This window comes from Acetobacterium wieringae, from assembly GCF_026646375.1.
Lineage (GTDB): Bacteria > Bacillota > Clostridia > Eubacteriales > Eubacteriaceae > Acetobacterium > Acetobacterium wieringae_A.
Map to the genome: position 1 here is coordinate 57,672 of NZ_JAIPPU010000004.1, position 115,343 is coordinate 173,014.

General features: G+C 44.0%; 109 protein-coding genes and 1 other RNA gene (2 of these 110 cut by a window edge). 27 read left to right on the forward strand and 83 right to left on the reverse strand.

The features are described 5' to 3' along the window. A protein-coding gene (locus Q7P33_RS05060; protein WP_303868000.1) for a molybdopterin biosynthesis protein crosses the window boundary here: on the reverse strand, positions 1-1,384 show its 5' portion. It extends 557 nt beyond the left edge of the window; 1,384 of the gene's 1,941 nt are visible here — the first part of the coding sequence; the start codon lies at positions 1,382-1,384; its stop codon lies beyond the left edge, outside the window. Positions 1,385-1,426: 42 nt separating this feature from the next. Next, on the reverse strand, positions 1,427-2,650 hold the full coding sequence (gene glp, locus Q7P33_RS05065; protein WP_303868001.1) for a gephyrin-like molybdotransferase Glp: 1,224 nt from the start codon (positions 2,648-2,650) through the stop codon (positions 1,427-1,429). A 157-nt stretch (positions 2,651-2,807) separates the two neighbouring features. Here glp and Q7P33_RS05070 point away from each other — a divergent pair, with 157 nt between their 5' ends. Both Q7P33_RS05070 and Q7P33_RS05075 read left to right on the forward strand, forming a co-directional pair. Then, on the forward strand, positions 2,808-3,482 hold the full coding sequence (locus tag Q7P33_RS05070; protein ID WP_303868003.1) for a HesA/MoeB/ThiF family protein: 675 nt from the start codon (positions 2,808-2,810) through the stop codon (positions 3,480-3,482). Positions 3,483-3,491: 9 nt separating this feature from the next. Further along, positions 3,492-3,995 (forward strand): molybdenum cofactor biosynthesis protein B, encoded by a 504-nt coding sequence (locus Q7P33_RS05075; RefSeq protein WP_303868006.1) that lies wholly within the window; start codon positions 3,492-3,494, stop codon positions 3,993-3,995. A 147-nt stretch (positions 3,996-4,142) separates the two neighbouring features. Here the strand turns inward: Q7P33_RS05075 and Q7P33_RS05080 are convergent, their stop codons facing one another. Together Q7P33_RS05080 and grxC are read right to left on the reverse strand one after the other, a co-directional pair. Then, entirely contained in the window at positions 4,143-4,364 is a 222-nt protein-coding gene (locus Q7P33_RS05080) for a YdbC family protein (protein WP_303868009.1), read from the reverse strand. 12 nt (positions 4,365-4,376) lie between these two features. Continuing rightward, the gene (gene grxC / locus Q7P33_RS05085; protein WP_148636254.1) at positions 4,377-4,625 is read right to left on the reverse strand and encodes a glutaredoxin 3; all 249 of its coding nucleotides are present in this window, start codon (positions 4,623-4,625) and stop codon (positions 4,377-4,379) included. 168 nt (positions 4,626-4,793) lie between these two features. Here grxC and upp point away from each other — a divergent pair, with 168 nt between their 5' ends. Together upp and Q7P33_RS05095 are read left to right on the forward strand one after the other, a co-directional pair. Then, positions 4,794-5,423: a uracil phosphoribosyltransferase gene (gene upp, locus Q7P33_RS05090; protein WP_296559520.1), complete on the forward strand. Its 630-nt coding sequence runs from the start codon at positions 4,794-4,796 to the stop codon at positions 5,421-5,423. 83 nt (positions 5,424-5,506) lie between these two features. Next, complete coding sequence (locus Q7P33_RS05095) at positions 5,507-6,835, forward strand: APC family permease (RefSeq protein ID WP_303868016.1); 1,329 nt, start codon at positions 5,507-5,509, stop codon at positions 6,833-6,835. Between the two features lie 177 nt (positions 6,836-7,012). On the opposite strand, the gene Q7P33_RS05100 is transcribed toward Q7P33_RS05095, so the two are convergent. From Q7P33_RS05100 to Q7P33_RS05110, 3 genes are read right to left on the reverse strand one after another with little or no spacing between them, the layout of a single operon-like run. Beyond that, on the reverse strand, positions 7,013-8,176 hold the full coding sequence (locus Q7P33_RS05100) for a SpoIIE family protein phosphatase (protein WP_303868018.1): 1,164 nt from the start codon (positions 8,174-8,176) through the stop codon (positions 7,013-7,015). Further along, positions 8,176-9,879 carry a [Fe-Fe] hydrogenase large subunit C-terminal domain-containing protein gene (locus Q7P33_RS05105; protein WP_303868021.1) on the reverse strand — a complete coding sequence of 568 codons (1,704 nt, stop codon included), beginning with the start codon at positions 9,877-9,879 and terminating at the stop codon, positions 8,176-8,178. Before Q7P33_RS05105 ends, Q7P33_RS05100 begins: the two co-directional genes overlap by 1 nt. Then, on the reverse strand, positions 9,880-10,119 hold the full coding sequence (locus Q7P33_RS05110) for a (2Fe-2S) ferredoxin domain-containing protein (protein WP_303868023.1): 240 nt from the start codon (positions 10,117-10,119) through the stop codon (positions 9,880-9,882). A 549-nt stretch (positions 10,120-10,668) separates the two neighbouring features. On the opposite strand from Q7P33_RS05110, the gene Q7P33_RS05115 reads away from it, so the two are divergent. The 8 genes from Q7P33_RS05115 to Q7P33_RS05150 all read left to right on the forward strand — a co-directional run bounded on the left by Q7P33_RS05115 (position 10,669) and on the right by Q7P33_RS05150 (position 18,204). Next, positions 10,669-11,526 carry a substrate-binding domain-containing protein gene (locus tag Q7P33_RS05115; RefSeq protein WP_303868024.1) on the forward strand — a complete coding sequence of 286 codons (858 nt, stop codon included), beginning with the start codon at positions 10,669-10,671 and terminating at the stop codon, positions 11,524-11,526. A 57-nt stretch (positions 11,527-11,583) separates the two neighbouring features. Then, positions 11,584-12,291, forward strand: coding sequence for an ABC transporter permease (locus Q7P33_RS05120; RefSeq protein WP_303868026.1), 708 nt, complete (start codon positions 11,584-11,586; stop codon positions 12,289-12,291). Continuing rightward, the gene (locus tag Q7P33_RS05125; RefSeq protein WP_303868029.1) at positions 12,275-12,991 is read left to right on the forward strand and encodes an ABC transporter ATP-binding protein; all 717 of its coding nucleotides are present in this window, start codon (positions 12,275-12,277) and stop codon (positions 12,989-12,991) included. The genes Q7P33_RS05120 and Q7P33_RS05125 overlap by 17 nt, the downstream gene beginning before the upstream one ends. Before the next feature lie 165 nt (positions 12,992-13,156). Then, positions 13,157-14,224 (forward strand): HD-GYP domain-containing protein, encoded by a 1,068-nt coding sequence (locus Q7P33_RS05130; RefSeq protein WP_303868032.1) that lies wholly within the window; start codon positions 13,157-13,159, stop codon positions 14,222-14,224. A gap of 247 nt (positions 14,225-14,471) precedes the next feature. Then, a complete protein-coding gene (locus Q7P33_RS05135) occupies positions 14,472-15,536 on the forward strand; it encodes an ABC transporter ATP-binding protein (RefSeq protein ID WP_369693284.1) in 1,065 nt (354 codons plus the stop codon). Then, on the forward strand, positions 15,523-16,368 hold the full coding sequence (locus tag Q7P33_RS05140) for an ABC transporter permease (protein WP_303868037.1): 846 nt from the start codon (positions 15,523-15,525) through the stop codon (positions 16,366-16,368). The genes Q7P33_RS05135 and Q7P33_RS05140 overlap by 14 nt, the downstream gene beginning before the upstream one ends. After that, positions 16,365-17,144 (forward strand): ABC transporter permease, encoded by a 780-nt coding sequence (locus tag Q7P33_RS05145; protein ID WP_303868040.1) that lies wholly within the window; start codon positions 16,365-16,367, stop codon positions 17,142-17,144. The genes Q7P33_RS05140 and Q7P33_RS05145 overlap by 4 nt, the downstream gene beginning before the upstream one ends. A gap of 19 nt (positions 17,145-17,163) precedes the next feature. Then, positions 17,164-18,204, forward strand: a complete 1,041-nt coding sequence (locus Q7P33_RS05150; protein ID WP_303868043.1) for a PotD/PotF family extracellular solute-binding protein — start codon at positions 17,164-17,166, stop codon at positions 18,202-18,204. An 83-nt stretch (positions 18,205-18,287) separates the two neighbouring features. On the opposite strand, the gene Q7P33_RS05155 is transcribed toward Q7P33_RS05150, so the two are convergent. The 3 genes from Q7P33_RS05155 to Q7P33_RS05165 are packed head-to-tail and all read right to left on the reverse strand — an operon-like array spanning position 18,288 to position 19,161. Further along, positions 18,288-18,449, reverse strand: a complete 162-nt coding sequence (locus Q7P33_RS05155) for a hypothetical protein (RefSeq protein WP_303868045.1) — start codon at positions 18,447-18,449, stop codon at positions 18,288-18,290. Beyond that, on the reverse strand, positions 18,442-18,741 hold the full coding sequence (locus Q7P33_RS05160; protein ID WP_303868047.1) for an SHOCT domain-containing protein: 300 nt from the start codon (positions 18,739-18,741) through the stop codon (positions 18,442-18,444). The genes Q7P33_RS05155 and Q7P33_RS05160 overlap by 8 nt, the downstream gene beginning before the upstream one ends. Then, the gene (locus Q7P33_RS05165) at positions 18,742-19,161 is read right to left on the reverse strand and encodes a DUF6325 family protein (protein WP_303868049.1); all 420 of its coding nucleotides are present in this window, start codon (positions 19,159-19,161) and stop codon (positions 18,742-18,744) included. It lies immediately after the preceding gene. 199 nt (positions 19,162-19,360) lie between these two features. On the opposite strand from Q7P33_RS05165, the gene Q7P33_RS05170 reads away from it, so the two are divergent. Continuing rightward, on the forward strand, positions 19,361-19,906 hold the full coding sequence (locus Q7P33_RS05170) for an HdeD family acid-resistance protein (RefSeq protein ID WP_303868051.1): 546 nt from the start codon (positions 19,361-19,363) through the stop codon (positions 19,904-19,906). A 74-nt stretch (positions 19,907-19,980) separates the two neighbouring features. On the opposite strand, the gene Q7P33_RS05175 is transcribed toward Q7P33_RS05170, so the two are convergent. The 14 genes from Q7P33_RS05175 to Q7P33_RS05240 form a co-directional block, all read right to left on the reverse strand. Continuing rightward, positions 19,981-21,213 carry a chloride channel protein gene (locus Q7P33_RS05175; protein WP_303868053.1) on the reverse strand — a complete coding sequence of 411 codons (1,233 nt, stop codon included), beginning with the start codon at positions 21,211-21,213 and terminating at the stop codon, positions 19,981-19,983. Between the two features lie 144 nt (positions 21,214-21,357). Next, entirely contained in the window at positions 21,358-22,428 is a 1,071-nt protein-coding gene (locus Q7P33_RS05180) for a GGDEF domain-containing protein (RefSeq protein WP_303868056.1), read from the reverse strand. Next, entirely contained in the window at positions 22,412-23,089 is a 678-nt protein-coding gene (locus Q7P33_RS05185; RefSeq protein ID WP_303868059.1) for an L-fuculose-phosphate aldolase, read from the reverse strand. Before Q7P33_RS05185 ends, Q7P33_RS05180 begins: the two co-directional genes overlap by 17 nt. 306 nt (positions 23,090-23,395) lie before the next feature. Continuing rightward, positions 23,396-26,128 (reverse strand): methyl-accepting chemotaxis protein, encoded by a 2,733-nt coding sequence (locus Q7P33_RS05190; RefSeq protein ID WP_303868060.1) that lies wholly within the window; start codon positions 26,126-26,128, stop codon positions 23,396-23,398. Positions 26,129-26,475: 347 nt separating this feature from the next. Then, positions 26,476-28,137: a biosynthetic-type acetolactate synthase large subunit gene (ilvB, locus tag Q7P33_RS05195; protein ID WP_303868064.1), complete on the reverse strand. Its 1,662-nt coding sequence runs from the start codon at positions 28,135-28,137 to the stop codon at positions 26,476-26,478. Between the two features lie 194 nt (positions 28,138-28,331). After that, positions 28,332-29,996 (reverse strand): dihydroxy-acid dehydratase, encoded by a 1,665-nt coding sequence (gene ilvD / locus Q7P33_RS05200; protein ID WP_303868066.1) that lies wholly within the window; start codon positions 29,994-29,996, stop codon positions 28,332-28,334. Between the two features lie 205 nt (positions 29,997-30,201). After that, the gene (leuB, locus tag Q7P33_RS05205) at positions 30,202-31,263 is read right to left on the reverse strand and encodes a 3-isopropylmalate dehydrogenase (RefSeq protein ID WP_303868068.1); all 1,062 of its coding nucleotides are present in this window, start codon (positions 31,261-31,263) and stop codon (positions 30,202-30,204) included. 120 nt (positions 31,264-31,383) lie between these two features. Beyond that, entirely contained in the window at positions 31,384-32,967 is a 1,584-nt protein-coding gene (cimA, locus tag Q7P33_RS05210) for a citramalate synthase (RefSeq protein ID WP_303868070.1), read from the reverse strand. Positions 32,968-32,982: 15 nt separating this feature from the next. Further along, positions 32,983-34,527 (reverse strand): 2-isopropylmalate synthase, encoded by a 1,545-nt coding sequence (locus Q7P33_RS05215; RefSeq protein WP_303868073.1) that lies wholly within the window; start codon positions 34,525-34,527, stop codon positions 32,983-32,985. 313 nt (positions 34,528-34,840) lie between these two features. Beyond that, a complete protein-coding gene (gene ilvC, locus Q7P33_RS05220; protein WP_303868076.1) occupies positions 34,841-35,833 on the reverse strand; it encodes a ketol-acid reductoisomerase in 993 nt (330 codons plus the stop codon). A 640-nt stretch (positions 35,834-36,473) separates the two neighbouring features. Beyond that, positions 36,474-37,610 carry a DUF362 domain-containing protein gene (locus Q7P33_RS05225; protein ID WP_303868079.1) on the reverse strand — a complete coding sequence of 379 codons (1,137 nt, stop codon included), beginning with the start codon at positions 37,608-37,610 and terminating at the stop codon, positions 36,474-36,476. Next, positions 37,603-38,091, reverse strand: coding sequence for a nucleoside deaminase (locus Q7P33_RS05230; RefSeq protein WP_303868082.1), 489 nt, complete (start codon positions 38,089-38,091; stop codon positions 37,603-37,605). The genes Q7P33_RS05225 and Q7P33_RS05230 overlap by 8 nt, the downstream gene beginning before the upstream one ends. A 143-nt stretch (positions 38,092-38,234) precedes the next feature. After that, a complete protein-coding gene (locus Q7P33_RS05235; protein WP_303868083.1) occupies positions 38,235-40,223 on the reverse strand; it encodes a bifunctional UDP-sugar hydrolase/5'-nucleotidase in 1,989 nt (662 codons plus the stop codon). A 154-nt stretch (positions 40,224-40,377) separates the two neighbouring features. After that, complete coding sequence (locus Q7P33_RS05240; protein WP_303868084.1) at positions 40,378-41,007, reverse strand: ECF transporter S component; 630 nt, start codon at positions 41,005-41,007, stop codon at positions 40,378-40,380. Between the two features lie 144 nt (positions 41,008-41,151). On the opposite strand from Q7P33_RS05240, the gene coaBC reads away from it, so the two are divergent. From coaBC to wecB, 5 genes are all read left to right on the forward strand, one after another. After that, complete coding sequence (gene coaBC / locus Q7P33_RS05245) at positions 41,152-42,378, forward strand: bifunctional phosphopantothenoylcysteine decarboxylase/phosphopantothenate--cysteine ligase CoaBC (protein WP_303868086.1); 1,227 nt, start codon at positions 41,152-41,154, stop codon at positions 42,376-42,378. Further along, on the forward strand, positions 42,378-43,142 hold the full coding sequence (locus Q7P33_RS05250; RefSeq protein ID WP_303868088.1) for a threonine/serine exporter family protein: 765 nt from the start codon (positions 42,378-42,380) through the stop codon (positions 43,140-43,142). Before coaBC ends, Q7P33_RS05250 begins: the two co-directional genes overlap by 1 nt. A 2-nt stretch (positions 43,143-43,144) precedes the next feature. Further along, positions 43,145-43,624: a threonine/serine exporter family protein gene (locus Q7P33_RS05255; protein WP_303868091.1), complete on the forward strand. Its 480-nt coding sequence runs from the start codon at positions 43,145-43,147 to the stop codon at positions 43,622-43,624. After that, complete coding sequence (locus Q7P33_RS05260; protein WP_303868093.1) at positions 43,608-44,765, forward strand: hypothetical protein; 1,158 nt, start codon at positions 43,608-43,610, stop codon at positions 44,763-44,765. Before Q7P33_RS05255 ends, Q7P33_RS05260 begins: the two co-directional genes overlap by 17 nt. A 305-nt stretch (positions 44,766-45,070) precedes the next feature. Continuing rightward, on the forward strand, positions 45,071-46,192 hold the full coding sequence (wecB, locus tag Q7P33_RS05265) for a non-hydrolyzing UDP-N-acetylglucosamine 2-epimerase (protein ID WP_303868096.1): 1,122 nt from the start codon (positions 45,071-45,073) through the stop codon (positions 46,190-46,192). Between the two features lie 57 nt (positions 46,193-46,249). Here the strand turns inward: wecB and Q7P33_RS05270 are convergent, their stop codons facing one another. The 7 genes from Q7P33_RS05270 to Q7P33_RS05300 all read right to left on the reverse strand — a co-directional run bounded on the left by Q7P33_RS05270 (position 46,250) and on the right by Q7P33_RS05300 (position 55,802). Then, entirely contained in the window at positions 46,250-47,113 is an 864-nt protein-coding gene (locus Q7P33_RS05270) for a GGDEF domain-containing protein (RefSeq protein WP_303868099.1), read from the reverse strand. After that, positions 47,110-49,221 (reverse strand): cellulose biosynthesis cyclic di-GMP-binding regulatory protein BcsB, encoded by a 2,112-nt coding sequence (locus Q7P33_RS05275; RefSeq protein WP_303868101.1) that lies wholly within the window; start codon positions 49,219-49,221, stop codon positions 47,110-47,112. Before Q7P33_RS05275 ends, Q7P33_RS05270 begins: the two co-directional genes overlap by 4 nt. Before the next feature lie 205 nt (positions 49,222-49,426). Further along, positions 49,427-50,683, reverse strand: a complete 1,257-nt coding sequence (locus Q7P33_RS05280) for a glycosyltransferase (protein ID WP_303868105.1) — start codon at positions 50,681-50,683, stop codon at positions 49,427-49,429. Next, the gene (locus Q7P33_RS05285) at positions 50,680-52,287 is read right to left on the reverse strand and encodes a DUF2334 domain-containing protein (protein ID WP_303868108.1); all 1,608 of its coding nucleotides are present in this window, start codon (positions 52,285-52,287) and stop codon (positions 50,680-50,682) included. Before Q7P33_RS05285 ends, Q7P33_RS05280 begins: the two co-directional genes overlap by 4 nt. Further along, a complete protein-coding gene (locus tag Q7P33_RS05290; RefSeq protein ID WP_303868111.1) occupies positions 52,284-53,879 on the reverse strand; it encodes a hypothetical protein in 1,596 nt (531 codons plus the stop codon). The genes Q7P33_RS05285 and Q7P33_RS05290 overlap by 4 nt, the downstream gene beginning before the upstream one ends. 270 nt (positions 53,880-54,149) lie before the next feature. Continuing rightward, positions 54,150-55,070 (reverse strand): SufD family Fe-S cluster assembly protein, encoded by a 921-nt coding sequence (locus tag Q7P33_RS05295; RefSeq protein ID WP_026394397.1) that lies wholly within the window; start codon positions 55,068-55,070, stop codon positions 54,150-54,152. A gap of 3 nt (positions 55,071-55,073) precedes the next feature. After that, positions 55,074-55,802 carry an ABC transporter ATP-binding protein gene (locus Q7P33_RS05300; protein ID WP_303868118.1) on the reverse strand — a complete coding sequence of 243 codons (729 nt, stop codon included), beginning with the start codon at positions 55,800-55,802 and terminating at the stop codon, positions 55,074-55,076. A gap of 345 nt (positions 55,803-56,147) precedes the next feature. On the opposite strand from Q7P33_RS05300, the gene Q7P33_RS05305 reads away from it, so the two are divergent. Next, the gene (locus Q7P33_RS05305; protein ID WP_369693285.1) at positions 56,148-57,524 is read left to right on the forward strand and encodes an FAD-dependent oxidoreductase; all 1,377 of its coding nucleotides are present in this window, start codon (positions 56,148-56,150) and stop codon (positions 57,522-57,524) included. A 35-nt stretch (positions 57,525-57,559) separates the two neighbouring features. After that, entirely contained in the window at positions 57,560-57,787 is a 228-nt protein-coding gene (locus tag Q7P33_RS18025) for a rhodanese-like domain-containing protein (protein WP_369693288.1), read from the forward strand. A gap of 35 nt (positions 57,788-57,822) precedes the next feature. On the opposite strand, the gene galE is transcribed toward Q7P33_RS18025, so the two are convergent. The 19 genes from galE to Q7P33_RS05400 form a co-directional block, all read right to left on the reverse strand. Beyond that, the gene (gene galE / locus Q7P33_RS05310) at positions 57,823-58,812 is read right to left on the reverse strand and encodes a UDP-glucose 4-epimerase GalE (RefSeq protein ID WP_303868121.1); all 990 of its coding nucleotides are present in this window, start codon (positions 58,810-58,812) and stop codon (positions 57,823-57,825) included. A 97-nt stretch (positions 58,813-58,909) separates the two neighbouring features. Beyond that, on the reverse strand, positions 58,910-61,555 hold the full coding sequence (ppdK, locus tag Q7P33_RS05315) for a pyruvate, phosphate dikinase (RefSeq protein ID WP_303868123.1): 2,646 nt from the start codon (positions 61,553-61,555) through the stop codon (positions 58,910-58,912). A 5-nt stretch (positions 61,556-61,560) separates the two neighbouring features. Further along, the gene (locus Q7P33_RS05320; protein ID WP_303868125.1) at positions 61,561-62,364 is read right to left on the reverse strand and encodes a pyruvate, water dikinase regulatory protein; all 804 of its coding nucleotides are present in this window, start codon (positions 62,362-62,364) and stop codon (positions 61,561-61,563) included. Between the two features lie 9 nt (positions 62,365-62,373). Beyond that, positions 62,374-63,015, reverse strand: coding sequence for a helix-turn-helix transcriptional regulator (locus tag Q7P33_RS05325; protein WP_084633531.1), 642 nt, complete (start codon positions 63,013-63,015; stop codon positions 62,374-62,376). A 119-nt stretch (positions 63,016-63,134) separates the two neighbouring features. Then, the gene (locus Q7P33_RS05330) at positions 63,135-63,713 is read right to left on the reverse strand and encodes a helix-hairpin-helix domain-containing protein (RefSeq protein ID WP_303868130.1); all 579 of its coding nucleotides are present in this window, start codon (positions 63,711-63,713) and stop codon (positions 63,135-63,137) included. Between the two features lies 1 nt (position 63,714). Beyond that, positions 63,715-64,566 carry a histidinol-phosphatase HisJ gene (hisJ, locus tag Q7P33_RS05335; RefSeq protein ID WP_303868132.1) on the reverse strand — a complete coding sequence of 284 codons (852 nt, stop codon included), beginning with the start codon at positions 64,564-64,566 and terminating at the stop codon, positions 63,715-63,717. Positions 64,567-64,664: 98 nt separating this feature from the next. Continuing rightward, on the reverse strand, positions 64,665-65,423 hold the full coding sequence (locus tag Q7P33_RS05340) for an amino acid ABC transporter ATP-binding protein (protein ID WP_303868135.1): 759 nt from the start codon (positions 65,421-65,423) through the stop codon (positions 64,665-64,667). 10 nt (positions 65,424-65,433) lie between these two features. Continuing rightward, positions 65,434-66,096 carry an amino acid ABC transporter permease gene (locus tag Q7P33_RS05345; protein WP_303868136.1) on the reverse strand — a complete coding sequence of 221 codons (663 nt, stop codon included), beginning with the start codon at positions 66,094-66,096 and terminating at the stop codon, positions 65,434-65,436. A gap of 295 nt (positions 66,097-66,391) precedes the next feature. After that, the gene (locus tag Q7P33_RS05350; RefSeq protein ID WP_303868139.1) at positions 66,392-67,222 is read right to left on the reverse strand and encodes a transporter substrate-binding domain-containing protein; all 831 of its coding nucleotides are present in this window, start codon (positions 67,220-67,222) and stop codon (positions 66,392-66,394) included. 117 nt (positions 67,223-67,339) lie between these two features. Further along, positions 67,340-68,506, reverse strand: a complete 1,167-nt coding sequence (locus Q7P33_RS05355) for a TraB/GumN family protein (RefSeq protein ID WP_303868142.1) — start codon at positions 68,504-68,506, stop codon at positions 67,340-67,342. Between the two features lie 98 nt (positions 68,507-68,604). Next, positions 68,605-69,591, reverse strand: coding sequence for a lipoate--protein ligase (locus Q7P33_RS05360; protein ID WP_303868144.1), 987 nt, complete (start codon positions 69,589-69,591; stop codon positions 68,605-68,607). A 14-nt stretch (positions 69,592-69,605) separates the two neighbouring features. Beyond that, entirely contained in the window at positions 69,606-70,616 is a 1,011-nt protein-coding gene (locus tag Q7P33_RS05365) for a LacI family DNA-binding transcriptional regulator (protein ID WP_303868147.1), read from the reverse strand. A gap of 187 nt (positions 70,617-70,803) precedes the next feature. Further along, on the reverse strand, positions 70,804-72,060 hold the full coding sequence (locus Q7P33_RS05370) for a pyridoxal phosphate-dependent aminotransferase (protein WP_303868149.1): 1,257 nt from the start codon (positions 72,058-72,060) through the stop codon (positions 70,804-70,806). An 11-nt stretch (positions 72,061-72,071) separates the two neighbouring features. Further along, a complete protein-coding gene (locus Q7P33_RS05375; protein WP_303868151.1) occupies positions 72,072-72,635 on the reverse strand; it encodes a Fe-S-containing hydro-lyase in 564 nt (187 codons plus the stop codon). Position 72,636: 1 nt separating this feature from the next. After that, the gene (locus Q7P33_RS05380) at positions 72,637-73,479 is read right to left on the reverse strand and encodes a fumarate hydratase (protein WP_303868153.1); all 843 of its coding nucleotides are present in this window, start codon (positions 73,477-73,479) and stop codon (positions 72,637-72,639) included. Positions 73,480-73,505: 26 nt separating this feature from the next. After that, positions 73,506-74,606: a lysylphosphatidylglycerol synthase transmembrane domain-containing protein gene (locus Q7P33_RS05385; protein WP_303868155.1), complete on the reverse strand. Its 1,101-nt coding sequence runs from the start codon at positions 74,604-74,606 to the stop codon at positions 73,506-73,508. A gap of 102 nt (positions 74,607-74,708) precedes the next feature. Next, positions 74,709-75,173, reverse strand: a complete 465-nt coding sequence (trmL, locus tag Q7P33_RS05390) for a tRNA (uridine(34)/cytosine(34)/5-carboxymethylaminomethyluridine(34)-2'-O)-methyltransferase TrmL (protein ID WP_303868157.1) — start codon at positions 75,171-75,173, stop codon at positions 74,709-74,711. Positions 75,174-75,328: 155 nt separating this feature from the next. Then, entirely contained in the window at positions 75,329-76,624 is a 1,296-nt protein-coding gene (locus Q7P33_RS05395; RefSeq protein ID WP_303868159.1) for a cell wall metabolism sensor histidine kinase WalK, read from the reverse strand. A gap of 18 nt (positions 76,625-76,642) precedes the next feature. Continuing rightward, positions 76,643-77,311 (reverse strand): response regulator transcription factor, encoded by a 669-nt coding sequence (locus Q7P33_RS05400; RefSeq protein WP_026394376.1) that lies wholly within the window; start codon positions 77,309-77,311, stop codon positions 76,643-76,645. Between the two features lie 225 nt (positions 77,312-77,536). Here Q7P33_RS05400 and Q7P33_RS05405 point away from each other — a divergent pair, with 225 nt between their 5' ends. Then, a complete protein-coding gene (locus Q7P33_RS05405) occupies positions 77,537-78,214 on the forward strand; it encodes a response regulator transcription factor (protein ID WP_303868165.1) in 678 nt (225 codons plus the stop codon). After that, the gene (locus Q7P33_RS05410; protein WP_303868168.1) at positions 78,201-79,679 is read left to right on the forward strand and encodes a cell wall metabolism sensor histidine kinase WalK; all 1,479 of its coding nucleotides are present in this window, start codon (positions 78,201-78,203) and stop codon (positions 79,677-79,679) included. The genes Q7P33_RS05405 and Q7P33_RS05410 overlap by 14 nt, the downstream gene beginning before the upstream one ends. Before the next feature lie 297 nt (positions 79,680-79,976). Here Q7P33_RS05410 and Q7P33_RS05415 read toward each other — a convergent pair whose 3' ends face one another. The 4 genes from Q7P33_RS05415 to argC form a co-directional block, all read right to left on the reverse strand. Next, the gene (locus Q7P33_RS05415) at positions 79,977-81,149 is read right to left on the reverse strand and encodes an acetylornithine transaminase (RefSeq protein ID WP_303868170.1); all 1,173 of its coding nucleotides are present in this window, start codon (positions 81,147-81,149) and stop codon (positions 79,977-79,979) included. 10 nt (positions 81,150-81,159) lie between these two features. Continuing rightward, positions 81,160-82,029: an acetylglutamate kinase gene (gene argB / locus Q7P33_RS05420; protein ID WP_303868171.1), complete on the reverse strand. Its 870-nt coding sequence runs from the start codon at positions 82,027-82,029 to the stop codon at positions 81,160-81,162. A 17-nt stretch (positions 82,030-82,046) separates the two neighbouring features. Continuing rightward, positions 82,047-83,270 carry a bifunctional glutamate N-acetyltransferase/amino-acid acetyltransferase ArgJ gene (gene argJ / locus Q7P33_RS05425; RefSeq protein WP_303868174.1) on the reverse strand — a complete coding sequence of 408 codons (1,224 nt, stop codon included), beginning with the start codon at positions 83,268-83,270 and terminating at the stop codon, positions 82,047-82,049. A 145-nt stretch (positions 83,271-83,415) separates the two neighbouring features. Further along, positions 83,416-84,456: an N-acetyl-gamma-glutamyl-phosphate reductase gene (gene argC / locus Q7P33_RS05430; protein ID WP_303868177.1), complete on the reverse strand. Its 1,041-nt coding sequence runs from the start codon at positions 84,454-84,456 to the stop codon at positions 83,416-83,418. Between the two features lie 382 nt (positions 84,457-84,838). Between argC and Q7P33_RS05435 the strand changes: the two genes are divergently transcribed. The 4 genes from Q7P33_RS05435 to Q7P33_RS05450 all read left to right on the forward strand — a co-directional run bounded on the left by Q7P33_RS05435 (position 84,839) and on the right by Q7P33_RS05450 (position 90,062). After that, positions 84,839-86,056 (forward strand): argininosuccinate synthase, encoded by a 1,218-nt coding sequence (locus Q7P33_RS05435; protein WP_303868179.1) that lies wholly within the window; start codon positions 84,839-84,841, stop codon positions 86,054-86,056. Positions 86,057-86,062: 6 nt separating this feature from the next. Then, positions 86,063-87,442: an argininosuccinate lyase gene (gene argH, locus Q7P33_RS05440; RefSeq protein ID WP_303868181.1), complete on the forward strand. Its 1,380-nt coding sequence runs from the start codon at positions 86,063-86,065 to the stop codon at positions 87,440-87,442. 151 nt (positions 87,443-87,593) lie between these two features. Continuing rightward, positions 87,594-88,256 carry a TetR/AcrR family transcriptional regulator gene (locus Q7P33_RS05445; protein ID WP_303868182.1) on the forward strand — a complete coding sequence of 221 codons (663 nt, stop codon included), beginning with the start codon at positions 87,594-87,596 and terminating at the stop codon, positions 88,254-88,256. A 627-nt stretch (positions 88,257-88,883) separates the two neighbouring features. Further along, on the forward strand, positions 88,884-90,062 hold the full coding sequence (locus Q7P33_RS05450; protein WP_303868185.1) for an MFS transporter: 1,179 nt from the start codon (positions 88,884-88,886) through the stop codon (positions 90,060-90,062). 73 nt (positions 90,063-90,135) lie between these two features. Here Q7P33_RS05450 and Q7P33_RS05455 read toward each other — a convergent pair whose 3' ends face one another. Beyond that, entirely contained in the window at positions 90,136-90,984 is an 849-nt protein-coding gene (locus tag Q7P33_RS05455; RefSeq protein ID WP_303868188.1) for a DMT family transporter, read from the reverse strand. 122 nt (positions 90,985-91,106) lie between these two features. Between Q7P33_RS05455 and Q7P33_RS05460 the strand changes: the two genes are divergently transcribed. Continuing rightward, positions 91,107-92,633 (forward strand): YifB family Mg chelatase-like AAA ATPase, encoded by a 1,527-nt coding sequence (locus Q7P33_RS05460; protein ID WP_303868191.1) that lies wholly within the window; start codon positions 91,107-91,109, stop codon positions 92,631-92,633. A gap of 87 nt (positions 92,634-92,720) precedes the next feature. Here the strand turns inward: Q7P33_RS05460 and lgt are convergent, their stop codons facing one another. From lgt to Q7P33_RS05600, 28 genes are all read right to left on the reverse strand, one after another. Then, the gene (gene lgt, locus Q7P33_RS05465) at positions 92,721-93,506 is read right to left on the reverse strand and encodes a prolipoprotein diacylglyceryl transferase (RefSeq protein ID WP_303868194.1); all 786 of its coding nucleotides are present in this window, start codon (positions 93,504-93,506) and stop codon (positions 92,721-92,723) included. 2 nt (positions 93,507-93,508) lie between these two features. After that, positions 93,509-94,078, reverse strand: a complete 570-nt coding sequence (gene pduL, locus Q7P33_RS05470) for a phosphate propanoyltransferase (protein ID WP_303868196.1) — start codon at positions 94,076-94,078, stop codon at positions 93,509-93,511. 64 nt (positions 94,079-94,142) lie between these two features. After that, complete coding sequence (recN, locus tag Q7P33_RS05475) at positions 94,143-95,882, reverse strand: DNA repair protein RecN (protein WP_303868199.1); 1,740 nt, start codon at positions 95,880-95,882, stop codon at positions 94,143-94,145. A 10-nt stretch (positions 95,883-95,892) separates the two neighbouring features. Then, positions 95,893-96,342: an arginine repressor gene (locus Q7P33_RS05480; protein WP_303868204.1), complete on the reverse strand. Its 450-nt coding sequence runs from the start codon at positions 96,340-96,342 to the stop codon at positions 95,893-95,895. 75 nt (positions 96,343-96,417) lie between these two features. Next, the gene (locus tag Q7P33_RS05485) at positions 96,418-97,290 is read right to left on the reverse strand and encodes an NAD(+)/NADH kinase (RefSeq protein WP_303868207.1); all 873 of its coding nucleotides are present in this window, start codon (positions 97,288-97,290) and stop codon (positions 96,418-96,420) included. A gap of 13 nt (positions 97,291-97,303) precedes the next feature. Further along, the gene (locus Q7P33_RS05490) at positions 97,304-98,131 is read right to left on the reverse strand and encodes a TlyA family RNA methyltransferase (protein ID WP_303868209.1); all 828 of its coding nucleotides are present in this window, start codon (positions 98,129-98,131) and stop codon (positions 97,304-97,306) included. An 89-nt stretch (positions 98,132-98,220) separates the two neighbouring features. Beyond that, a complete protein-coding gene (locus tag Q7P33_RS05495; protein ID WP_303868211.1) occupies positions 98,221-99,117 on the reverse strand; it encodes a polyprenyl synthetase family protein in 897 nt (298 codons plus the stop codon). Next, complete coding sequence (gene xseB, locus Q7P33_RS05500; RefSeq protein WP_303868212.1) at positions 99,114-99,332, reverse strand: exodeoxyribonuclease VII small subunit; 219 nt, start codon at positions 99,330-99,332, stop codon at positions 99,114-99,116. The genes Q7P33_RS05495 and xseB overlap by 4 nt, the downstream gene beginning before the upstream one ends. After that, positions 99,323-100,540, reverse strand: coding sequence for an exodeoxyribonuclease VII large subunit (gene xseA / locus Q7P33_RS05505; protein WP_303868214.1), 1,218 nt, complete (start codon positions 100,538-100,540; stop codon positions 99,323-99,325). The genes xseB and xseA overlap by 10 nt, the downstream gene beginning before the upstream one ends. Continuing rightward, the gene (locus Q7P33_RS05510) at positions 100,540-101,511 is read right to left on the reverse strand and encodes a peptidase M22 (protein WP_303868217.1); all 972 of its coding nucleotides are present in this window, start codon (positions 101,509-101,511) and stop codon (positions 100,540-100,542) included. The genes xseA and Q7P33_RS05510 overlap by 1 nt, the downstream gene beginning before the upstream one ends. Continuing rightward, the gene (gene nusB / locus Q7P33_RS05515; RefSeq protein WP_303868219.1) at positions 101,498-101,914 is read right to left on the reverse strand and encodes a transcription antitermination factor NusB; all 417 of its coding nucleotides are present in this window, start codon (positions 101,912-101,914) and stop codon (positions 101,498-101,500) included. The genes Q7P33_RS05510 and nusB overlap by 14 nt, the downstream gene beginning before the upstream one ends. Before the next feature lie 47 nt (positions 101,915-101,961). Continuing rightward, positions 101,962-102,306, reverse strand: coding sequence for an Asp23/Gls24 family envelope stress response protein (locus tag Q7P33_RS05520; RefSeq protein WP_303868220.1), 345 nt, complete (start codon positions 102,304-102,306; stop codon positions 101,962-101,964). An 18-nt stretch (positions 102,307-102,324) separates the two neighbouring features. Beyond that, positions 102,325-102,756 carry a CD1247 N-terminal domain-containing protein gene (locus Q7P33_RS05525; protein WP_303868222.1) on the reverse strand — a complete coding sequence of 144 codons (432 nt, stop codon included), beginning with the start codon at positions 102,754-102,756 and terminating at the stop codon, positions 102,325-102,327. 1 nt (position 102,757) lies between these two features. Beyond that, a complete protein-coding gene (gene efp, locus Q7P33_RS05530; RefSeq protein WP_303868224.1) occupies positions 102,758-103,315 on the reverse strand; it encodes an elongation factor P in 558 nt (185 codons plus the stop codon). Between the two features lie 108 nt (positions 103,316-103,423). Then, on the reverse strand, positions 103,424-104,278 hold the full coding sequence (prmC, locus tag Q7P33_RS05535) for a peptide chain release factor N(5)-glutamine methyltransferase (protein ID WP_303868228.1): 855 nt from the start codon (positions 104,276-104,278) through the stop codon (positions 103,424-103,426). Between the two features lie 79 nt (positions 104,279-104,357). Next, positions 104,358-104,573 (reverse strand): 50S ribosomal protein L31, encoded by a 216-nt coding sequence (gene rpmE / locus Q7P33_RS05540; RefSeq protein WP_070370503.1) that lies wholly within the window; start codon positions 104,571-104,573, stop codon positions 104,358-104,360. 83 nt (positions 104,574-104,656) lie between these two features. After that, a complete protein-coding gene (gene rho, locus Q7P33_RS05545) occupies positions 104,657-106,417 on the reverse strand; it encodes a transcription termination factor Rho (RefSeq protein WP_303868231.1) in 1,761 nt (586 codons plus the stop codon). 302 nt (positions 106,418-106,719) lie between these two features. Further along, positions 106,720-108,069, reverse strand: coding sequence for a thioether cross-link-forming SCIFF peptide maturase (scfB, locus tag Q7P33_RS05550; RefSeq protein ID WP_303868232.1), 1,350 nt, complete (start codon positions 108,067-108,069; stop codon positions 106,720-106,722). A gap of 63 nt (positions 108,070-108,132) precedes the next feature. Continuing rightward, positions 108,133-108,279 (reverse strand): six-cysteine ranthipeptide SCIFF, encoded by a 147-nt coding sequence (scfA, locus tag Q7P33_RS05555; RefSeq protein WP_083837856.1) that lies wholly within the window; start codon positions 108,277-108,279, stop codon positions 108,133-108,135. 88 nt (positions 108,280-108,367) lie between these two features. Then, positions 108,368-108,748: a preprotein translocase subunit YajC gene (gene yajC / locus Q7P33_RS05560; RefSeq protein ID WP_303868235.1), complete on the reverse strand. Its 381-nt coding sequence runs from the start codon at positions 108,746-108,748 to the stop codon at positions 108,368-108,370. An 18-nt stretch (positions 108,749-108,766) separates the two neighbouring features. Beyond that, positions 108,767-109,888, reverse strand: coding sequence for a tRNA guanosine(34) transglycosylase Tgt (gene tgt, locus Q7P33_RS05565; protein ID WP_303868237.1), 1,122 nt, complete (start codon positions 109,886-109,888; stop codon positions 108,767-108,769). Positions 109,889-109,904: 16 nt separating this feature from the next. Further along, positions 109,905-110,930 (reverse strand): tRNA preQ1(34) S-adenosylmethionine ribosyltransferase-isomerase QueA, encoded by a 1,026-nt coding sequence (queA, locus tag Q7P33_RS05570; RefSeq protein WP_303868238.1) that lies wholly within the window; start codon positions 110,928-110,930, stop codon positions 109,905-109,907. Beyond that, the gene (gene ruvB, locus Q7P33_RS05575; RefSeq protein ID WP_303868239.1) at positions 110,923-111,987 is read right to left on the reverse strand and encodes a Holliday junction branch migration DNA helicase RuvB; all 1,065 of its coding nucleotides are present in this window, start codon (positions 111,985-111,987) and stop codon (positions 110,923-110,925) included. Before ruvB ends, queA begins: the two co-directional genes overlap by 8 nt. Further along, positions 111,984-112,592 carry a Holliday junction branch migration protein RuvA gene (gene ruvA / locus Q7P33_RS05580; RefSeq protein WP_303868240.1) on the reverse strand — a complete coding sequence of 203 codons (609 nt, stop codon included), beginning with the start codon at positions 112,590-112,592 and terminating at the stop codon, positions 111,984-111,986. Before ruvA ends, ruvB begins: the two co-directional genes overlap by 4 nt. Positions 112,593-112,676: 84 nt before the next feature. Then, a non-coding RNA gene (ssrS, locus tag Q7P33_RS05585) (6S RNA) lies at positions 112,677-112,857 on the reverse strand. A 91-nt stretch (positions 112,858-112,948) separates the two neighbouring features. Then, positions 112,949-114,310, reverse strand: coding sequence for a DNA repair protein RadA (gene radA, locus Q7P33_RS05590; RefSeq protein WP_303868241.1), 1,362 nt, complete (start codon positions 114,308-114,310; stop codon positions 112,949-112,951). Between the two features lie 16 nt (positions 114,311-114,326). Next, positions 114,327-114,815 carry a VanZ family protein gene (locus Q7P33_RS05595; RefSeq protein ID WP_303868243.1) on the reverse strand — a complete coding sequence of 163 codons (489 nt, stop codon included), beginning with the start codon at positions 114,813-114,815 and terminating at the stop codon, positions 114,327-114,329. A 333-nt stretch (positions 114,816-115,148) separates the two neighbouring features. Next, positions 115,149-115,343, reverse strand: the final stretch of a protein-coding gene (locus Q7P33_RS05600) for a YigZ family protein (RefSeq protein WP_303868244.1). The gene runs 441 nt beyond the window's last position; only the last 195 of its 636 coding nucleotides appear in the window; its start codon lies beyond the right edge, outside the window; it ends in the stop codon at positions 115,149-115,151.

The window sequence follows — 115,343 nt, forward strand, 5'->3', positions numbered from 1 at the left end:
GGCACTCACCTTTTTTGATTGCCATAATCCCACCCAAACTGCCCACATGGGCTGAGGACAGGTTCACCAGTTCTTTGTTTTGATGAATAATATTGGCGACGATATCCATCAGTACATCGTGACTACCAATTGAAACCAAGGTATTTTCAATTTCCTCCCGGGGGCGCATCAGAATCAGCTCAATTTCTTCCCCAGCTTCATACCCTTCGACATTTTTAGGAATCTTCAAAATACCGTCAGCATTAACCAATGACATTGTCACCCCTGCGCCCCGATCCAGCGGCGTAGCCACAAAGCGCTGATTGACCCGACCACATTTCATCCGGACAAACTCCAGATACTTAAGCGACGACATCAGACGTTTTGAAAGCACTGCTTTGATGGTGACTCCCTCCGTCAGGATCTGATGGTTAAAGGCCAGAATTACCGGTTTTACAAAGCTTTCAAAGACAAAATAGGCAGAGACCGGATAGCCGGGAATCCCGATCACCGGTTTTCCCTGAATCATTCCCAAAACCACGGGTTTTCCCGGTTTAATGGCGACGCCGTGAACCACTACTTCACCCAGTTCTGCAATCAGCTTGCGGGTGTAGTCTTCGGTTCCGGCTGAGGAACCAGCGGAAATCAGTACCACATCATTTTCATCAACAGCTTTAATGATCGCCTTTTTGATCACCTCGTAGTCATCCTGTACTGTCGAGTAACGTCGGGCTTCGCCGCCATATTCTTTGACCAGCCCCGCAAACATATGGGTATTGGAATCAATTATTTTTCCTACCACCATCGCTTCCCCGGCTTCCACCAGTTCGGTACCGGTGGGAATAATCCCCACCCGGGGTTTGTCCAACACTTCAATCTCCGTGATGCCGCCAGCCAGCAGGGCCCCCAGATCGATTGGGCGAACCCGGTGAAAAGCCGGGATAATCAGCTCTCCGGCGACGATATCTTCACCAATGGGCCGGACATTCTGCCACAAAGACACCGGATTGTTGATGCTAACCTCGTCGTCACTTTTTATAATTACGTCCTCAATCATCACCACGGCATTGTAGGGATCACTAATCACGTCACCGGTATCAACAAAATTAAAATCGCTTCCTTTTATTAACGTCCGGGGATGACGTTCATCCACGCCGACTATCTTCGTTGCTTCCACACAGATGCCATCCATGGCCGAAGCATTATAATAAGGCGATGAAATTTTGGCAAAAACCGGCTCTTTCGTTACCCAGCCCTGAGCTTCAATCACGGGTAGAATACGGCCTTTTTGATGCGCTTCGGCAAAGGATAATAAGGTCAGATACTTCGACACTGCCAGATTGAGATCTTCATTTTTTAAATATAAATTCCGTTCGTCTTTTTTTCCGGTATTTTCAGTATTCATTATTCCCTCCAGTTCAGATGTAAATAGTAAGTCTGTGCGCTTTTAAAACAGGGTTACCGAAACCTGATCCCCAGTATTTTTTCCTTCTTCATTTTCGGTAATTTCAATATAACCGTCGGAATAGGATAACAGCGTAATCATACCCGATTTACCATGGGTTGGTCGGACTTCGATACCATTTTCTGTCTTTTTGATGGCCACGGTCTGGAATGTTCGTCGACCTGGGGCGGCATGAACATTTTCCATCAGCACCCCCTGGACGGTCTGATCGTTTACGATATCCTGTCCATAATACAAGCGCATAAATTCCTGTAATACGATCATCAGCACCATAATAGCGGCAGCTGGCTGGCCAGGTAAACCGATTACTGGTTTTTGCGAAACAGTTCCTAAAATCGTCGGTTTTCCCGGTTTAACCGCCAAACCATGAAGCAGCACCTGGCCCAGTCCATCGATAGCCAAAACGGTGTAATCTTTTTCGCCCATTGAACTGCCACCAGAAAGGATCACCATCTCGCCGTTTTCGATTCCGCCAGCTATCGCTGTGCGAATCTCCTCCAGGTCATCTCTGGCGTAGGAACTCGAAATAACCTCGGCACCCAGTCGCTTGGCCACCGCTGCCAACGCCGGAGTGTTAATGTCAATCACTTCCCCGGGCTTAGGCGTTTCACCAGGACGAATGATTTCATCACCGGTGGAAATAATGCTGATCCGGGGACGCTTAAAAACCTCAATCTGCAAATAACCCAAAGCTGACAAAACGCCGATGTCCTGTGGTCTTAACTGATGGCCTCGGGAAAAAACCAGTTCGCCCTTTCTGATGTCATCACCAATTTGCATCATGTTTTCGTTGGCACCGGCATTAGTGTAAACAGCTAGGTCTTTTTCTCCCAGTTTTTCAGTATATTCAATCATAATCATGGCTTCAGTACCGGCAGGTACCATTCCTCCAGTTGGAACATAGAAGGTTTCACCCTGATGAAGGATCGCGGTAGTTTCTTTGCCCATCTGGACTTCTCCGGCGATTCTTAAAAATCCCGGTATCGCCTGGGACGCTCCCTGGACGTCGGTTAATTTCACCGCATATCCATCAACAACGGATCGATCAAAGTGCGGAACATCAATGGTCGATACAAGATCAGCCGCCAATATCCGCTCTAACCCATTACTTAAATCAATGGTTTCATTCTCTAAAGCAATATCTATAAATGACTCATTGATAATTTTTTTCATCTCATCAATGGTTTTTACTTTTAATAACTCCATTTTTTTCTCCTTACCGACCATTTTTTTCATTCGGTGTCTACTTTCTATTCTAACGATTATTGTCAGAAAAAACAATATCAATTCAAGACTTTAATTTTTCGTTAAAAATTGTTATACTGAAATGAATAGTTTGAATAGGACTTAAGGAGGTGGCGCAATGTCACGTTATGAACGTAATTTTCCAGCTTTTTCCGAACAGGACTTTGAGTGCATTCAACATGCCACAATTTGTATCGTCGGCTGTGGCGGTTTGGGAGGCTATATCATTGAGATGCTGGCCCGAGTTGGAATCGGTTCGCTGATTTTAATTGATGGTGATGTCTTTGAAGATTCCAACCAGAACCGCCAGATTTTCTCAACCGAAAAGAATCTCGGCACCCCCAAAGCTAAAGCTGCAGCAGCCCGGGTCAAGTTGATCAACAAAGAAGTGACGACCACCTATTATCACGATTTTCTCGACGAGGAAAACGGTTTTACTTTGATTGGCGAGGCCGATCTGGTGGTGGATGCCCTGGATAACGTTCCGGCCCGGCTCACCCTCCAGACCTTGTGTAAAGCAAAGAACATCCCTCTGATCCACGGTGCCATCGGTGGCTGGTTTGCCCAGATCACCACCGTTTTTCCGGAAGATGATACCCTGTCACGACTCTATAACGTCGAAAAAGATTACGATTCCAAGGCTCTGGGCAACCCATCCTTTACACCGGCTCTGGCAGCATCGCTACAAGTATCGGAAGCCTTGAAAGTCCTAACCGGCAAAGAAGCAATCTTGCGAAACAAACTGTTATATATCGATTTATTGGCCAATGACTTTTTTACATTTAATATTTAGGAGGAAAACATGTATCGAACTGGAATAATGACGTTAAGTGATCTCGGCTCGAAGGGCCAACGGGAAGACAAAAGCGGTCCGATGATTAAGGCGATGCTGGATGAAACCAATCTTTATGAGGTAGTCAAAACCATCATTCTGCCGGATGATCTGGACACCATTAGAAAGTCCCTGATGACCTGGGCTGATGAAGACCAACTGGATCTGATTCTGACCACCGGCGGCACCGGCTTTTCAGGACGGGACTGGACCCCGGAAGCCACCATCGCCGTCTGCGATCGCCTGACTCCCGGCATCCCCGAAGCAATGCGTTATCACAGCCTGCAGATCACTCCCAAAGCGATGCTCAGTCGCAGTGCTGCCGGTATCCGCAAACAAACCCTGATCATCAACCTCCCCGGCAGCCCCAAAGCTGTCAAAGAAAACCTTGAAGCCATTCTGCCGGCCCTGGATCACGGCCTCGAGATGCTTCTGAGTAGCGGTTCCGCCAATTGCGCCGAACCGACTAAATAATAACCATTCCACGCTTCTCATCTTTTGATCGTAGGCAATCACCAACTGTATGCACGCTTGCGAATGGCTGGTTGTCTTCACATAAAAACAGCGTATCCCACCAAATGGCGGATACGCTGTTTTTGATACGATCTATTCTGCTTCTTTTTACAGTTCCATAGCGTTTAAGATATCACGCAATTGAACCAGCTCATCAGCGGTCAACGTGATGCCCTTACGCATTTTTTCGTGGTCTGCATTCCAATCCCGAATATCATACTTGGGATCCCGTTCATTCCAGCTAACCAGATTCAGCTCTTTCTGCCAACCACTGGGTAACTCGCTGAGAACACCGATTTCTTCTACAACTTTGAATGTTATTGCTGCCATCTTAACCTCACCTTATAATAATTCGTCGAGTTTGCCACTAAACTCAATTTCTTTAAGCTCCGAAAAACCACCAACAAATGTCTCCCCTATAAAGACAAAAGGCACCGTATAATGATTGGTCTGATCCTGTAATTGGCGACGGGTCTGAGCATCATTATAAATATCAATTTCAGTATACTTCAAACCCTTATCATCCAGAAGTTGTTTGGCAGCTCGACAATAGGGACAGTGGGCCCAAGTATATAATTTAATTTCTTTCATTTTTCAGGTCACCTTCCTTTTTAAAAATTTCTATTCCTCTTAAATTTTATCATATTATTTCATTTTAACCCTTATTTCCCAAGTGTCAACAAATAATTCTTAAATAATTGTAGAATTATTCAGTCAATTATCGTATTATTAATCTATTAACAATAAAAGGAGATTATCATGCAAAATGTTACGATCGTGGATCATCCACTTGTCATGCACAAATTGACCCACCTGAGAAAGATGGAAACACCGTCCCGGGAGTTTCGGGAACTGGTGAAAGAATTATCCAGCCTGATGGCCTGGGAGGTTACCAAGCATTTTCCACTTAAAGAAATCGAGATTGAAACCCCAATCTGCAAAACAACCCAAAAAGTACTGGCCGAAAAAGATGTGGTCATTGTCCCTATTCTACGGGCAGGTTTGGGCATGGTGGAAGGCTTTACCAACATCATTCCCAAGGCCAAAATCGGTCACATCGGTTTGTACCGTGATCCCGAAACGCTCCAGGCGGTGGAATACTACAAGAAGCTACCTTCTGACATTGCTGAACGAGAAGCCATTATTGTCGACCCGATGCTGGCCACTGGGGTATCGGTCATCCATACCATTCGACTTTTGAAAGAAGCCAACTGCCCCAATATCAAGGTGGTTCATATTTTGGCCTGCCCGGAAGGGATTAAAGCCGTCACCACCGCATATCCCGAAGTCCCGATTTTTTGTGCTGCCATCGATGATCACTTAAACGACCACGCTTACATTGTGCCTGGTTTAGGTGATGCCGGCGACCGCCTTTTCGGTACCAAGTAAATTTTAAAATCATTTTTCAGGCAATAAGAAATTACCCCAGGTTTTTTACTTAATTGTCGGGAATCCAAACCCTGGAGGTTACCATGCAACAGTCACGATACAATTTATTTACCGCCATCGCTCTGATTGTTGGCGTCGTTATCGGTTCTGGTATATTTTTTAAAAGCGATAATATTCTGGTCGCCACCGGTGGCAATGTGTTTCTAGGTATTCTGGTCTTTGTTATTGCAGCCATCAGCATTGTCTTTGGTTGTTTAACCATTGCCGAACTGGCGGCCCGAACCGATCACCCCGGCGGCGTTCTTTCCTACGCCAAAGAATTTATCAGCCCCAGCATGGGTTCCGCCTATGGCTGGTTCCAAACCTTTATTTATTTGCCTACCATCACTGCCATTCTAGCCTGGGTTTCCGGTATTTATTTCTGCATTCTTTTTAATGTTGAGCAAACACTGGAAATTCAGATTCTGGCGGGAATATGCTGTTTTTTGGTACTTTATGCCACCAATATTCTGTCAGCCAAAATCGGCGGTCATTTCCAGAGTACCGCCATGGTCATCAAACTGATTCCGTTGGTTATCATCGGTTTTGCCGGTCTGATCTTTGGCGGTACCGCAGACCATTTCACCAGTACGGCCGTTTCTGAAATCAGTTCTACCGGCTGGATTGCGGCCATTGCCCCGATTGCCTTCTCTTTTGACGGCTGGATTATTTCTACCTCAGTGGCCTATGAAATAAAAAATAGCAAACGAAATCTGCCCTTGGCGCTGGTGATCAGTCCACTGATTATTCTTGTGCTTTACATTATTTATTTTGTCGGCATTTCCAATCTGGTGGGGCCGACTGAAATAATGAACAGTGGCGATGCTCATCTGGACTTTGCTGCCAATATGATTTTTGGTCCCAGTGGTGCCAAAATCCTGATGCTGTTTGTTTTTATCTCGGTTCTGGGAACTCTCAATGGCCTGGTAATGGCAATGATCCGGATGCCCTATGCCCTGGGTCTGGATCAGATGATTCCTAATGCCAAAGCCATGACGAAACTTTCATCCCGCTTTGATTTTCCAGTCAATTCAGCTTTTTTTGCCCTAATCATTGTTGGATTCTGGATGGTCGTTCATTATTTTGCCCAGAAATATACGCTGTTTCCTAATTCCGATATTTCCGAAATCGCCATTGTCACCAGCTATCTTTTATATCTGGGCCTATACTATAAAGTTTTTTCACTATGGCAAAAAAAGGAAATCAAAAGTGTTTTCCGGGGTCTTATCTGTCCCCTTCTGGCTGCCATCGGCTCGTTGATCATTTTCTCCGGGGGCATTCAGAATCCATTGTTTGGCCTATATTTTGCCATTTGCACTATTGTTTTTGGGGCTGGATATGGCTATTATCATTTTGCCGTTTTAAAAAAATAACTAAAAAAATAATATTTTTTTATAATATGTGTTAATTAAAATAATTTGGGTAAATAAAGAGTATAGCTTTTCTCCTCAAAGCATATTATATTTGAAGCGGAACACCCTCACCGGGGTGTTCCGCTTCTCTTTTTGATAAAAAAGACAATGTTTTTATGCTGTCATAATCAGTCCTGATCAAACATAGATGATGTTCACTTCTTTATTGATGCTTCGGAGCATATCAATCAGTTTTTGAGTCACCCGCCATTTCGTCGTCAGTTCCTCCGGAAAGTCCGGGTTCTGATGAGCCGGATTAATCGAATTTCCCATAATTAAATCAATGGTTGTACATTCATTCATCAAAATATTTGCCAGCATCGATGCGCCGTTTTTTTCCTGGAAAATTTCCCGACCACAGTGATTATTCATATAATTTTCACAGATCCGCAAGGTTTCCTGCAGGGTGAGTACCCCCTCCGTTACCAGATCGATCCCTTTAATGGTAGCAATCGGCGGCACCCGATCCGACATGGTTGAAAAATCGACCTTGACCTCTTCTCCAAATTCCCGGGCCACAATATTGGCAGCTGTCCCGCCGCAGACAATCTTCTTGCCCCGGGCCCGTTCCAGCAGCCGTTTAATCTCAGCATCTTTTTCCTGATCCAGCGGTGGCCCGGAAAAAATGGTGATGTATTTTCGTTCTTCCGCTTTAATAACGGCCACCGTGGTATCATCTCCCGGCTCTTCACCATAAAGATTATAACAGGTGTCCACCAGCGCCATTGAAATATCCTTGGCCTTTTTGTTTTCATAGGAGCGGGCCAGAAGGTAGTCCGCCGCTTCTTCCCATTGCCAGCCAAAGTTTAACAAATGGCCAATCCCGGCATGAATGACACCATCGCTGAAAAAAGCCATAATATCACCTTTTTCGATTTCCATTGAGGTTTCATAAACCGATTTTCCCTGGAATTCAATTTCCTTACGTTCCAGTTCAATGATCTCCCCATCCCGGATAAACACCAGTGGCGGGTTATCAAATTCAAGAATATAAGCCATTCGGTTCCGAAATACCTGCACAATCGTAAAGGTCGAGTACGCCATATGGCGAACGCTGCATTTTGGCAGGGTAGCTTCCAGGGTTTCCAGCACATCCATAATCCCCATTTTTTCTTCCAGCATGGTGGCCGCAATGGTTGAGGTCAGGGTTGCCAGAATATTGGCTTTGACGCCGCTGCCCATACCATCAGCCAGCACCACAATGACACTTTCATCATTGATTCGCACTTCCACATTATCGCCGCAAAGCTCTTCATGAACCTTGTTGACACTATCACTGGCTATATCCATAAATAACGCCATTAAACTTCAACCTCCCGACTGGTTACCACTTTCTGGAGCTTGGTCAGGGTCACCTTGGTTTCAGCCGTGGTTTCACCCAGCAAACCAGCAATCTCGTGAGCCACCCGCATTTGTTTGTCAATAACCCGTTGGGCCATTTTCAGGGTTTCTTCCTGAATTTTCTGCATGTCCTGCTCCTGCTTTTCCTGACGGGTGATGTCAATAAATATCCCCATGTACAGCTCCTGCTCGGGAATATAGGTCAAGATTTCCATAAAGGTGCGGTTTTCTTTTTCATAATGGCCTTTACCGGTATACGTATTGCCCCGATCCTGATTGAGTTTTCTAAAGGGGTTGTAATCCAGAGCATCGACAAAATTGTAACGCATCACATCTTCCTTTTTCATATTAAAGAGGCGTTCAGCCGCAGCATTGAACTCGATGATCCGGAATTTTTTATCCAGCACCGCAATGGCGTTGGGCGTGGTGGTGATAATCAAATTCGAAATGGCTTCAGTCTTACTGGTGATCAGCGGCAGACACATATCCAATTCCGCCATATTCCAATAAACCGCCCGGGCCTTATCCCGACAGGTTTCATAACCACAGGTTCCACAATTCAGTTCGTCCCGCTCTGTAAATTTGGACATCTGGTTAAGGATTTTTTCCAACTCTTCGGTCGGCACCTCACCGAGATGATGAACGGGCCGTTTATGGAATGAACGCCTGGTATCAATCGCTGGAATATCGGTGGAGGGTTCTTTTTTACTGTTTAAATCAATATAGGTCTGCAGCATCTCTACCTTTTCATATTTGGACAGTGGACTGTGAATATTACCTGGGCCATTAACACAGCCCTCCTCACAGGCGTTCATTTCGATCCAGTATTTTTTATCCAGCTGGTGAATCTCATCGAGAAACTCCATACAGTCCTTGACTCCGTCAATACGCAGGATTTTCCGGCTGCCATCAAGGTTTTCGACACTGTTTTTAGCCAATCCGCCGGTAATCGGATAAAGCCGCCCGGTGTTGGTACCAATGGCATTAAACTCTTCCATCGGCATTTTATTCGGAATGATGTTTTCTTTTTTAATCCAGCTGTCAATTTCATCAAAGGTTAAAACCCCATCAATGATGCCCCGGACATCCTTGTCATGAACCTCCATTTTTTTAGCCAGACAGGAACCGGCATAGACAATTTTGGCATTGGGGTATTTTTCACGAAGAATCTTGCCGTGGGCAATCATCGGTGAGACCTGACGACTCAGCGATGAAAGGTACTGAGGATAGTAAATCTCAATGAGGTTTTTGATCGCCGCACAGGATGACGAAATAATAAATTTCTTATTACTGCGATACTCATCGGCATAGGCTTTGGCCACTACCTCGGCGCCAATCGAGGTCTCCTCAATAATTGTGAAGCCCAGCTCCCGAAGAATTCCCAAATACTGGCGGGGATGATCCAGATAATAAGCTGTCGGGAATACCGCCGACAAGCTTAAAACCACCTGCTCAGTTTTTAGCCATTGCTTGATGGTATCAACATCACTATGAATTTCTTTAGCGTTATGGGGACAGGTAGCAATACAGACTCCACAGCCAATACACATCGACTGAATAATCTGCGCATGTTTGTCCTTAAGCTTTATGGCCTTCACCGGACAATTTCGAATACATTTATAACAATTGCGGCATTTATTTTTTGAAAAATTGATAATACTCAATTATTTTTCCCCCATAATTTTCTCGAAGACTTCTTCCACATTGTCAACAGACACAGCATAGATGATCTCATCACATTCCACAGCCACACCCTCAGTGCATTTTCCCATACAAAACGATCCCACCAGTTCAATCTCATCTCCCAGCCCCCGCTGATCAATGATCTGGTTCATCGCTTTTACCACCTTATACGATCCATTTACATGACAGGCACTGCCAACACATACTCTTATTGTCTTCATCACATTTTCCTTTATCAAAATTTCTAGATCAATCTGATTGATTCATGGTATCATCAGATTTTTTGTCTGTCAACGGCTGGGCAAAAATGTCATGGTAAAAGGCATTTTACAAAATAAGATCAAAATAAGGATAAAAAAACGTACAGTTTTTGATCAATTTTACGCCAATGCAACACTTTTGAGAGCTTTTTTTAATGGTCATCCTTGTTACAATGAATAAACGATTGGCAACTGGGTATCAATTAATTTGAAGACACAATTCCTTGGCAGACTTGACTCAAACAATCTGATTTGATAGAATAAAATCAATTAAATACGGTTTCGTAGTGAAAACAAACAATCCGAATTGACAAACCTACGGTTTTCTATGGTTTTTCAATCGTTAGAGTCTCGTTAGAAATGACGATGCTTTCCAGTGTGTAGAGGATGGTTAACGCAAAATTTTCGATTGTTTTTTTAAGCAATCGATTATTTTTTTTGGATTCACTTCTCTTTATTGTCGTCTTTAGAGTATCCGCTCTTTTGATAAAATATTTTAGGAGGAAGAAAATGAAAAAGAAATTGTCACTATTGGTTATTGTTTTGTTTGTTTGCACCATTGCCCTCAGTACACTGGGCTGTACTCCGGCAAAGAAAGACTTAGAGCCCGGTTCCAACGGAGAGATCATTCTGGCCACCACCACCAGCACCCAGGACAGCGGTCTGCTGGACGAAATTCTACCTGACTTTGAAGCTCAAACCGGGATTGCAGTCAAGGTTGTCGCAGTGGGCACCGGTAAAGCCATGGAAATGGGAAAAGCCGGGGAAGCTGACGTACTGCTCGTACATGCCCGATCTCAAGAAGATCAGTTTATTGCTGATGGCTATGGGGTTGAACGTTTTGACGTTATGCATAATGACTTTGTCGTGTTGGGACCAAAAGAAGATCCGGCCAAAGTCAAAACGACAGCTGCTGATGATGCGGTTAAAGCTTTTACCGCTATTGCTGCAGTGCCCTCGACTTTCGTCTCCCGGGATGATAAATCCGGCACCAACACCAAAGAACTGGCGATCTGGAAAGCTGCCAACATTACTCCTGCTGGCGACTGGTACATAAAAACTGGTACCGGGATGGGCGAAACCCTGACTGTCACCAATGAAAAACTGGGCTACACATTGGCAGATCGAGCTACCTACGCCAACATGAAAGACACCATGGCCAATCTGGAAATCGTCTGTGAAGGTGATGCAATGCTTAATAATCCATATGGGGTTATTGCCGTCTCGCCAAGTATTAATGACCAGATCAATGCCGAAGGTGCCCAAGCGTTTGTCGATTGGATCATATCTCCTGAAACTCAGGAACTGATCGCATCATACAAAGTCAATGGCGATCAGCTATTTATTCCCGACGCAGTTAAAAAATAACAATCAATTGAGATCCTGGGAGATGACATCTTCCAGGATCTCATTATGGAGAAATCAATGGATTACATACTCAATGGTTTTGTTGAAGCCTTTCGGCTGATTTTTTCCTTTGATCCTGAAATCATTCAAATTGTGTTATTATCGCTTTTCGTATCTTTTTCATCAACCCTTTACGGAACTTTGATTGGGGTACCCCTTGGCATCCTTCTGGGAATTAATAATTTTCGAGGCAAGAAAGTGGTATCCCGTTTGCTGTACACCTTCATGTCCTTTCCACCGGTTATCATCGGTTTGTTTACCGCACTCTTTTTGGCCCGTTCGGGACCCTTCGGCCAGTTTCAACTGATGTACACCCCCACCGCCATGATCATTGCCCAAACCATTCTGGTGACTCCGGTTATTATGGGCATCGTTTTTAACCATGCCAGCACCAGCGGCTACGAGGTGGTACAAACTGGTAAAACGTTGGGTGCCCAGGGCTTAGATGTTTTAATTTTACTCGTGTTGGAATTAAAAGGCGTTATCATGATTGCCCTGGTCACTGGTTTTGGTCGGGCCATTTCTGAAGTTGGTGCCGTTATGATTGTTGGCGGCAATATCCGGGGCTTTACCCGGGTGATGACCACCTTTATTGCCATGAATAACAACATGGGCCAATACAGTGTTTCCATTGCCATGGGTCTGATTCTGATGACCATCTCTTTTATCACCAATTCCGTTTTATATCATTTTATTATTGGAGATCAGAATGAATATCAAGACTAGCCATATTGTTAAAACCTATAAACAAAAAGAAGTACTTCATCTGGAGGGTCAGCATGGTGAGCTATTTTTTGAGTCCGGCCAAATTCATGGTATTATTGGGCCCAACGGTTCCGGAAAAACTACCTTGATGAAAATAATGGCGGGCCTGATCGCCCCTTCCTCTGGAACGGTCCACTACAATGATCACCCCTTATGTCAGGATATTTTTTCCCAAATGACCTACTCCACCCATACTCCTACGCTTTTTTCCCGATCCGTCTATGATAATATTGCCTATCCGTTAAAAATCCGCAACTATGAAAAAGAACTGCTTCATCAAACTGTAAATCAACTGCTGGAGGAGTTCGAAATCAAAAATATCGCAAACCAGAATGCCCGCCATCTTTCTGGTGGTGAATCTCAAAAGACAGCTCTGGCACGGGCGCTGTCTTTTTCGCCAAAGGTACTTTTTTTAGACGAACCAACTGCCAATATTGATCCCAAAAGCATCCAACTTATTGAAACCGCCCTTAAAAAACGAAATCGCGACCAGGGCCTGACCATTATCATCATCACCCATAATCTCAGCCAAGCCTTTCGGATTTGTACCCACTTGACTTTTCTCGATCAGGGCATCTGTCTGTTTTCTGACACCCCGGAAAAAATCATGGCTTCTACCCACCCAACCATCGATGAATTTATCTCATTCAATCGATTTTAAGGTTTTTTTGTCATAACTAAAGGCATATTAAACTTAAATTTCTTTTTATTCCCGTTTTTTATCCGAGCTATCGTGAAATTTTGATTGCAAAAACAGGGATCTTATAGTTATAATTATTATCTAAGTCCTGACTTTATACCAGGTCATTATATTGGGAGGAAAACCATGAGATATGTACCAACATTTTGCCTGCGTGAAGGAATGATGTTAGGAAATAATCTTTGGGGTGAACGAGGTGAGTTGATACTTGCCAAAGATACAGTTTTGACTGAAGATTATATCGAACGAATAAAAAAACTGAATTATAATGGCATCTATGTTGAAGACGATCTGACCAAAGACATTCAAATCATCAATATCATCAATGACCGGGTTCGCGCCGAAACGGTTAAATGTGTGAAGGACGTCTTTATTACCACCGAAAATAAAGGTTCATTAAAAAAGAATACTTTTAATGATATGCAAAAACAGATTGAGTCCATTGTTGATGAAATTCTTCAAAATAGTCACATGGTTATTAATATGGTGGATTTGAAGGTTTTTGATGACTATACCTATTTTCATTCAGTGAATGTTGCCGTCCTTTCCATCGTTCTGGGAACCGCCCTGGGCTTGCGCCGGGAACAATTATGCGATCTGGGAATCGGTGCGATTCTGCACGATATCGGCAAAGTTTTTGTCAAGAAAGATATCCTCTGTAAAGCTGGGGTACTCTCCGAAGACGAATCCTGTGAAATGCAAAACCATTCCACTTTGGGTTTTGATTATATCAAAAAAGTATCAAACATCAATTTGTCGGCCCGAATTGGGATTCTCGATCATCATGAAAAGTTCGGCGGCGGCGGTTACCCCAACGATTTAAAAGAAGAAAAAATTTCGCTCTTTGGGCGAATCATTGCCATTGCCGATGTCTATGATGCCATGACCTCCGATCGCCCCTACCGCAAAGCCATTATCCCTTCGGAAGTTATCGAGTACATCATGGGGGCTTCTCATACCCTTTTCGATCCGGATTTGGTTGATGTCTTTATCCGCAAGATTGCCCCCTATCCGATTGGTACCTGCGTGGAACTGAGCAACCGGCTAACCGGAATTATCATTGAGAATTATGAGAACTTTTCGATGCGACCCAAGGTCCGGATTTTTAAAAAAGACGGCGAAGATGTGACCCCTTTTGAACTTGATCTCAGTAACCGGGCCTTCCTGAATGTTACCATTACCAGCATTCTATAACTATGCCCAAACTGGGCAACACCAGCAGAGTAATGTTTCTGGCAACAGAGTGTTACTCTGTTTTTTTTCATTTAAAAATTCCGGTTGCTAATCCTAATTTCATTGCCATCCGCTTGATAACATGTTAGAATAAAACCAGTGTAATAATGCTTATCCATAAGCAACGAATCGCTTAATCAACCCTGGGGAAAGCCTGGGGATTTTTTTGCTTAAATAGATGGTTTTGATACGACGGAGGATTTATGAATTGAAAAAAAATACCGAAAAGATTATACAAGTTAGCAACCTGGTTAAACACTATGGGGATAAAACCATTATTGATGAAATTAATTTTTCCATCCGCACGAATGAATTTCTGACCATCCTCGGCCCCAGCGGCTGTGGTAAAACCACCCTGCTGCGGATGATTGGTGGGTTTGAAACCCCGGATTCCGGGGACATTCTTTTTGAAGGCCGAACCCTCCTCACTATCCCGGCCAACAAACGGCCGATTAATACAGTTTTTCAGAAATATGCCCTGTTCCCCCATTTAAATGTCTATGACAATGTTGCCTTTGGACTAAAAATTCAAAAAAAATTCAAAGACGAAATCGATCGTCTGGTTCAGGAAATGCTGCGGATGGTGAATCTTCAGGGACATGAACAGCGGGATGTCAATTCCCTAAGTGGTGGTGAGCAACAGCGGGTTGCCATTGCCCGGGCGCTGGTCAATCATCCCCAGGTACTGCTGTTGGACGAGCCCTTGGGAGCCCTGGATCTCAAACTGCGCAAGAATATGCAGCTGGAGCTAAAAAACCTTCAGAAAAAAACCGGGATCACCTTCATTTATGTCACCCACGATCAGGAAGAGGCAATGACCATGTCCGATACCATCATCATTATGAACCACGGCCGAATTCAGCAGATCGGCTCCCCGGTGGACATATACAATGAACCCCGAAACGCCTTCGCTGCGGATTTTATCGGCGAAAGCAATATTCTCGAGGCAATTATGTTAAAAGACTGTCTGGTCAAGCTTCAAAATGTGGCCGTTCCCTGTGTCGATACGGGTTTTGCGGAAAACGAGGCGGTGCTTTCCGTAATTCGTCCGGAGGATATCGAAATTCTCCCCCCCGGCGTTGGTTTTCTCGATGGAAAAATTGAAACGGTGACTTTTTTGGGGATGCACTATGAAATTGTCATGACCTGTCAGGGCATCAACTGGCTGATTCACACCACCCGGGAATTCTTCGCCGGAGATCCCATCAGTATCCAGGTTGACCCCAATAATATTCATATCATGAAAAAGGACAATGACCATGAAATCATTTAAGGAATACATTGCCTATCCCTATGGTCTGTGGATGCTGATTTTTATTGCTGTTCCGCTGTTGGTGGTAATCTGGTTCAGCTTTTTATCCAACCCGGATTTTAAGGCCGGAATCTACACCTTTACTTTGGAAAACTATCAGCAGTTTATGGATCCGGTATATCTGGAGCTGTTATACCGTTCGTTTTTATATGCCGTCATCGCCACTCTGATCTGTTTTCTGATTGCCTATCCTCTGGGGAACCTGATCGTTTCCCTACCCGGCCATCGCCAAAATATGATGATTGTGTTGATGATTATTCCTATGTGGGTTAATTTTTTATTACGTACCTACGCCTGGATGGTTCTGCTCAGCGGTAGCGGCTTGATCTCCCAATTTCTCGGGCTTTTAGGCTTCCGGGATGTCAGTCTGCTGTATACCCAATCGGCGGTGATTCTGGGAATGGTATATAACTTCTTTCCCTACATGTTATTACCCATCTACACTTCCTTAAAAAAAATCGACCCGGATCTATTACGAGCCGCCACCGATCTGGGCGCCAACCATTTTCAGATGTTTCTAAAAATCAAGGTACCGCTCAGTCTTCCCGGGATTGTTTCCGGCTGTATGATGGTCTTTATGCCAGCGGTCAGCACCTTTGTCATTTCCAACCTGTTGGGTGGCGGTAAATACATGCTGATTGGTAATCTCATTGAACAGCAGTTTTTAACCCTGAATAACTGGAACTTCGGCTCAGCAATATCAATGGTTCTAATGACGATAATCTTTCTGGTTCTCGGTATTGCCCGTTTAATTACCGGGAAAGAATTTGACACCGGGGGGCAACTGCTATGAGAAAGTGTTTTAAAAATCTGGTCTTTGGTCTGATCCTGCTGTTTTTATACGCCCCGATTCTGGTGCTGATCATTTATTCTTTCAATGATTCAAAAATCATGGGGCCATGGGCTGGCTTTACTCTAAAATGGTATGTGATGCTTTTTCAGGATCGCTATATTCTTCAGGCCTTATATTATACCCTGATCATTGCCGTGATAGCCACTACTGTTTCAACCGTTGTGGGAACCGTCTCAGCTCTGGGCATTTATCGGATGCGTTCCAAGCTGAAACGCCCCTACCTGCTGCTCAATAATATTCCCGTGCTGGTACCGGATATTGTCATGGGGATCACACTGATGTCGCTGTTTATTTTTATTGGCATGAAGATGGGCCTCACCACCATCATTATTGCCCACATCACCTTTTGTATTCCCTATGTCATCTTGGCAGTGCTGCCCCGGTTTAACCGGCTGCCAGAAAATATTTTTGAAGCCGCCCTGGATCTCGGCGCAACGCCCCGACAAGCTTTCTGGAAGGTGCTGTTCCCGGAAATTCTACCCGGTGTGACCTCCGGCGCCCTGATCGCCTTTACCCTGTCCATCGATGATTTTGTAATCAGTTTTTTTACCGCCGGCAACGGGGTCAGTAACCTGTCCATCACCATCTACTCCATGGCCAAGGCTGGCATCAACCCCAAAATCAATGCCTTGTCAACTATTATGTTCGGATGTATCATGGTTTTGTTAGTCCTGATCAACATCCGCAGTGAAAAAGGGATTAAAAATATTCAATAAATCTTATGAGGAGAATGGAATGAAAAAAATCGTATTAATTTTGTCGTTACTGTGTCTGCCCTTTTTAGCTGGTGGCTGCGGATCTGATGATCGGGCCGAGCTGACGGTTTATAACTGGGGTGATTATATGGATCCGGAGGTGATCGCTCAGTTTGAAGAAGAATACAATTGCCGGGTCAATTATGAAACCTTTACCTCTAATGAAGACATGTATGTCAAGGTCAAAAACTCATCCGACACCTACGATGTGCTGGTGCCTTCTGATTATATGATTGAACGGCTGATCCGGGAAGAAATGCTCCGCCCGATCACTAAAGACAGTATCCCCAATCTGGCCAACATCGATGACTCGGCAAAGAATCTGGCCTTTGACCCCGGCAATCAATACTCGGTGCCTTATTTCTACGGAGTTTTGGGGATTGTTTATAACACGGCGCAAGTCACCGACCCGGTGGATAGCTGGAACCTGCTCTGGAACGACAAATATGCATCTAAAATTCTAATGTATGACAGCATCCGCGACAGTATGGGCGTCTCTCTGAAACGACTGGGCTTCTCAATGAATGAAACCAATGAAGCCAATATCAATGCCGCTCGGGATGCCCTGATCGCCCAGAAACCTCTGGTGATGGCTTATGTCACCGATAATGTCAAGAGCCTGATGGCCAGTGGTGATGCGGCCATGGCAGTGGTTTACTCCGGCGATGCCGCAATTATCATGAGTGAAACCGACAGTCTTAATTTTGCGGTTCCCAAGGAAGGTTCCAATGCCTTTTATGATAATTTTGTGATTCCCAAAAATGCCCAAAACCCGGAATTGGCCGAAAAATTCATCAATTTCATGCTGACTCCGGAAATTGCCGCCAAAAATATTGAATATGTCGGTTACTCTTCACCCAACACCCCAGCCTTAGCCCTTCTGGATGCCAGCTGGTCTGAAAATGCCGGTTTTAACATCAGCAATGAAGATCTGGCTCGCAGCGAAATCTTTAAAGATCTCCCCAATGATGTAATGGAGATTTACAACCGGGCCTGGACCGAGATAAACGTATCCAAATAATATAAAACAAAAGAACAACCTTTCCGGAGATTATTTTTCCGGATACGTTGTTCTTTTCTTGTGTTATTACATTTTTACCCTTATTATTTCAGGCGTTCATACGCCTTACCCACAGTGAGTCCCTGAACTACAGTGGTAAACAGCACAATGGCATAGGTAGCAATCAGAAAGACGCTGTCGGTATCTGTTGCCAGAGAAGTCCCCGTGCCCATGACCAGCACCAGGATAAGTCCTCCTTTAAACACCTAAAATTTGTCGTTTCTTGGCTTCAAACTCCTGTTGTGTTAAGATCCCCTGATCCCGAAGCTGACCCAGCTTGGCTAATTGGGCCAATTGCTCGTCAAAATCCACATCCTGCTGATAGCTTTGCTGTTGAGAAACCTGCTGCTGTTGATAAGCTTGTTGTTGCTGAGCATAGGCCTGCTGATCTTTTTCGGTAAATCGCTTTGCCTGGCGACGACTAACATTATTTGATACGGCTGTGGCAGTTCCAGCCACAACGGCGGTTCTGGCTACTCCTCTTAATAATCCGGCCATTTAGTTTTCCTCCTCTTCATCCAATTCAGCGGCGGCATCCGGATGAATTCGCCCCTCTGAAACCAGTCTTCCATTGGCATTAATCAGAGCCCGTTTAAGATCCTTTGCCCATAGTTGTTCAATGATCAATAATCCGGCGGCGTTGTTGGTTGCCAGTACCTCGCCAACTTCTTCGATATCTTCCATGGAAATCAACCCCGCTTTTTCCCGGTGTAGCAAAGTAATAGATTGCACCAGTTCATCATCCAGATTATTCAGTTCTAGTGTCACCACATTCCCATTCTCATCTTTTAGAATCACCGCCAGATCAAGCACGTTGATTATTTTCTTGCTGACCGCATCGGCTAAGGCACTCAGGACTTCTCCTTTAAACTGATTCCCTTCAAACTCCAGAACAATGTAATCAATTGGACCACGCATCCGTTTCTCCCTTCTGTATATTCTAATGATATACGATCCATATTTTGATTATAAATTCTTGTGTGTTATTTTTTATTTACCCAAAAAACGTTTTTTCACTAAAAAAATATTTTTGTTTTAATTTATTAAAAATGGGCATTATATTAATAGCATTTGTAGCTCAGCTTATCGAAATTATTTTTAACCTGGAGGTAGAAAAATGGAAAACGCTGTCGGAAATGTAACAAAAGGCCATAAAGGTCTGGGAATTGCAGCTTCAATTATTATGATTCTGCTTGGAATCGGGGTTTTTATTGCACCACAGTTCTTTGTTAACATGATGATCTGGATCTTTGTTATTGGTTTAATGATTTATGGTGTTTTTATGATTTATGACTATGCCAAAAGTGAAATTAAAAACGGCTGGAGCCTGACTTCAGGGATTATGGCCGTCATTCTTGGTTTTCTGCTTGTCTTTGCACCGGCTTTAGCCCGGGCTGAGACCTTTGGATTTATGCTGGCGTTTATGACCCTATTCACCGGTATTAATCAGATCGCCGCCTCTTCGATGATGAAAAAACAGGGCGGTTCCGGTACTGGATGGCTGCTTGCTGCCGGAATTATCAATACCATCCTGGGTTTCTTCTTCCTTTTTAATCCCTATGTTATGCTATTTGCCTTTTCAATCATTGCCGGGATTTATTTAATCGTTGGTGGAATTGCACTATTCGCCTCTACCATGTCAAGCCATCCTGCTGAGCAATAAGTATTTCATCCAAAAACGGTCTCTAAAAAGTATACGCTTTAAAAAAGATCTGAGCTCAATGCCCAGATCTTTTTTTATTCTGTTTGATCCAGTCCCAAAAATCCCGGAATTGGAATGGCGCTACCGATTACTGAGCCTATCACCAGAGGAATAATCGCACTGAGGGGAAACATAATCAGCAATAACAAAATTACCGCCAATGGTTTTCGAAGAATTGCTCCGGTGAGACCAGCAGCGACCACAGCCACACAAAAAATGGGATCGATGGGTAGTAAAATCGCAAATGCATAGCCAATCGCTGCCCCAGAAAAAATCACCGGGAATATATGACCTCCCCGCCACCCCAGTTCCAAGCAGATATTGGTGATTAACAGTTTAACAATGGCGGTTACAAAAAGTAGCCCAACACCAATGCTTTCCCAGCTTGTCATCAGTCCGGTCATCTGGTGTTCACCGGAAAACATGGTGTAGGGTAAAAATATGCCCACCCCGCCGAGAATCACACCAGCTACCACCGCTTTCACCACCACCTTGTTTTTAAGCGGATGAATCGCTTTTTTTACAATACTCTTAAAGATGAAATAAAGCATCCCCAGTAGGCTCCCTGCCAGAGCCAGGGGAATCACCAGTGTCCATTCAGTGGTTCCCAGGGTTTTAATCTCAGGAAAATTTCCCAGACCATATCCGCCACCGATTGTGTGAGACAGTAACCGATATGCGCCCAACCCACCAAGAATCCCAACAAAATACAATAAAATTTTCTTATTTCTCGGTATCTTTTTTACACTGCCATCATCCTCAATCTGATTGACAAATCCAAACAGTGGTGAATTAAAAATTACGCCAATGGTGGCTGCCATCCCAATTTCAGCGATTTCATCTGCTTCGGTCAGGGCAAATTTCAGTTTGTCGGAAAACCAGAAACATAACCCCACAATAATCCCGGAGAGCCCGGCCTCCGGTCCCAGGCTGCCACCGAAAATTAGCGGTAACAGCGCCGCAATTCCAACAATATGAAGATTATTATACGGGACCTTTTGTCCGCTTTTTACCTCGGCCATGATTTCTGATAATTCTCTGGGATAGGGACCAAAGCGTTTTTCCCATAACCCGACCAGCACACCTCCCAGCGCACAAACCACCAGCGGATAAACAGCTAAATTTAGATTTTTGGGGATAACATGCCAGATAATTTCAATGCCATGATTTAATAAAAAGAGAATCAGCCAGGTGATCCCCCCAATGATCCCGCCTAAAATACCTACAACCAGAATCATCACCAGGTTTTTTTTCAGCTCAAGCCACACGTTTCACCTCCAGATGCGTTCCCGTCATTAACCGCCCGCTTGCTACCAGTTGTCAATGACATTATTAAAGTCATTATACCCTAAATTCACACAAACTCGCAATCGTATCCATCGGTTAAAAGACTAAAAGCACCACGGCCACGGCTACAGCCGTTCAGTACTGAATTGTACTCGATTCTTGCCGAATTCTTTGGCCTTATACATGGCAATATCCGAATAGTTCAGGAGTTCTGTCGTGGTAACTCCATCCTGGGGAAAGCAGGCAACTCCAAAGCTGGCACTGATATTTAATTCCATGTTTTCAATTACAAAGGTCTCCAGCAGTGCAGTTCGAATTTTCTCAACATATTCTAAAATCTCTATTTCAGTGAGATCACGTTGTATAATCAGAGTAAATTCATCGCCCCCCAGACATCCCAGCATATCCTGCTGATAAATAATCTTCTTAATTTTATCGGCAATGGCTTTCAGTAGCAAGTCCCCAATATAATGGCCTTTATAATCGTTAATTCTTTTAAAATTGTCAAGATCAATAAACACCACCGCAAAATGTGCCACTTGTTCCTGACAGCGCTCAACCAGAGCATCAAGCTTACCAATAAGCATCTCTCGGTTAGGCAGTCCGGTTAAAACATCGGTAAAGGCCAGATAATTGAGCCGCACCTCCCGCTGTTTCATTTTGCGGTTCAGTTCCTTTAACTTAACATTTTGTTGTAAAAATTCTTTTTCTGAACTGGCCAATTCATCATAGAGGGCGCTAAGTTCCATCTTCTGTTCGGTTATCTCGGTTAATTTGGTACTGAAGCTATACTCATAAAACGAAATAATACTGATCGTGATGATGGTACACAGCGGTACCACCACCCCCGGGAGCGCCTCCAGATTCCCCTGTCCGATAACCACCCCGAACAGCACCAGTAACGACGCCAAAATATTTATACCCACCGCAATCTGATAGCCTTTATTCCGTACCGCAACCACCAGATAGACCGATACCATCACTTGTATTTGTGCAATGACTCCGGCAATATTGCTTAAGGCAGAGAGCCGCACCTGGAGAAAAATAACGGTTATGAACACGATTACGCAAATCGCAATTTTCAACGCCGAAACTATTTTATTTTCTGTACCCGTCTTTTTCTTTTCCAGGTAATTTTTTTTCAGACTTGTCAAATCCTTGCTTTTTTCCATCGATTCCTCACTCATCTTTTTCATCTGGTTCATGATAGGACACTTTTTGACCATAGAAACGATCAAACTTAACGACCATCCTTGCCATTTCATCCGCATCCAGAACGACCGGAGTGCCAATGGCTCTGGCTTTTACATAAACCTCCGCACAGTGCTCTATTTGTTCGGCGATGTTAAAGGCATTGAGAATATCTGTGCTGCCCGTCAGCAAACCATGGTTAGCCATTAACACCGCAAAGCGATCCCGCATCGCCTCAAAGGTTTTTTCTGCCAGTTCCATAGTGCCAAAAGAGGCATAATCGGCGCAGCGCACATCCAATCCTGAATAGGCCACCAGGTAACTGGATGCCGGTAGCGGCTGGCGCAGGGTTGCCAAAACGGTTGAATAAACCGAATGCGTGTGAACCACCGCTGCAATATCATCCCGCCTGACATAAAAAATCCGGTGCAGTTCATACTCACTGGATGGCTTTCGGCGACCATCGACAATTTTTCCATCAAGATCCATCACTACTACATCTTCCACTAAGGTTTCAAAATAATCGATGCCGCTGGGGCTGACAGCCATCAAACCCTTTTCACGATTTAAAATACTGATGTTGCCACCAGTGCCTTTCGTTAATCCGGCTGTAATCATCTTACGGCAGTAGTTAACCACATCTTGCCGTTCTTTTTGTAATAGCACATTATCACCTTCTTACTTGGATATCGTTTTTTTAGGCTGTAAAACAACAGAATCGTTTTTCTATGCATTATTTTTATATTTTAACATAGAGAATTTGACTAGACAACGTGTGGCGTATAGTGTGACAGAATTTTTACCACTGCGGACAAATATCATTATCTTTATCATCGAGACTTTTAAAAAAAGCCCTGCTGATCAATCCCGTTTGACTGCATCGGCAAGGCTTTGTTATCATCTGTCCTTGGTTTTTCTAATGATTTACTCTGTTAGTTCTCAATATCGGACGAGTCTTCAATTATTTGTTTCCTAATATTTGTCGTTGTCATCCAGCACAATTTGAGGTTCAAAAGAAAGATCTGCTTCGTTTTTGATCGCTTTCGCTTCTTCAAATCGAGTTTGTATTTTTCGTGTCTGGCCAATACTTTTTAATTCAAAAGCGCCAACCATTTGTTTGAGCATTTCGGCCTGACCTGATAATTCTTCACTGGCAGCAGCACTTTCTTCTGCCGTGGCCGAATTTGTTTGCACCACCTGGGAAACCTGTTCAATACCTTTGGTAATCTGGGCTATTTCCGAAGCCTGATCGTTGGATGCCTGGGCAATGTTACCAACAAGGCTGGTTACCTGCTCAATTTCATTCAGTATTTCCTTGAGACTTTCGGCAGTTTCATCAGCAATCCGGGTGCCTACTTCCACTTTGTCGATGGAGCCTTCAATCAGACCTGTGGTTTCTTTTGCCGCCTCAGCACTTCGTGCTGCCAGCGTTCTGACTTCTTCTGCTACTACCGCAAAGCCTTTGCCATGCTGACCCGCCCGGGCTGCTTCCACAGCAGCATTCAGGGCCAAAATATTTGTCTGGAAAGCAATGTCATCAATCACTTTGATGATTTTAGAAATATTGTTGGAGGATTCACTAATTTCATCCATGGCGGTAACCATTTTTTCCATCTGATCATTTCCCACTTCGGCATTTTTTCGGACTCTTACTGCCAATTCGTTCGCCTGATTTGCATTCATAGCATTTCGCTTGGTTTCTCCTGCGACTTCTTCAATCGATGCCGTTAACTCCTGGATCGAGCTGGCTTGTTCCGTGGTTCCCTGCGACAGATTCTGACCGCCATCCGAAATCTGTCTGGCCCCCATTTCAACCTGTCCGGCGGCATCGTTGATTTCCTGCATGGTCTGGCTGAGCTTGTCATTAATCGCATTGAGGGATGTTTTAATAGGTAGAAAATCCCCCAGATACTCACTTGTAATTTCCTGATTTAAACTACCCTGTCCCATGGCTTCCAATGTTTCTGAAATTTCGTCGACATAGCGTTTTAGGAAGATGATCGTATTATTTAAAGCATTCTTGATCTGAGCATGGTCGCCTTTGTATTCACCGGACATTGTAATTTTCAGATTTCCGGTGGATAACAAATCCAGAATCTCTGCTGCTTCAGTCAGTGGCTGTATGATGGCATCCAAGGTCTGATTAAAGCCATCGATAACCTTGGCAAATTCACCCTGAAATTTAGAGGTATCACCCCGATTTGCCAAATTCCCTTCAACGGCAATACTGGCCATGCTTTCCGTTTCCTGAACCAGGCTTAAAATGTTTTCGATCATGGCAATCAGGCTGGGGTTTAACGTGTCATTTTCGCTTCGCTTGCCGATCTGCTGCAATGTTTCCAGATCGCTCATATCTCCGGACGCAATATGAGTGGCAACATTAACCACCCGAATCAGACGCTCATGCACCGTATTGATGGCTTTTGCAATATCAGCGTAAATTCCCAGGTACTGGCCGGTCATTTCCTCAGAATAGTCATTAAGGCTCATCTTTTCAAGAATCCGTTTGCCTTCCGATAATGCGCTTAGCCCATCAATACAGGTGTTTAAATTGTTCTTTATAATATTAAAATCACCCTCGTAGTTATCCGTAATCTTTTGCGGAATAATTCCCTGACTGATCTGCTCCACATAGTCAGCTGCAACATTCAGTGGTCCGACCACCGCATCCAGTGTCGCATTAACCCCTTCAACGATTTCTCTATATCCACCTGCAAAAGCCGATGCATCACCTCTGGTGTTCAGTCTTCCTTCCACAGCAGCAGCCGACAACCTATTTGCTTCTTCAATCAGTGCCCGAATGGTTTCGATGATCTGTTTAAGCGCTGGTGCCAATTCATCCTGATCATCCCGAGGTACAATGTTGGCACTGACATCCCCAGCTGATACATCATTTAATGTACCAACAATCACTGTTTGAATGCTATCTGAAAATGTATCCAATGCATCAGCCATCTCGCCGACTTCGTCTTTTCGATCCATCTTAAGTCGGATCATAAAATGACCGTGATTCATCTCTTTTAGACCTTCTGAAACCTTTTGGATGGGTTTTCCAATAATCTTGCTCAAAAATATTCCCAATGCAATGGCAACGATCATCCCTAAAATTGTGATGACCGATATTAGGGTAACTGCCGCAGTTGTGTCACGGGTGTTCTCACTGATCTGGGCTTCTCCGGAATCAACCTTCATTTTAATCAGCTCACCCATTTCTGTAATCGCTGTTTCAAACGATGTTGTTAGTGACCCCGTTTCATCAAGCATCGCCAATGCTTCTGCATCTTTGTTTTCTGCTGCTAGACCGGCCGCCGTATCAATTTGTTTTTCAGCTTCGGAAATAGTTTCTTTAAGCTTGGCAAACTCGACCCGTACCTCTTCTTTGACAATTGTCGCTTCAAATTTGTCCATTGAAGAGCTGATCATTTCTTTTTCGGCTGCAATCTCCTCGGCATCTTTTTTAATTTCGTCTGGATTAGATTCTAAAACCATATCCACTAATTGATATCTCATTTTTTCCAGACTTGAAAGTAAGTTTCCGGTACTCATATGCGCAGTGGTCACATTATTGTAAGAATCAATGTAGGATGCATTGATTTTATTTAGATTAAGCACACCGATTAATCCGACAATACCTGCCACCAGAGACACAAGAATAAAACTGATTACCAGTTTACGGGTGATCTTCATGTCATAAATCCATTTCATTTTGCTTTGCTCCTTTGTTGAAGTATTGATAAAGAACTTTGTAAATTAATTTGTAAGTTTAAATTTTAGTCAGTGCTAATTTTTTCTTAGTCGAAACAGACTTCCGCTCCTTTCAAAACCAAATCATTTTTTTGTTTCACTAAGCCACGTATCAGATAAAAAATAAACACTCTACTTATTATTCTAATCGTTATTATACAATTTTTATTATTGAAATACTATTGTTATTTAATAATAACTAATATTTATTATCTAGTGCCATTTCCTTTTCACAATGCCAAAATGAAAAAACTTTGCCTAAGAGTCGCTACTCCATCGGCAAAGTTTTTTTATAATTTCCAAGTTGTCTATTCGTAATAAATCTCGTCTATGGCGCAACCAGCTGGAACAATGGGATAAACCCCTTCTTCATTCGAGATCTTGACGTGAACCAGCAACGGACCCGGTTGGTCTTTGATTGCTTCCAGAGTCTGATTCAGTTCGTCCATGGTGGAGACCTTGTAACCAGGGATACCGCTGGCAGCAGCCAGCATAATGTAGTCGGTGCATTGAACAATGTCGGTCTGGGCATAGCGCTTGTCGCTGAACAGCTTCTGCCATTGTCGTACCATTCCCAACGATTCGTTGTCAAACAGGAAGATCTTTAACGGAATCTGGTACTTGCTGACAGTGATCAATTCCTGACAGTTCATCCGGAAACTGCCGTCACCAGCAACGAGCAGCACATCGGCATCAGGATTGGCCAGCTTAACGCCAATCGAAGCCCCCAGTCCGTAGCCCATGGTGCCTAAACCACCGGAGGTGATAAACTGAGCCGGACGCTTAACGTTCCAGTATTGGCCGACCCACATCTGATGCTGCCCAACTTCGGTGACCACAAAAGCTTCCGGATAGGCGGCATTAATGGTGTTGAGGATATTCTTGGGATGATAATCCCCTTTTTCGGCACAGGGAATAACCCAACCCTTGATTTTTTCATACCATTCCGGGTAAGATTTTTCTTCAATGTCTTTGGTGAGCAACGGCAGCACATCTTTGATATTGCCCTGAATCTGAATTTCGGCCGGAATATTTTTGGCAAATTCAGTGGGATCGACATCGATATGGATGACTGTTTTATTGCGGACAAAGGCATCGCAGTTACCGGTAACCCGGTCGCTGAAACGGGCACCGATGGCAATCAACAAATCGGAATTGATAACCGCCAGATTAGTTTCCTGGAAGCCGTGCATACCAACCATTCCCATCGACAGCTCATGATCCCGGGGAATGCCCCCTAATCCCATCAGCGAGTTGGCCACTGGAATGCCGGATTTTTCAGCAAAGGCCAGCAGTTCTTCATGGGCTTTGGATTTAAGCACCCCGCCACCTGCATAGATCATTGGTCGCTGAGCGTTATTGATGGCTGTCACCGCTTCTAAGATCTTTGATTCCTTGATGTCCGGATAGATCTGGCGCAGCTTGGGGATAAACATTTTCTTGTATTCAGTCTTTGCCAGAAAGATGTCCTTGGGAATATCGATTACAACCGGGCCGGGCCGTCCCGATTGAGCAATCACAAAGGCTTCCCGGATCGTGTCGGCCAGGTCTTCTACATTGGTGACCAGATAATTATGCTTGGTAATTTGCATAGTCACGCTGGTGATGTCAATTTCCTGGAAGGAATCCTTGCCCAGCAAAGGCGAAGCTACCTGACCGGTGATCACAACCAGAGGCACCGAGTCCAGATAGGCATTGGCGATTCCGGTAATGGCATTGGTTGCACCAGGGCCGGAGGTGGTAATGGCGACCCCCACCGTATCACTTGTTCTGGCATAGCCATCGGCGGCATGAACCCCATTTTGTTCGTGACAGGGGCCAATTTCGGTAATATCATGGTCGAGTCGATAGAAGGCATCAAATAATGGAATGACCACCCCGCCTGGGAATGAAAAGACATGTTTGATGCCCTGTTCTTCCAGACAGCGGACGGTGATTTCCGACCCCAATAATAATTCTTTGTTATTCAAATCTTCACTTCCTTTCTATTTTTGGTTGAGATTAATTCATTTAGACTATCCGTTCGTTGGCGGACGATCGGGGATGACCAAGGGGTCAGACTCTCGCCCCTACGAACCGGGATTATTGTTAGTTATTTTTATTATTTTGATAAATGTAATATTTGTTTATGGGGCGGGTAGTACCCACCCGATGCTTTTATTTTTTATTTTTCAAAGACGGCGCCGGTGGAGGCGGAAGTTACCAGTCGGGCGTAGCGAGACAGATAACCGGTTTTAATCTTTGGTTCCAAAGGTACCCAGGCAGCTTTTCGCTGTGCCAGAACGGCATCATCGACCTTTACAGATAAAGAACGGTTGACAATATCGATGGCAATGATGTCACCCTCTTCAATTAAACCGATGGTTCCGCCAGCCGCAGCTTCCGGAGAGACATGACCGATACAGGCACCCCGGGTGGCACCCGAGAAGCGGCCGTCGGTAATCAAAGCGACATCCTTGTCCAGTCCCATTCCAGCAATGGCCGAGGTTGGGAACAGCATTTCCCGCATTCCCGGGCCGCCTTTGGGGCCTTCATAACGGATCACCACCACGTCACCCGCCACAATTTTTCCAGCTTTAATGGCAGCAGTGGCTTCTTCTTCGGAGTTGAACACCCGGGCTGGGCCTTCATGTTTTAGCATTTCCGGCGCCACTGCCCCCTGCTTAACGACGCCGCCATCCGGGGCTAGGTTGCCAAAGAGTACCGCCAGTCCTCCGGTGGGGCTGTAGGGATTGGTTAGTGGGCGAATGACTTCCGGGTTTTTATTGTAAACACAAGTCAGGTTTTCAGCAATGGTTTTACCAGTAACGGTCATTAAAGACGTATCAATCAGATCGGCATCGGCCAGAGTTTTCATAACGGCCTGAATCCCACCAGCAAAGTACAGATCTTCCAGATGGTGATTTCCGGCCGGGGCCAGCTTACACAGGTGTGGCGTTTTAGCAGAAATCTCATTGACTTCTTGAAGATCGATGCAAACACCGGCTTCATTGGCAATGGCAGGCAGATGGAGGATGCTATTAGTCGAACAGCCCAGAGCCATATCACAAGCCAGGGCATTTCTGAAGTTAGCATCCGTCATAATATCCCGGGGTTTGATGTCCCGTTTCCACATTTCCATGACCTGAATCCCAGCTTTTTTAGCCAGACGAACCCGCTCCGCAAAAACAGCGGGAATGGTGCCATTGCCAGGTAGACCCATGCCCAACACCTCGGTTAGACAGTTCATGCTGTTGGCGGTGAACATTCCCGAGCAAGAGCCACAGCCGGGGCAAACGGAATCCTCAAAGGATTTCAGTTCTTTTTCGTCAATTTTGCCGGCGTTATAAGCCCCCACCGCTTCAAAGGCGGTATTTAAGTCGGTGTCTTTCTGACCCACGGCTTTCCCGGTCAGCATCGGCCCTCCACTGACCACCACTGCGGGAATATTGAGCCGAGCAGCGGCCATCAACATGCCGGGGACAACCTTGTCGCAGTTGGGAATCAAAACCAGCGCATCAAGGGAATGAGCGGTGGCCATGATTTCAATGGAATCGGCAATTAGCTCCCGTGATGCCAGAGAATATTTCATTCCGACATGACCCATGGCGATGCCGTCGCAAACCCCGATGGCCGGAAATTCGATGGGAGTTCCCCCAGCCATGCGAACGCCTTCCTTGACGGCTTTGGTGATGGTATTTAAATGGATATGGCCGGGAATAATTTCATTAAACGAATTGACCACCCCGATTAAAGGTTGCTCCAGTTCTTCATCGATATAACCCATGGCTTTGAATAAAGAACGTTGCGGCGTTGTTTCGACGCCTTTTTTTACACGATCACTTTTCATTTGATATCCTTTCTGTTATGGTTTTTATTTGAGGGACGCACAGGGACGGACGCACACGGGGACGGTTCTTTTGTGTCCTCCGATTAAAATATTAGTAGTTGACACAAGAAAAACCATCCCCTTGTGCTTGTCTGTCTTCCGGTTAAATTATTAATAGTTGACACAAGAAAAACCGTCCCCTTGTGCTCACTTTATGTTCTAAATTTTACAGGTTTTCGATGATTTTCTGGCCCATTTCAACGGTGCCGACCAGGGTCATGCCGTCACTGAAGATATCACCAGTGCGGTATCCCTGAGCCAGGGTTTTTTGAACAGCGGCTTCGATGGCATCGGCCTCAGCAGTCAAATCCAGTGAATAGCGCAGCATCATTGCCACCGAAACGATGGTGGCAATCGGGTTGGCTTTATTCTGGTTGGCAATATCTGGAGCCGAACCGTGAATCGGTTCAAACATCCCAAATTTGCCATCGGCCATGCTGGCAGATGGCAGCATTCCGATGGAACCGGTGATCATGCTGGCTTCATCGGATAAGATATCACCAAACAGGTTACCGGTCACGATGACGTCAAACTGCTTAGGGTTGATGACCAGTTGCATCGCCGCATTATCCACATAAAGATGGTTCAGTTCAACCTCCGGGTAATCTTTGGCCACTTCTTCGACACAGCTACGCCAGAAGCGGGAAACCTCCAAAACATTGGCTTTATCGACATTGGTCACTTTTTTATCACGCTTCATGGCAATTTCAAAGGCTTTTTTGGCAATTCGCAGCACTTCCGGTCGGGTGTATTTCATAATATCCCAGGCCGCTTCGTCACCGTCCCGGCCTTTTTCACCAAAATACACATCGCCGGTCAGTTCCCGAACGACCATGATGTCCAGACCGTCACCAATGATTTCCGGTTTTAATGGGCAGGCTGCTTTAAGCTCCTGATAAAGAATCGCTGGTCGCAGGTTGGCATACAGTCCGAGGCTTTTTCGAAGCCCCAGCAAACCGGCTTCCGGTCGTTTATCTCCCGGCAGGTTGTCCCATTTAGGTCCGCCCAGGGCACCCAACAACACGGCATCACTGGCCAGACAAACATCAACTGTTTCCTGGGGCAATGGGTTATCACAGGCATCAATGGCAGCACCACCGGCTAATACTTCGGTGTAGTTAAACGTATGATTGAATTTTTCGGCAATTTTATCTAAAACTTTAATGCTGGCCCCAACAATTTCAGGGCCGATTCCATCACCAGGAATCACGGCTATTTTATAATTCATTTATTCTCCTCATTCTGTTAAAAGTTTTCATTTTATATATGGACGTTTGTGGGCGATTGATCCTGGCCAAAGAGTCAGGCTTCGCTCCAACGAGCCATGGTGCTAGTATGTTATCCGGTTTTATTTATTTTCCCGTTCCTCATCGCTCAACAGCTTGTATTCAATGGAGTCGATCAGGGCAATCAAACTGGCTTCGATGATATCTGTAGATACCCCGACATTGGTCCAGATGTCGATGCCATCGGAGCTTTCAATCAGCACCCGTACCTTAGAAGCAGTGGCTGATTTGGAATCAATAACCCGAACCTTAAAGTCGGTCAGGCGCACCTCGCTGATTTTGGGATAAAAGACTTCCAGGGCTTTTCTAAGCGCCTTATCAAGGGCATTAACCGGACCATCACCTTCAGCGGCATTGATTTCTGATTGGCCATCGACGTTGATTTTAACCACCGCCGAGGAACTGAGGGCTTCTTTGGTATGGGTTTGTTCCCCAATAGTTTTGAAATCTTCCAGGGTAAAAAATGGTTTATGCAGCCCCAGCTCTTTGCGGATTAACAGTTTAACACTGCTTTCGGCCCCTTCAAACTGATAGCCCTGGTATTCCAGCTCTTTGATGCGATCCATCACTCGGGTGGTTTCATCGGACTTTTTGGTCAGGCTCGGGTCAACTTCGTTGATCAGCTGAATAATGGTGCTACGACCCGAAACCTCGGACATTAAAATCCGCCGTTCGTTGCCGACTGCTTCTGGCGAAACATGTTCAAACGAGGCTGGATTTTTCATAACGGCGTCGATGTGCATGCCACCCTTGTGGGCAAACGCTGATTTACCAACAAATGGTTCGCGCCCGGTGAGGGCGTAATTGGAAATCTCAGCAATTCGAATTGCCGAAGACGTCAGTTTTTGCAGTTCTTCCTCCGCCAGACAATGGAAGCCCATTTTTAGCTGTAAATTTGGGATAATGGTGGCCAGATTGGCATTGCCGCACCGCTCGCCATAGCCCAGGAAGGTTCCCTGAACCTGACGTACACCAGCGTGAACAGCCATCAGTGAGTTGGCCACTGCCAGACCACTGTCGTTATGGCAATGAATCCCCAGGGGAATCCTTAATTTCTGGCTGACATCGGTAACAATTCGCTCAATTTCATAGGGTAGGGTACCGCCATTGGTGTCACAAAGCGCCAGACAATCGGCGCCCCCTTCCTGGGCTGCCAGCAAGGCTTCGATGGCATAGGCCGGATCATTTTTATAACCATCAAAGAAATGTTCGGCGTCGAAGGTAACATCTTTTCCCTGAGCTTTTAAATAGGCCATGGTTTCTTCGATCATTTTCAGATTTTCGGCCAGGGTGGTTTTGATGATATCGGTGATGTGAAAGGTCCAGCTTTTTCCAAAGATGGCCACCGCCGGGGTTTCTGTTTCCAGAATCGCCTTGAGATTGGCATCATCTTCCACGGCAATACCACCACGGCGAGTGCTGCCAAAGGCCACCAGCTTGGCATGGTTAAGGCGCATCCCTTTGATGCGATTAAAAAACTCAATGTCTTTCGGGTTGGATCCGGGGTTTCCAGCCTCAATATAATCAATCCCCATTTTATCCAAGGTTTCGACCACCCGGATTTTGTCTTCTACCGAAAAAGAAATTCCCTCGGCCTGGGCACCATCTCTTAGCGTTGAATCAAAGACTAATATTTTTTCTGACATGCCAATTCCCCCTTATCACGGTTTTGAACCGAATTCTTCCTGACCTTGGCTCTCTTTAATATAGAGCATCTGGTTCACAGCATCAACATAAGCTTTCAGGCTGGCATCGATGATATCGGTACTGAGCCCCCGGCCATGGTAAACATGGGTGCCGTCCGATATTTTGACCTGGGCTTCCCCCTGAGCATCGGTTCCGTCGGTAACGGCGGTCACCCCATAGTCAATCAGGGTCAGCTCACAGTCAACCAATTCACTGATGGCTTTAAATCCGGCGCTGATGGGGCCATCGGCCAGCGACACCTCTTCAATCAGATCGCCATTCTTCCGTAAGCGGATGGTGGCAGCGGTGGAGATGGTGTTCCCGGTACTGATGACAAAGCGATCCAATGAGTAAACCTCGGGAATGGCTAATTGTTTTTGTTCGACCAGGGCCAGTATGTCCTTATCTGAAATGACTTTTTTCTTATCAGCCAGAACCTTGAATTGATTGAATAAATCCAGTATTTCCTCTTCGCCTAAGCTATAGCCCAAAGAGATCAGTTTGTCGACAAAGGCATGCTTGCCGGAGTGTTTACCCAGCACCATTTTGTTTTCTTTTAGCCCAATTGATTCTGGTGTCATAATTTCATAGGTTTCTTTATTGGCCATCATCCCATGTTGATGAATCCCTGATTCATGGGCAAAGGCATTTTCACCGACAATGGCTTTATTCGGCTGAACCCGCACACCTGTTAACTTGGATAACAAGCGACTGGAACGATAAATCTGCGTGGTATCAATATTCGTATCAACCTGGTAAATATCATGGCGGGTCTTTAGAGCCATGACAATTTCTTCCAGGGCAGCGTTACCAGCCCGTTCGCCGATGCCATTAACCGTACATTCCACCTGACCGGCCCCAGCCTGAATGGCCGCCAGCGAGTTGGCCACCCCCAGCCCCAGATCGTTATGAACATGAACAGAAATGGTGGCCTTGTCAATGTTGGGGACGTTGTTGCGGATGCCTTCAATAAATTTAAAGTATTCACCGGGGGTCGTATAACCGACGGTATCGGGAACATTGACAATGGTAACCCCCTGATCGATAACCCCTTCCAGCACCTGGTATAAAAATTCCGGTCGGGTTCGGGAGGCATCTTCAGCCGAGAATTCCACCTCACCGCACAGGTTTCGGGCAAATTTGGCCATCGCTATGGCTTTTTCAAGAACCGCTTCCGGGGACATCCGCAGCTTGTATTCCATGTGAATATCCGAGGTTGCCAGAAAATAATGGATCCGCGGGTTGACCGCCCCTTTTAAGGCTTCATAGGCAGTTGTAATGTCTTTTTCGGTACTACGGGCCAGACTGGCAACGGTAGCGTTTTTAATCTCATTGGCAACCAGTTGAACCGATTCAAAATCACCAGGAGATGCAATGGCAAATCCGGCTTCAATGACGTCAATTCTCAGACGTTCGAGCTGTTTCGCCATCTCTAATTTTTCTTTCAGGTTCATGCTACAACCCGGTGACTGTTCCCCATCTCGAAGGGTGGTATCAAATATTTTTACTATTCTGCTCATTGCATCTCCTCCTAATTATTTTGTTTTTTTGTTTTAAAAAAAGGCAGAAGGTCTTCTGCCTTTGAGGTTGTCGATCAACTACCGTACCGACCAATTGTTAATCTGTTGTTCGCCGCGCCATGCGAAATCCGCTTTGCTCCTTTCGCATTGGTCGCGGGCAGTCGCCAACTATAAGCAAGCTTATGATTGGCTCGTTGCCTGCGCGCAGAATCGGACAGGCTCTGCCGTGTCCGCTCCGATGCGTAGGGTCTGACCCCTAGGTCACAACATAATATAACAATTGTCGGTACTTGGTTATCTTTTTTTGTGTCAGCTATTTTTTAATCCAGGACATCATGGTTCGTAATTCAGCGCCTACTTTTTCTACCTGAGTTTCCGTTTCAATTCGGCGTACGGCATTGAAGTATGGTCGATTTGCCTGGTTTTCTAGGATCCAGTTACGGGCAAAGGTACCATCCTGGATATCGTTAAGAACACCCTTCATGGCTTTTTTAGTGTCTTCGGTGATGATTTTGCTGCCCGTGATGTAATCACCATATTCAGCGGTATCACTGATGGAATAACGCATGTAGCCCAGTCCCCCCTGAACAACCAAGTCGATGATCAGTTTCATTTCATGGACACATTCAAAATAAGCACTTTCTGGTTGGTATCCCGCTTCGACCAGGGTTTCAAAACCAGCTTTCATCAGGGCGGTTACCCCACCGCAAAGAACTGCTTGTTCACCGAAAAGATCTGTTTCGGTTTCTTCTTTAAAGGTTGTTTCCAGGATTCCAGCCCGGCCACCACCGATTCCGGATGCATAAGCCAGTCCCAGATCATGGGTATTGCCTGATGGATCCTGGTAAACAGCAATCAGACAGGGAACCCCACGGCCTTCCTGATACTGACTTCGGACTGTGTGCCCCGGTCCTTTGGGAGCGATCATGAACACATTAACATCAGCTGGGGGAATGATCTGGCCGTAATGAATATTGAAACCATGGGCAAAAACAAGGCTGTTACCAGCTTCAAGGTTTGGTAAAATACTTTCTTTGTAGATCGCTGCCTGTTTTTCATCCGGAAGCAGAATCATGATAATGTCTGCAGCTTTGGTGGCATCAGCAGCAGTCATAACTTTTAAACCAGCTTCTTCAGCAATCGCCCAGGATTTGCTGCCTTCATACAGACCAACAATGACATTGACCCCTGATTCTTTCAGATTCAGGGCATGCGCATGACCCTGACTTCCGTATCCAATAATTGCAACTGTTTTTCCATCGAGTAACCCCAGATTACAATCTGCATCGTAAAATAATTTTGCCATTTTCTAATTTCCTCCTTGAAATGCTTTAATAATTTAATTTTATAATTATATAAATTCACTTGATGTGACCATTATATACTCACGTTAGTTGTGTAAACCGTACCGACCAATGACCAAGGGGTCAGACTCTTGTTAATCTGTTGTTTGCTGTAACAATTGTCGGTACTTACTTTTTTTGTTTAATATGCTTACCCGCATAGTTTTATAAACTAAAAAAACCGCCTCTGTATAACAACAGAGGCGGATATCAGTATCCACGGTACCACTCTAAATTCAAAATAGCTTTACAACTATTTCCTCTTCTGGTCTGAACGCAAGGCGAACTTAACCATAGTCATTTAACGTTGACATCCCGGACGGGATTACGGCCTTCCCTACTAATTGGGTAAATGTTCAGGTTGGCAGCTCGCAAGTGAGTATTACATACCATCGTACTATTGGAATTACACCATCCTCCAACTCTCTTAAATACAATTCTTGGTATCTTTCTCTTGGTCATAGCAGTTGTTTTATTCGATTATTATTTTACTTACTTTAAGTATTTGAGTCATTATATCGATTTATTCAGCCTTTGTCAATCATAAAATATTGGAGAAATCATGATATCGGTTTCTAGTTTAAACCATTGTAAAGCCAACGCTTAAACCTCGGTAATCTCATATTCCTTATTGCCCAAACCCAGCTTAACGGCATGATCAACACAGACACGCCAATTCGTCTCCGGATGCACTAAAGTAAAGACATCCAGATTGGACAAATCCCGCTCATCCTTTTTACTAATCCGTTCCTCGGCACAGCTGCCCCGAAGAATCCGGGCGTTATTACAGGCATCGGCGCAGGCCATATCAAGCGCCACCGGATCGAGGGAGGCAAAAATGCCGACATCCTGAATAATTGGCAGATCGTTTTCAACATGGCAGTCGCAGTTAGGCGACACATCGATAACAAAGCTGATGTGGAAATGCGGTCGGCCGTCCAACACCGCCTTGGTATATTCGGCAATTTTTTTATTGAGAACATCATTGCTTTCATCATATTTGGGCGAAATGGCATCAAAGGGACAGACCCCAATACAGCGGCCACAACCGACACAGAGATCATCCTTAATTCTGGCCTTGCCATCCTCGACACGATAGGAAATCGCCCCAAAGGCACAGATCTTGCCACACATCTTACAGCTGCGACACTTCTTTTCCTTGACAAAGGGCTTGCTGTTGGAATGCATTTCCATCTTGCCCCGTCTTGAACCGCAGCCCATCCCGATGTTTTTTAGCACCCCACCAAATCCAGTATTTTCGTGGCCCTTGAAATGGGTCATCGAGATAAAGACATCGGCGTCCATAATCGCTCGGCCGATTTTGGCACGTGTGACACATTCGCCGCCAGCAAGGGGCACCTCAATATCATCGGTACCTTTGAGACCATCGCCGATAATCACATGGCACCCGGTAGTGAAGGGATTATAGCCATTTTCGTAAGCGGCATCGAGATGCTCCAGGGCATCCTTGCGCCGTCCCACGTAAAGGGTATTGCAATCAGTCAAAAAAGGTTTGCCGCCTTTTTCCTTAATCATATCGACAATCACCTTGGAATAGTTGGGCCTTAAATAGGCCAAGTTTCCCGGTTCACCGAGGTGGATCTTAATGGCTGCAAATTTATTTTCAAAATCAATCTCGGCCATCCCAGCAGCAGTAGCCAGTTTTTCCAACTTTTTTAGAATATTATTGGAACCCGTTGTTCGTAAGGTTGTAAAATACACCTTTGATTTACTACTCATCTTCATTTCTCCTTTGCTTGAAAAAATCTTTCAGTATTTCTTCGCATTCTTGTTCACAGATACCTGCATAAATTGCCATCTGTTTGGGGAGCATCGGATGCTGGCCCAGCCGGGCCGTCGATTCGACCCCGCCAAATTTTTTTTCGGTGGCACCATAAATAAGCACCGGAATCCGGGCCTGAATAATAGCGCCCATGCACATCACACAAGGTTCGGCCGTAACGTAGAGCTGACAGTCATCCAACCGCCAGCGCCCCAGTTTCTCAGCCCCGGCCCGGATCACCAGCATTTCGGCATGGGCAGTCGGGTCGGCCAGACCTTCTTTGTGGTTATGAGCCCGGGCCAGGATCTTGCCATCGCAGACCAGCACCGCCCCAATGGGAACCTCGCCTTTTTCAGCCCCGACTTTGGCCGTTGCGATGGCCAGAGCCATCAGCTCCTGTAGGTTGTTTTTTTTGTCGATAGATGGCACCTCCTTCATTGAACATCAAAGCAATTCGGTAATTTACGCAGAAAAACTCGATTGCTTTGATGTCTGTTTTCATAAATAATTTTGTAACGTGTAGGCGTACAGTGTAAAAATTGTTTGATGTAAACAAGCAGTAAAGCTCCCCATTTTAGCAATTACCGGCATAAAACAAGTCCCCAGCCCCATTGACCATAGCCGGTGCGGGGATTATTGGCCGACTGCTTTTGGCTCGGCTGAGGATTGGGCACCGGTTGAGGTGCTGTTCCAGCCGTTACATTGGGGGTGTTGATGGCGGCCATAAAACGGTCGTTACCAGCGTTTTGCAGATAACTGATAAAAGCTTCGTCGCAGGCCGCATACTCATTAACAATGGCTGCCGCCTGTAAGCCCGGATAATCTTTACTGGTAGCCAGATAATTATTACAGGCAATGGTGTAGGTGCGATTGGGGTCCAAATCCACTCCACCGACCTTGGCCGAATATACCCGTTGTCCGGCAGGGCTGGCTAAATCATAAGCAGCGGTGATGCCGCTCCACTGGAGATAACTGCCGCTGTTACTGGGCCAGGAATTGTCATTTTTGTCTTTGGCAATCTGGTTATTGACGCCGATTTCGATGCTGGTTTCCAGCATCTTTTTAATGTCGGCGCCAGTCACATGCTTAGTCACCAGATAATTACCAAAAGGCAACACATCGATCACCTGACCTTTGGTGATCTCCCCGGCTGGAATCTGGGCCCGGATTCCCCCGGCATTTTCCACAGCAATTTCAGCACCGGTAACAAAGCGATAGCTATCAGATAAGGCTCGACCGAGATTCAACTCGCCCAGCCGGACATCCTGCCAGATATTCTCGGTGGCACCGCCCAGTTTAATCGGGGTATTGCCAACCACCTGTTTTTTGATGGGATCTTCCCGAGCTTCGATGGCTGCTGTCAGAGCGGCCACCGTGGGATCAGCCGGAACCAACTCATCGGTTGCCTGAGCAACGGTTGTCAGGGTTTCGGTTTTACTCACAACTGTATAGGTAACTTCCGTCGCATCAAGTTGAATCTCTGGCGGCGACGCCTCAATACCTTCTTCATCCGAAGTTTGGATTCCTTCGACGTCGGTTTCACCACTCCCATTTGCTTCCCATCCAGCTTCCGCCGGAATTTCTTCTGACACTTCCAGATCAGGTAGTTCTGCCGTGATTTCTTCATCCGCTGCGGTTTCGTTGGCTGCTACTGTTTCGGTTGGGGCTACTTCCCCATTTTCCGCTTCTGGAACATCGAGCCGGGCCGCCAGTGCCACCACCTTTTTTAATGTAATTTCAACTTCACCCACAGCACTGGAATAACAGCCGGTTTGGACAATCAGAGTGCCGTTGACTTCCCGATTTTCGACATCATGGGTATGGCCATCGATAATCACATCGATGCCGGGCGCACCTTCTGCGATGGCATCACTTCGCATTAAGGTGCCATTATCGGAATCGCCAATATGGGTCAGTGCGACAATCACATCACAACCCTGAGCTTCCAGTGCCGTCACGGATTGCCGGGCGGAAACCAACACCGATTCCCGGGTACCAAAGGTCAGTCCGACCACATTGGCTGGAGCCGTGTCGGAGTAAATATCCGGGCTGATCAATCCAAAAACGCCAACTCGGATAACTTCGCCATCCACGACAATGTCTTTGATTAGATAATCGTCACTAAAAAAGGGATTCCCGGATTCGCTATAGGTCACATTATTGCCGAGAATTTTAGTATTGGCCATGATGCCCAGTTCCAGCAGACGGGCGCTGCCGTAATTAAAATCGTGATTACCAGGCGCAATGGCATCAAAACCTACCGCTGCCATCAATTCAGCAATCGAACCGCCGGTTTCGATGGTGGCAAAGGACTGTCCATGAAAAATATCCCCAGCATCCACCACCAGATCCGGGCTTTCCTGATTAATAATGGTTTTTAGCTTAGCATAACCAATGGTATTGTTTTTAGCACTGTAGCTATACCGGGAATGAGTATCATTGGTGTGAATGATTTTGATGGTAATGGTCTGATCGTCGTTGACGGTGGCGGCGAAGGCGGTGGTGCCAAAACAGCCAGTAACCATCATAAACGCCAGTACCCAACCAAGAACTTTATTAATCCTCTTCATCACAACTCCTTTTTACTTTCTGGTATTTTATACCCATTATATATTTTTTCTAAGAGATCGCAAAGTAATAAAACCGATTTACTAAATAAAAAAAACTGCAACGGGTAATAAACCCGAAACAGTTTTTGTAAATTTAAAATTTATGTACGCAGACTTATTGCAGTGCCGGTTTTCCGATATACCGCAGCAACGCCTTACAGATAGCGACCGTGAGTATTCCCGCTACAATTGCTTCCGGCAAACCGTTGATGGCAATAACCGACAGGATAACGCCATACAAAGTGGACACGGCCACATTTTTGGCTTCTGCATAACTCTGTCCGAAAAATAGATAAATAAAATTCATAACCAGCAGGGTATTGGTCAGTGATCCTGCCACCCCGGCAAAGCCCAATGCCAAAACGTCATTATTTTTTATCTTTTTCATGCCTTTGTAGACATAATGGGGAACCACACCAACCAAAATTCTGGGAACAAAACAGATCACCAGACTCCAGAAGTTTCCGGAATAGGTTCCCAGCGAATAAAACGGCGTGAACACAAAGGATGTCACTGTTGGGTTAAAGGTGTTGTTGATCAGGCTGGTTAGTCCAAAAACAAATCCCAGAAAAGCACCATAAAACGGTCCCAGCATAATACTGCCAATAATGACAGGGATATGAATGATGGTAGCCCGGGTGAATCCCAGCGGAATATAGCCAAGAAACGGTGTAACTGCCAACAAGACGATAATTGCCACAAAAAAGGATAGTTTGACCAAATCGTTGGTCTTGATATTTTTCATTTTTACCTCCTGCTATCGTTCCAGTCAAGCCGGATACAATGCACCTCTATTCTAACGTCTTTTTTATTTATTTTCAATAAAAATTTACTTTGATCCTGGATTTACTTCTGGCCCCCGGGTTTGGTATAATGATTATGAAAATTAATGAAAACAGTTGGAAAAGGAAAATCGATGAAAAATCTATTAAAAAATAAAACCGTTGTTCTGGGTATTACCGGAAGCATCGCCGCTTATAAAATGGCCAATGTGGCCAGCAGTCTAGCCAAAATGGGCTGTGATGTTCAAGTCATCATGACCAAAAACGCCCAGGAATTTATCGCCCCCCTGGTCTTTGAAAGCTTAACTGGCAATAAGTGTATTGTGGACACCTTTGACCGCAATATTCGTTATGATGTCGCCCATATCAGTCTGGCCAAACGAGCCGATCTTTTCATGGTGGCACCGGCTTCAGCCAACGTTATTGGAAAAATCAATGCCGGGATTGCTGATGATATGCTCACCACGACCATCATGGCCTGCCATTGTCCCAAGCTGATTGCCCCAGCCATGAATACCGCCATGTACGAAAACCCGATTGTTCAAAATAATCTGAACAGTCTCAAAAAACTGGGGTATCAGATCATCGATCCGGCGGTTGGGATGCTGGCCTGTAAAGATGTTGGCGCTGGCAAACTTCCCGATGAAGAACTGCTGATCAACCACATTCTCCGGGAAATTGCCTTTTTCCACGATCTCAAAGGCAAAAACATCTTAATTACTGCCGGTCCCACCTGTGAAGCCATCGATCCGGTTCGTTATATCACCAATCATTCCAGCGGCAAAATGGGTTATGCTTTGGCCCAGGCGGCGATGCTGCGAGGTGCCAATATAACCCTGATCACCGGTAAAACCGCCATCACGCCTCCGGCCTTTGTCAATGTTGTTCCGGTCGTTTCCGCCAGCGACATGTGCTCACAGGTGATGGATCATTTTGAAGCCACCGATATTGTCATTAAAGCGGCTGCCGTTGCGGACTTTAAACCCAGCGAAGTAGCCACGGAAAAGATAAAAAAACGGGATGGAAAAGCAGTTATTAATCTGACACCGACGATTGATATTTTAAAAACCATCGGTGAAAAGAAACGTCCCGACCAGTTTATCTGCGGTTTTTCGATGGAAACTGAAAATATGATCGAAAATACCAAAGAAAAGCTCTATTTCAAAAATGTGAATATGATGGTGGCCAATAATTTAAAAGAAAAAGGTGCCGGATTTAATACCTCTACCAACCGGGTGACGATTATCACCCTGGAAAAAACCGAAGCCTTGCCGCTTTTGTCCAAGGATGCAGTTGCCCACCGGATTCTTGATGCCATCCAGGACGAACTGTAATGACCATTACCCAGCTTAGTCATGTGGCCATGGAAATGGGAGTGATCCTCCTTTCCAATGGCGCCGAAACCTATCGGGTGGAGGAATCAATGCATCGGATCTGTATTGCCCTGGGCGCCAAAGAAGTAGAAATATTTGTTGTACCCGCTACCATCATACTCTCGGTTACTCTAGAGGGTGAGGTTCCCCTGACCCGAACCCGACGCATTCATTCCCGTATAATTGATTTGACCAAGGTCTCAGAAATTAATCATTTATCCCGTCAAATCTGCTATGAACCCACTAACTACAAAGACCTGATTGCAGAAATCCGGCGCATTGATACCATCCCTTCATATCCCTATTATCTTCATGTCCTGGCTTTTGCCTTTATTTCCCAGATGTTCACGCTTTTTTTTGGTGGCAGCCTGGTTGATAGCGGAATCGGATTTTTAATTGGAATTGGTATTAAATTGCAAATGGACATTATGGGGCGCTTTGAAGCCAATGTTTTTTTCACCAATATTGTTGGCGGGCTAATCGCCTCCACGGTTGCGGTTACCGCAACCGGGCTTGGTCTGACCACCAATATGAACACGATTATTATCGGTTCGATTATGACCCTGGTACCCGGACTGGCGATCACCAATTCGATCCGGGACATTATTGCCGGAGATTATCTCTCCGGACTGACCAAGGGCATTGAGGCATTGCTCATCGGCGCCGCCATTGCCGCCGGGGTCGCCGTTCCATTAAGTTTGTTACGACCATTCTGGGGAGGTTGAAAATGAATTATATCGCACCCTGTTTATATGCCTTTGGCGCCTCCCTGGCCTTTGCCATTGTCTTTAATATTCCCCGTAACAAATTGCTGCTTTCGGCTCTGGGAGGACTACTGGGCCAACTGGTTTACGTGGTTTTTCAACTGATCATTGGCAATGATGTCATTCTCTATCTTCTGGCCACCATTGCCATCTCCCTTTATGCGGAGGTGATGGCCCGGTTAACCAAATCGCCGACCACCATTTATCTGGCAGTGGCCCTGATTCCACTGGTTCCGGGTGGTGGCATTTACTATACGATGCTCTATTTTATAAACGGCGAAATGGATCTTGGCATCACCACCGGGGTACACACCCTGCTGATTTCGGGTGCCCTGGCTGTGGGGATCATTATGATTTCTTCAACAGTCAACCTGGTTCGTAAGGTAATGCTGGGAAGTTCTTTAAAAATAGGAAAGAAGCTAAAACATGGCAAAAACGCTTAAACGCTCGTTTATCTTTGTTGTCCTGACCGGCTTGATTGTTTTACTGTGGGTAAATTTACTACCCCACACCGAGGATACGACTAAAATGGCTGATTACACCACCCAAGCTTCGGAAGCGCTGATTCCAGTCGATCCACTTTCTCGGGAAGCACTGGATTGTCAGGCCTTTATCAGCAATCACCTGACCTCACCATATGGCGGCATTTACACCAATTATCAAAGCACCGCCCAAACCGGCGACTTATCATCTGGGCATGAAGTGCTTTCAGAGTCAATGGGACTGTTATTGGAATATGCCCGCTTAACTGGTGATCAAAAACTATTTAACGACACTGCCAACTATATTAAAAATTATCTGATGGTTGATGATATTTTATTGTGGCGGATTGTCGAAAACAGCGATCCGATCACTGACGTTTCGGCCACCATTGATGATCTGCGGATTTATCAGACCCTGGCCCTGGCAAAAAACCAATGGCCTCATAATGATGCCGCCGCAGAAGTTTTTAAAACCCTGGAAACTCAATTGACTTCTAAGGGATTTCAATCCGGCTACCTGGTTAATTATTACAGCAGTACCAGCCCCACTCAGGATAAAACCGTGGAGGTGGCCTATATCAATCTTTCGGCCATCCAGACGCTGGCGGCGACCAAGCCTGAAATGGCCGCGGCAGTCACCACCAATCAACAGATTCTGCTGGGTAGCTTTATTAGCAAAACCTTGCCACTTTACCATAAAAGCTATGAGCCGTCAAAAAAAACATATAGCGATGCCAATGGAAGAATAAACATTCTGGATAGCCTGATGGTGATGCTGAATCTGGCTCAAGTTGGGATTTATTCCCCGGAATCCATCAACTGGCTGGAAGAGCGTACCGCCAGTGGAACCCTTTATTCCTTTTATGATTCCCAAACCGGGGCCGCACTGGATACCCAGGAGTCATCAGCCGCCTACGGCCTTGCTGCTCAGATCGGTGCCACCCTGGGAAATGAGTTCCTAACCGGCAATGCTCTGACCCAGCTTAAAAAGCATCAGAACAGCGATCCCCTCAGTCCCTTATTCGGCGGTTTCGGCTACAACAATAACGCTTATTCCTACGACAACCTCCAAGCCCTGCTGGGTCTGGTTTATCACAAGTGATTGCTTCGGCGATATGACAAATAAAGGTGGTTGCGAAACTGCCGTGAGCTTTAGTCCCAGTTTCGCACGAAATACCAGAAGAAATCGTGATGCGGTTTTCTTCTTTGTTGCGGGCAGTCGCCAACTACAAGCAAGCTTGTGATTGGCTCATTGCCTTCGGAATTTCTACACTAGAGCGAACAACATTTTCTTGTACTGTTCGCCACCACGTTACGAAATTGTTTGTAGAAACTAGAGCAATTCGTGTTCGATGTTTTTTTATTTCGCAATTATTTAATATAACAAACAGGATGAAAGGGCGTAAAATGAAAAAAATAAAAGTTATGCTTCTTTTTGGAACCCGACCGGAAGCCATCAAAATGGCACCACTGGTGCTTGCCTTAAAAAAAGATCCCCGTTTCCAGACCCTGGTTACCCTGACAGCCCAGCACCGGGAAATGCTCGATCAGGTGCTGTCACTTTTTTCAATCACCGCCGATTATGATCTGAATCTGATGAAACCCGGTCAAACCCTTTGTTATCTCACCGCCAGTATTCTCAATGAAATGAAACCAATTCTTGAGGCTGAATCCCCGGATATGATTCTGGTTCATGGCGACACCACCACGGCCTTTGCTTCAGCCCTGTCAGCTTTTTATGAGCAAATTCCGATTGGCCATGTCGAAGCCGGTCTGCGAACCAAGAACAAGTACTCCCCCTATCCGGAGGAAATGAACCGCACCCTGATTAGCCAGCTGGGCGATCTGCATTTTTCTCCGACCCCGGGTAATCGGGACAATCTGATCCGGGAAGGCATTCCCGATAGTCAGATCGTTATAACCGGAAATACGGTCATTGACGCCTTATTGATGACCGTAACGGACAACTACCCGTTTTCCAATCCGATCCTTAACGCCATTGACTATGACACGCGCCGAGTCGTCTTATTAACTGCCCACCGCCGGGAAAATATTGGCACCCCGATGGTAGAGATTTTTTCTGCCATCCGGGAACTGGTGCTGGCTAATCCTGATGTGGAAGTCGTCTTCCCAATGCATCCCAATCCACAAATTGCTAAAACAGCCCTGCCACAATTAGCTGATCTTGATCGGGTTCATATTCTTACACCACTTGATTATCAGGAAATGTCCAATCTGATGGGCCGGGCTTATCTGGTGCTCACCGATTCCGGCGGCATTCAGGAGGAAGCCCCGGCACTGGGAAAACCGGTTGTGGTACTGCGTAAGGAAACCGAACGCCCAGAAGCCGTCGCCGCCGGAACCGTTGTCATGGGCGGCGTCGAAAAAGCCAATATCATCCGGATCACCCAGCATCTGTTGGACAACCCCCAGACTTACCAGACCATGGCCCATGCCGTCAACCCCTATGGCGACGGCATGGCCGCTCAGCGGATCTGTCAGGCCATTGCAACATATTTTAAAAAATAATAAAAAGACCAGCTATTGTGACGCAATAACTGGTCTTTTGAGTTCCCGGGTTACCCCTTAGCCGACATCGTATTCCATTTCTTTTCGGGCCTTTTCAATAAATTCCAGCGGCGAAACCATCTCACCATTCTTACAATTATCACAATGAAAAACCCCAATTTTTAAATCAATTTCCACCTCATAGGGGGCCGTAATGGTATAAAACTCTTCGGTTTTCATATGATCTCTAATCCGCTTTTCGACAATTTTAGTTCCGACGGTATCGGTGATTAAAAACAGACCAAAGGTGATATCCTCTTTTTCAATGAGGTACAGGGTATCTTCCGCCCGGAGACTGCGGTTCATTACCTCGGTCATCTGACGGATAAACAGCGGCAGTCGTTCTTCACCCAAAATTCGTTTGATTTCTTTATAATGCCTAAATTTAATCATCATCAACGATAATTCGATCTGACCACGCTTTGACATGCCAATAAAAATTTTAGCATCGCTGACCAGAGTCCGAAAATTTCGCAGACCCGTATCCGGATCCACCGTCGATAAACTGACATTTTCATCTTCCAGTTCTGTAACCCGATTCTGTAATGCCTGATTTCTGCTGGTCATCAAGCTGACCACATAGGTATACAGGGGCAACAGCACAACCCAGAAATAGGAGGAGGCGGTCAGCGGCTCGCCGTTTACCAGTACCAGAAAAATCGTATAGGAAATATAGAAAAATATCACCACGCCGTTAGTCACCAGACCCAAGGTGATATTACTAAAATAAGTGATTAAGATCACCAGAAAGGTCACATTCAGCATTACCAGATTCTGGACATAGTGATCAGTATCCTGGGCGGTAAAGGTAATGGTGACGAAGGTCAGTACCAGAAAAAACACAATCCCCAGATCAGATAGCACATGATCCCGATTTTTCATTTTCGCCAACCTCCCTTCTTCAGTTCAATGCCGTTCTTCCGTACCACCATGATCAGTCCCACTGCCAATAAAATTATCACCATAATGCTGACCAGCAGGAAAATCTGGGCTTCCTGATTGACTGAAATTTGCTGTACCACTGCAATTGTGGGATTTTTGGGTGCTTTAAAGCGATAACTCTGGACATTGCCATTGGTATCGGCTAATGCTGCATCCCCGGAGAGACGCCCCAGGTTTTTTATTTCTCCCAGGTTATTTCCAATCGCCACCAGTCCAGTCTGATTCGGAGCCGTCACCATTAGACTGGCCCGTCCGGGCTTATTATACACGGAAGTCAGCAACTGAGCCGACCCCAATGTTTTGCCGTAAGTCGGATCGATGACCAGTTTTTCATTGGACAGGAAGGTGGTGCCATCCTCGTTGAATTGAAAAAACAGTTTGTCGTTATTATTTTTTATAAAACTGTTGTTCTCATACGTTCCCACTGCGATAATATTGGAATAAAGTGCCGCTTCATTCATTTCCTCCGGAAATAAAACCGTAAGCTCCCCGGTATTGCCTCTGGTATAGCGTCCCATCACACGAAACATTTTACCCAGTAGATTGGCCGTTTCACCATCTAGCTGATCCGGCACGACCAAACTGACCGCATTATAACTGTAATCGGTCACAAAAGGGGATGGATAGTTTTCAAATATCAGATCCTGGCTGGTCACTGAGTTGATTTTTAACATTGTGTTTGGGGTGAGGTAAGCCCAAGGCATGTCCCCCTGCCGTAAGCTGCACCACAGATCTTTTATCTCCAGATCAAAGGTTACCTTCACCTGAAAAGAACCACCAATATCAATGTCGATGGGGATCGGGATGGTAGCCTCATCACCGCCTGCTTTACTCTGAGAGAGCTTGCGGCTACCGACGGGTACATCATTGATGTATACCGTCATCAGTGACCGATCAAAGTCCAGGTTTTCTGAATAGCGGTAATTCAGATAAAATTCACTGGCATTGGTCAGGCTTCGGTTCGCCGGGTAATTGATGGTAAATTCCTTGACCTGATGAAATGGGCCAGTGTAATAACTACCTTCCAAACCGGCAAAACAGATATAAGTTTCCGCTTCATAGACTTCAGTTTTAATGTCCTCAGTTTTTCCCAGCAGTTTTTCCGGGGCCTGCAACTGGTTCATCAAGGACTGATTTCCCAACATCCGGCCGGCATTAATCAGTGCCGCCTCATTTTTTGCAGTGATGATCAGGGTATTAATTCCTGCCCCTTCATTAAGCAGCACCAGTACGGCATCCTCATCATTGATACCATTATGATCCGCCAGGTTCCGGTAGTTTTCCGGTAACTGGTCATACCATGCGATGATAATGCGGTTTCGATAAAGATTTGCGGCAGGATCACTGAGTGTCAAAATCGGAAAATACCCATCCGTATAAATCGTCTGGTTGGACATCCCGGAGATTCCCAACAAAGCTGCATTAAGCTCCGCCGGACTGTTTGAATCCGAAATAATAAAGGCCGATTCTCCATAGCGCAGGGCATCCACCTCAAAAAAACGATTATAGAAGGATTCAATACTGGTGGTAAATGCGTTTTTATCAAACCGCACCGAAACGGTTGACTCTTTGAAAAGATCCAGCCAGTTGGCCTCACTGACATCATCCACACAGGGCAGGGTATTCTGGGTTCGCATATAGCCATCAATTCGAATATTATTATACCCCTGTTTAAGCGACTCCAGTGGCACATAGATGTCAATGCCATGACGGTTGCCTGTATTGTCAGCCGGCCGCAGTGAATAAAAGTACGTTCCATTAATGGCCACCGTCAGACTGGATAACTGGGTATCTGCCAATTGAGTGGCCCGGTATTCCAGATGCAAAAGGACTGTTTCCACATCCCAATCTTTTGCAATCCAAAAGGTTTGTTCAGCTGTTGAAAACAGACCCTTCATGGATTGATCTGTAAAACTCGTCACAAAAGTCTGGGGTTCGGTTCGTAGATCGGACTGGGGCACACCACCATAGTTTGCCGCACTGACCGGATCAATCAGTAGCCCCAGCAGCAAAACCAGCAAAATGATTGAAATCGTTGATCGTTTCATTTTCTCCTCCTTTATGTCATGAATTTAGGCATTTACGAAACTAAAAACATTGAACATGAATTGCTTTAGTTTCCACCGACAATTGTGTTGCGTGGTGGCAAACAGTTCAGCGAACGGTCAGCCGTATAGAGTAATAATTGTTTCGTGCGAAACGGGATCCAAAACTCATGGTACTTTCGCAATTTCTTATCCATTGAATGGTATTTCAGCCCTGAAAACGCTCGGTTTTATACCATTTGCTGTCCTGCTTTTTAATCCGGTCTTTTAAATACTGAAAAACTCCATACACCGTTACAATGATCCACATCTGGCAATAGGTAATATACATCAAGGCGATGATAAAGAAATTAGAAACTGTCATCTCCCCCTTCTCCGTGGTCAGGGCAATAAACACCCCCAAAACAAACATCACGAAGGCAGTAAACCAGAGCAGGTTGCTAAATCCCTGGATGGAAGTGGAAACCAGCCCGGCCATATTCATAAAAAAGATAATATCCGACACCACCAGCGCAGTCAGCAGTAAAAAATAAGTGGATAAGAAATAAAAAATATCAAAGCGGATTTTCCTGGCCTCCTTATCAACCAGATAGCCGATATTTTTAATTAGCACATAAACATTGCCCTTGACCCAGCGGGTTCGCTGTCTAAACCAGACCCCCAGGGTTTGGGGCTCCTGTTCCCAGGTCACCGCCTTGGGCTGGAATTTGATTTTATAGCCCATTAAATAGATCCGAAAGCTGATTTCGGTGTCTTCTGCCACTGCCTTTTCGTCCCATCCGCCGATGGCCTCGATAATGGTTCGGCGCAGAATAAAATTGGTCCCCGGAATGGTACACAGCTTCATCAACTGCCACCGCCCGGCTTGAGCCATCCACTGAAATGACAAGGTTTCGATATTGATAAAGCGGGTCAGCAGATTGACCTCCTTATTCCGGGTGCGGAATTTTCCAATGACAGCACCCAGCGAATCATCGGCCTGTAATTCTGCTGCAAGATATCTCAGGGCCTTGTGCTCCGGGGTATTGTCGGCATCATAAATAGCGATAAATTCGCCTTTTGCCTGCTGATACCCGATGTTCAGAGCATTGGATTTGCCCTTACCTCCGGTAATATTATCGGTATTAATGACAACCAGGTTGCGACCTGGATTCTCGTCCTGAATTTCTTTAAGTAGCTCATCACTGTTATCGGATGAGTTGTCATTGATTACAATAATCTCGTAACGATCCTCTGGATAATCGAAGGCCAACAGTGCTGCCACCGTTTTGACAATCACGACCCCTTCATTATGGGCCGGAACCATAATAGATACAAAGGGATACTCTCCGGATAGTTCAGGTGGTTTTTGATTCTCCACCTTGAGATAATAAACATATCCGGCCACAATCAGGACAATATTGACAAACAGGAGACTCCAGATTAAAACGATATTAATCACCATTAGATAATCAAATACATTCATGGGGTGTTATCCTCCTTTATATCTTTTTCTTTTACCGACTGATTATTTTGCTCCTGATCCACCACTTTTCGGAATTTATTGAGATAGACCCGACGGCTGAAAACCACAATGATGATAAAAACGACAATAATCATCCCCACTACGGTCAGCAAAAAGGCGTTGCCAGCGGTAAATATTTTTTCCAGGCTGTATTCCGGCGGCTTCTGGTAAGCATATGCATCACTGATGGGCTCCTCGTCATACACCAGCGAAACTGGCAGACCATTAACCCGAATCCCTGACGGGCTGCTGACGACGTTATTTTGTCCAATGGTCCACTGATTATCCAGCTGTTGATAGTTCGTCAGCGAAAGCCATTTTTGATTGAGAATATCCAGTTGCGCAGTCAGCGCCTCCTCATTTTCAGGCAGTGCCAAGACAATGGTGGTATTGATGGGGTAGTTACCAAAATTACGACTCCGACTGCTGCTACTTTTTACGGTTTCAAGTGTCACTCCCAAGCTGACTGAGCTCAGAGCCCAGCTTGTTTTTGGCCCCGGCGCAGCAGTGCTGACATCCGGCAGAATTATCCCTGATGAAAATAAACCAAGGGGATTAACCGCATCGACCGCATCAAAAAACAAACTTTCATCCGTTACCAATCCCAAGGGATACACCCCATTTTCCACCATCTTCGCGATGACCGCATACATTTTTTCCGATAGCACCGTGCTGCTGTCAGACACTGTAGCCGGACTGGGGCGGTGAATCAGAATGGTTCCATTTCTTGACTGCACATAGCGGAGCACCTGATAAAATCGGGCCATTGCCGGATAATCCATGTTTTCGTCGATGGGCACGACTCCTAGGGTAAAAGGAATGCCATTGGCATAAAAGGCATCTGCGGTTTCAATCACCATGTTCAGATCCGAAAAAGGATAGATATCCGGGATTAACAGGGTCATATGGGCTGAGTTAATGCGTCCAAACCAGTCTTTCAGTAGTTCTCCCAACCCCAGGGTAAACTCCGGATTGCCGATAAAGGTGGGCACATAGGTGAGTTGCCCGATGGTTTTTGCAAACGGATAGTTTGCTGCTCCAACTCCGATGGTGACTTCGTCAGAATCCGGTGCGGTCTCAACTACACGCAACTCATCGACCCAGATACTGTTCATAGCCAGGCCATTGAGGTTCACCGAAACGGTTTGGCCCAGCTGACGATTGACGGGAAAACCCACCAGTTCAGGAACCAATTCCGGTGCTGCAAAACCAATATAAACCATTGCTTTGGAATAGTTCTGACAGTCCGCGATAAGTGCTGAGTTATTGATGGTGTTTTGGGTATTTTTTAAAACAATCACTTTTTGATAAGCCAACAACTGCCCGCCACGATAGTCATCCATTGACACGATTTCGGCCGTTTGCGATAAGGCACTTAACAGGGTTTCCACCGCACTGAGATTATTGTGGTAAACCGTGTCCACCGCCAACTGATCATAAACCACCAGCACATCCTGAGGATTGTTGACGCTGGTGTCCTGGTTAACAATCGCGGTCGTCGTGATCATCGGCATTTGTACGATCACTAAGATCAGGGAAATAAAAATCATGATGCACCGTTTCATAATCGATACCCCCGCTGTTCCCGTTGTTTTTGCTTATTCGTGTTACGGTTTAAAAACGCCTGTTTTCGGGCTGCCCAATCAACCTTACGTAGTTGCTTTTCAATCCAATGAATGAATTTACCCAAAATAATAAATGAAATCAGATCAAAGGTTAGAGAAAATATGAATAAATGTCCCAATGTATCTACATCTCCCGAGGTGATAATTGCCACGTATAATTCCCAGAGTCCGATAAAGAGCCAGGTCATCAGGCCCACAAAGCGGAGCGTATTCCGCTCATTTTTTTCAATGATACCTTTGCGAAAGAAACGGACATAAACACCAATGATCACTCCCATCCAAATGATAATGAAACCGAAATTTCCTGGTAGATAATTGGCTTTAACAAAACTCCAGAGGGTAAAAAAACTGGTTTGGGTGCCAGGGGGATACCCCTGAGTTATTTCGTAATTTCCCAGCCAGGATGGCCGAATATTAAAACTGCTGTCCACCGAACGATTAAGCATTTCATATAATTGACCAGGATTGGCCAGATAATAAATGGCTACACCGGTTGGGTTTACCTTACTGAAAAAAGCATTTTTCATTTCCAGACTGTCCATGGTTTCCGGAGCGATCGCCTGATAATATGAGGTACCAGTAAGTACCGCATATTGGGGATTGATTGAAAATTCTTTCAGGGCCTGCTCTGGGTTTTCAGCCGTCATCAGTACCCCCCGAGTCATACTGTGGTAGGCACTTAGATTCGTCAGTCCATTGGGCATTATAAAAAATGCTGCCAGTGAACACAGCATTAAAAGGCTGCCACCAACAACACAGATCCGAATGTAATATTTTTTGGCACTGACGTATTTTAAACTGATCCCCAGAATTCCCAAAAGTAATCCCAATAGAGCATATTGCTGATTCAAGAGACAAAGCAACAATCCACTCAAAAAAAAGCACCCGATTAAGAGATAATCATTCAGTTTTTTCTGACCCATCAGAATCAGCGACGTTCCCAGAATCATCACCAGAAAAAAACTGAGGGCTTGGGGATAAAATGAATTAATCCAGGCGGTGTAGGCAGTATCGCCAAAGATGATTACTCCCAACCCAACAATGACATAGGACCACCGGGCCCGTTTGCCATAGGTAACCGTTTCGAACAAAAAATACATCGCAATCAAATAAAAAATCGAGATCACGGCACCATAAAAACGCATATCAAACAGCCCATCCCAGGTATAGGCCCGATCCAGATTTCTGGCAGCATTGAGAAAAGGTGTCTGTGAAGTAATCTGGCCATTGTCAGAGTCGTTGTAATATTCCATGATGCCCCAATTTTTTTGAAAATAGGCCATTGCTTCTTTCGGGGTCAGTTCTTCCAGATTATAAAGATCACACCCCGTTATAATCCCCGCGGTGCTGCCGTCATCACCCATTCCAATAACCGGCGGCAAAAATAAAACCACGAAAAGCAAACCACATAAAACAAGTACTCCCAGGGTCGATGGCTTAGTAAAATACTTAAGCCAAGATCGAATTTTTGGAGTGTTTTGCTGTAGATGCACTTCTGAGTGAAGGGTGTTGACGTCTGGCTCTTTCTTCATGCTACATTTCCTCTTAATAATTAAACATGCCATTCTTGGCAGGTAGTAAAATCCATGTATCCAGTAAAACCTGGTTTAGCCCTAATTTACCGCCAGGTAAATGTGTAATTCTCTTTTGATCACCTTTTCTTCTCAGCTGATCACAATCAACAAAATTCAATAATTACATGACTTCTTACCCGATTGATGCAGTGATATTCAGCATGCTTCAGCCCAGCTAAAAAAGAACCTCCGACGCCATCAATCAGAGGTTCACTCTATCAGTTTAAGTTAATTTAAAAAACCATCAATAATTTTCGCTTCGGCTTCCCCTTCGGTTAAGCCCAAAGTCATCAGCTTAATCATCTGATCACCAGCAATTTTGCCAATCGCCGCCTCATGAATCAGAGTGGCATCCAGACTGTTGGCAGTAATTTCCGGAATCGCACTGACAACACCATGATCCATGATGATTGCATCGCATTCGGAATGACCCATGCAGCGGGTGTTGCCATTAATTTTTGAAATAAAGGTCTGTCGGGAATAATCCCGGGCGACGGATCGGGAAATCAGATTAACGCTGGAATCTTCGCCATCCATGTCCACTTCAAACTTGGATTCGGCAAATTGTTCGCCATGGGTCATCAGTTTTTCTTTAATCACCAGCTTGGCGCCATCTTTAAGCTTAGCGGTGGTAAAACGTCGGGTGGAATCAACGCCTTTGATCTGGGTTGTTTCCATTTCCATGTAACTGCCTTCTTCCTGAATCACCTCAGTGACCGGATCAATGACCCGTTTTCCCGTACCGGTTCCTTCACCAATGTGTTTTTCAACATAGCGGACTTTCGAATTTTTTCCCAAAAAGAACCGATGAATCCCGTTATGCTCTGAGCCATCACAACTATCCCCAGTACTGACGCCACAGCCGGCAATAATGGTGATATCAGCGTTTTCGCCAATAAAGAAATCATTATAAACCAGGTCATGAACGCCACTACAGGATACCAACGCCGGGATAAAGACGTTTTCAGATTTGGTGTCAGGCTTGACAATAATATCGATGCCGGATTTATCTTCTTTACTGACAATCTCTATATTTTCGCTGGACTGTCGGGCTACACTTTTGCTGTTTTCACGGATATTATAAGCCCCTTTGGGCATTTCATCCAAGCCGCTGACTTCTTTTAATAATTTTTTTGCAATGTCGTTCATTCCTTATGCCTCCAATATATCATGACAGTTTAAACAGTTTTTGGGATCTTCACAATGCAAGAGCTCCGGTAGCACACTTTCTTTAACACCACGCTTGACAATGGCACCATCAACCATGGCGATGATTTCATCGGCGACATCTAAAATCCGCTCCTGATGAGAGATGATAACAATTGAGTTTTCCTGACTCTGATGCATTTTCAGAAAAATATCAATCAGGTGATTAAAGCTCCATAAATCGATACCGGCTTCTGGCTCATCAAAAATTGACAGCTTAGTATTTCGGGCAATGACGGTAGCAATTTCAATTCGTTTGATTTCCCCACCGGATAAGCCATCATTGAGCTCCCGATGGATATAATCCTTGGCGCAAAGACCAACCTCTGACAGATAATGACTGGCATCCATCACCGATAGCTCCTCACCCTTGGCAATGTTGATCAAATCATGAACGGTGATTCCTTTAAAGCGCACCGGCTGTTGAAAGCCAAAGCTGATCCCTCTTTGGGCCCGTTCCGTGATCGACAAATTGGTTATATCTTCGCCGTAAAAAGTAATTTTACCTTTGGTGGGTTTTAATACGCCGGAAATAATTCGGGCCAGCGTTGATTTCCCCCCGCCATTTGGTCCAGTGATGGCAATAAACTTACCTTTTTCGATGGTTAAATTAACATCTTTTAAAATTTCTTTTTCATTTTCGACTTCAAATGAAATGTTCTCGAGTTTTAACATTATTTCTCCTCATCTTCTTTTTCAAAGTTTTAGTACGTTTTCATTATACCAAAATAGACCCGGAATGTAATCCCGATCACTTCAGATAATTACATTTTCTCAACTGTATTATTTTAACACTTTTCCCATTTCTTGAAACTGATTTCATGGGGTAAATTTTTACTGTCATCGGCACAACTATAATTTACCCATCCACATGGCTTTGTTACTGTTATTTACCACTGAATGCCTCAAATGGTCATTGCTTTTGCATCATTGTTTGATTATAATGAAGCTAATACGATTTTAAACAGGAAATTTTTTACTATTTTGGCGAAGCACTGATTTAAAATAAAGGAGATAATCATGAAAATAATAGTCATTGGAGCAGTTGCCGGTGGCACCTCGGCGGCAGCTAAAGCCCGACGAAATGATGACTCGGCCGAAATTATTATCTATGAAAAAGACCATGACATATCATATTCCGGTTGTGGCTTGCCCTACTTTATCGGAGGGAAAGTCCATTCGATTAAAGAATTGACCCCGCGAACACCCGAATTTTTTAAATCCAAATATAATATTGATGTACAGATTCGCCATGACGTTTTAAAAATAAACATTGCCAACAAGTCGTTGGTGGTCAAAAATCTCGAAACTGGGGTTATTTTTGAAGATTCCTACGATAAGCTGATTATCAGCACTGGTGCCCAGGTATTTGTTCCCCCGATTAAAGGCATCGATCTGGACAATGTTTTTTTCCTGCGCAATGTTCAAAATGCCCTGCAAATCAAAGCCTTTATGAACAGCCATAAGCCCCAGACAGCGGTGGTGGTGGGTACCGGCTTTATCGGTTTTGAGGTGATGGAAAATCTGATGGCCTGCGGCATTCAGGTGACCATGGTGGAACGGGCCGGTAAACTGACTCCTAACCTTGATGCGGATATGTCGCTGTATCTGGAAAAACTGCTCATGCAAAAAGATATTCCCATCCTGAAAAACGCCAATGTGATTGAAGCAACCCCTCGGGGCGTGATTCTGGAAGATGGCAGCCTTGTTCCTGGCGAGATGATTATTATCGCCACCGGGGTCAAACCCAATGTTACCCTGGCCCGGGAAGCTGGCTTACTACTGGGTACTACTGGAGCCCTACGGGTTGATGAACGGATGATGACCATTGATACCGATATTTATGCCTGTGGCGACTGCATTGAAACCTGGTCATCGGTCACCAAAAAGCCTCACTACCGTCCCCTTGGTTCAACTGCCAATAAAACCGGGCGAATCTGCGGCGATAATATCACTGGCGGCAATGTGACCTATCCGGGTAACTTAAGCACCGGTATTTTCAAGGTCTTTGATGTCAGTGTCGGCAGCACCGGTTTGTCCGAAACAGAAGCCCGTAAGGAAGGTTATGATATCGAGGTTATCCATAACATCAAGCCCGACAAGCCCGGTTATTATGGCGGTCGGGAAATGCTGATCAAGGCTATCGCTGATCGATCCACCCAAAAACTTTTAGGTGTTCAGATCATTGGCTACGATGGCGTTGACAAACGCCTGGATGTTTTTGTCACCCTGATTACCTATAATGCTTCCGTGGCTGAATTCTTTGATCTGGATCTTGGCTATGCTCCACCATTTTCCACTACCAAGGATCCAATCCATTATACCGGGATGATTCTGGATAATGCACTAAACAATGGGCGAAAACTGATCACCCCCGCAGACCTAAAAAAAAACTGAATAATGGGGAAACATATCAAATCGTTGATACGCGAATACCTGAACACTATACTGCTGGTCATCTGCCACACGCACAGAACATTCCCCATCAGGATCTGCGCAGCAAACTGACACTGCTTAATCAAAACCATCCAGTAATTACTTATTGTAATAAGGGTGTCACCGGTAATGCAACCCAGAACATCTTAATAAACCACAACTTTAAAAATGTTTATAATCTCTCGGGAGGCTTCCAGTTCTATGATGCCACCAAAGACGAGTAGCAAATTTTTAAGCGTTCTGTTTTTTTAACGACGCTTCATTCACCATAGCCCTGGGGATGGTTTTGATGCCATTTCCAGGCTGTTTTTATAATCGTGTCCAAATCAGAATGCACTGGTTTCCAGCCCAACTCCTGCTGAGCCTTTTGCGATGACGCAATCAGCTCAGCAGGATCGCCGGCTCGTCTGTCCGCAATCTCCACGACAAAGTCTTTACCGGTGATGGCCCTGGTTCTGGCAATCACTTCTTTGACGGAAAACCCTTTACCATCACCTAAATTATAAACATCACTTCCGCCACCAACCAGCAGTTTTTCCATCCCTAAAATATGAGCGGCAGCGATATCCATAACGTGAATATAATCGCGAATACAGCTACCATCGGGGGTTGGATAGTCTTCACCGAAAATGCTGATTTTATCCCGCTGGCCCAAAGCTGTTTTTAAGATCAGCGGCAATAAATGGGTTTCGGGGTTGTGGTCTTCACCAATCTCCCCGCTGGGATGAGCGCCAGCCGCATTAAAATAACGGAAAGTCATCGATTTTAAACCATACGCCTGATCCAGCCATGGCAGCATTTTTTCGACTGCCAGTTTTGTCTCACCATAGGTATTGGTGGGTTTTTTGCTGCTGTTCTCAGTAATCGGGCTCTGCTCCGGTTCACCATAAACCGCTGACGTTGATGAAAAAACGAACCGCTTGACCGCATGTTCCACCATGGTTTCCAGTAAACAGAGGGTACCATAAACATTATTATGATAATATTTGAGCGGCTCTACCATCGACTCGCCCACCAGTGAGTTGGCGCAAAAATGCATCACACAGTCAATTGGATGAGCCTGAAAGACCTGCTTGATAAAGACCCGATCCCGGATATCGCCTTCTTCAATCACTGCCTCTTTCGGTACCGCTCTCGGATGCCCGGTTGAGAAGTTATCCAGTACCACTACCTGATACCCTCGCTCCACCAGCACCCTGACCACATGTGATCCAATATACCCGGCCCCGCCACATACTAAAACTTTCATATTATTCCTCTATTTCTTTTCTATTCTTTAATCTGTATTTTCTTTAATTATAGAACTTTTTCAAAAAAAAAGAAACCCCGAAGGGTTTCTTAATCGTTTATTTATCCGTAAAGGCACTTTTATCATTACTTAATGCTGCCTGAGCTGCAGCCAGACGGGCGATTGGTACCCGGAATGGTGAGCAGGAAACATAGCTCAGTCCAACACCGTGGAAGAAGAAAATCGATTTGGGATCACCACCGTGTTCGCCACAAACGCCGATTTTCAGGTCTGGCTTGGTTTTACGGCCCAGGGTCACACCCATTTCGACCAGCTTGCCAACGCCTTCGACATCGATACTTTGGAAGGGATCATTGGGCAGAATCCCTTTGTCTTTGTAATCGGTAATAAACTTACCGGCATCATCCCGAGAGAAACCATAGGTCATTTGAGTCAGGTCATTGGTTCCAAAAGAGAAGAATTCCGCAGTTTCGGCAATCTGATCAGCGATCAAAGTGGCCCGGGGGATTTCCATCATCGTTCCCACCAGATATTCGATATCTGAATTTTTCTCGGTTTTAATGAGTTCCGCTGTGCTTCTGACAATTTTTTCCAGATAGGTTAATTCTTCGTTAATTCCAATTAAAGGAATCATGATTTCGGGAATCACGTTAAAGCCATCTTTTTCTTTGACTTCAATGGCCGCTTCCATTATCGCCCGAGTTTGCATTTCAGCAATTTCGGGATAGGTAATCGCCAGACGACATCCACGGTGACCCAGCATCGGGTTGAATTCTTCCAAGCCCTGAATAATGGTAATCATATCGTCCACGGCAAAGCCCATATCGGCCGCCAAGGCTTCAATGTCTTTGGTTTCTTTAGGAAGGAATTCGTGCAGCGGTGGATCAAGCAGACGTACCGTCACCGGTCGACCTTCCATAGCTTTATAGATGCCAATAAAATCTTCTTTTTGCATTGGCAGAATTTCTGCAAGGGCTTTTTCCCGCTGTTCTTTTGATTCGGAGAGAATCATCCGTCGAACGCTGGGTAGTCGATGTTCATCAAAGAACATGTGCTCCGTACGACAGAGGCCGATTCCCTCTGCGCCAAAACGAACCGCAACGGAGGCGTCTTTGGGAGTATCAGCATTGGTTCGGACTTTCATCGTACGGAATTCATCCGACCAGGCCATGATCTGGCCAAAATGTCCGGATAATTCCGGGGTAACAGTTTTGATGCCACCCTTATAAACACTACCGGTGCTTCCGTCTAGTGAGATATAATCGCCTTCTTTAAACACCTGATTTCCAACCGTGAATTGTTTGGTAGCTTCATCCACCTTGATGGATTCGCATCCAGCTACACAGCATTTTCCCATCCCACGAGCAACAACTGCCGCATGAGAGGTCATGCCGCCACGAGCGGTTAAAATCCCATTGGCAGCATACATACCTTCAATATCCTCCGGTGATGTCTCTTTTCGAACCAACAAGGTTTCTTCACCATTGGCAACAGCAGTACAAACCGCTTCGGCCGTAAAATATATTTTACCGGTAGCAGCTCCTGGTGAAGCTGGTAGACCAGTTGCTAGTAGTTCGGCTGCTGACAGTGCAGCTGTTTCAAAGGTTGGGTGCAACAACTGATCCAGAGCAATCGGATCCAGTCGCAAAACAGCTTCCTCTTTGGTGATCAAACCTTCTTCGACCATTTCCACTGCGGCACGGATAGCCGCTGCAGCAGTTCGCTTTCCCGTTCGGGTTTGCAACATGAAGAGCTTGCTTTTTTCAATGGTAAACTCAATATCCTGCATATCTTTATAATGCTTTTCCAGTAATTCAGCCGTTTCATGGAATTGTTTGAAAACTTCCGGCATAATATCCTGTAATTCATTAATGTCTTTAGGAGTTCGAATTCCTGCCACCACGTCTTCACCCTGAGCATTAATCAGGAATTCACCAAACAGTTTTTTCTGGCCAGTCGCCGGATTTCGGGTAAAGGCAACACCCGTTCCGCAATCGTTACCCATGTTTCCATAAACCATCGACTGAACATTGACAGCAGTACCAATATCGTGGGGGATGTCATTCATGTTTCGGTAGCTGATGGCTCGATTGTTATTCCATGATCTGAATACTGCTTCAATCGCCATCAATAACTGCTCTTTCGGATCAAGCGGGAAATCTTCACCGGTTTCGTCTCTAACAATTTTTTTATACGCCACAACGATTTCTTTGAGATCATCGGCGGTTAGTTCGGTATCATCTTTATAACCATTTTTTTCTTTGGCCGTTTCCAATACATGGTCAAATTTTTCTTTACCGATTTCCTGAACCACATCACCAAACATTTGAATAAAACGACGGTAGCTATCAAAAGCAAACCGTTCATTATCCGTTGCTTTGGCAATACCAGCCACGGTTTCATCATTAAGGCCGAGATTCAAGATGGTATCCATCATCCCAGGCATTGAAAACTTGGCTCCTGAACGAACGGAAACCAGCAGTGGATTATCCGTATTACCAAATTCTTTTTCACATTCTTTTTCCAGAATACTCATGTAGTCATTGATCTGACCGACAATTTCGTCAGAAAGCTTTTTATCCTGGTTATAATATTCAGTGCAGGCCTCGGTGGTTACGGTAAAGCCCCCGGGAACTGGTAAACCGATGTTTGTCATTTCCGCAAGGTTGGCACCCTTCCCTCCCAGCAGTTCCTTCATGTTTGCATTACCTTCTTTAAACAAATAAACCCATTTTTTTGACATTTCCTCTACCTCCTGATTATATTTGCAAGTATGATCGCTGCAATTTCTTCAATTGCTTTTGATGTGACGTCAATGACTGTACACTCCAATTTATCGAAAAGCTGTTGTGCTTTTTCTAACTCCAACATCACTCTTTCGTAACTTCCATAATTTGATGTTCCGGTGAGCCCCATGGCTCTGATTCTTTCTGATCGGATACTGACCAAATGGTTCGGATCCAGAATCAGTCCAAATATTTTATGTTTTGGTATTTCAAACAATTCCTTTGGCGGTTCAACTTCTGGCATGAGTGGAATATTGGCCACCTTGTAATTATTGTTGGCCAAATAAATACTGATCGGAGTTTTCGAAGTTCTTGAAACGCCAATCAGAATAATATCCGCCTGATCCAGACCAGAGGTGTTTTTGCCATCATCATATTTCACTGCAAATTCGATGGCTTCGATTTTTTTCATGTAGTGAGCATCCAGCTCCAGGCTGGATTTCAGATTCCTGACCGGTTCTTCACCGGTGATGCTTCTCAAGGTCTCCATCAGCGAGCCCATCACATCGTAGATGGGTACCCCCTTTGTTCGGGATTCGGTTTCCATGTGATGCTTTAATTCGATTGAAGCAAATCGGTACACCACCAACCCATTTTCCTGTTTGGCCAAATCCAATAGGTAATCAATACTCAGTTTATCATCAACAAAGGGATGAAACCGCACTTCCCGGATGGAGTTTTCAAATACGCTTGTACCTGCTTTTACCAGCAGTTCACCAATTTCGGTCGGCGTATCGGAAACAACGAAAATTACAATGCTCTTCACGTTATAACCTCATTCTTCAACACTTTTCCCCATGTTCACCACATAGCGGGTAATATTTGTTCGTGACACCTTACCAATCAGTACTAACCGCTGAACACCTTTTTCATCAATTTCTTTTGTGACAATGGGCAGCGATTCCACCTCATAAAACATTGTTTTATAAGCGGCATCATAGACAGATTCCGTTGGTTCCAGATAAATAATATTGGGCATTCGAGTCATGATCATTGGAATCGGCAGCGACTCTACCTCTTTTCTTCCAATCATAGCTTTAATAAAATCTTTACGGGAGACAATCCCAGAAAGGTATTTTCCGTCAACCACATATAAGGTTCCGGCATTTTTTGTAAACATTGTAATAATGCCATCATAGATCGATGAGGTTTCCTCAACCACTGTTGGCTCAGTTTGAATGTCCATGACGTTAATGGTTTTTATATAGCTCCCTAAAATATGCAGCAATGATCGCCCCGTATAATAATAGCCAACCTTTCGTTTTGCTTCTAGAATACCCATCATGGTAAGTATTTTAAGATCCGGCCGAATCGTCGCCCGGTTGATATTAAGCAACTCCGAAATCTCATTGCTTTTAACGGGTTGCTTTTCCTTGACAATTTCGATTATTTCTTTCTGTCGATTTGATAACTCCATTTCCAACCCCTTTAACCGTTTTATTAAGTATAACACATATCTTCATATTGTAAACATATAAAATAATTATTTGACCTTTAATAAGAATTTTTTATTATTATGTTTGCATGTAACCATTTTCATATCACAATTGATTCAGATAAGCCATCATAAACTTTATCACCTATTCGGTTAACATTCTTTAATTCTTCCAATTGTTTGAATCCGCCATGCTTTTCCCGGTAATCTATGATCCCCTGAGCAATCACATCCCCAACGCCGGGCAAGCTCTTTAATTCTTCCAGACTGGCAGTATTGATATTTATTTTATCATTTTCACTGGATACCGTTGTTGCTGATACCTCACCAATAACAGGAATATGAATTTTCTCTTCATCCTGGATTTTTCTGGCCAGATTCAGCGAATCCACATCAGCTGTCTCTGTTAAACCACCAACCAATTCAATGGCTTCAATTAGCCGGGCTCCCTGATTTAACGACACTACCCCGGGCTGATTAACTGCACCGGTAATATGAACCATCATTTGCGCCTGATCTGACTGGCTGTTTTCGTCTGCGCCATTTTCGAGTACTGTGGCATCGGAAATGCTGATTGCTGCGTCACGACTTTCTTTAAAATGATACCAACCCCAAAAAACGCCCAAAAAAACAAGCACGATGAGAATGTACAGGATTTTATTGCGTTCAAGCTTATCCATACTACACTCCCAGAGGCTGTGCTTCCCATCGGCCTTTTTTCAGTACCCAATATTCACGATAGCCACATTCTGCTAAATATTTTTCTGCCTGGTTATATTCATAGACAATTCCCTCAACTGAATGGCTGTCGCCACCAACTGTGATCGGAATATTTCGTTTTCTCATCTCCGGTATCATCCAATCAGAAGGGTAGCGTCCCACACCAGGTGTCCGCATATTTGCGCCGGTGTTAATTTCCATTCGGCACGATGCTTCTGCGATGCCATTCAGACAAACGCATACTGTTTGCTGATACCAGTCCTCTTTTTCATCAAAAAAATAATTATTCTGATTATATTTCTTGATTAAATCAATGTGTCCCAGAATCTCCGGTTGAAATGTTTTTACCATGATTTCAATACTCTGGTAGTAATCCTTAATAAACTTTCGGGTGTCACCCTGATAGTACTTTTTTAGGCCATTCTCAAAATCCTGTGGGGATTCATCAATATAGGAGACCGCACCACCGGTGGTTTTTCCCATGGCATGAATCGACATAATCGTATAGTCCAGCTGAGGCATTACCTGCTTGGCCAGATCACTGATATCCTGACGATCGATAAAGAAGTCAATTTCCATGCCGCAGTAAAGTTCAATTCGTGATGCATACCTTGTTTTCAGATCTTTAATATCATTAAGATACGCTTCGACATTTTCTTCCTTCATTGTCCAGTCATTTGCAAAAGGCAGTGGAAAATGGCTGGACAGACCCATGCTTGTAAGTCCCGCCGCTATTCCAGCGTTAACCATTTCTTCAAGGGTATTTTTACCATCGCAATAATCTGAATGAACATGATAATTTGCCAGTAACATTTTGATCCCTCCAAAAGTTTGCATGTGATGATTGTATCATGACATGTAATGTAAAGCAAATAAAAAAAAATTGTCGAAACGACAATTTTTTGATTTGTTTATAATATTTTATTAAGAAAGCTTTTTGTTCGCTCTTCTTTAGGATTAAGTAGTACTTCTTCTGGGGTGCCTTCTTCGCAGATGACCCCACCATCCATGAAAATTACCCGGTCAGCTACTTCACGGGCAAACCCAATTTCATGGGTAACAATCAGCATTGTCATCCCTTTTTCGGCCAATTGCCGCATGGTTGCCAAAACTTCACCAACCAGTTCAGGATCCAGCGCTGACGTTGGTTCATCAAACATCATAATTTTGGGATCCATCGCCAAAGCTCTCGCAATAGCAACCCGCTGCTGCTGCCCACCAGATAAACGGGATGGGTACTCATCTTTCTTCTGAGAAAGACCTACCATGCTCAATAAATCCAGGGCTCGGGTCTCAGCCACTTTTTTATCTTCTTTTTTGACGATCAGAGGCGCAATGGTTACATTGTCCAACACCGTCAAATGCGGAAACAGGTTGAAATTTTGAAAAACCATCCCTAAATCGGTACACAAAGATTGTACAGTTACCGGGTCAATCTTTATCTGATCTTTATTATTCGCCCGTTTATCTGACAGGACATCTTCTATATATATTTCGCCATCAGATATCCGTTCCAGGTGATTAAGGCAACGTAACATGGTGCTTTTCCCTGAGCCGCTGGCACCGATTATGCAGACAACCTCGCCTTGTTGAACCTCAAGATTAACGCCCTTGAGCACTTCCAAATCGCCAAAAGATTTTCGCACGTTCACTAATTTTACCATACTCATGTTCAATTCCCTATCTTTCGTAAATTCCCAGTTTCTTTTCCATCTTATCAAACACAACCTGAATAATTGTTGTTAAGAATAGATAGATGGCGGCGGCATAAATGTAGTAAATCCATGACCCAGTCGCACTTGCCATTGTTTTGGTGGTTCTCAATAAATCAAATAATGCGATGGTTGATACCAGTGACGTATCTTTTAACAGCATAATCAGCTCATTACCGAGTGGAGCAACCAATCGTTTGTAGGTTTGAGGAATAATAATCTTTGTCATCGCCTGACGATAACTCATCCCCAGGGCTTTAGCTGCCTCCATTTGCCCACCATCAATGGATTCAATGGCTGCCCGAATGATTTCAGCCAGATAAGCTGTGGCGTTTAATGAGAATGCTACAAACGCAGCTATCATCGGATTAATTTCAAATGTAATACCGGTTGCATCCAGATAAATAATCGGGATGGCATAAAAAATCATGAATAATTGGAGCAATAATGGAGTACCTCTAAAAAACCAGATATAGAACCAAGATAGCGCATTGGCCACCTTATTTTTTGAGAGTCTCCCCAGAGCAACAACTACGCCAAAAACCGCACCAAAAACAATTGCTACAATCGCGATTTGAAGCGTTACAATGGTTCCATTAAAAATTGCCCATAATTGGATTTCAGTTAACACGTTGATCTTCCCTTCGTCATAAAAAATTTGAACAGTGATCCATGTCAGACTGCAGACAAAGCCTTTTTCACCGTGGATGACGCTTCAAATTATGCATCACAGAAAAAGACATTAACTCCCTAATTACTTTGTCTACAACCCTCACGAAAATTTGCTCAGGTGTATATTGACACATACAGACTGGCCAAGTTTAAGACCTTTACCAGCACGCTGCTGTCTGTAAACATATGAACAGGACTTGTCACAGCAACTGTACCAAGTCCTATTCCATTTATTTATTCAATTATTAATAACACTACTCGATGACTACCAGTTCAGTATCGATATCTTTTGTCATATCCTGACCAAACCACTTCATCGAAATTTCTGACATTTTGCCACTTTTCTGTAAAGCTTTAATGGCTTCGTTATACTTTTCGGTTGTCGCTGTGTCAGCGAGACGGGATGTAATTCCAATCGGTTCATTGGTAAGGACATCTGAACTGACAACATAGAGATCTGGATTCTGAGCTACATAGTACATTGCAACCCCGACATCGGTGATGACGTTGTCAATTTGTTTACCTTGCAGCGCTGCGAAAGCATCCAGCATTCCATCAAATTTTTTAATTTCAACATTGACGCCTTCTTCAACTTTTAATTTTTCAGCTGCGATATCAGCGGTAGTTTCAATCTGAGCTCCCAGGGTTTTTCCTTCAAGTTCTTTAAATGTTTTAACCGGAGTTGCATCTTTTCGTGAAACAATTACAATCCCGTTGGCAACATAAGGATCCGACATACTGAAACCTTGAAGACGTTCTGGTGTAATACTGGTGCTGGAAATGATGGCATCGTATTGTTTGGCATTTAAACCGTTGAAAATACCATCCCATGCTACTGTCTGGAATTCCGCTTTGACTCCCAATTCTTCAGCTAACGCATTTGCAAAGTCAATATCAAAACCGACCAGTTCGTTTTGATCATCTCTGAATTCCATTGGCAGATAGGTATCATCTACACCGATACTTAACACGCCATCAGCTAACGCATCTTCAGATGTTTTTGATCCTCCTGAAGAGCAACCTGTCAGCATTAATGCCGATAACAATAAAACAACCAGTGATAAACCTAATAATTTTCTTTTCATTGTTTCTCCTTTCTAAATTCCTAATGGTGTTAATTATATATTATTTTGTAAACATTAACAAGTTTTTTTACGCCCTCATGCATATTTAAACGTCCTGTGGGAAGCATTATTCACTTCTCAAGAAAAGGTATTAATAAAAATCCCAACTATGTTAAGCCCACCCAGCCAGGTGCCAATGCTGCTTCCCAGATTGGCAAAGACCACGACCATCAGTACCTTGGTCACCTTATTGCGCCAGAGGCCTTTGATACTGCCTAAGTCTTTAGGCAACGATTCAAAATCTTCCACCTTGGGCTTACGGAAGTGCGCTTCGGTCATGCCAGCAAACCATCCTGCTGCCAGCAAGGGATGAAGGGTCGTAATTGGTGCCGCTACAAAAGCTGTCAGTACCGAAAGAATATGGCCGCCCGCCAGTAACGTACCCAGGGCTGCCAGTAGACCGGTCCAAAGAATCCAGGTTTTGGCTTGTTCCCATCCTGAGCTGGGATTGACAATAAAGGTTACCACAATCAGGGCCAGCAGAATAATCGGAATCATCCAGCCGATCACCTTACCAACATTGGACTTTGGTGGAACCACCTCCAGCTCGGCAATATTCTGATCTTTAAAAATTTCTTCTTTGATCCCCGGCACATGAGCCGCGCCCAGCACGGCCACAACCTTATTGCCCGGAGCATTCTTGATTTTGTAGGCTAAATACTGGTCCCGCTCGTCAACCAGATATTTTTTGACACCTTTAAAGGCTGAACCCATTTCCGAAAGGGCAGCCGTCAGCATATCATCCGACTTCAGGTTTTCCAGATCTTCCTCAGTAATTTCTTCATCATCCACCACACTGAGAATAATCGAGAACAGCACCTTGACTTTTTCCCACAAACTGCATCCCCGCCAGATTCGGTTAAAGGTAATCTGGATGCTGCGATCAGCCAGCACCAGATTTGCTCCATACTCTTTTGCACAAATGATTCCTTCCATCATTTCCTGGCCGGATTCAATTCCGAATTGTTCAGCCAACTTACGCTGGTAGTTGGACAGCAGAATATTGACAAACATAAAACCCGCACGTTTGCTTTTGATAATCTGAACCAGATCCGTATTGGACCATTTGTCCTTTTGGTTGATGGCTTCATAGCGCTGTTGATCCAATTCGATACAGACGGAATCTGGCTGTTCGTTTTTTATGGTTTCCCGAACCTCATCAACACTGTTTTTTGAAACATGAGCCGTCCCAATCAAAATCAATTCTTTGCCATGATAATTTAGCCGTGTAATATTTGATTCCAATGAACTTCCTTTCTTCAGGCTCAATAGAAAAAACTGATCAACGCAGTATGATCTAACTCAATCACGCTGAACAGCTATTCCAATGCCTAATGCTGCATCTAATATAATATTAAGTCAATTAAAGTTTTTCCATCCAGTCCATTAATATAATCAGTCAACGTTACTTCTTTGAGGACCTCTGACAACGCTTCCTCGGTTGGTTTAACCCCAGTCAGCAGCGTTTCCAGTTCCTGAATGTCCCCATTGCCAAAATAATCACCATAAAAGTGAATCTCTTTTATTTCACCTTTTTCAACTTGAAGCAAAACTGTAATCAGACCAAAGTCACATTTTCTTTCTTTTCGCAAATTATACCGGGGCGATTTTCCATAATTCCAATCCCATGTTGCATATTTTTCTGTTTTCAACTGTTCAATCGCCTGGATTTCTTCTTCTAAAAGAGTGATCATTTCCAAATTGTCGTTTTCAAACATCGCTTTTAGCAAGGCTGCTTTAAAATCTTCCAGGGTATAGTCTTCATCCAGGTAATCAACAATGTTGGTGACCCGACTTTTAACTGATTTAATCCCCTTAGATTCTATCTTATCCGTCTTTACTTTCAAAGCACTCTGAATGGTAGCCAAATTTGAATTGAACAGGATCGTACCATGGTGGAGAATCCGCCCCCGTTTAGCATACTGGGAGTTACCGGAAAATTTCTTTCCATCGATAGCAAGATCATTCCGGCTGTTGAATTCCGCATTGACCCCCAGCGTTTTAAGGGCTTCCACCAGTGGTCGGGTAAAGGTCTGAAAGTCAAACTGTTCCTGCCCCGTTTCATTAACAATAAAGGTGAAGTTGAGGTTTCCTAAATCATGGTAAACTGCCCCACCCCCGGAAAGACGACGAACAACCTTGATATCATTTTCTTTGATATATTCCTGATTAATTTCCTCAATGGTATTCTGGTGTTTTCCAACAATCACGGCATTATCATTCTGCCACAACAGAAAATAACTCTCGTCTTTGTCCATTTGATTAAATACATATTCTTCAAACGCCAGATTTTTTTGCGGGTCGGTTTCTTTCCAATCGATGTATTTCATAAAGACTCCGGCTATTATTTAATCTCAGCAACTGAACCACGGATATGAACCTCATGCGGTACATAAACATTTTTTACCGTTCGATCACCATCTTTTTCGCAAAGTTTGATTAGCATCCGCATGGCGATCGCTCCAATATCATACATCGGCTGAGCTACTGTGGTAATCTGCGGTCTGGTCCATTCGGCAATCCAGAAATTATTAAAGCCACAGATGCTGATGTCTTCAGGAATTTTTTTGCCCATTTCTTCAGCACAGCGAATCGCCCCCAGCGCTGTCTGGTCATTAAAACAGAAAACACAGGTGAAATCAATCCCAGAATTAATGGCTTCCTGCATCATCGTGTAACCACCGGAAAGACTCAGTTTTTCTCTTAAAATGCGACTGTCATCAAATTCGATGTTGTTTTCTTCAAAAGCTTTAATAAAACCCTTTTTTCGTTCCTGATAAATATAGCCTTCTTCCAATTCATCAAAAAACAGCATGAATTTTTTGTGACCCATTTTTATCAGCTCATTAGCCAACTCATAGGCGGCTGTTTCATTATTAATCAAAACCCCACTGAGTACCCCGCTGTCATCGGGAATACAACCTAAAACGACCTCGCTGGGAGCATCAATCAATTCAGACTGCATTTCATCACTAAGGTCTTTACCAACATAGATAATCCCATCGCACTGTTTTTCGACCAATACGTTGAGGGATTTTTTTTCTTTTTCAGGATCAAAGTCAGTATTACTCAAAATGATGTTATAATGATAGATACCACAAACATCTTCAGCGCCTCGAACAATTTCGGTATAATAGGGGTTTGTGATATCCGGTATCATAATCCCCATGGTATTTGTTTTCTGAATCTTCAGACTTCTGGCGATGGCATTCGGCTTATAGCCGGTTTTCTTAATGGCTTCTAACACCCGCTCTTTGGTTTCTTCGTTTACTAACGGAATATTATTAACAACTCGGGATACTGTTGCAACAGAAACGTTTGCTTCTCTGGCAACATCAACGATTTTTACTCTCATCTCTTTTCCTTTCAAATTTACAACAACTAGGTGATTGCAAAACTGCTACTAATTCTGAGTCCAGTTTCGCACGATGTAATTTCTTCCCTGTTTACCTACACGTTTAGAAATAGTTTGTACTAACTGCACCCAAAGCAACTATTCGTTCGATACTCATTTACCATCACCCATTCAATAATGCCAATTGTTAACGACCTTCCACCTCTTTGATGGCGTCCAAAATCAGCTGAGGTGAGCGACGACATTTCTCTTCCGATACGGCACAGGGAGCGAAACGAAGACCTTTTCCCAATGCCACAACAAAGGTATTTTTTTCCATTAAACGACTGCTAACTTCCTGAGATTTGTCACAGGGAATACTGATAAAGAAACCATCACAATAGGTCACCATTTCCAGATCGATTTTTTTTGCTTCCTCCACAAAAGCAGCGGCCCGACGTCTTAAAATGCTTTTATAGAAGCTTTGCTCAGCCATTGCCTGATTATATAATTCGTCATCGCCAAAAATCTTGGTGATGGTTTCCATCGCACCCCGGGTACCGTTTGACCAGTTACCGCGGTTGGAATAGGTGCAGGCATTGGCAAATTCATCGGCAATTTCTTCAGTGGGTGCCACACAGAGAATGGCTCCATTTCGTAATCCATACATGGTATATCCCTTAGAACAACTGAAAGCATAAAGGGTCAAAACATTATGCGGCATCCCGGTCAGCATTTTCATAAACTGACGGGCCTCATCCCCTTCTCCGGCAAAATCAATGTAAGCCAGATCCACCAGCAGAATGATCTTTGACGCCGGTTGAGCGGCGGCAGTTTCGGTGACAAAGGTCTTGATCGCTTGCCATTCCTCCAGAGAAATGGTATAGCCGGTGGGATTATGGGCTGGTGTGTTAAGAACCGTTAAAACCCGCTGCTGTTTTTCCAGTAGCTCCAGAATGCTTTTTTTCCAGCCTTCTAAATTGAATCCACCCGCTTCATTATAAAGTGGGAAGGTTGTGACTTTGCGGTGATTTTCATCGGCAATGGTCGCATAAGCGGCCCAATACCAGTCAGTCAGTAAGATCGTATCGCCCAGTTGGGTATAATTACAGAACGAATGACGTACTGCCCCGGTTCCTCCTGGGGTTGCCACCGCCCGAATATGTCCTTCTGGTTTACAGTCTTTAAAACAAGCTTCCGTGATCTTTTCTAAAAAATCAGGCTGCCCGGCTAACCCGGAATAATCGGCTATCAGATGATTCGGCAGGCCTTTTAAGGTGTCATACACTGACTTGAATGTTACCAATTCGCCATCATCGTCCATTAACGCTCCGATGGTTGAATTAATCACGGCTTCCGGTCCCAATTCTTTCGTACGGTTTGCCGCTTCTCCGGCAATTCTGAAGATCGGGTCGGTGCCACCCGCTCTTAACGATGTTTCAATAACCATTTGTGCTTTTTTCATGTTTCCTCCCACTAAATCCATAGCTTATTTGTGAATTTTTTTCTTTCTGTTTCGTATAAATTGGTACCTTTGGTATCGATCACGACAATTGCCGGAAAATCCTTGACTTCAATTCTTCGAATTGCTTCCGTTCCCAGATCCTCATAAGCAATGATTTCAACCGATTTAATACAGTCCTGCAATAAGGCCCCAGCCCCGCCGACACAGGCAAAATAAACCGCATCATTACTCACCATGCTGTTGATGACCCGTTCACTTCGATTGCCTTTGCCAATCATACCGGCCAGTCCGCGATCCAGCAGTTCCGGGGTATACGTATCCATCCGGCCACTGGTGGTGGGTCCGGCTGAGCCAATTATTTCACCGGGTTTCGCCGGACAGGGTCCGACATAATATATAATTTCATCAGTAAAATCCATCGGTAAGGGCAAGCCCTTTTCCAGCGCTTCAATCATCCGCTTGTGAGCTGCATCCCGGGCTGTATAAATGATCCCAGAAATCCGCACATGATCGCCAGCTTTTAATTTTTTTCGGTCTTTTTTAGTTAAAGGTGTTTTAATCTCAATAACAGCCATTTTATAATTCCCTTTCCACATGTCGATTAACATAACAGGTGATATTAACCGCCACCGGCAGACCAGCGATATGGGTCGGAAATACTTCCACGTTAACACCCAGGACTGTGTTGATTCCCCCAAGTCCCATTGGTCCAATTCCCAATGCGTTGCTGGCCTCTAACAGATATTCTTCGAGCGCTTCGATATGTTCCAACGGATTGTGTTCCCCCAATGGCCGGCTCAAAGCCTCTTTGGCCATGATTGCCGCTTTTTCCATGGTACCGCCAATGCCCACCCCAACCACAATCGGTGCGCAGGCATTAGGACTGCCCGTCTCCACGGTCTGGAGCACAAATTCTTTAACCCCAGCCATCCCATCTGCCGGTTTAAGCATCTTCAGCGCACTGGTATTTTCGCTGCCAAAGCCCTTGGGTAAAATCTTTATTTTTAAGCCATCTCCGGGCACGACCTGATAATGGATCACCGCCGGTGTGTTATTGCCGGTATTGGCTCGGATAAAAGGGTCACCAACTACGGATTTTCGCAGATAGCCTTCTTCATAACCTTTGGCAACACCAGCCTGGAGGGCATCTTCAAGACTGCCACCTTCAATGATCAGATCCTGACCGAACGTGACAAACATCACCACCATGCCAGTATCCTGACAAATGGGGATATTTTTATTTTTTGCGACTTCAAAATTACTGAGCATGGTTTCTAGAATCTCTTTGCCATTTTCAGATTCTTCTGATTGCTTTGCCCGACGCAGTCCCTCCATCATATCATCTGATAAAAATGTATTGGCTTCAATACACATTTCAGCTACATGATCGATAATCTGCAAAACTCCAATTTTTTTCACTGAAATCTCCTTGTTGTTTAATTTTTCTATAGATTATCAACTTGATCTTCACATTCTTCTTCAATTTGCTTTGCCTTTTCTTTTCCCACTCTGATGGAATGAATTGAAAGATAGATTCCGCCAAATAGAATGATAAAATAAAAGGTGATCAGACGCCAGAGAATCATCGCTACTGCCGTATTGCCGGGTCCGTAAATGGGCCCAAACAGTAATAAAAACCCCGCTTCTGCCCCACCGGCGGCACCTGGTGTCGGCACAAAGGCCACCGCCACATAAAGAATCGCTTGCAGGGAAATAATCGTCAGTGCATTGGTTTCATTCAAACCCAATGATCGATACACCCAATAGTTGACTGAATAAAATACCAGGATCTGCATGATTGAGACAGCAAATAATTTTAAGGTCTGCAGTTTATGGCTTTTTAAAGCTTCAATGGCAATCTGGTATTCCTTAATAAAGTGATTGACTTTCTCAAAATATTTTTCGGCGTTTTTTAAGATGTGAAGCATCAGCAAAATACGCACACAACCGAGCATAATTGCTTTGGCGGCATTCGCATTAAAGGCCAAAATAAAGATCAGCACGACTCCGGCAATGTTTACGATTAAGCCAATGGCAATCAGCCATTTTGCGGCATCCAAACTCTGGTGCAGCGCTGTAATGCTAAAAATGGTGGCAATGATAGCCAGAAAGGTAACCGTTACCTGATACAGCGCATATTTTTGTACCAGCACCGCTGTTCCAGAACCGATTCCATAATTTTTTTTTGACATTTCATAGAGCTGCAGGGGTTGACCCCCGGTGGCACTCGGTGTGATCAGATTATAATACTGGCCAACCATGGTTACAGTCCAAGCAAAATGAAAACACTCATCGGGATTATCCCGTCGCATTAATTTCAGCAGCATATAAGCTTCCAAGACCCAATAGATGAAAACGCAACCAATCCCCAAAATGAGGCAATAAACATTGGCTTGTCTAATTGTTCTTAAAAAGGTTTCCGGATCAACTTGTGTTAAGATAACAATTGCTGTTGCACTGATTAGAAAAACAAAGAACAAATAGTTCGAGTATTTTTTCCAAAACTTTGTTTTCCAGAATTTTTCTTTTCTTCCTGTTTGATCCATTGTGTACCATCCTGATCTCGATTGAATTAATTATAACATACTGTTATGGTAAAGTAATGTAATTTTCAGCTATTTTCATGAAATTTTCATGAAAATAACATTCTAAATCAAACCTGCAAAATCATGCTGTCGCAGCGCCTCGTATAAAACAATATTGACTGCATTTGACAGGTTCAACGATCGGGCCTTTTCATGATTTCTCATCGGGATGCGAAAGCGGTTATCGTGATACGCTTCATGGATTTCGGCGGGAATCCCGGCGGTTTCTTTTCCAAACATCAGAAAAGCATTTTTATCATACTCAATTTGATGATAAAATTTAGTGGCTTTAGTGGTCAGAATATACAAATTGGCCTCGGGATTTTTTTGCAGAAATTGATCAAAGGAGTCGTAGACGTTCACATTGACAAGTTCCCAATAATCCAGGCCAGCCCGCTTCAAATGTTTTTCATCCAATGAAAAACCCAGGGGTTTGATCAGATGCAGATTCGTCTCTGTCAATGCACAGGTTCTGGCAATATTTCCGGTATTTTGAGGAATTTCTGGTTGATAAAGTAAAATATTCATGTTCTTCCTTTTCATTTTAAGTTATTGATACCTCTTATTATAATCGAAAAAAGCCCAATTTCTTTCTTTTTTTTAAGATCATCCCGAAAATTCGGGATGATCTTAATGCCAACAAAGAAATTGAACTTTTGTTACTGGTCATTTATATTTACTATCTATTGCAGGGTGTCCCCTTTAATCGCATTTTTCTTTGAATCCGGCTTTTGATTACTCTTGGGTAGAACAATTGAAAAGGTACTTCCTTTATTTGGGATGGAGTCAATTTTTATTTTGCCATTATGTTTTTTAACAATATAATCAGCAATATTCAAGCCCAACCCAACACCGCCGGTTTCACGGTTTCGGGCATCGTCGACCCGATAAAAACGACTGAAGACTTTAGCCTTCTCTTCGTCTGTAAGGCCGATTCCGGTATCCTTAACCTCGATCACCAGATGCCGCTTTCCCTGAACCAGACATAATTGAACCTTTCCGCCGACTGGTGTGTATTTAATGGCATTATCCACTAAAATCCGCACCGCCTGTTTGAGTCGTTCTTCATCGCCCCGGTATTGAATTCCGGGAGAAATATTCTCGCTGAGCTCAATTTCTTTTTCGTTGGCCAGTTCGGTCATCAGCTCAACCATTTGCTGACACATCGAGGAGATGTCGAATACTTCCTTATCGATGGCCAAGCGCTGATTTTCAGCCTGAGCCAACAGCAATAACTCAGAAATGAGTTTGGCCATGGTTTCCCCTTCGCTGGCAATGTTGTTGAGCCACTTCATGTTATCCTTGATCTGTTCATCCTCTTTGAGTTTTAACACCTCAACATTGGTTTGAATAACCGTAAGCGGGGTTCGCAGTTCATGAGACGCATTGGCAATAAATTTCTTCTGATCCTCAAAAGTATCTTTAATCGGCTGTAGCGATTTGCCAGCTAAAAAATAGCTGATCGGAATCAACACCGCGATCGATCCTAAGCCAATTAAAAACAAAAATGAAATGACATAGGCAATAATCGATCGTTCCGTTGAAATTTGCTGAAAGACCTGGAGCACATAGTCGTTGGAATTATTAGAATAAGGCAGGGTATAAACGCGATACTCGACATTGTCCGAAATTAGTAAATTAAACTGCGGAGTGTCCTTTTTTTCGATCGCCAGCTCATACCCCATCATAATCAGATTGCGGTCTTCGACCTTCATCGATTTTACAACATGACTGCTGTCCCACATGATAAATTGATAACCAAATTTGTCATGCACCGAATCCCCTGAATTGATCGGTTGAGCAATTGTTTGCCCATTGTTTGAAATGATTTCCTTGGCCACCGTAGTCAAATACATTTCTCCGGAAAGTGTAAGACTCCAGTTTACTAAAAAACCCAGCAGAAAGATAAACATAAACATGAAAATAACCAGTATCAGGGTATTGAACATGGTAATTTTTCGCTTAATTTCTTTAAACATGAGCCTTAACTCTCCAACCTATTTTTTCCCAAGCGTATATCCTACCCCTCGAATGGTATCAATTTTAACCTGTGTATCGACAATTTTTTTTCGCAGGTTATGAACATAAATTTCAATATTATTTTCATTGACTTCTTTGTCAAATCCCCACACCCGATCCAGGATTTGTTCCCGGGTAAATACCTGATTGGGTCGCTTTAACAACATTTCCAAAATCTTCGCTTCCTTAACTGACAGCTTGAATTCTTTGTTTTCTGTTTGCAGAATATTCTTTTTAGTATTAAAACTGACATCTTCAAAAACAATCGTCTCACCTTTAATCCCATGATCGGGACGACGGCCCAAAGCCCGAATCCGGGCAAACAGCTCTTTGGCAGAAAATGGTTTGATCAGATAATCATCAGCACCCAAGTCCAAACCTTTGACCTTGTCATCAATGGTTCCTTTGGCTGTCAGCATCAAAACTGGGGTGTTAATGCCCTGATCCCGGATCTGCTGCAAAATTTCAATGCCGCTTTTGATCGGCAGCATAATATCTAAAACAATGACATCATAAATAGGGTTCAGTGCAAATAATAGACCTTCCTCCCCATCGTTGGCAATGTCACAATCGATGTTTTGTATTTTACATAATTCCTGGAGTGCATCGGTTATTTTTTTTTCGTCTTCTACAAATAATATACGCATAAAGCGACTCCTTCCACCTTTTGAATTTTGATTATAAGCTAACAGATTAATTATAGAGCCAAAATCTTAAAGCTATATAAAACAAAGAATATGTGGTATTATTCTAGAATAATCGAAACCAAACGTGCCGACCCGGTATTGATCAATTGTCACCCGGTCTGACTCCCAAGTCATTGTTGGTACAACTTTTATCTTTCTATTTATCGATTGATTATGGAGGTTCCCATGAAAGAGATACTCATTATTGAAGATGATAAGAAAATATCCCGAATCATTGAACTACAGCTTAAGCATGCCGGTTTTGAAACGGTTAAGGCATTTACCGGCCGGGAAGGGATCGAAGCCTATCATCAACATCCCAACTTTGATCTGGTTTTGCTTGACATAATGCTACCGGAGGTCTCCGGTTATGATGTCCTTAAATATATCAAAAGCCAAAATCATCACCTGCCAATCATTTTATTGACCGCCAAGGACGATACCAGTGATGTGGTCGCTGGTTTTGACCTGGGCGCCGATGATTATGTAACAAAACCCTTTAATTTTGATGAGCTGTTGGCCCGAATCAAAGCCAATATCCGAAAAAACACTCCTGAATCCGCACCAAACAGCCATTTGATTTTTAAAGATGTTGAGATCGACCTGGATGCCTTCAACGTTAAGCGCCAATCCCAGGAAATCAGTTTATCCCGAACCGAATTTGATCTGTTTTATTATCTCGTTTTGAATCATGATCTGGTTCAGTCCCGGGAACAGATCCTTACCAAAGTCTGGGGCTTTGATTATGACGGCGGCGATAATATTGTCGATGTTTATATTAAATATCTGCGGGATAAAATCGACCGGGATTTTGATGAAAAACTGATCCAGACCGTTCGGGGGCGGGGCTATGTGGTTCGATAAGCTAAATATTCCCGGTCGTAAAAAGCCGCTAAAAATATATCATCGAATTGTATTCTTTTTTATTCTGGCTTTGACGGCTGTATTAACACTTTCATTTTTAATGGTCTTCTTTTTCTCCCAACAACTTATTTTAAACGAAAGTAAAGCGACAATGATCCGGTTTAACAATTACGTCATCAATACCTTGGACGAGAACATGTCCACCCTACTCAGCTTACCGACAGATCAGCGACTGGAATTCATCTCTGAAAAGCTTTATCCCTATGTCAAGGATAATTCTCTGATTGCCTATCAACTCAAGGATAACCAGGGCAATCTCTATCAATCATCCGAAATCCTGACAGATCTGCTGGTTGCTGAAAACCTCGATAAGTATAATTTTCATCTATTCGAGTTCAGCTTCAATGATGACAACGATCAAGCCATTACCGTAAACTCGTTGCGTTACAACCAGATCGAATACTATTATCTGGGATCCTACTATGTGCTGGAAGATGGCGATATTATCTATCTCCAGATTATCAAAAACCTCAATGACAGTTATGTATTTATGACCACCTTGTTTGTCCTGATGATTTCAATTAGTATCCTGGGCTTGATCGCAATTATCCTGATTGGAATTTATGGAACCAAGCAAACTCTCAAACCGCTGATTGAAATATCTGAAACTGCTAAAAATATCACCGAAAATAATTTAAATGTACGGATTGAAGAAACGGGCAACAAAGATGAACTGGATCAGCTGATCATATCTTTAAACCAGATGATCAAAAAACTGGAATCCGCTTTTAATAACCAGAAGCGCTTTGTTTCTGATGCCTCCCATGAACTGCGGATTCCCCTGACAGTGATTCAGGGTTATATTGATATTTTATCCGATTGGGGCAAAAATGATCCGCAACTCCGGGATGAATCCATTGAAGCGATTCAGGATGAAATTCAGGGGATGAATAAGATGGTGGAAGATTTACTATTGATAACACGAATTGAAAACAATTATTTTGATGAAGATTTTGTGCTCTTGGATGTTTCGGCACTACTTGAGAAGATTTTTTTCCAGTGTCAGATGATTGATCCGGATCATCACTATCTCATGGAATCCTGTGACCATGCCTTTGTCCGGGGTAATGAAGGCCTGTTGATTCAGGCGATTCGCGGTCTGCTGGACAATAGCCGCAAATACACTCCGGCTGGTGGAATCATCACCCTGAGCTGTCGAGTCCATAGTAAAACCACAAATGAAATCATCGTCAGTGATACGGGTTGTGGGATCCCCGCCGCCGAGCTTGACAAAATCAAGGAACGTTTTTACCGCATCAGCCGCGACCGTTCCCGGACTACTGGCGGTTCGGGCCTGGGATTATCGATCATTGAGAGCATTGTCAGTATTCATCGGGGTAAACTGATCATAAACAGCGAAATCAATCAGGGTACTACGGCAACTATCATATTAAAAAAACAATAAAATAACGGGGCGGCCACCCCCGTCGCGTTTGTCTATAAACGGCCATACCGACCAATTATTAATCGGTTGTTCGCTACGCCACGCGAAATCCGCTGCGCTTCTTTCGCATTGGTCGCAGGCAGTCGCTAGCTACAAGTAAGCATTTTCTTGACGACTGCCTGCGCGAAGAATCGGACAGGCAATACCGTATCCGCTCCGATGGGTGGGGTCTGACCCCCTGGTCACAACATGAAGTAACGATTGTCTGTATCCGATTATCGTTTTTGACAGTCTAAACGGGACGACTTGTCCCATTTTTTATAGACATTCAGAAAAAATCTGCACGGCCCGATCAATTTCTTCTTTTGTGACCACCAGCGGTGGTACAAAACGAATGGCATTGCTACCAGCGGTAATCAAAAGTAAGCCTTTTTCCATCGCTTTGGCAACGATAGCCCCCAAATCGGCATCAATCTGAACCCCCACAATCAATCCCATACCACGCACCTCTTTAATAGACGGATGCTCTTTTTTTAAGGCTTCCAGTTGGGCTTTAAGATAATCCCCTTTTTCCGTGACCGCTTCAAAAAATCCCGGTGCGGTCAGGGTTTCAATCACATATTTGGCGGTGGCCGTCACAAAAGGATTGCCACCCAAGGTGGATGCATGGGTTCCCGGGGTAAAGACTTCGGCCACATGGTCTTTGGCAATGATGCCACCAATGGGAACCCCGCCCCCTAAGCCTTTTGCCATCGTCACCACATCCGGTACAACACCATATTGCTGGTAAGCAAACAATTTCCCTGAACGACCAATCCCCGTTTGCACCTCGTCAAAAATCAGCACGATGTTTTGTTCATCACAGATCTTTCGAACCTCTTTTAAATAGTCCGGATCGGCGGGATAGATTCCCCCTTCGCCCTGAATCGGTTCTAAAATAATCCCACAGGTTTTGGGGCTGATCTGCGCCTTTAGTGCCTCGATATCATTATAAGACACATGATAAATCTCCGGCATCAAAGGCTCCAGATTTTGCTGGTATTTAGGTTGACCCGTGGCAGTGATGGCCGCATAGGTTCGGCCATGGAAGGATTGATTCATGGCAATGATTTCCACCGCTTCCTCATCTTTTTTAAGCTTACCATAAACCCGACACAGTTTTAAAGCCGCTTCACAGGCTTCTGCGCCGCTGTTACAATAGAAAACCTTATCCAGGCCACTGGCCTTGGTCAGCATTTCGGCCAGTTCAATGCCCGGTTCGGACCAGTAAAGATTGGAAATATGAACCAGTTTTTCCATCTGCGCCTGCATTGCTGCGAGCAGACCCGGATGGGAATGACCCAGGGCATCAACTGCGATCCCAGCCACAAAGTCCAGATACTCTTTGCCATTATTATCGGTTAAAATACAACCCTGACCCTTCTCAAAAACCAATGGAAAACGCTTATAGGTTTCCATGATCACATTGTTTCCTCGTGTTATTAAATCCATATTGTCCTCCTTATATAATAGAACGACGAATCATCGTCCCGACTCCAGCGGCTGTGAACAATTCCAGTAGCATTGAATGTTCCACCTTCCCGTCTAAAATATGCACAGAATTGACCCCCTGATTCAGGGCATCGACACTGTTTTCCACTTTGGGAATCATCCCGCCGGAGATAATCCCTTCTTCAATAAGCTTTGGCACATTTTCAGCAAACAACCGTCTGATAATCGAATCCGGATTGTCCGGATCCATATAGACCCCATCGGTATCCGTTAGATAAATCAGCTTTTCAGCTTTAACTGCTTTGGCAATGGCATACGCTACATGATCAGCATTGATGTTGTAGCTCTGGCCGGTTTTATCCGTGCCAATCGGCGCAATCACCGGCAGATAATCGTCCTTTAACAGGGTATTCAAGAGCCGGTTATCGACCCGGATAATGTCCCCAACAAAACCGATGTCCAGATTATTAACAAATTTCTTCTTTACCTTGATCATCCCGCCATCTTTTCCTGAAAGGCCGACAGCATTCATTTCACGGTTCTGAAGCAGCTGGACAATTTCCTTGTTGATTTTTCCGGATAAGACCATTTCGGCAATTTCGACCACCTTTTCATTGGTAATCCGCAACCCTTCGACAAATTCGGTCTCGATTTCCAAGTCACTCAGCATTCCGGAAATATCTTTGCCGCCGCCATGAACAATGATCAAACGGATGCCCACCAGACGCATCAGCGAAATATCATCCATCACCGACTGCTTTCTGGCCTCATCATACATAAAACTGCCACCATATTTAATGACCATGGTTTTCTTTTTAAACTGTTGGATATAGGGCAAAGCTTCGATCAGAATCTTGGCCTTTTCAATATATTTTTCCATTATTTACTCTTTTCTATTTAACTTCGGTAATCGCCATTGATTTTGACATAATCGTAGGACAAATCACATCCCCAGGACACAGCTTTTTCATCGCCTTCTTCCATTTCAACCACAATATAAATATCTGTTTCGGACAGCACTTTCTTCGCTTCATCTTCATCAAAGGCAATCGGGGCACCATCGTTTAACAGGGTAATCATCCCAGCCTGACTGGAAAAAACCAGGGAAACCTTCAAGGGATCAAATTCAGCCCCGGAATAGCCCAAGGCACAGAGCACCCGACCCCAATTGGCATCTTCCCCAAATAAGGCGGTTTTGACCAGACTGGATGTGATTACCGATTTAGCCAGCTTGCGGGCATCATCTTTGGTTTTTGTCCCACGAACTTCCACTTCCACAAACTTGGAAGCGCCTTCGCCATCGCGAATGATTTTTTTTGCCAGGGTTTTGTGCACGTAAATAAAAGCTTCTTTAAAGATTTCATAATCCGGAGTATTTTCCTGCAGAGGCTGATTACCCGCTAATCCATTGGCGATCACCGTAACCATATCATTGGTACTGGTGTCGCCATCCACAGAGATCATATTGTAAGTATCGACAGTGGTTTCTTTTAGCAACTGATCAAGCAGGGCTGGTTCAATATTTGCATCAGTCGTCACAAAGGACAGCATCGTCGCCATATTGGGATGAATCATCCCGGAGCCCTTGGCCATGCCGCCGATCTTTACGGACTTACCGCCGATTTCCACCTCGACGGCAATGGTCTTTTTTACTGTATCGGTGGTCAAAATCGTATTGGCAGCAATGTCGCCGTCTTCTTGGCTACTTCCTAATTTTGCTCCCAAGAGCTCAATCCCAGACAAGATTTTTTCCACCGGTAAAATCACCCCAATCACCCCAGTTGAAGCAATCAGCACATCCTCCGGTTGCACCCCTAAAACCGCTGCCGCTTTGTTGGCTGTAGCTGCTACAGCTTCCTCGCCTTTTTGTCCTGTGCAGGCATTGGCGTTGCCACTGTTGACCACCACTGCCTGCTTGTAGGGATTATTCATGACTTTTTTACACCAGAGAATCGGCGCAGCCTTTACAACATTGGTGGTTGTCATGATGCTGGTTGCCCCGGGTACCTCTGAAAAAATCATTGCCAGATCATTTTTTTCATTTTTTTTAATGCCGCAATTGATTCCCCCGGTTTTAAAACCCAGAGGTGTTGTCACTCCACCTGTCTTTATTAGTTTCATGTCTTTACTCCTTGTATTTTAATGAATCGTCTCTGATCCGTCAGGTTTTCACCAAACTGTTATACCGACCAACTGCTAATCTGTTGTCGGTACGGACTCTATATTCTTATATCACACCATTATTAACTGATTTGTCACTGCTTATTTAAATGGGGAAATCGGCAATAAAGTCGATACCGGTTTTTTCAGCCAGTCCAAAACAGATGTTCATATTTTGTACCGCCTGCCCGGCGGCTCCTTTAATCAGGTTATCAATAGCTCCTACGACAATGACGTGGTTGGTTCTGGGATCAATGGTCAACCCAATATCACAAAAATTAGTTCCTTTCACCCAGCGGGTTTCCGGCATCCGGTTTTCAAGAATTCTGACAAAATATTCATCGTGATAGAATTCACGGTAAATCGCTTTGAGCTCATCCAGATGCAGGTCAGCGATTAATTTAGCATAGGATAAGGCCAGAATGCCCCGATTCATTGGAACCAGATGGGGGGTGAACAGAATATTAAAATCCTGACCATTTAGTAGCCGCAATTCCTGCTCAATTTCTGGAGTATGTCGATGGGAACCGATTTTATAAGCCTTGATGGTTTCATTGCACTCGGAGTACATCAACTCGGTAACTGTTCCCCGGCCAGCTCCAGTTACCCCTGATTTGGCATCGACGATAATACTGCCCGTATCAATCAGATTATTTTTAATTAATGGTGCCAGGCTTAAAATGCTGCACGTTGTATAACAGCCAGGATTCGAAATGAGCTGAGCATTTTTTATCTCCTCTCGATGCAATTCACATAATCCATAAACCGCATCATTTAGTAATGAATGGTTAAAATGCTCGGTTTGGTACCAATCCTCATATACATCGATATCTTTAATCCGGAAATCAGCCCCCAGATCGATGACCTTTGTTTTTGTGAGCACCTCCGCCGTAACGGTTTTGGATGCAATTCCATGGGGTAAGGCCAAAAATACCACATCCGACTTCTCTGCCAATTCTTTGATGTCGGTTGCCTCACAAACGAGATCGGTAATACCTTGAAAGTTTCCATAGATATCACTGAATTTTTGTCCGGAAAAGCTTCTGGTTCCGATTGTCACCACTTCTACTTCAGGATGCCGCATTAAAATACGGATCAATTCCTGTCCGGCATAACCAGTTCCTCCGATAACAGATGCTTTAATCATTTTATTTTACTTCCTTTCTTAAATGTCTTTGTTTAAGAATAGTAAGAGTTTAGGCAAACCGGATTACACAATCCTACAAATAAAGTCGAGATGTGGTTTATCTACAATCTTAGTATTCTATTTTTATACTATCCAAGTAAACTCTTTAAATATTTATTTTACCAAACTATATGAAGTCTGTCTGTTAGTTTCTTAAATATATCATCTATTATTTTTGTATTATACTCGTTATTTTATGCATAATCAAGCGTTTTTATGTATATTTATAAATATATTCGAATTATTTTCTTTTTATACTTGCTTTTCATTTGAAATGATTGTATAATCATTCATGTAATTAAGTTGATCATACAAACGAGATAATTATCAGGAGGATATAAAATTGAAGAAAAAAGTAATTCTTGCCTATTCCGGGGGATTGGATACCACAACCATTATCCCATGGCTTAAAAATACCTATGACTATGATGTTATTGCTGTGTGTGTTGATGTGGGACAGGGTACTGAACTCGACGGTCTTGAGGAAAGAGCTCTGGCTTCTGGTGCCAGCAAACTATATATTGAAGACGTAACCGACGAATTCGTCGAAGATTATGTGTGGCCTGCTCTTCAGGCTGATGCCATTTATGAAAAAAAATATTTATTGGGCACCTCCCTGGCCCGTCCTTTGATTGCCAAGGTGCTGGTAAAATATGCTGAACTGGAAGGCGCTGAAGCCATCTGTCATGGTGCCACTGGCAAGGGAAATGACCAGGTTCGTTTTGAACTAACTATTGGTGCTTTAGCACCGCAGTTAAAAATCATTGCTCCCTGGCGAATTTGGGATATTAAATCCCGGGAAGATGCTATGGACTACTGTGTCATGCATGATATCAAGGTACCGATGTCGATCAGCAACAGCTATAGCCGGGATAAAAATATTCTGCATATGAGCCACGAAGGTCTGGAACTGGAAGATCCTTCCCTGGAACCACAATATAAAAAATTACTGCAAATGACCACCCCATTGGAAGAAGCGCCAGACGAAGCTGAAATTGTCAGTCTAGACTTTGAACAGGGGATTCCCGTCCGACTGAATGGTAGCGAAATGACTGGCCGAGAACTGCTTGAACAACTCAATATTATTGGTGGCCGTCACAGCATCGGTGTCGTTGATCTGATTGAAAACCGGGTGGTGGGGATGAAATCCCGGGGAATTTATGAAACTCCCGGCGGCTCAATCCTTTACAAAGCCCATGAAGAATTGGAGCACATGTGTCTTGATCGCCAAACCTTTGGTTTTAAACAACAGGCTGCGGTAAAATTTGCCGAACTGGCCTACAACGGCGAATGGTTCACACCCCTGCGGGAAGCCTTAACAGCCTTTGTGGATGAAACCCAAAAAACAGTTACCGGAAATGTTCGTTTAAAATTATATAAGGGTAATATTATTCTCATTGGTGTGACCTCGCCTTACTCACTCTACAATGCTGAAATTGCCAGCTTTACCACTGGTGATCTGTATGATCATAAGGACGCTGAAGGATTTATCCATTTATTTGGCTTACCGCTCAAGGTTCGTGCTTTAATGCGACTTAGCCGCGAAGAAAAAGGGGAATAGAATAAAATGAAAAAAATGTGGGGAGGTCGGTTTTCTAAAAAAACCGACCTTTTAACTGATGATTTCAACTCGTCGATTTCCTTTGATCAACGTCTGTACAAGCAGGACATCACTGGAAGTATTGCTCATGCCCGAATGCTTGGAAAACAGAATATTATTGATCCCAACGAAGCTGAACTGATCATCAAAACGTTAGAAACGATTCTTATCGATATCGAAGCCGGAAACGTTGAGTTTTCGGTATCAATGGAAGATATTCATATGAATGTCGAAGCCATTCTGACTGAACGGATTGGTGATGTCGGCAAAAAACTCCATACCGGCCGAAGCCGAAATGATCAGGTGGCGACCGACATGCGCCTCTATGTCAAGGAAATTGCTGATGACTGCAAGGCTCTGATTCGCAACCTGATTCTGATCCTGTTAGATCTTGCTGATGACCATACCAACACCATCATGCCCGGCTATACACATCTGCAACGGGCCCAACCCATTACTTTTGCCCATCATCTGATGGCTTATGTGGAAATGTTTAAGCGGGATATGATCCGAATGACCCAGGTCAAAGCGATGGCTGACACCTTACCGCTGGGTTCAGGTGCTTTGGCAACTACTACCTATCCACTGGATCGGGCCGCCGTTGCCGCAGAATTAGACTTTGCCTTTGTTTCGCTGAACAGTCTTGATGGGGTTTCCGACCGTGATTTCTGCCTTGATTTCCTTGAAGCGGCTTCCGTCTTAATGATGCACCTCAGCCGTTTTTCGGAAGAGATTATCCTCTGGTGCAGTAGCGAGTTTAATTTCATCACCCTCGATGATGCCTTCAGTACTGGCAGTAGCATCATGCCTCAGAAAAAAAATCCGGACATTGCCGAACTGGTGCGGGGAAAAACAGGCCGGGTATATGGCAACCTGATGGGCCTGCTGACCACCATGAAGGGGATTCCCCTCGCCTATAATAAAGACATGCAGGAGGATAAGGAACCGGTGTTCGATACCTATGATACCATTAAAATCTGCCTGATCACTTTTGCCAAAATGATCAAAACCCTGACCGTTAATAAGGAAACGATGAAAAAGGCAGCCGCCGGCGGATTTTCCAATGCCACCGATGCCGCTGATTGGCTGGTTAAACATGGGGTCGCCTTTCGTGATGCCCATGAAATCATTGGCAAACTAGTGTTTTTTGCGCTGGAGCAGCAAAAAAGTCTGGATGAACTGACCCTGGAAGAATACCAGCGTGTCTCACCCGTTTTTGATGAATCTATTTTTTCTGCCATCGATTTAAGTGTATGTGTCAATCAACGAAATATTATTGGCGGACCGGCCGAAGAACAGGTTCGAAAAGCCATCGCTTTTAACCATCAATGGTTAGCTCAAAACTAAATTCTGAACGAATTGAATTGATCACGCCAATTAAATCAAGAAAGTTTTTTTAGCTTCCTTTGTCTTGTTTTTCACAAAGAAATATGATATGCTTTAATTATATCTTACGCATTTTTGCACATTACTAAAATATAGAATTAGAGAGTATAAAATGGGAAAATACAAGGTTGGTAAAGAAACCAAGGAAAAGATTTATGAGGCATCTAAAGCCTTGTTTTATGAATATGGCTATACCAGCACCACCTGTCTGAAGATTGCCAAGGAATCTGGGGCGAATGTTGGTCTGATCAATTATTATTATGGCTCAAAAGGCGGCCTTGGAATTGAATTATATAATGAACTCATGTCGACTATCAAAGCAAAGGTTACCGAAAATCTTTACAAATTAGGGATCGAAACAACCCTTTTACTTCAAACAGCCATCGAATGGCGGGTATTGAACAACAATATGCGATTCAATAAAAATTTCAGTCGATTTTACTACGATTTGTTGGGAGAAAATGTTCTCTACAAGGAACAAAGTGTGGTCACCGATTTTTACCGCAATCTGGCTGAAAGCTGCGACCTTCACTACAGCGACTTTGAAATTGCCTTTATTTCGTTTGCCAGCGCCGGCGCTACACAAGGTATTAATCTTGCTTATGATGCCGGGCTTATTGATTGTTCTTCTCAAGATTTCATTAACTCCAGTATTCATCTGTTGCTGAACAATATGGGTCTTGATCCCACTCTCATTAAACAGGTGATTAACGAGTCCTACGAAATCGAAAAAATGTTCACCGTACGAATCGAAAAGAATTTTAACATTATCTGATCGCATCCTTTATTCTGGCTTTTCCTGTCTCCTTACAGCGTCATGCTTAACATGGCGCTGTTTTTTTATGCTCTTTCTTTATATATTTTTAATTACAATTAACTTTTCGACTAAATAGATCTAACAACCCATCTCACTATTTCGCAAATCACTGTAAAATTTTAACAATTTATTGTTTAAACGTTTATTAATGTACTTATTTCCGTATATTTTCGTAATCTATTGCTTTTCTCACAAATAATGCTGGACAAACCCGATTTTGCATGCTATTATCATCATACACTTAAACGTAACTAATATTGTATTTGTATAACTTATTGATCACTGAATCAGCATCCAGCTGTATCAAACGATTATATGGTTCAGTGATTGAAAATAGTGCTTTTGGGGGGTGAATTGCACACCAATTTAAGAAGGAGGATTGAAAGAATTCATGTTACAACACCCTTGCTATTATCCTATCTGAACCAAGCCAAATAGCAAACGTTTAAATCACATTAGCATTCATGCCCAAACATTTTATTTTTACGGATTGCTGGCTATATACCCATCTCAAAAATCAGGGCTGGGTATAATTGAAACTTCCAGTCTGATTTCTGGAAGATATCTTTATGAAGAGGTGAACTTATGAAAAACAATACGTTCCTAAAAATTGCTGTATTATCAGTTTTCTTTGTCCAAATGGGGGTTGGTACCATCACACCGGCAATCGCCAATATTGCCGCCGCTTTCCCAGATGTTCCATTTACGACTCTTTTACTTGTGTCGACACTGGCAGTTTTGATGTCTGTTCCGGCAACCCTGATTTCTGGTCGCCTTGCCGGTAGTGTTGTAAAATACAAAACCCTGTTAATCGTTGGTATGATTCTCTTTATCGGCGGTGGTATGGCTCCCTATTTTATGACCGCTTCCAGTTTTACGGCAATCCTGATCGTTCGAGCCATCTTCGGTATTGGACTGGGGATTGTTACGCCTTTGGGCGCCGCACTGATTATCGCTTTCTTTGATGGTGAGGTTCGAGCTCAAATGATGGGTCTCAGCGGTGTCGTCGGCAACGTTGGAGGAATTCTTTTCCAATTACTCGGTGGTTTTGCGGCAACGATTTCCTGGGAATATGCCTTTTTAGTTCATGGATTAGGGATTATTACCCTAGTGATTGTTCTGTTCCTGCCTGAGCCAGCAAAAGCTCCTGCTCAAGCCGTTGGTGAAGCAAAGCCCAAATTACCCGGTGCTGTGTTTGCTTTTGCCGGTTTAATTTTCTTCATGATGGTTCTAATTTACCCCATGTTGGTTAATATGTCTTCAATTATCGCTGCTGGTGGTATGGGAACTGCTGGTGATGCGGCTCTCGTCTTGACGATGTTTACAGTCGGCGGAATGCTGGGAGGTCTAATTTTCGCTAAAGTCTTCGGTGTTTTTAAGAGTAATACCATGCCAGTAGGCGTTGCTTTAATAGCTGTCGCCATGGTTAGTATTGGTCTGGGAAATTCCATTGCCTTTATGTACATTGGTACAACTGTCGCCGGGATTGGTTTAAGTTTTATCATGCCAAGTATCTTCATGAATTTGGGCGCAGCTGTTCATCCCAGTCAGATGCCCACCGCCTCGGGAATTGTAATGGCGTCCATGAACGTTGGTGGATTCTGTTCAGCTTATTTCTTCGCTCTTTTAGCCGGAGTTATGGGGGTAGACATGATGGTTAATATTAAATTTCCTTTCTATATATCCATGATCGCTTTTGCAGTAATTGCGATCGCTCTGCTGTTTATTAAACCCAAGCAGCAAAGTGCACCTCAACCTGAATAATCAACCTGAATTTAAACTAAAAAAACCACAACGCATTTTGCTGTTGTGGTTTTTTTTGATTGTTATTTTTGACCTACTCATTAATCTCGTTAAGCTGCGTTTTAGAGGGCACCATTGTCAGGCCAATTCCCATCAGAATGATCGCAAAACCGGCTAACGAAAGAAATGATGGGGTTTCTCCCACAAAAAAGAACACAAAAATCGGATTGAGTATGGGTTCAGCCAATGAAAGAATTGAGGCTTTTAATGGTGAAATCAGGCGCACCCCCCCTGAGAGAAAGAGATAAGCAATACCAATCTGAAAAACACCCAGAAAAGCCAAGCCAAACCAACCATAAACTGAGATGCCGGTAAAGTCCAGCTGACTCGACATGGTTAACAAAATGATCAAACTCAACCATAAATTATTTAATCCCACAATTGAAGCATCCGATATTGGATAGTCTTTGTCTAATAAATACTGAACCGCCGCATAGGCAATCCCATTGGTTAAAGCCAACAGATCTCCCCAGGGGTTTCCACCGTCAGCCGCACTTAATATTAGAATGATCCCCAGTAAAATAAACAGTCGTGGAATCAAATCACGCTTTGTTATTTTTTTCCCTTTGACCACGTAAAACAAGTATAGCCATAGTGGTGCCGTACATTGAAGAATAATCGCATTTGCTGCCGTTGTAATTTTTGTTGTTAATACAAACATCACACATAAATAACAATACGAGACAACCAAACCGACATAATATTTTGAAAATTTGATTTTCTTCCATTGAATCATGGGCAAAAAAATAAGACCTGCTATGATTGCCCTACCGAATGTTATCGTAAAAGCATTCGCATTGATCAGCTTGATAAACAACCCGCCGGTGCTGAATAACATCATGGCAATAAGCACATATAAGCTTCCTTTTGTCGTTTTTTCCATGAGCACCTCCTTATCATTATTAAACTTGTTTTATCATAATACCATAACCATCTAATTATTTCTCTATATTTTTACGTTTATTTCCGGTATAATGTCCATAATAAGTTGGAGGTAAACTTTTTATGTTATCACAGGTGAAAAGTAGCGGACTGCTAGGTGTTAATGGCGTTATTGTCACAGTTGAAATTGATATTTCCCGGGGTCTTCCCGCCTATTCACTGGTCGGTCTACCAGATGTCGGCATCAAAGAATCCAAGGATCGGGTTTTTTCAGCCATCAAAAACAATGGTTTCAAATATCCGATGGAACGAATCACCATTAACCTCGCTCCAGCCGATCTGAAAAAGGAAGGCCCAGCCTTTGATCTGGCCATTGCCCTGGGAATCCTGACTGCTTCAGAGCAACTCTCCTGGGATCATCCCGAGACCTTTCTAGTTATCGGCGAATTATCCCTCAGTGGCGAAATTAGAAGTGTTAATGGGGTTTTGCCGATGGTACTGGCGGCTAAAGAAGCCGGCATTACCAACATTCTGGTGCCCGTTGATAATCGTCATGAAGCAGCGGTGGTTCAGAATGTAAATGTTTATCCCGTAAAAGATTTTCACGAAGCGGTTTCCTTTTTGAAACAGGAACTCATCATCGACCCCTTTATGATCAATCATAAGACGCTTCTGAATGTGGAAAACAACTGTCATAGCATTGATTTTTCTGATATTCGAGGCCAGGATCTGGCCAAACGGGGATTGGAAATTGCCGCTGCCGGGGCTCACAACTGTCTGATGAGCGGGCCTCCCGGGTCAGGAAAGACCATGTTAGCTAAAGGGTTCCCTTCCATCCTGCCGGATCTCACCATGGACGAAGCCCTCGAGATCACCAAGATTCACAGTATTTCCGGACTCCTGAAAAACAATGCCATTATTAGTCAACGTCCTTTTCGATCTCCCCACCATACCATTTCTAAAGTTTCGTTGGTTGGCGGTGGCCGGATTCCCAAGCCTGGCGAGGTTTCACTGGCCCACCTGGGGGTGCTTTTTCTCGATGAACTGCCGGAATTCCAAAAATCAGCTCTGGAGGTTTTACGTCAACCGATCGAAGATCAGGAGGTGACCATTTCCCGGGTCAACACCTCGCTGACTTTTCCGGCCAGCTTTACCCTGATCACCTCAATGAACCCCTGTCCCTGTGGTTATCTCACTGATCCAGCCCATGAATGTATCTGCACACCCCAACAGATTAAAAACTATCAGGGCAAAATATCCGGCCCACTGATGGATCGACTGGATATTTTTGTGGAAATTCCCAGCACCACCTACGATGAGCTTCAGACCAAACCCAAGGGTGAAAGCTCTTCTGTCATCAAAAAACGGGTCGATGCTGCCCGCGAACGACAAAATCAACGCTATCAGAATCTGGATATTTTTTATAATGCACAGCTTTCGCCAAAACTGATGGAGATTTACTGTAAACTTGGACCTGCTGAAGAAACCCTGATGAAAAATGTCTATACCAAGATGAAACTCAGTGCCCGTGGCTACCATCGGATTTTAAAGTTAGCCCGTACCATTGCTGACTTAGATGGATCCCAAACCATTCAAATCGCTCATTTATCCGAAGCGATTCAGTATCGGGGAATGACCCGATTGTCCTAATGACTGTGATCGATGTTGTACCGCAGCTCAAAAAAACAAAAAGACTATCCGTTTATCGTCGATAGTCTTTTTGTTTTAGTATTAAGATTATTTTTTTCTTATCATTGAATTCGCAAAGCGATCTTCATTTTTGCGCAAATACCAAAGCCCGCCAATGCTTACTGCCACCAATGCCAAACTGATCAGTTGAGCTGTTCTCAGCCCCATAAACATCAAGCTGTCGGTTCTCAGACCTTCAATGAAAAAACGGCCGATGGAATACAGGCCAAGATAGACAAAAAGTAATTCGCCATCGACCTTTTTAATTTTATCTTCATAAAAAAAGATAAAACCAAATACCAGCAGATTCCAGACCGATTCATACAGAAAGGTCGGGTGTACCCTGATGATACCCAGGGCAGCATCATTGACCGTAATGGCCCACGGCAAATCGGTTTGCGAACCATAGGCTTCCTGATTGAAATAATTTCCCCAGCGCCCAATCGCCTGACCTAAGGGCAACGCCGGTATCAATACATCTGCCAGCGCAAAAAAACTGATCTTCTTAACCCGACACAAGATAAGCGCCACAATGATGCCTGCAATAATGCCACCATGAATAGCCAACCCACCATGCCAGGTCGCAATGATTTCTTCCGGATGAGCCAAATAATAGTCATAACTGAAGATAACATAATAAAGTCGGGCTCCGATGATCACCGCTGGGGTCATATACAAAAAGAAATCCATAATGATCTCAGGGTCAAGGCCATATTTGGGGGCCCGTTTTATCGCGATGAACAATCCGATCAGTAATGCCGAGGCAATTAAAACCCCATACCACCTGACTTCAAAGCCGAATGCAGTAAATGCGATTGGGTTTGGTGCAATCATAATTAAAGAATTGTTGCCAATTGACCGTTTTTAGCTCCGGCAGCATTTCCTTCTTCAACATCAAGATGCATGTCCAATTTAAATTCTGGGTGAACCCGTACCAGGACATTGTCAAAAATCAAACCTCGAGGTCCATCTAATTTTACCGAAACGACATCTTTATCTTTTAATCCAAATGCAGCACCTTCTTCTGGACTCATATGAATGTGTCGGGCTGCAACGATGGCACCTTTGGCAATTTCAACTTCGCCAGCTGGTCCGACAATTTTAACGCCAGGTGTATCAGCAATATCGCCGGAATTTCGCAGTGGCGCTTGAATACCTAAACAGAAACCATCGCCAACAGAAACTTCCAATTGAGTTTCAGGTCGAACGGGTCCTAAAATACGAATTCCTTTTAAGGTTCCTTTTGGTCCAACCACATCAATTTTTTCTTCAGCGGCGAATTGACCTGGTTGTGATAAATCTTTCATCGGTGTTAATTGGTAGCCTTTGCCAAATAATACCTCTAAATCTGCCTGTGATACATGAATGTGTTTGTTAGATAACCCGATGGGTACTTTTCTTTCCAATTTATAACTCCTTAAATAAATATATTTTTAACAATCTTTATTCTATCGAATAACCAATCAAATGTTAAGATAATATTTTGTCTTCTTTGCTTTTTTTCGATTTTTTTATCTTTTGGCTTAATTCCAGCATTTCCTGGGCATGTTCCCAGGTTTTTTGGGTTACTTCTGCGCCGCCCAACATCCGGGAAAGTTCCTCTTTTTTACCCTTTTCATCTAAAGGCAAAAAACGTACCTCAACCCCCCCATTTTGCGCAAGCTTTTGCACCATAAAATGCTGGTCGGACATTGCTGCAATCTGTGGCAGATGGGTAATGCAAATAATTTGACGGCCTCTGGGTGGAGTAACACTGAGGGCCTGAATTTTTTCGGCTACCACCTGGGCAGTTCTACCGCTGATCCCGGTATCAATTTCATCAAACACCATCGTTTCAATGGCATCAAGATTTCCGAAAATACTTTTTAAACTCAGCATGATTCTTGATATTTCTCCCCCTGAAGCCACCTTCCCGAGCGGTTTAGGTGCCTGACCCAGGTTGACCGAAATTAAAAATTCCACCAGATCCTGACCATGGGCACTCACCCGCTCAGGATCATGTTCCACCAAAATCTCAACCTGTGTCTTTTCCATTGCCAACTCCGCCAACTCATTTTCGAGGGCTTTTTTCAACGCACTGGCGGTTTTTAAACGTAATTGATAGAGACTATTGCTGATCCTATTATAATTATCTTGAATACCGCTTAATTCCTGATAATATTTTTGCAGATTTTCATCCCGATTCAACAGGTTTTTTAAACGAACACTGATCTCTTTGGCATAGTTAAGAATCTCGGTAATATCATGACCATACTTCCGTTTCAACTTAGCAATGACACTCAGTCGGGTTTCAATCTCATCTAAATCACCCAAACTGTACTCCATATCCTCGAGATATGAACGGATTTCAAAAGAGAGATTTTCTGCTTCACCTAAAATGCCATTAACCGTCTCGAGACGATCCTCAAAGCTCGTGTCTATTTTGACAATTTCAGTTATATTTGCTGCCAGCAGACTAAGGGCATCAAGAATCGGGGTCTGTTCGACGTTTTCTCCTCTGAGCAATTCATACGCTCTGCTCGTATGTGTAAAAAGACGTTCCCGATTTTCCAGAATCCGTTTTTCCCCTTCCAGCTCTTCATCTTCACCAACAACAAGAGCCGCCGCTTCGATTTCATTGATTTCAAACTGCAAGGCTTCTTTTTCCCGCTCCAGCTCACGTTCGTTTGTTTCCAATTCTGCAATCATCTCGTGAATCCGTTTGATCTCGCCTGCTCCAGCAGCTATCTGCTCCCTATATTTTCGACTTTTTTCGCCTCCGAAGGCATCCAATAGCTGACGATGATTCTCCCTTTTGAACAACGATTGATGTTCATGCTGGCCGTGAATATCAATGAGCTCATCACCGATTGCTTTTAATTGGGTGACAGTGATAATCAGACCATTGGCACGGCAAATATTACGACCCCGATCATCGATTTCCCGGATTAAAATCAACTGACCATCCTCCATGGGGATGCCATATGCTTCGCATTTTTGAATCAGACCCGGTTGTTCACTGACATCAAAGAGTCCCTGTACCGTCATCTTGCTCTTACCCTGACGGATGTTGGTCTTATTACCCCGGTTACCCAGAACCAATGTCAAAGCATCAATGACAATGGATTTTCCGGCACCGGTTTCTCCCGTGATCACATTGAGGCCCGGATGAAAATCCACCACCAGATGATCAATCAGTGCATAGTCGTTAACAACAAGATTTCTCAGCATCGGTTCCTCCCTATTTCATTAACTTTTTAAATTTCCCAACAATTTCTCCTACCATATCCCGATTGCGCACCAACACAAAAATGGTATCATCTCCGGCAATGGTTCCGACAATCTCACCCCAATCCATTGAGTCAATGGCCAAAGCCGCTGCCTGGGCCATGGCTGGCAGGGTTCTCAGAACAATGGTATTTTCCACATAGTCAATCGTAAGCACCGATTCCTTGAAAACCGCGGTAACCCGTTCATTATAAATCGTACCAATGTCCTTTAATGGTGCATAGTGCTGAATACCATCGTGACTACTCACTTTAATTAGCTTCAATTCTTTAATATCTCGGGAAATGGTGGCCTGGGTTACCGGAAACCCGGCATCTTTCAATGCCTGGGCCAATTCTTCCTGAGTTTCGATGAGATTATTTTCAATGATTTCAATAATTTTTAATTGTCTCGATACTTTCATGTCTTTCCCTTCTTTCTCCAAAGCTTTGTAAGATCGTCGCCTGTTGTCATGTTAATCATTTTTGTCTATCAAATTTTAATACTCACTGGAAAACTTGACTCGTAGCCGGTCATAACTGCTCATCTGGTTGAGCCGAATCAGCCGGGTGTAGTAGGTAGCTTTTTTGACCTTAACCGCATCTTGAGGTGAAATCGAAACGGTGGTTTGTCCATCAAAGGTAACCATGATGTCTTTTTCACGATCTCCGAATTCCAGCTTAATGACTTCATCTTCCGGTAGAATATAAGATCGGTCATGAAGTCGATGGGGACAGATCGGGTTAAGAATCATCACTCTAGCCTGGGGTGACACCACTGGCCCTCCAGCAGCTAAAGAATACCCGGTAGATCCGGTGGGAGTAGCGATAATCAACCCATCGGCCCGAAATTTGTCAATGGTCGAACCGTTAGCCCGAGCTTCAATATCCATCATTCGAAAGCCCCGACTCTTAACCAGCACATCGTTTAAAGCCATATAAAAGCAGGCACTTTCATTTACTTTTTTTATGCTGCAACTTAACATCATCCGTTCTTCAATGTAATAATCTCCAGATGTTAAATTCTTTAGCGCCTCTTCATAATTACCCGCCTCGCCTTCGGTGAGAAAACCCAACTTACCCAGGTTAATGCCGAAAATTGGTATCGAATAAAAACAAACTTTTCGTGCGACAAACAAAAGTGTGCCATCTCCGCCCAACACCAGAATACAATCCGGTTTTCGGTAAAAAAGGTTTTTCGGATAATATATCACACATTCGTGGGAATATTTTATCTGGCCTTCCAACAGGGCTATTTTAAAGCCATGCTGGATCAAATAACCGATGCATTTTTCTGCCAGGGCAGGGCTGTCCGGCTTATCCATATTGAGATAAATGCCGATTTCCTTAAAGTTTTTAAATTCAGTTTCCAATCGTATTCACATCCTATTCGTCCTGGGTTTCTTTCTTTTTTTTGCAGCTTTCATGGGCGATGGTTACCACTTGATGAACGAGTGATTCCCAGTTTCCCTCAATTTCGGGCTCGGTATTTTCAACAAAAACTAAAAACTCAATATTTCCTTTCGGACCCTGTATCGGAGAAAAGTCCAGACCTTTAATTAAAAAGCCCTGCTTTTCGATGGCGGTCATCACTTCAAGTAAAATCGACTCATGTACTTTTTTATCCCGGATAACACCGTTCTTTCCGATTCTTTCCCGACCTGCTTCGAATTGCGGCTTAATCAGCCAGATCCCCCGAGCTTCGGGTTTCATAAACAATTTGATAGCCGGAATCAATTTGGTTATCGAAATAAATGAGACATCCATCACCGTACCATCGACCTGTTCCGAAATATTTTCGGCTGTCAAATAGCGAAAATTGGTTCGTTCCATTGAAACAACCCGGGAATCAGTGCGCAACTTCCAGTCCAACTGTCCGTAACCGACATCAACTGCGTATACCTTTGCGGCACCATTCTGTAGCAGACAATCGGTAAAGCCTCCAGTGGATGAGCCAATGTCGATAAAGGTGTTTCCTGCCACCTTCAGATCAAAAACTGCCAGTCCCTTTTCCAGTTTTAAACCACCCCGACTGACATAAGGCAGATCGCTGCCTTTAACCTGAATCATTGCCTCAGTGTCTACCAGATCGCCAGCCTTGTCCCTGACCTGGTCATTGACCTGAACTAACCCGGCCATAATGGCTTTTTTAGCGCGTTCCCGGGTATCAAAATAATTCAGGTTCACCAATAATTTATCTAAACGTTCTTTCAATTTTTCCTCTTTTCATGGGTCTGTTTCCTTTTAGTATTTCTTTTCGCCAACTGTCAACACCTTGCGGTGCGATCCCAAAAACGCATTTCTCATTTTCGGCGATGACAGATATAGCTGGCCAATTCCTGGAGAAAAACAGTTCGTTCACCAATTGGTTTAAGCAGTTCAATGGCTTCCGCTTCCAACTCAGCCACCCTAATTTTTGAAGCTTCCAACCCATAGAGGGAAACAAAGGTGGATTTATGATTTTTCTCGTCACTTCCAATGGGTTTGCCCAGATCGGCTTCGTTCCCTTCAATATCCAGAATGTCATCAACAATCTGAAACGCCAATCCAATGCGATGACTATAGCTGATGAGTCGTCCCTGGGTGGCCGGTTCTGCCCCAGCGATGATACAGCCACTCTGGACACAGGCTTCCAGCAAGGCCGCCGTTTTGTGTAAATGAATATAGTCCATTTCATCGAGCCCAATAACCTTATCTTCACTGAGGATATCAGCTACCTGACCGCCAATCATCCCTAAAATGCCGGAAGCACCCATGATGCATTTCATGGCACCGAGATAATTTGTTAAATCTGTTCCCTCAAGTCCCTGGGTACCCTGAAGCATAGTTTCAACCGCATAATTCAACAGCCCGTCTCCAGCCAGAATGGCCATGGCATCTCCATACACCTTATGATTAGTCGGCTTGCCCCGTCTCAGATCATCATTGTCCATGGCCGGCAAATCATCATGGATCAACGAATAGGTATGGATCATCTCAATCGCCATCGCCAAAGGCTTAATGACCTCCACATCCCCTTCAAGAGCCTGGCAGGTTTCCATCATCAAAATCGGACGCAGTCGTTTCCCTCCGGCAAACAGGCTATATTTCATGGCTTCGATAATTACTTCTGGCGTATCGAGATTCTGTTGAAAAACTTTTTCAAGCTCCTCATTAATTCCTTCTACCCGATCCATCAGCTTTATTTTAAACCCACTCATGCCTCGACACTCCCCTCGAATTCTTTTTCTTCGCCATCAATCATGATGGTTATTCTTCCTTCCAGGGTATCTAAATCTGCACTGCACTCATTAATAAGCTTCATTCCTTCTTCGAACAATTTCATTGCTGCCTCAATTTCCTGATTATCGTCTTCCAAAAGTTCGGCAATGGTCTCCAAACGATTCATTTTGCTTTTCAGTTTTTTTACTGCCATTCGTTCCTCTCCTTTGTGGATTGAATCCTTGCTGCGGCCTGCCCATCCGTTAAATAAAGCGTTACCAGCTGATCAATCTGTAAGCCGGTGACCGAAGCAATGGGGCTACCATGTTCATCCGTCATCCGAACATAGCCTTTTTTAAGTACATTTACCGGACTCATAGCTTCAATACGGGTTTTAAGATTTATCAATTGCTGTCGCTCACTTTTAAGCCGCCCCGTTAACGCACGAACCAACCGTTCATTAATGATATCCAAAAAAAGACGCCTTTCTTCGATGCGTTCCTGCGGTCGATAGCGCAATAGCTCTTTTCTACTCTGCAGCAACAGTCGGCGATTTCTGTCGATAGTCGCTTCCATGCTCTGAATCAGCCTTTTTTTTTGAGCGACCAGGTTCTGAATCATACTCAGGGTTTCTTCCGCTACCAATTCTGCTGCTCCAGACGGGGTAGGTGCGCGTAAATCAGCCACAAAATCAGCAATCGTATAATCAATTTCATGCCCTACAGCTGAAACAACCGGTAACTCAGATTCAAAAATAACTTTGGCCAGTCGTTCATCATTAAATGCCCAGAGATCTTCAATGGAACCGCCACCCCGGCCGATAATAATCACGTCCACTGACTGAGCCATATTGAAAGCTTGAATCCCTTTAATTATCGTTCCGGCGGCTTCGTCACCCTGAACCAGACTGGGGTAAATGACAATATCCATCAGCGGATTTCGGCGTTTAATAATTGAAATCATATCTTTGACTGCCGCACCCGTCGGTGATGTCACCAGACCCACCCGGCTGATTATTTCTGGTAGCTTTTTTTTATGATCCCGATCAAAATAACCTTTGGCGGCCAGCTCATCTTTTAATGCCAGGTATGCCTGGAACAAGTCCCCCAATCCCTGGGGTTCCATGGAACGTACCGTAATCTGGTATTGACCACTGGGCTGATACACGCCCAGACTCCCCCGAAGGGTGACCTTCTGACCTTCTTTGGGCAAAAATTTAAGACCCGTAACGGCATTTTTAAACATCACGCAATCAATTTTACTGCCAGCATCCTTTAGTGAAAAATACAAATGTCCCGAAGCCGCCCGCTTAACATTGGAAAGTTCGCCCTGAATCATCAGATTTTTTAGCAGACTATTGGATTCCAAAAGCGTTTTAACATATTGATTAACCTCAGAAACGCTAAGAATTTTTGTCTTCATCACTGACTGTACCTCGCACATTTATAATAATCCATACCCATCAGAGCATTGCCGGCGGCATTATCCCGGGAATATTCCCCAGGCGAAAAATAAAGCTTCAGTCCGGTCGCTTGTAGTTCGTGAATGACTATTTTTTTGATAATCTGATTGGACATCACACCACCAGAAAAAAGCACCGACTGAAACGAATATTTTTTTTCCAAACCGCCAATGGCCTTGGACAAAGTTTTGGCAATGGCTTTAAGCACCAGATAAGCAACTACCGGCGGTTCCACGCCAGCCTCCAAAAGTCGGCGGGCCTGATTTTCCTGTCCGGAAAAGTGAAAATCGAGACCCTTCATGGTTGAAGAAATAAAAACATTGCTGTCAAAGGATGTCTGATTCACCTGATTTGCCAGTGCTTCCAGCGCCTTACCCGCCGGAAAATCACATCCCATCAGAACCCCAACCCGATCAACCAATTGCCCGGCATTGAGATCCCGGGTTGTTGCAATAATTTCGCAATTATATCCGATCGTCTTTTTTTCAACCAGAAGAATTTCAGATGTACCGCCAGAAAAATGAACCGCACAAAAAGTCGCCTCTAAATCCGGAGATCCGCTTCCATAAATGGCCGCCCGAATGTGATTCTCCTGATGGCTCACCGCCAGTCGTTTAATTCCCAATACCCCAGCTAGCGAACACGCAAGTGATTCTCCTGAACGGAAAACTGGCATGTAGGAGTCAGACAGCGGTCGGGGACGCTCAGAATAACAGATGATCTCGATTTCCCGGCCCCGGGGCAACTCCTGAAGTAGTATCGGCAAATGGTGGACATGCTGAAAAAGGGCATCCGATTGACGAAGCCCTCTTTCTCCTGACTTCACTTGCAATAGGATGCCCTTGTTATAAATCATGTTTTCATCTTCGTCTACTAAGGCAACCGAAGTTGTATAATTACTGGTATCAATACCAAGGCTAAGGGCACTCATTGAGTTCATCCTTAACGATTTTATTTAAGATACCATTCACGTAATTTTTTCCATCCTCATCTCCGAATTTTTTTGTGAGTTCTATCGCCTCATTAATGACAACTTCAAATGGTACTTTTTCGTCCATATATTTCAACTCACAAATGGCCAGACGCAAAATTGATTTTTCCACCTTTGGAATACGATCAATTTTCCAGGTGCTTTTAAGATAGCCATCCAAAAGGTCATCTATTTCCGGAAGATGTGCTTCGGTCGTGTCGATCAAGGACTTTCCATAAGTTAAATCCAATGCGTTATCCTCTAAAAAATATGCAATACTTTCGGTAAAATCTCCTGGCTCCGGGTGAAAATCTAATTGAAATACCCCTTTTAACGCATATTCCCGTTCTTTTTTTCGACTCATGCGCTTCTCCTTCTGATTCTAATATTGTAAAAAAGGGGCTTTCGCCCCTAGATGCCAGAACCTTCAATTCGGACATTAATTGCAGCTACCTGAAAACCAGCCATGGATTCCACCGCAACCTTGACTTTCTTCTGAATTGCTTTAGAAACCTTGATAATGTCGACTCCTGGTTCGGTAATCACGTAAACCCAAATCAGCAACCCCTCCGGATCTCTGGCTATCTTGACACCTTTAATAGTTGATGCAAGATAAAGTTTATCCATGATTTCATCGGTGATTCTTAATGAAATACGCGCTACACCGTTAACGCCAGTAGCCGCCAGGCTGACAATCGAAGCGATCATTTCGTCTTTGACATTTGGAGCCTGATTGTTTTTCATTTCTAGTTTCATCTTAATTACCTGTGTTCTTTAGATTTCCTGATGACAATCGCAACCATCCTCGCCACAACATGATATTTCTTCATTCAGGATAAATGGGGCACCACAGTCCGGGCACGCTACGGTGTTATTTTCAAACGACTCAAATTCGGTAATATAAACATTGCCACACTCTGGACAAATGATCTCGTAATATTCCTCTTCATCAAATTCGTAATCATCATCGTCACCGAAGTCTTCATCGAGAATGAATTCTTCGAGTTCAGAAAGATCATCGTCAACCATTTCCACATATTCTTCCAGTTCTTCCTGCGCTTCGGTAATGCCATCCAGGGCATCAACAATATCTTCAAGAATATCCAATACCTGTACCAGAACCTTACCTTCGTTGGAAGCCTGATCTAATTCCAGCCCATCAACCAGCCCCTTGGTGTATGCGACTTTTTCATTAATAAACTTCATTTTATACCCTTTCCATGTAATCACCCGTACGGGTGTCAATACGAATCTTATCACCTTGTTCCACGAAAAGTGGTACGGTGATAATGGCTCCTGTTTCAACAGTTGCCGGCTTATTTGCGCCAGTTGCGGTATCACCTTTAAAGCCAGGATCGGTTTTTACAACTTCCAATTCGACAAAATTGGGAGCTGCAACCGAAAATGCCACGCCTTTTAATGATTTCACTGTCGCAATATCGTTTTCTTTTAAATATTTTAATGCTTCCTCAACTTGACTAAAGTTTAAAGGAATCTGCTCATAGGATTCCAGATCCATGAAATAATATAGCCCACCATCTTCATATAAATATTCCATCTCACGGGTTTCAACCTGCGCTTTCGGATAGCGTTCGGTCGGGCTGAATGATTTTTCAACCACTGCTCCTGTAATAACATTTCGAATCTTTGTTCGAACAAAGGCGGCGCCTTTACCTGGTTTAACGTGTTGGAATTCAATGATCGTAAATGTATTCCCATCCATTTCAAACGTTACACCTTTTTTAAAATCTCCTGCTGATACCATGTTAACCTCCGATATGCATATGTTAATTTTTACTTTTTAAATTTAGTACTATTATTCTATCACAATTTTTATGAACCGTCATCCCAATTTATTATTATCGCTTCATTATCAAATGGATAGTTTTCCGGTCAGACACCGGATCCGGCCGCTGAGATCCATTATGGTTTGAATCTCCCGATATCCATTATTCTTTAGTAAATCAATTACATCATCAGCCTGATGATCCCCTATTTCCAGTGCCAGAAGACCATCTTTTTCTAAAAACAAATGGGCCTCACGAATGATCCGCCGATAAAAATCCAAGCCGGATTCGCCGCCATCCAAGGCCATATGGGGCTCATAGTCAAGAATGCCCCGATCCAGATGATTCATCTCTGCCCGGCTGATGTACGGCGGATTCGAAACAATTATCTGGAAGGTTTCTCCGTGCGGGATTGCCGCAAAGAGATCCCCCTGATACAAGGTCAGCTCCCCATCTGCCAATTGATCGGCATTCGTCTTTGCCACTGCCAGTGCCGCCACCGAAAAATCACTAAGACAGACGTCGGCCTGTTTAAAATATTTTTTGATCGAAATGCCAATCGCCCCACTGCCTGTGCACAGATCCAGAATTTTAGCACCCTTTGGATAGTTTAGTTGTAAATATTCAAGCAGGTACTCCACCATCGGTTCGGTGTCGGGTCTGGGAATTAAAACATCCCGATTGACGAAAAATTCCATACCCATAAATTCTTTTTTTTCCTGGATATAGGCGACCGGTTCTAATTGACAACGTCTTTTTATTGCTTCACGATACGTTGCTTCTTGTTTTAAATCCACCGCTTCGTGTGAGTGGGTATAAAAATAAACCCGATCCGTGTCCAGAATTCTGCTCAGTAGAATTTCTGCCTCAAAACCGGGATGCTCGATTCCAGCCTGAGCCAGCGCCTGCCGTCCAAAATCCAAAATCTCTCTGATGGTCATTTTTCTACCTCAACATAAAACAAAAAAACCGTGCATAACTGAACAAGAAAAAAGCCGGTTACAAGAACCGACTTCTTTTTTATTCTGCTGACTCGTTTTTAATGCCGTATTTTTTATTAAATCGATCAACACGTCCACCAGCATCAACTAGTTTTTGTTTTCCAGTGAAAAATGGGTGACAAACTGAACAGATTTCCACTTTTAATTCTGGTTTGATAGAACCTGTTTCAAATGTATTTCCACATGCACACTTAACTATTGATTTGCCGTAATTTGGATGAATGCCTTCTTTCATCGAATCCACCTCGTTTCTTATTTATTTAATTGCTTATTGTTATTTTATCAACCGTGATATTATATCAGACTTTTCTTAAAAGATCAAATATTTTGTGCCTTATATTTATCAATAAATTTTTTCATAAATGCTTCATTGTCTTTGGTGCGTTCCAGAATCGAAATAATCTTATCGGTGAGATCATAAACCGTGGTTCCCTTGTAAAGCTTGCGAATATCAAAGCTGACTTTCAGCTCTTCGTTGGATAACAGCTTCTCTTCTCGACGGGTACCGGAACGGTTTAGGTTGATGGCCGGGTAGATCCGTCGCTCCGCCAGTTCCCGCTCCAAATGTAATTCCATATTGCCAGTCCCCTTGAATTCTTCAAAGATGATATCATCCATTCGGCTGCCGGTATCCACCAGGGCGGTGGCCAGAATCGTCAGACTGCCACCTTCTTCCACGTTTCGGGCCGAACCAAAGAATTTTTTGGGGAAGAATAACGCTTCCGGATCCAGACCACCAGACAACGTCCGACCTGAGGGCGATACCACCAGGTTGTTACCCCGGGTCAGCCGGGTTAAACTATCAACCAGGATCACCACGTCTTTGCCCTGTTCAACCAGGCGTTTGCCCCGTTCCAGAACAATTTCAGCCACCTTGATGTGATTTTCCGGGGGCTGATCAAAGGTCGAAAAAACAATATCGGCATCGATGGATCGTTTCATATCGGTGACTTCTTCCGGCCGTTCATCAACCAACAGAATAATCAGTTCGATTTCTGGGTGATTGGTGGTGATGCCATTGGCAATTTCCTTTAGGAGAATCGTCTTGCCCGCCTTCGGCGGGGCCACAATCAGTCCACGCTGACCTTTACCCATCGGAGAAAAGAGATCAATCATCCTGGTTGACACTACATCCTGGGTCGTTTCCAGAGTGATCCGCTGCTCCGGAAAAATTGGTGTCAATCGTTCAAATCGCGGTCGATTGGCAATTCTTTCGGGAATAGCGCCATTAACCGTTTCGACATAAAGTAACGCATCAAACTTTTCATTCTCACTGGACATCTTAATCTTACCGACAACTTTGTCACCAGTCCGCAGATTAAATCGTCGGATTTGATTGGCTGGAACATAGATATCATGGTCGCCAGATAGATAATGGTTGGTTCGAAGAAACCCAAAACCATCGGGGTTGACATCCAGTATTCCTTCCTGGGAATTTTTAAAGCGATCCCGATCCTTTTTATCATCAACATAGAGCATACTGTTGATTTTTTGAATGATGTCTGCCGTTTTGGTGCCGTTGACCTTTTCCAAAAACAGCATCGCTGAGTATTTTTCGCCAGTCTTAGGCGGTCGCACCTTGCCGCTTAAGACATCCCCGGTTTCCAGTTTGAACTTCTGGATTTGCGAACCGGAAATATAGACGAATTCCTCATTGGATTTCATCTCTTTGTTTTTAACAAAACCAAAACCTTCCGGCAGGATTTCCAGATTTCCTTCCACCACCACCACATTATCCATGGAATCTTTGATCTTATAATAGGGTGATCGGGCACCGTTTGACCCATTCGCGATCCGCGAATGGGTTTGAGCTGGCTGTTTTTCAGGAGTAATTTTTTCAGCTGGCGTTTTTTCCGATATTTCTTTACTGTCTGTCAATCCTTCTTTTTCCTTTATCTCATGATGATGGGCGTGATGATGCTGTTGATGCGCTAATTGATCTGCCGAGGACTCCATTTTTTCTTCGATGGCCTCAATCAACTCAATTTTTTTAAGTCGGCTGGTTTTTTCGATACCCAGACTTTCCGCCTGTTTACGCAATTCAACAACCGTCAAATCTTCCAGTGATTTCTTTTCCAATATGTGCCTCCATGGGTTGTAGATGGTTTTAGATGTTGTTTTGAATGAATGTTATGATTTTATTTTTTGATTTTGCTGTGCTGATATGATTCTTCAAGTCGCAGAGTAATCTGAAGGTTTGTTTAATGTAGATACCTTAATCTACCATAAATATCCATTCTTGTCAAAAAACCAGGTGACACTTAATGGTTTTGTGTGTTCCAACTGGCCTGTACCAACAATTGTTAACAATGTCGCCTGTTGCGGAATCGAACACCCGATTAACAACTGGTCGGTACGGTAGTCCAAACGACCGTAACAGCTTATTCCTGTTCGTTTTCAATAATTGAAATCATAATGGCGTTTTCCACCCGCCGCCGCTCAATTTCACAACTAACGAAATGCGGTTTCATAATGGTGCCGTTAAAGTTATAGGCATTGGCATGACAGCCACCGCCGCAGAAATATTTTGCCCAACAGCTTTGGCAATCTTCTTTTTCCAGCAGATTTCCGGCATCAAAAATTTTTTTGATTGCATCATTGGTGATGCCATTACTCACATCCCCCATTTTAAATGCTTCATTGCCAACAAACTGATGGCAGGGGTAGATGTCCCCTTCCGGCGTCACTGCCACATAATCCTTACCCGCTCCACATCCGGATAGCCGTTTGTAAACGCAGGGGCCATGATCCAGATCAACATTAAAATGGAAAAAGTTATAGTGTAGTCCCGCTTCATGGCGCTTCAGGTAGTCCAAAGCCAGCGCATCATATTCTGCCATTATAGTGGGGAGATCGGACTCAGTCAGAGCATAATCGTGAGTTGCCTCAGCCACCACAGGTTCCACGGAAATACTTTTAAAACCCTCTGAAGCCAAAAACTGAACATCCTTGGCAAAATCCAAGTTGTGATGCGTATAGGTTCCCCGGACATAATGATCTTTATCGCCCCGCATTTCAGCCATGGCTTTAATGTTGTCGATAATCACATCGAAAGAGCCCTGATCATTGATCGTTTGCCGCATCTGATCATTGACTTCTTTTCGACCATCCAGACTAAGCACAATATTATCCATGGTCTCGTTAAGATATTCCCGGGTTTCGGCATTTAACAGCACCCCATTCGTGGTCATTGTGAATTTAAATTGCTTATTGTTTTTGGCGGCCATTGCTTTGCCATATACCACTAATTGTTTAACCACATCCAGATTCATCAGCGGTTCGCCACCGAAGAAATCAACTTCCAGGTTTTTTCGGTTTTTGGACTGTTTAATAATAAAATCGATGGCTTTTTTACCAACTTCCAACGGCATCAGCAGTTTTTCACCATCAAAGTCACCTTGCGCAGCAAAGCAATAAGCGCATTTCAAATTGCAGTCATGGGCGACATGTAGGCATAAAGCCTTGATCAGATCTTCATTGGCGTAGTTTTCCCGTTGATAGTTCATTTCCCGGAACAATAGCCCTGCCGCTTTGACATCGTCCAATTCATTCAGGCATTCGTTGAGTTCGATCAGTGAATATTTTTTTTGATAGCTGGCAATGATTTCGGCTCTGGTTTTATCTTCATAGTGATCCAGTACTTCAAATGTCAGTTCGTCAACCGTCAGTACTGTGCTGGTATCCACGTCCAAAACAATATTGAGACCATTCTTTTTATATTTATGTATCATTTTTTCTCCCATCATGAAAAAAGGGACTATCTCTTACGAGACAGCCCCTTTCAGGCTTGTTTATTATTTTTCAGTCGTTTGTTTGCATTTTTGATTTCCTACCGTGCAGGATGTTTTACAGGCAGATTGACAGGAAGTTTGACATTCCCCGCATCCTCTGTTCTTCACATCTGTGAGTTTACCTTCTTTAATGATTTTAATGTGCTTCAAATTGTTCACTCCCTTCAAAAATAGTTATTCCCGACAATTACCGGCACACCCGCTAAAATCCGGATCGCCGAGTGATGGTCAGTTCTCTTTATTTTTTGTATTCGTCGATTTCTTCAAATTCAGCATCGACAACGATTTCTTCATTATCCAGATCTTCCAGTTCTTCAAAATTGTCATCTTCTGTTGCTACAACAGCGTCCCCAACATTGACAATTCGGGCAATAGCCGATTTGGTAATCAACGCCTTATGATAATCTGGCAATAATTCGATGGTGACATTTTCTTCACCAATCGCATAGACGATTCCATAAAATCCGCCAATTGTAATAATCTCATCCCCTGGTTTCATACTGGATCGCATTTCTTTAATCTCTTTTTGCTGTTTTTGTTGTGGTCGTAAAACAAAGAAATAAAAAAACACCAGTACTAAAATCAGCGGGAGAATTAATGTAAAATCAATTCCAAACATTCACATTCTCCTTCATCTTTATTCAGTTATACCGAATTTTTCAAAGAAAGCATCCTTATAGGCTAATAAATTGTCATCCATTATGGCCTGTCGAATTTTCTTCATCGTTACAAGTGTAAAGTATAAATTATGATATGTCAATAACCTGGCCCCTAAAATTTCATTGGTTTTAATCAGATGACGGATGTAAGCCCGGGTGTAGTTTCGGCAAACGAAACAATCACATTCCGAATCAACGGGTGTAAAATCTTCCTTGTAGGTAGCATTACGAACTACCACCTTACCATGACTGGTAAAAGCGGTGCCGTTTCTGGCAATCCGACTCTGGAGGACGCAATCAAACATATCAATACCCCGAATCGTGCCTTCAAACAGTGCATCCAGCGAACCCACCCCCATTAAATAGCGAGGCTTGTCTTTTGGTAGCAGCGGAGTGGTGGCATCCAGCATCTTATACATCACATCTTTAGGTTCCCCCACACTGAGTCCGCCAATGGAATATCCTGGAAAACCAATGTCAGTGAGTTGTTTTACACTTTGCGCCCGCAGATCGGCAAACATCCCCCCCTGAACAATCCCAAACAAAGCCTGATCCTCGGGTCGCTTATGAGCCTCTTTACAACGCTGCGCCCAGCGGGTGGTCATTTCCATGGATTTCTTGGTATACTCATAATCGGCGCCAGCCGGGGCGCACTCATCAAAACACATGATGATATCGGCCCCGATGGAATTTTGCATATCAATGGCCTTTTCCGGGGTCATAAAATGTCGGGAGCCATCCAGGTGTGAAATAAATTCAACGCCATCTTCAGTGATCTTTCTTAAGTCATTTAAAGAAAATACCTGAAAGCCGCCGCTGTCAGTAAGTACTGGCCGGTTCCAGTTCATAAACTTGTGAATCCCGCCAGCCTTATCCATAATCTCCTGGCCGGGCCTCAGATAAAGATGGTAGGTATTACCCAGAATTATATTGGCATCCATCTCCACTAAATCTTCGGAGGACAGGGACTTCACCGTCGCCTGGGTTCCCACTGGCATAAAAATCGGGGTATTGATAATCCCCCGCTTGGTATGGATCTTTCCCAGTCTGGCTCCAGTGTCCTTACACTCCTTAATCAATTCATAACGAAATTCGCTCATTCTGTTCTCCTATTTTTCACTCAATAAACAAGGCGTCCCCAAAGCTGAAAAAACGATATTTCCAGTCAATGGCCGTTTGATAGGCTTTCATAATCGCTTCCCGGTTATAAAAAGCCGAGACTAGCATCAGCAGGGTCGATTCGGGCAGGTGGAAATTAGTGATCAAAGCATCCACTACCTCCCATTCATAGCCCGGATAAATAAAAATATCGGTGACCCCAGTGTAAGCGGTCACCACCCCGTCATGCAGCTTGGCATTACTCTCCAGGGTTCGCACCGAGGTGGTACCCACTGCGATAACCCGGCCGCCCCGTTCTTTGGTTCGTTTGACAGCCCTGGCGGTTTCTTCCGGCACCTCATAATATTCTTCGTGCATATGATGTTCTTCGATCACCTCACATTTAACCGGACGAAAGGTGCCTATACCCACATGAAGCGTCACCTCAGCGATCTCCACCCCCATCTCTTCAATTTTTTGAAGCAGATCAGGGGTGAAATGAAGCCCGGCGGTAGGAGCTGCTGAGGAGCCTTCCCGCTTGGCATAAACAGTCTGGTAGCGGTTATTATCTGTCAAGGTTTCATGAATGTAGGGCGGTACCGGCATCAGACCGATCTCATCGATGATTTCCTCAAAAACACCGGAATATTCAAAACTGATAATTCGCAGACCACCCTGGGTAGTTCCCGTGATTTCGCCCTTTAGCTCGGGACTAAAAACGATCCGGGCACCAACCCGGGCCCGTTTTCCCGGCTTAACCATGATTTCCCAGTCTTTCTGGGACAGATGCCGGAGCAACAGGATCTCCACCTTACCACCGGTATCCTCCCGGGTGCCAAACAATCGTCCCGGTAATACCTTGGTGTTGTTCATCACCAGTAAATCTCCAGGCCGCAAATAGTTTGTTATCTCAAAAAAATGATGATCTTCGATCGTGTTTTTCTTGCGATTGATTACCATTAACCGCGAGTTGTCTCTTTTTTCCAGGGGACATTGGGCAATCAGTTCGTCCGGGAGATCATAATAAAAGTCCGTTTTATTCATCAATACCTTCCTCATTGTCATAGAAATTTATTTTTAACTGTTGCGGACTATGTGCCTCATTCACACAATCCTCCAATCCCAAATGGGCATACCCACGATTGGTGATCACCCGACCGCGAGGTGTTTTGGACAGAAACCCCAGTTGAATCAGATAGGGTTCATAAACCTCTTCGATGGTGTTTTTTTCTTCACCAATGGCAGCCGCCAGGGTATCGATTCCTACCGGTCCACCATCAAATTTCTCTATAATGGTTTTTAACATGATCCGGTCGATCTCATCCAGCCCAACGGCATCCACTTCAAAAAGATCCAAAGCTTCCTGAGTGGACTTCAGGTCAATAATGCCCCGACCTTCGATTTCACAATAGTCCCGAACCCGTTTTAATAGCCGGTTGGCAATTCGAGGTGTTCCCCGGGAACGAATGGCCAGTTCCATCGATCCTTCATCATCCATTTCGACACCAATAATGCCGGATGAACGGCGAATAATGGTGGCCAGTTCCTCTGGGTTATAAAGCTCCAGTCGCTGGATCACCCCAAAGCGATCCCGTAACGGTGAGGTTAGCAGCCCTACCCGGGTGGTGGCACCAATCAGGGTAAAGGGCGGCAACTCCAATCGGATCGAACGGGCACCTGGGCCTTTGCCGATGATGATATCCAGAGCATAGTCTTCCATCGCCGGGTATAAAACCTCCTCGACCGAACGTTGAAGCCGGTGGATTTCATCAATAAAGAGAATATCACCCTCTTTTAAACTGGTCAGAATAGCCGCCAGATCGCCAGCCTTTTCAATGGCTGGGCCGGAAGTGGTTTTGATTCCGACCCCCATTTCCCGAGCGATGATATTGGCCAGGGTGGTTTTTCCCAGCCCCGGCGGTCCGTATAAAAGCACATGATCCAGACTTTCTTTTCGTTTCTGAGCAGCTTTGATAAAAATACCCATCTGCTTTTTTACTTTTTCCTGCCCGATATACTCGTCCAGACCCTGAGGTCTTAAATTTTTCTCTATTTCAACATCCAATTCCGTAAAATCGGAGGTGATGATTCGTTCTTTCATGACGACCGTCCCTTCAATGGATTAGCCGAGCGAAGCGCTCCGGTGATCAGTGCTTCAATGCTACTCTCGGGGGTAAATGCCCGGGCTACCATATCGGAAGCTTCCGATATACTATAACCCAATCCCACTAGTCCGTTAATAGCCTGGGTAACAGTGTCATCTTTAGCCTGTAACGAAACAGTCTTCAGATCTCCGACTGAAACATCCTTGTAGCGATCCTTCAGCTCCAGGATAATCCGGCTGGCTGTTTTTATGCCAATCCCAGGAGCCTTGGCAATGCTTTTGGGATCATCGTTGACAATATGTCCAATCAGCTCATTACGGCTAAACTGAGACAAAAGTCCCATAGCGGCTTTGGGGCCGATCCCTGAAATACCGATCATGGTTCTGAAAATCTCCCGTTCATCGGTGGTGGCAAACCCATAAAGCGAAACCTCGTCTTCTTTGATCACCTGATGAAGGTGCAGCTTGACCTCCGAATGCAGACTCGGCAGCTCATTTAATGTATTGGTCGACACCTTTACCTTATATCCCATGCGGTTTTGATCAATAACCACATAATCCATGGCTTGTTCTTCCAAGCTCCCGATCATATATTCGTACATAAGCCCTCCTTCAAAATTCAAACATACTTTACCCATTGTACCAAAACAAAAAAATAATACAACCACAAAAAAAGCACCCTTAGGTGCTATCCCAACGTGTCGTACTCCATTTTTGACGCCCTAGCGAAAGCTAGGTGGGTGTCTTGTCTCTAGTTTCTGTTTTCCACTGATATAATGAGGCCTAACATCTGCCAGCGAACAATCAGACTCCCTGAGTATTGATGTAGGTTCAAAAATAAAGTAAAAACGAACACTTTGGGATAACCTAATTATACACGGTTTTCTACGGAAATCAAAGGATAAATTTTTGTTGGAAACAAGCAGTCAAATTCACTTATATCAACCCACCGGATGTTCTACAGTAAAATGTCCAGGGCCGAACGAATATTATCCACCGGGAGAATCGTCATTCCAACCATCTTCAACCCTTTCTGGTTACCTTTGGGGATAATGCAGCGTTTAAAGCCCAGTTTTTTTCCTTCGATCAAGCGTTTTTCGATGTGCTGAATATTACGCACTTCACCGGTTAATCCCACCTCACCCAGAATCATCAGATCACCGGGGATCTGAAAATCCCGGAGGCTGGAATAAAGTACGGCAATCACACCCAAATCAAGAGCTGGCTCATCCACCTTGATGCCACCCACCACATTGATGTAGGCATCCACTGACTGCATCTGAATTCCCAGCCGTTTTTCCATAATCGCCAGCAATAATACCATCCGGTTATAATCCATACCCGTCGCCATCCGCCGGGGATTTCCAAATCCAGTCGGTGAAACCAGACCCTGCAGCTCAATCAACAACGGCCGGGATCCCTCAATACAGGGCACCACCACTGATCCACAGGTATTTTCGGGACGGCTATCGAGCATCATCTCAGATGGATTGGCTACCGACTGCAACCCATTTTCAGTCATTTCAAAAATGCCGATTTCATTGGTGGAACCAAAACGATTTTTGACTCCTCTAAGAATCCGATAGGCATGATATTTTTCGCCCTCAAAATAAAGCACCGTATCTACCATATGTTCCAGCACCCGCGGCCCGGCAATGGCACCATCTTTGGTGACATGCCCCACCAACACCATTGCGATATTATCTTTTTTGGCCAATTGCATCAATGCTCCGGTATTTTCCCGAATCTGGCTGACACTTCCCGGGGCTGAACTGATGTCCGGGCTGTACATGGTCTGAATCGAATCGATAATGACAATATCCGGCCGCTCTTCTAGAATAATCGTCAGCAGATAGGGAATATTAATCTCCGATAGGAATGCAATCTTTTCCGATTTTACCTGCATTCGCTCGGCTCGCATTTTTAATTGCTGTTCCGACTCTTCGCCGGAAATATATAAAATCTTATAGCCCTGATTTCCCAGGGCTTCAGTGGTCTGGAGCAGCAGCGTCGATTTCCCGATTCCCGGGTCACCGCCTAGCAAAATCATCCCCCCAGGAACAATCCCACCACCCAGAACCCGATCAAACTCTTCATTGCAGGTCGGATAGCGGGTATCGCCGGTATAGGTTATTTCCGCCAGGGACTTCGGTTTAGAATATACACCCCGTTCCCGGATAGTATCCTTGCTTCCCTGCTTAGAAAAATCCAACTCTTCCACCATGCTATTCCACTGCCCGCACTCAGGACATTTTCCCATCCATTTGGGTGATTCATAACCACAGCTCTGACAGATAAAAATACTTTTTTTCTTCGCCATCTTTCCCCCTCATTCACTACTCAATCCATTTATAAACCAGATAGCCAATCAAACCACCAATCAGATTTAAAATAATATCATCGATATCCGCCCGACGGCTGGTTAAAAATAAATACTGGATCAGCTCAATGGCGCAGGTAGTTCCCAGTATCACCACAAAGGCATGGAAGAAGCCAACCTTATTTTTTCGTGCTAATGGATATAGAAAACCCAGCGGTAAAAACAAGATAATGTTTCCAGCAAGGTTTTTAAAAGAATCGGTAAAGGTGTATAAAAGAATTTCAGTTGGATTTGTTGGTTTGGTCGCCAAAAACTCCCAATCAATAAAGCCATTAACCATAATGTCATAAAAAAAGTTATCAATCGTAGTCAGTGGTATCAAGTTCACAGTGGTCTCATAGGTAATATTTGAAGCATCGGGTAATAGTGTCAATATAAATAGAAATCCCAAATAAGCCAGCAACAGTAGCTTAAAGAGAAATACGATCCGGTTGTTTTTACTCATATCCTGGTCCTTCCTGGTTGAATGTGCGTGTAAGCCTAGCTATTATAACGAATAAACCTTTAGAGTGCCACAGAAATTTTCCTGACTGGAAATTTTTGCAAAAAAAGAAAAAATATCGAAAGTAAACCCTCGATATTTTTATTCTTTGTTTTAAACTAAAATACATTATTGTATTCATGCTAATTTAAAACTCAGTATTAATTTTTTACTATGGCAATTATATCCAACTTTTTGGCATTTGTAAAGGGTTTCGCTCGTTAGTTATTTATCTAACGATGCATCTCTTTCGAAACCTTTTACTTTATAACAACAACGGTTTTAGAATCATTGTTGTTATAAAGTAAAAACAACATCCACAAAAGCTGGTTCACCACGAATAATCTGGGCAGTGCCATTGGTTTTATCCTCGATCCAGGCTAAGAATTCGCTTGTATCCGCCACCGGTATCTGAAAAAAAAGGGTGACATTTTCGCCAAAATCTTCATTTACCGGAATCACCTCCCGTTCCACTAAACCGTTGCTCAAACC

What these genes read in the sequence shown, in the direction of transcription:
- glp (WP_303868001.1), bottom strand. Translation starts at nt 2,650, where the DNA reads ATGGAGTTATTAAAAGTAAAAACCATTGATGAGATGAAAAAAATTATC.
- Q7P33_RS05070 (WP_303868003.1), top strand. Translation starts at nt 2,808, where the DNA reads ATGTCACGTTATGAACGTAATTTTCCAGCTTTTTCCGAACAGGACTTT.
- Q7P33_RS05075 (WP_303868006.1), top strand. Translation starts at nt 3,492, where the DNA reads ATGTATCGAACTGGAATAATGACGTTAAGTGATCTCGGCTCGAAGGGC.
- Q7P33_RS05080 (WP_303868009.1), bottom strand. Translation starts at nt 4,364, where the DNA reads ATGGCAGCAATAACATTCAAAGTTGTAGAAGAAATCGGTGTTCTCAGC.
- grxC (WP_148636254.1), bottom strand. Translation starts at nt 4,625, where the DNA reads ATGAAAGAAATTAAATTATATACTTGGGCCCACTGTCCCTATTGTCGA.
- upp (WP_296559520.1), top strand. Translation starts at nt 4,794, where the DNA reads ATGCAAAATGTTACGATCGTGGATCATCCACTTGTCATGCACAAATTG.
- Q7P33_RS05095 (WP_303868016.1), top strand. Translation starts at nt 5,507, where the DNA reads ATGCAACAGTCACGATACAATTTATTTACCGCCATCGCTCTGATTGTT.
- Q7P33_RS05100 (WP_303868018.1), bottom strand. Translation starts at nt 8,176, where the DNA reads ATGGCGTTATTTATGGATATAGCCAGTGATAGTGTCAACAAGGTTCAT.
- Q7P33_RS05110 (WP_303868023.1), bottom strand. Translation starts at nt 10,119, where the DNA reads ATGAAGACAATAAGAGTATGTGTTGGCAGTGCCTGTCATGTAAATGGA.
- Q7P33_RS05115 (WP_303868024.1), top strand. Translation starts at nt 10,669, where the DNA reads ATGAAAAAGAAATTGTCACTATTGGTTATTGTTTTGTTTGTTTGCACC.
- Q7P33_RS05120 (WP_303868026.1), top strand. Translation starts at nt 11,584, where the DNA reads ATGGATTACATACTCAATGGTTTTGTTGAAGCCTTTCGGCTGATTTTT.
- Q7P33_RS05125 (WP_303868029.1), top strand. Translation starts at nt 12,275, where the DNA reads ATGAATATCAAGACTAGCCATATTGTTAAAACCTATAAACAAAAAGAA.
- Q7P33_RS05130 (WP_303868032.1), top strand. Translation starts at nt 13,157, where the DNA reads ATGAGATATGTACCAACATTTTGCCTGCGTGAAGGAATGATGTTAGGA.
- Q7P33_RS05140 (WP_303868037.1), top strand. Translation starts at nt 15,523, where the DNA reads ATGAAATCATTTAAGGAATACATTGCCTATCCCTATGGTCTGTGGATG.
- Q7P33_RS05145 (WP_303868040.1), top strand. Translation starts at nt 16,365, where the DNA reads ATGAGAAAGTGTTTTAAAAATCTGGTCTTTGGTCTGATCCTGCTGTTT.
- Q7P33_RS05150 (WP_303868043.1), top strand. Translation starts at nt 17,164, where the DNA reads ATGAAAAAAATCGTATTAATTTTGTCGTTACTGTGTCTGCCCTTTTTA.
- Q7P33_RS05160 (WP_303868047.1), bottom strand. Translation starts at nt 18,741, where the DNA reads ATGGCCGGATTATTAAGAGGAGTAGCCAGAACCGCCGTTGTGGCTGGA.
- Q7P33_RS05165 (WP_303868049.1), bottom strand. Translation starts at nt 19,161, where the DNA reads ATGCGTGGTCCAATTGATTACATTGTTCTGGAGTTTGAAGGGAATCAG.
- Q7P33_RS05170 (WP_303868051.1), top strand. Translation starts at nt 19,361, where the DNA reads ATGGAAAACGCTGTCGGAAATGTAACAAAAGGCCATAAAGGTCTGGGA.
- Q7P33_RS05180 (WP_303868056.1), bottom strand. Translation starts at nt 22,428, where the DNA reads ATGAAAAAGATGAGTGAGGAATCGATGGAAAAAAGCAAGGATTTGACA.
- Q7P33_RS05190 (WP_303868060.1), bottom strand. Translation starts at nt 26,128, where the DNA reads ATGAAATGGATTTATGACATGAAGATCACCCGTAAACTGGTAATCAGT.
- ilvD (WP_303868066.1), bottom strand. Translation starts at nt 29,996, where the DNA reads ATGAAAAGTGATCGTGTAAAAAAAGGCGTCGAAACAACGCCGCAACGT.
- leuB (WP_303868068.1), bottom strand. Translation starts at nt 31,263, where the DNA reads ATGAATTATAAAATAGCCGTGATTCCTGGTGATGGAATCGGCCCTGAA.
- cimA (WP_303868070.1), bottom strand. Translation starts at nt 32,967, where the DNA reads ATGTCAGAAAAAATATTAGTCTTTGATTCAACGCTAAGAGATGGTGCC.
- Q7P33_RS05215 (WP_303868073.1), bottom strand. Translation starts at nt 34,527, where the DNA reads ATGAGCAGAATAGTAAAAATATTTGATACCACCCTTCGAGATGGGGAA.
- ilvC (WP_303868076.1), bottom strand. Translation starts at nt 35,833, where the DNA reads ATGGCAAAATTATTTTACGATGCAGATTGTAATCTGGGGTTACTCGAT.
- Q7P33_RS05225 (WP_303868079.1), bottom strand. Translation starts at nt 37,610, where the DNA reads ATGAGTAGTAAATCAAAGGTGTATTTTACAACCTTACGAACAACGGGT.
- Q7P33_RS05230 (WP_303868082.1), bottom strand. Translation starts at nt 38,091, where the DNA reads ATGAAGGAGGTGCCATCTATCGACAAAAAAAACAACCTACAGGAGCTG.
- Q7P33_RS05235 (WP_303868083.1), bottom strand. Translation starts at nt 40,223, where the DNA reads ATGAAGAGGATTAATAAAGTTCTTGGTTGGGTACTGGCGTTTATGATG.
- Q7P33_RS05240 (WP_303868084.1), bottom strand. Translation starts at nt 41,007, where the DNA reads ATGAAAAATATCAAGACCAACGATTTGGTCAAACTATCCTTTTTTGTG.
- coaBC (WP_303868086.1), top strand. Translation starts at nt 41,152, where the DNA reads ATGAAAACAGTTGGAAAAGGAAAATCGATGAAAAATCTATTAAAAAAT.
- Q7P33_RS05250 (WP_303868088.1), top strand. Translation starts at nt 42,378, where the DNA reads ATGACCATTACCCAGCTTAGTCATGTGGCCATGGAAATGGGAGTGATC.
- Q7P33_RS05255 (WP_303868091.1), top strand. Translation starts at nt 43,145, where the DNA reads ATGAATTATATCGCACCCTGTTTATATGCCTTTGGCGCCTCCCTGGCC.
- Q7P33_RS05260 (WP_303868093.1), top strand. Translation starts at nt 43,608, where the DNA reads ATGGCAAAAACGCTTAAACGCTCGTTTATCTTTGTTGTCCTGACCGGC.
- wecB (WP_303868096.1), top strand. Translation starts at nt 45,071, where the DNA reads ATGAAAAAAATAAAAGTTATGCTTCTTTTTGGAACCCGACCGGAAGCC.
- Q7P33_RS05270 (WP_303868099.1), bottom strand. Translation starts at nt 47,113, where the DNA reads ATGAAAAATCGGGATCATGTGCTATCTGATCTGGGGATTGTGTTTTTT.
- Q7P33_RS05275 (WP_303868101.1), bottom strand. Translation starts at nt 49,221, where the DNA reads ATGAAACGATCAACGATTTCAATCATTTTGCTGGTTTTGCTGCTGGGG.
- Q7P33_RS05280 (WP_303868105.1), bottom strand. Translation starts at nt 50,683, where the DNA reads ATGAATGTATTTGATTATCTAATGGTGATTAATATCGTTTTAATCTGG.
- Q7P33_RS05285 (WP_303868108.1), bottom strand. Translation starts at nt 52,287, where the DNA reads ATGAAACGGTGCATCATGATTTTTATTTCCCTGATCTTAGTGATCGTA.
- Q7P33_RS05290 (WP_303868111.1), bottom strand. Translation starts at nt 53,879, where the DNA reads ATGAAGAAAGAGCCAGACGTCAACACCCTTCACTCAGAAGTGCATCTA.
- Q7P33_RS05295 (WP_026394397.1), bottom strand. Translation starts at nt 55,070, where the DNA reads ATGAACGACATTGCAAAAAAATTATTAAAAGAAGTCAGCGGCTTGGAT.
- Q7P33_RS05300 (WP_303868118.1), bottom strand. Translation starts at nt 55,802, where the DNA reads ATGTTAAAACTCGAGAACATTTCATTTGAAGTCGAAAATGAAAAAGAA.
- Q7P33_RS05305 (WP_369693285.1), top strand. Translation starts at nt 56,148, where the DNA reads ATGAAAATAATAGTCATTGGAGCAGTTGCCGGTGGCACCTCGGCGGCA.
- galE (WP_303868121.1), bottom strand. Translation starts at nt 58,812, where the DNA reads ATGAAAGTTTTAGTATGTGGCGGGGCCGGGTATATTGGATCACATGTG.
- ppdK (WP_303868123.1), bottom strand. Translation starts at nt 61,555, where the DNA reads ATGTCAAAAAAATGGGTTTATTTGTTTAAAGAAGGTAATGCAAACATG.
- Q7P33_RS05325 (WP_084633531.1), bottom strand. Translation starts at nt 63,015, where the DNA reads ATGGAGTTATCAAATCGACAGAAAGAAATAATCGAAATTGTCAAGGAA.
- Q7P33_RS05330 (WP_303868130.1), bottom strand. Translation starts at nt 63,713, where the DNA reads ATGGATAAGCTTGAACGCAATAAAATCCTGTACATTCTCATCGTGCTT.
- hisJ (WP_303868132.1), bottom strand. Translation starts at nt 64,566, where the DNA reads ATGTTACTGGCAAATTATCATGTTCATTCAGATTATTGCGATGGTAAA.
- Q7P33_RS05340 (WP_303868135.1), bottom strand. Translation starts at nt 65,423, where the DNA reads ATGAGTATGGTAAAATTAGTGAACGTGCGAAAATCTTTTGGCGATTTG.
- Q7P33_RS05350 (WP_303868139.1), bottom strand. Translation starts at nt 67,222, where the DNA reads ATGAAAAGAAAATTATTAGGTTTATCACTGGTTGTTTTATTGTTATCG.
- Q7P33_RS05360 (WP_303868144.1), bottom strand. Translation starts at nt 69,591, where the DNA reads ATGAAATACATCGATTGGAAAGAAACCGACCCGCAAAAAAATCTGGCG.
- Q7P33_RS05365 (WP_303868147.1), bottom strand. Translation starts at nt 70,616, where the DNA reads ATGAGAGTAAAAATCGTTGATGTTGCCAGAGAAGCAAACGTTTCTGTT.
- Q7P33_RS05370 (WP_303868149.1), bottom strand. Translation starts at nt 72,060, where the DNA reads ATGAAAAAAGCACAAATGGTTATTGAAACATCGTTAAGAGCGGGTGGC.
- Q7P33_RS05375 (WP_303868151.1), bottom strand. Translation starts at nt 72,635, where the DNA reads ATGGCTGTTATTGAGATTAAAACACCTTTAACTAAAAAAGACCGAAAA.
- Q7P33_RS05385 (WP_303868155.1), bottom strand. Translation starts at nt 74,606, where the DNA reads ATGGATCAAACAGGAAGAAAAGAAAAATTCTGGAAAACAAAGTTTTGG.
- trmL (WP_303868157.1), bottom strand. Translation starts at nt 75,173, where the DNA reads ATGAATATTTTACTTTATCAACCAGAAATTCCTCAAAATACCGGAAAT.
- Q7P33_RS05395 (WP_303868159.1), bottom strand. Translation starts at nt 76,624, where the DNA reads ATGTTTAAAGAAATTAAGCGAAAAATTACCATGTTCAATACCCTGATA.
- Q7P33_RS05400 (WP_026394376.1), bottom strand. Translation starts at nt 77,311, where the DNA reads ATGCGTATATTATTTGTAGAAGACGAAAAAAAAATAACCGATGCACTC.
- Q7P33_RS05405 (WP_303868165.1), top strand. Translation starts at nt 77,537, where the DNA reads ATGAAAGAGATACTCATTATTGAAGATGATAAGAAAATATCCCGAATC.
- Q7P33_RS05410 (WP_303868168.1), top strand. Translation starts at nt 78,201, where the DNA reads ATGTGGTTCGATAAGCTAAATATTCCCGGTCGTAAAAAGCCGCTAAAA.
- Q7P33_RS05415 (WP_303868170.1), bottom strand. Translation starts at nt 81,149, where the DNA reads ATGGATTTAATAACACGAGGAAACAATGTGATCATGGAAACCTATAAG.
- argB (WP_303868171.1), bottom strand. Translation starts at nt 82,029, where the DNA reads ATGGAAAAATATATTGAAAAGGCCAAGATTCTGATCGAAGCTTTGCCC.
- argJ (WP_303868174.1), bottom strand. Translation starts at nt 83,270, where the DNA reads ATGAAACTAATAAAGACAGGTGGAGTGACAACACCTCTGGGTTTTAAA.
- argC (WP_303868177.1), bottom strand. Translation starts at nt 84,456, where the DNA reads ATGATTAAAGCATCTGTTATCGGAGGAACTGGTTATGCCGGACAGGAA.
- argH (WP_303868181.1), top strand. Translation starts at nt 86,063, where the DNA reads ATGAAAAAAATGTGGGGAGGTCGGTTTTCTAAAAAAACCGACCTTTTA.
- Q7P33_RS05445 (WP_303868182.1), top strand. Translation starts at nt 87,594, where the DNA reads ATGGGAAAATACAAGGTTGGTAAAGAAACCAAGGAAAAGATTTATGAG.
- Q7P33_RS05450 (WP_303868185.1), top strand. Translation starts at nt 88,884, where the DNA reads ATGAAAAACAATACGTTCCTAAAAATTGCTGTATTATCAGTTTTCTTT.
- Q7P33_RS05455 (WP_303868188.1), bottom strand. Translation starts at nt 90,984, where the DNA reads ATGGAAAAAACGACAAAAGGAAGCTTATATGTGCTTATTGCCATGATG.
- Q7P33_RS05460 (WP_303868191.1), top strand. Translation starts at nt 91,107, where the DNA reads ATGTTATCACAGGTGAAAAGTAGCGGACTGCTAGGTGTTAATGGCGTT.
- lgt (WP_303868194.1), bottom strand. Translation starts at nt 93,506, where the DNA reads ATGATTGCACCAAACCCAATCGCATTTACTGCATTCGGCTTTGAAGTC.
- recN (WP_303868199.1), bottom strand. Translation starts at nt 95,882, where the DNA reads ATGCTGAGAAATCTTGTTGTTAACGACTATGCACTGATTGATCATCTG.
- Q7P33_RS05480 (WP_303868204.1), bottom strand. Translation starts at nt 96,342, where the DNA reads ATGAAAGTATCGAGACAATTAAAAATTATTGAAATCATTGAAAATAAT.
- Q7P33_RS05495 (WP_303868211.1), bottom strand. Translation starts at nt 99,117, where the DNA reads ATGAGTGGGTTTAAAATAAAGCTGATGGATCGGGTAGAAGGAATTAAT.
- xseB (WP_303868212.1), bottom strand. Translation starts at nt 99,332, where the DNA reads ATGGCAGTAAAAAAACTGAAAAGCAAAATGAATCGTTTGGAGACCATT.
- xseA (WP_303868214.1), bottom strand. Translation starts at nt 100,540, where the DNA reads ATGAAGACAAAAATTCTTAGCGTTTCTGAGGTTAATCAATATGTTAAA.
- Q7P33_RS05510 (WP_303868217.1), bottom strand. Translation starts at nt 101,511, where the DNA reads ATGAGTGCCCTTAGCCTTGGTATTGATACCAGTAATTATACAACTTCG.
- nusB (WP_303868219.1), bottom strand. Translation starts at nt 101,914, where the DNA reads ATGAGTCGAAAAAAAGAACGGGAATATGCGTTAAAAGGGGTATTTCAA.
- Q7P33_RS05520 (WP_303868220.1), bottom strand. Translation starts at nt 102,306, where the DNA reads ATGAAACTAGAAATGAAAAACAATCAGGCTCCAAATGTCAAAGACGAA.
- Q7P33_RS05525 (WP_303868222.1), bottom strand. Translation starts at nt 102,756, where the DNA reads ATGAAGTTTATTAATGAAAAAGTCGCATACACCAAGGGGCTGGTTGAT.
- efp (WP_303868224.1), bottom strand. Translation starts at nt 103,315, where the DNA reads ATGGTATCAGCAGGAGATTTTAAAAAAGGTGTAACGTTTGAAATGGAT.
- prmC (WP_303868228.1), bottom strand. Translation starts at nt 104,278, where the DNA reads ATGACCATCAGAGAGATTTTGGATTTTGGACGGCAGGCGCTGGCTCAG.
- rpmE (WP_070370503.1), bottom strand. Translation starts at nt 104,573, where the DNA reads ATGAAAGAAGGCATTCATCCAAATTACGGCAAATCAATAGTTAAGTGT.
- scfB (WP_303868232.1), bottom strand. Translation starts at nt 108,069, where the DNA reads ATGATACATAAATATAAAAAGAATGGTCTCAATATTGTTTTGGACGTG.
- yajC (WP_303868235.1), bottom strand. Translation starts at nt 108,748, where the DNA reads ATGTTTGGAATTGATTTTACATTAATTCTCCCGCTGATTTTAGTACTG.
- tgt (WP_303868237.1), bottom strand. Translation starts at nt 109,888, where the DNA reads ATGAGCGAATTTCGTTATGAATTGATTAAGGAGTGTAAGGACACTGGA.
- queA (WP_303868238.1), bottom strand. Translation starts at nt 110,930, where the DNA reads ATGAATAAAACGGACTTTTATTATGATCTCCCGGACGAACTGATTGCC.
- ruvB (WP_303868239.1), bottom strand. Translation starts at nt 111,987, where the DNA reads ATGAAAGAACGAATCATCACCTCCGATTTTACGGAATTGGATGTTGAA.
- ruvA (WP_303868240.1), bottom strand. Translation starts at nt 112,592, where the DNA reads ATGTACGAATATATGATCGGGAGCTTGGAAGAACAAGCCATGGATTAT.
- radA (WP_303868241.1), bottom strand. Translation starts at nt 114,310, where the DNA reads ATGGCGAAGAAAAAAAGTATTTTTATCTGTCAGAGCTGTGGTTATGAA.
- Q7P33_RS05595 (WP_303868243.1), bottom strand. Translation starts at nt 114,815, where the DNA reads ATGAGTAAAAACAACCGGATCGTATTTCTCTTTAAGCTACTGTTGCTG.